Raw genomic sequence first — 114,552 nt, 5'->3', positions numbered from 1 at the left:
TACGGCTGAGAGGGCCTCGGTGCGGGGTGCGGGGCGCGCTGTCCACAGGGAGCCGATGCCGCGTGCCGGATAGGCGAGTTGGGGTGGGTCAGGCAGTGTCGTTCGGGTGCGCAGCCCCGGTCCGGTGAAGGCCGAGGGGATCAGCAGCAGTCCCGTGCCTGCGGTCGTGCGGGTCAGCGGCTGTTTTCGGCGGGCCATCCGCAAGGCGTTGTCGTCCCAGCTCACTGACGTGTGCAGGTCGTTGAGGAGGCAGCCGGCACCGTGCTCGGCGACCATACGAGCCCGGTAGAAGATGTCTGCGTCCAGCACTTCCCGGATCCGTGCCCAATAAGGGGCCAGCGCCAGCTCCCAGTACGTTTCGATTTCTTCTGTGAGGTTGGCCAGGCGGGTCTGCGGGGCGGCATGCAGACTCCGCAGCCGGGGACCCAGGTACCCCTGGTGACGGGCCAGGTGGTCGAGATCCTTGCGTACCCGGTCGGCGGGTGCGGCCCGGATCGCATCCAGCTCTGCCGCCGGGGTGGGTGCCGGTCCGGTGGGGGCCGGGTTGAGGAAGTCGGGGACGTAGCCGGTGGGCGGGATCAGCTCGGAGAGCCAGCCTCGGTCCAGCCCGGCGGCCATCACGCGTGACCGTACCTGGTCGGCCCAGGGCCGGTGGACCGGATGCGCGGCGGCGGACGTCAGCAGCCGGAAGCTGGGCGCAACCTCCCACATCGGTGACACGGCGAACCGCACCTGCGCCAGATCGCTCGCCGAGAACACCAGCTCTGCCAGGACAACCACTCCTCAATGGATTCAGGCATATATGAATCAATGGCGGGCCAGCCTACTGTGCGGAGATCATCCCGCCATGACCTCACAGACGATCACTGCGGCGGCATCGGGCACCTGGAAGCTCGGCGACCTGACGGTCAACCGGATCGGCTTCGGCGCGATGCGCCTGCCGCAGCATGGCGAGGCGTTCGCTGCCGGTGCCGTCCCACGCGACCGCGACCAGGCGATCAGTGTGCTGCGCCGCGCGGTCGAGCTCGGCGTGAACCACATCGACACCGCCGCGTTCTACTTCTCCCCGCTGCGCTCCGCCAACGAGCTGATCAACCAGGCACTCGCCCCCTACCCGGACGACCTCGTCATCACCACCAAGGTCGGACCGGGCCGCGACCCTTCAGGCCAGTGGCTGCCGCACGCCACCCCCGAGCAGCTGCGCGGCCAGGTCGAGGAGAACCTGCGCCAGCTCGGCCGCGACCACCTCGACGTGGTGAACCTGCGCATCGTCGGCACCGACTCGATCGCCGAACGCTTCGGGGCACTCGCCGAACTGCGCGAGGCCGGGCTCATCCGTCACCTGGGCCTGTCCAACGTCCGCCCCCACCACCTCGCCGAGGCCCAGACCATCGCACCGGTGGTCTGCGTCCAGAACATGTACGGCATCGGCGCATCACCCGAGCAGAAGGAGTTCCTGGGCATCTGCGGTGAGCAACGCGTCGCGTTCGTGCCGTTCTACTCGATCGCCGGCACTGGACGCGAAGGGGGCGCGACCACCGACCACAGCCCGGAGGTGCACGCCATCGCCCGCGCCCACGGGGTGAGCACAGCCCAGATCCGGCTCGCGTGGACCCTGCACCAGGGCCCCCACGTCCTGGCCATCCCCGGCACTGGCGACCTCGACCACCTCACCCAGAACGTCGCCGTCGGTTCCCTGCGTCTGTCGGAGGAAGAACTCACGGCCCTGGACCCCCTCCACTGACCAGGCAGTCAGGCGCCGCGCCAGCGATGTGCGTACCCGTCCCTCAGCGGTCCGCCGAGCAGGTCGAGTACCTCCTCGGCCGCCGTCGCCAACGGGGTGGGATCGGCGTGTTCCGCCAGAGCTTGATGGCCGTCCAGCAGAGCCTTTCCCCGTACCGGGTCCGCGCTCAGCACTCTGCGGGGCAACCACTTGCCGATGCCCGTCCAGGCGCCGTGGTACGCAGTGAGCAGGTGCGCCGCCTCGCGCAGGGTGAAGTCGGCGAGGCACAGCTGTTCATACCGGTTGGCCGACGGGGTGTCGACCAGGTCGTCCATGAAGCAGGTCAGGCCGTAGCGGCCTCGTTCCCATTCCGCCGACGTAAGCGGCGGCGGACCGGCCGCGAGCACCGCTCGGGCCTGTGCGCGCGTACGGGAAAGATCGCCGTGCGGGTCCATCAACGGCAGACCCTGGTCATAGATGAACAGGACCGTGCCGCGGCGGCGGGCCCTGTCCCACTCGAAGAATTCCGGTATGTCGACAAGGGTGTTCAGGAACAGCTCTGCCAGGCGACCCTCATGGCGTACGACCTCACGGCGGCTGATGTCCGAGTCCGGCAGGAGGATGGCCACGTCCAAGTCGCTGGACGAAGTAGCGCGACCCTGCGCAGCCGATCCCCCCAGCGTGGCACCCAGGGCATCCGGGAAGCGGGTCGTAACCAAGCGCAGAGCCTGAGCGGCAGCAGTTCCTTGATCGTGCATGGGCGCTCATCGTGCCATCCGCCGCGAACGCACGCCAGGGCCCAGGCGCACGCCTGGCTGCGGTCTGCCCCGGTCGAGCCGCCTGAAGCGGTCGGGCGTCCGCAGCGCGGGACGGTGGTGCTCCACGGCGGCGATCGTCGGCATACTGGCCGCTCTTGATCACCGCTGCACCCGCAGGAGGAAGCATGGCCGCAAGTTTCAGAACCGTCATCGAGGTGGGGGCGGAGCACCTCGAACAGGCCCGGGCCGTCGACCGGTTGTTCCAGGAGGCGATCGCTCCCGCGACCGTCAACTTCGACTTCGCGCACATCCGGGAGGCGGCCGCCGCCGTGCCCGGCAGTGAGATCGTGAAGATGATCCGCGGCTGGGGGCTCCAGGAGAGCGCCCCCGTCATGGTGATGGTGCTGTCGCTGAAGGAGGCGGTACGGCAGGCGCTGCCCGCGGAGTTCGCCGAGGCGGGCTTCTGGGAGACCGTCGAGCAGGAGCTCATCCGCGCCTTCACCGGGCTCGCCGCGCAGGAGGGCGCGCCGGGACTGTCGTACTACGAGGAAGGCGCGGACCGCACCAGTTACTACCGGGACCTTCTCTTCGCCCTGCAGGACGCCGAGACCGGCGAGTACCTGTACACGATCGCGTTCTGCATCGATGTGACCCTCGGCGTGGACAAGGACCGGGCTGGCGCCCTGGAAATCATGGACGTGGTGCCGTTCTCGATCCGGCTCAACGCGATCGTGCTGCGTCAGGGACTGTCGCTCGCGGCTTGACCGCGACGCGTGTCGGCCCGCCGTCCCGGGCCGTTCCGGGCCACTGAGGTGTCTGACCTTGTGCAGCGTGGCGATGGAGCGCAGAGCCTCGACCAAGGACCAGGGAATCGGCCCGTACCCGCCGGGCGTGAAGCTGCGCTGTGGGCCCGCTTAAGAAAGCGTCGATGGACGCGACGCTCCGCGCTGGGCAGATTGGAGCGCGTTCACGGACCGGTACCGCCTTTTCGGTAGCCGATCAGTCCCGTCGCCCCTGCCTGGAGCCGCCCCGATGAAGGCACTTGTCAAGCAGTACGCCGAGCCCGGCCTCTGGCTCATGGACGTGCCGGAGCCCGAGACCGGCCCCTCGGACGTGCTGATCAAGGTGCTGCGTACCGGCATCTGCGGCACCGACCTGCACATCAGATCGTGGGACGGCTGGGCGCAGCAGTCCGTCACCACGCCCCGCGTCCTCGGGCACGAGTTCGTCGGCGAGGTCGCGGCGGTCGGCGCCGACGTCACGGATATCGCGGTCGGCGACGTGGTGAGCGGCGAGGGCCACCTGGTGTGCGGGAAGTGCCGCAACTGCCTTGCCGGGCGCCGCCATCTGTGCCGGAGCACCGTCGGCCTCGGCGTCGGCCGTGACGGCGCGTTCGCGGAGTACGTCGCGCTGCCCGCCTCCAACGTGTGGGTCCACCGCACCAAGGTCGACCTGGACGTCGCCGCGATCTTCGACCCGTTCGGCAACGCCGTGCACACCGCGCTGTCCTTCCCGCTCGTCGGCGAGGACGTACTGATCACCGGAGCGGGCCCCATCGGCATCATGGCCGCGGCCGTCGCCCGGCACGCCGGCGCGCGCAACGTGGTGATCACTGATGTCAGCGAGTCCCGGCTGGCCCTCGCCCGCAAGGCGGGCGCGACCCTCGCGGTGAACGTGGCCGAGACCGACATCGCAGCGGCCCAGCGGCAGCTCGGTCTCAAGGAGGGCTTCGACATCGGCCTGGAGATGTCCGGCCGCCCTGAGGCCATGCGTGACATGGTCGACAACATGACGCACGGCGGCCGTATCGCGATGCTGGGCCTGCCCGCGCAGGAATTCGCCGTCGACTGGTCGAAGATCGTGACCTCGATGATCACGATCAAGGGCATCTACGGCCGTGAGATGTTCGAGACCTGGTACGCGATGACGGTCCTGCTGGAGGGCGGACTCGACCTCAGCCCCGTGATCACCGGCAGCTACGGCTACCAGGACTTCAACGCGGCGTTCGACGAGGCCGCCACCGCCCGCAGCGGCAAGATCATCCTCGATTGGACCGCATAGAGGCCGTCCGGCTCGTCCGGCTCATCCAGCTCGTCCAGCCGGACCAGTCCAGCCCCCGGACCTGCCAGGCCCCAGGACCTGTCTGGCCAGCCCTTAATACCTGTCCAGCCCGGACAACAGCCCTCTCCCGCCACCCCACCTCCGCGCCCCTGCCCAAGGAGAATCCCTCATGTACGCGTCCGTCCGAGACGACCTCCGCGTCACCCTCGACGAGATCCGCGACGCCGGTCTCTACAAGCCCGAGCGGGTCATCGGCACCCCGCAGAGCGCGTCCGTCGCCGTGACGGCCGGCGCCGCGCCCGGTGACGTACTCAACTTCTGCGCCAACAACTACCTCGGCCTCGCCGACCACCCCGACGTCGTCGCCGCGGCCAAGGACGCGCTCGACCGCTGGGGCTACGGCATGGCCTCCGTCCGCTTCATTTGCGGCACGCAGGAGATCCACAAGGAGTTGGAGCAGCGGCTGTCGGTGTTCCTCGGACAGCAGGACACGATCCTCTACTCGTCCTGCTTCGACGCCAACGGCGGAGTCTTCGAGACCCTCCTCGGTCCCGAGGACGCCGTCATCTCCGACGCCCTCAACCACGCCTCGATCATCGACGGCATCCGGCTGTCCAAGGCCCGCCGTCACCGCTATGCCAACCGGGACATGGCCGACCTGGAGAAGCAGCTCCAGGAGACCCAGGAAGCGCGCCGCCGCCTCATCGTCACCGACGGCGTGTTCTCCATGGACGGCTACGTCGCCCCGCTCCGCGAGATCTGCGATCTGGCCGACCGCTACGACGCCATGGTCATGGTCGACGACTCGCACGCTGTCGGCTTCGTCGGCCCCGGCGGACGCGGCACCCCCGAGCTGCACGGAGTGATGGACCGCGTCGACATCATCACCGGCACCCTCGGCAAGGCACTCGGCGGCGCCTCCGGCGGCTATGTCGCCGCCCGCGCCGAGATCGTCGAGCTGCTGCGCCAGCGCTCCCGCCCGTACCTCTTCTCCAACTCCCTCGCCCCGGTGATCGCCGCCGCATCGCTCAAGGTCCTCGACCTGCTGGAGTCGGCCGGTGATCTGCGGGACAAGCTCGCCGCCAACACCAAGCTGTTCCGTACGAAGATGACCGACGCCGGCTTCGAGATCCTGCCCGGCGACCACGCGATCGCACCCGTCATGATCGGAGACGCCGCGGAGGCGGGCCGGATGGCCGAGCTGCTGCTGGAGCGCGGCGTGTACGTCATCGGCTTCTCCTACCCGGTCGTCCCCATGGGCCAGGCACGGATCCGGGTCCAGCTGTCCGCGGCCCACTCCACCGAGGACGTCGAGCGCGCCGTCGCCGCCTTCGTCGACGCACGCCAGGCGTTCAAGCGCTGAGACGACGAGCCGGAGCCGGCTGGCAAGATGGCCGGGTGATCGACCCCCGCCGGCTACGCGTCCTACGGGCCGTGGCGGACCACCGTACGGTGACCGCCGCGGCCTCCGCGCTGTACCTCACCCCGTCCGCCGTCTCCCAGCAGCTCAACGCGCTGGAAAAGGAGACCGGCCACACTTTGCTGATCCGCAGCGGCAAGGGGGTGACCCTGACGGCCGCGGGGGAGATCCTGCTCGTCCACACCCATGCCATGCTCGCCCAACTCGAGCGGGCCGAGGCGGAGCTCGCCGCGTACGCGGGCGGAGCCGCCGGTGAGGTCAGCGTCGCCGCGTTCGCCACCGGCATCGCCGAGGTCGTCGCACCGACCCTGGGACGGCTGTCCGAGACCCATCCGGGCATTCGGGTACGCGTCCGAGACGCCGAAGGCGACGAGAGCCTGCCGCTCGTCCTGGACGGCGAGGCCGACCTCGCGGTCGCCGTCGAGTACCGGGGCGCGCCGGGCGCCGACGACCAGCGGCTGTCCCGGGTGCCGCTGTACGCGGAGCCGTTCGACGCCGTACTGCGCGCCGACCACCCCCTCGCAGGCCGCGAACGGGTCGAACTCGCCTGGCTCGACGACAGTGACTGGATCGGTCCCTATCCGGGCAACCCCTGCCACGACATGGTGCTCCTCGCCTGCGAGCTGGCAGGTTTCCAGCCCCGGCTCGTGCATCTGTCGGACGACTTCCGTGCCGTCGTCGCACTGGCGGGCGCCGGTGCGGGCGTCGCGCTCGTGCCGCGCTCCGCGCTGCGCGGGATGGAGCTGCGGGACACCGTGGTCCGGGCCGTGTCAGGCCCGGCGGCGACCCGTCGCGTCTTCGCCGCGGTGCGCCGCGGCGCGGAGACCCACCCGTTGATCCGGCCGGTACTCGACGCCCTCGCCCACACCGCGGCGGGCCTGTCCACGGACTGACGGCTGGCCGGATGCGGCCCGAGCTCGTGCGGGGCGGGCCACCACCGTCCACTTCCGGCCGGCGGCTGAGGTGCAGGCCCAGAAGGGTATGACCCGCGTCATGCGGCCGGCGGCTGAGGTGCGGGCCCAGAAGGGCATGACCCGCGTCATGCGGTCGGCACCCGTGCATACACCGGCCGTCAGGTCGGCAGGCGCAGTACGGCCACTCCGTTGATCCGGCCTGCGGCGAGGTCGTCCAAGGCTCCGTCCGCGTGGGTGAAGTCGTAAGCGGTACGGGCCACGTGGAGGCGGTGTTCGGCCGCGGCGGCGAGGAACTCCCTGCCGTCTTGGCGGGTGTTGGCCGTGACGGAGCGCACGGTGCGTTCGCGGAAGAGGTGGCGCTGGTAGCGGAGCGGCGGGATGTCGGAGAGGTGGATTCCGGCGATGCTGAGCGTGCCGCCCGCGTCCAGCGCCTCAAGGGCCGTCGGCACCAGGTCGCCCACCGGAGCGAAGAGGATGGCCGCGTCCAGCGGTTCGGGCGGCCCTGCGGCGGCGTCACCGGACGAGGCGGCACCGAGTTCGAGAGCGAGAGCCTGGGCGGCCGGGGAGCGGGTGAGAACGTGGACGCGGGCGCCCAGACCGACGGCGACCTGCAGTGTGAGGTGGGCGGAGGCCCCGAAGCCGTAGATGCCGAGACGGCCGCCATCGGGCACCTCGGCGCGGCGCAGGGCCCGGTAGCCGATGATGCCGGCGCACAGCAGCGGGGCGAGCTCTTCGTCCTCGTACCCGGAGGGCAGTTCGTAGGCGTAGGCCGCGGGAACGGTGGCGTACTCGGCATAACCGCCGTGCGCGTCCCATCCCGTGTAGAGCGATGACGGGCACAGGTTCTCCCGGCCCCGCACGCAGAAGCGGCAGGTCCCGCAGGTCCGGCGCAGCCAGGCGATCCCGACACGCGCCCCGACCACAAGCGCGCTCACCCGCGCGCCGACCGCGACGACGTCACCGACCACCTCGTGGCCCGGCGCCACCCGCTCCCGGTGCGGCGCCAGGTCACCGTCCCGGACATGCAGATCGGTCCGGCACACCCCGCACACCCGCACGCGGACCAGCAGTTCGTCCGCGGCGGGAACGGGGACGGACAACTCGGTGAGGGCAAGATCCCCACGGCCGTCGGTCACCCAGGCCCGCATGGTCCCTGGAACGCTCCCACCCATCGCTGCCACCGCCCACCGTCGTGATGCCATCCATCAGACTCAGCATGCCGCGCCATGTCCAAGGCCCCTGCCAGGCTCGCGCGTGCGCCGGCCCGTCCGAGAGCTCTGGGTGTACGACCAGGGGCGGGCGGTCTCCAGGGCCTTGCCGACGCGGAAGACCGTGGGGTCGTCATAGGGGAGGCCGACGATCTGGAGGCCCGTGGGGATGCCCCAGGCCGACATGCCGGAGGGGACGTTGAGGACGGGGCAGCGGTTGTTGATGTTGAACGGGCTGGTCATGGCGCACCACAGGGTGTCGGCCACCTCCTCGCCGTTCACCACGACCCTGTCCCCGGCGAGTTCGTCCGCGGCGTGCCAGCCGGGGATCGCGGTGGTGGGGCACAGCAGGGCGTCGAAGCCGTCCATGGCGGTGGCGAGCTGGCGTTGCAGCCGGTGCTCGGCACGCAGGGCGTCGAGGTAGCTCACCTGAGTGCGGGAGAACGTCATCAGATCGGCGAAGGCGACCGTGTACGGGGTCAGCAGGTCGCGGTGCTGTTCGGCGGTCTCGACGACGAGGGCGCCGAGGATCGTGGAGAAGTGCCCCGCGAGTGCGGTGAGCAGGTCGTGGTGCGTCCAGGGGAGGGTGATCTCCTCCACGGTCGCGCCCGCGTCGGCGAGGGCCTGCGCGCAGGCGCGGGTGTTGGCCTCGACCTCGGGGTGGACGTCGTACTCGCCGAGACGGACGCACAGGGCGATGCGCATGCCGGTCACGTCGTCGTAGGCGGTCGGCAGGGTCAGTTTGGGGTGGAGGGAGGTGTGGTCGCGGGGGTCGGGGCCCGACAGGACGTTCTGGAAGGCGATCACGTCGTCGACCGTGCGGGCCATCGGGCCGTCGCCTCGGTAGTGGTCGGCCGTGAGTACGCCGAGGCCGGGGTTGCGGCCGTACGGCGCCTTGAAGCCGACCGTGCCGGTGAACGCGGCCGGGATGCGGGTCGAGCCGCCGATGTCCGATGCCGAGGCCAGCAGGGACGTGCCGGCCGCGAGCGAGGCGCCCGAACCGCCGGAGGAGCCGCCCGGAGTGAAGTCGGGGTTCCACGGGTTGCGGGTGACGCCCCACATACGGGAATGCGTGTAGGCGGCGATGGAGAACTCGGGGGTGGCGGTACGGGCGTGGATGACGCCGCCCGCGTCGAGGATGCGGTCGATGACGGGGGCGTTCTCGGTCGCCACCTCGTCCCGGCGGGCGAGGGACCCCTCGGTGAGGGAGCGGCCGAGGATCGCGTGCTTCTCCTTGGCCGCGACCGGGATGCCCTCCAGCGGGCGGGGCTCCAGGCCGTTCCTGCCGAGGTAGCGGTCCTCGGCGTGTCGCGCCTGGTCCAGGGCCGCGTCGAAGAGGCGCTCGGTGAAGGCGTTGACGACCGGTTCGGTCTTCTCGGTGCGCTCGATGACGGCGCGCATCAGCTCGACGGGGGAGAGGTCACGGGCGGCGAAGAGGCGCAGGGCCTCGGTCGCGCTGAGGTAGCCGAGGTGGTTGTCGTCGGCGGTGGTGACGGACACGCGGAGTCCCTTCTGGCGGGGGGCAAAGGGGGGAGACGGCCTCTAGCGCAGCCAGTGAGCAGCGGCGGCGAGGAGCGCCGTGACGCCGACCTCGATGGTCGGGTCGGGCACCGGGGCGTAGCGGGGGGAGTGGTTGGCCGGGATGGTGGCGGGCAGGCCGTTCTCCAGCAGGTCGTCGGGATCGATGTCCTGGAAGAGGGCGGGGTCCGCGCCACCGAAGTGCCACATGACGGAGGGGGCGCCGAGGGCGGTGCCGAAGACGCCGAAGTCCTCGCTGCCGGTGAAGGGCTGGGGCAGGGTCATGACCCGGTCCGCGCCGAGAGCATCGCCGAGGGCCGCGGTGACGACAGCGGTGGTCTCGGCGTCGTTGTTCGTGACGGGGAACGAGGGCAGGCGGGTCATCTCGGGGTCCTTCGGAGCTCCCGACGCGGCGGCCTCCGCCCGGATGATGCGCTCGACCGAGGCCAGGACCCGGTCGCGTACCGCGGGGGTGGTGCTGCGGATGTTGATCAGCATCTCGGCCGTGTCCGGGATGATGTTCTCCTTCGTCCCGCTGTGGATCGAGCCGACCGTCACCACCGCGGTCTGGGTTCCGCCGACCTCGCGGGAGACCACCGTCTGAAGGCGCATGACGATCGCGGCGGCCATCACGACCGGGTCCACGGTCAGTTCGGGGGCGGAGCCGTGTCCGCCGCGGCCGTGGAGCAGGACCCGCAGACCGTCGGAGGCGGACATCAGCGGGCCCGGCCGGGTGGCGATGAAGCCCACCGGGGCCGGCATCACGTGCTGGGCGAGGCAGACGTCGGCGCGGGGGAAGCGGTCCAGGAAGCCGTCCTCGATCATCTTGGGCGCTCCGCCGATCTCCTCGGCGGGCTGGAAGACGGCGACGACGGTGCCGCTCCAGTGCTCGCGGTTCTCGGCGAGCTGGGCGGTGGCGCCGAGCAGACAGGTGACGTGCATGTCGTGGCCGCAGGCGTGCATGACGGGAACCTCGTTGCCGTGTCCGTCCACGGCCCGCACGGTGGAGGCGTACGGCAGACCCGTCTCCTCCCGCACCGGGAGCGCGTCCATGTCGGCGCGGAGCAGCACGACGGGACCCTCGCCGCCCGTGAGGACGCCGACGACCCCCGTACCACCGACGCCTTCGGTCACCTCCCAGCCCTGCTCACGCAGGCGGGCGGCGACGGCACCGGCGGTGCGCACTTCCTGGAAGGACAGTTCGGGGTGGGCGTGCAGGTCCTCGTACAGGTCACGCAGTGCGGGCAGCCGCTCGGCGAGGCCGGTGAGCAGGGGGGTGACGGGGGTGATGGTGGTCATGACAGCTCCGTAGTGGTGGTCGCGGACGGGGGTGATGGTGGTCATGACAGCTCCGTAGTGGTGGTCGCGGGGGTGGGGGACGCTGTGCCGAGGGCGGCACGGAACGCGTCGGTTGTCTGCGGGGTGAGGAGGGCCATCGCCGCGGCGAGTACGGCACCGAGGACGAGGGCGAGGAAGGCGGCCTCGAAGGAGAACGCGTCCGCGATGACGCCCATCACCGGTGGGGCGACCATGCCCGCGACCTGCCCGCCGAAGATGATGACGGCGCTGCCGACGCCGACGTAGGCGGGCGGCAGGGCGCGCAGGGGCACGGCGAAGATCGGCATGTAGGCCAGGGAGGCGCTGAAGACGGCGAGGGTGCCGAAGACCGCGAAGCCGACGAGCGACGAGGAGAAGGCCATCAGGGGCAGCGCGACGGCGGTGACGGTCATGGCGGGTGCGATCACCTTGCGGTGGTTGCCCTCCAGCCGGTCGGCGAGCCGGCCGCCGATGATGGTCGCCGCGGCGGCGGCGAGTGCGGGCAGGGCGAGGAGGGGGCCGGCGGTGGTGAGCGGGAGGCCGCGCTCCTCGCTGAGATAGGAGGGGACCCAGGTGGTGAGACCCCAGATGATGACGTTGTAGCCGAACATGATGAGCGCGAAGCGCCAGAGCACGCCGATGCGCAGCACGTCCCGGACGCGGTAGCGGTCTTCCGGAGCCTCGGGTTCGGTACGGTCCAGCGGCTCGGGAAGCCAGAGCCGTACCGCCACGACGACCAGGACACCGAGCGCGGCCGTCGAGAAGAACGCCGAGCGCCAGCCGAAGACGGCGATGAGCGGGGCGACGAGGAGCGGGGTGAGGACACCGGCGACGGCGTTGGAGCTCATGATCAGGCCGTTGGCGCCCATGCGCTCCTCGGGCACGGTGCGTTCGGTCAGCAGTTTCATCGAGGCCGGAGGGAACACACCCTCCGCCGCGCCGAAGGCGAACCGCATGCCGAGCAGGGCCGCGAAGGACCAGGCGAAGCCGGTCAGGGCGGTGAAAACCGACCACGTCACCAGGGCCCAGAAGGCGACCCGGCGGGCGCCGAAGCGGTCGGCGAGCATTCCGCCGGGGATCTGGCACAGCGCGTAGGAGAGGAAGAACGCGGAGACCACCAAGCCCTGTTGGCCGAGACTCAGCCCGAACTCGTCGCCGAGGGATGGCAGTACGAGGTTGATGACGAGCCGGTCGGCGTAGTCGACGAGCCAGGCGGAGAAGAGCAGGACGATGGTGACGCGGGTCGTGCGGGTCGTACGGCTCGTGCCAGCGGTGCCGGCGGTGGCCGTGTGCGGTGGTGGAGCAGGCATGACACTCCTCTCGCCTGCGGTCGGCAATCGGGTGCCGACCGGGAAGTGCCCCTAAGATCCGGTGTGTGACGAACGAACTCGCGGAATCGCCGGAAAATTGTGTGGAGTCGCCACTGTCACCGGATTCCGACAGCGCCGACCTGTCGGGCGACGGCAGTGAACGGTTCATGGAGCAGGACCTCGCCCTGATCGACGCGCTGCAGTCGGCGCCGCGTGCACCCTGGTCCCGTATCGGGCGAGCCGTCGGCATGGACGCGACCACGGCTGCCCGGCGCTGGGAGCGCCTGCGGGCGGCCGGGTTGGCCTGGGTGACCGCCTACGCATCGGCGAGGACCGCGACCGTGGCGTTCGTCGAGGTGCGGTGCAAGCCGCGCGACCACGCGGCGGTCGGCGCGGCGGTGAGCGCGCTGCCGTGGGTGTTCAGCGTCGATGAGACGGCAGGCGACTACGACCTCCTGCTGTCGGTCGGGGCGGCCGATCTGTCCTCCCTCGGCCGGGCGGTCAACCACCACATCGGCTCCCTGAAGGGCGTGCGGTCCGCACGGATGAGGGTCGGCATCACGCTGTACGGCGAGGGCGGCGACTGGCGCATCCGGGCCATGGAACCGGCCGCGCGTGCCGAGCTGGGCGTATCAGGACCGCCGAACCGGATCTCGTACGGCACCGGCGACAGCGGCCAGGTGTCCGGGGAGAACGAGGCCCTGCTGACGGCGCTCGGCGCCGACGGGCGGCTCGGCTACACCGCGCTCGCGGCGCAGACGGGTCTTGGCGAGCACACGGCGCGCCGTCGGGTGCAGCGGATGTTGCGCGACGGGGACATCACGCTGCGCTGCGACTTCGCGCAGCCACTCGCCGGGCTGCCGACGCTGGTCATCTACCGCATGGCCGTGCCACACGGCCTGCTCGGACCGACGGCGCAGGCGCTGGCCCGGCTGCGGCAGGTCCGCCTGTGCGCCTCGGTCAGCGGCCGGCACAACCTGCTGGTCCAGGTCCTGCTGCACGGTCTGGCGGGCATCGACCCGTTCGAGGCGCAGCTCGCCGACGCGTTCCCGGCCCTGGAGATCAAGGACCGCACTCCTGCCCTGCACACGCTGAAGCGGATGGGCTGGCTCCTTGACGCCCAGGGCCGCACCGTCGGGCGCGTCCCGGTCGAGCCGCCGCGGATCTGACCGGGGGCATCAGGGCGGGGGTTCAGAAACAGGCTCTTACCAGGACGGTCGCCGGTCGCCGTGCCGGGTGGCCTGCTCGAACCTGTGGCCGGCGCGCAGCAGGGACAGCTCGCCGCGGTGGGCGCCCACGAGCTGGACGCCCACCGGGAGCCCCTCCGGGGTGAATCCGGCGGGGACGGCGAGCGAGGGGCAGCCGGTGGCCGAGACGTAGTAGGCGGATCGCATCCAGTCCAGGTAGTCCTCCATGGCCACACCGGCGACCTCGGTCGGGTACTCGATCTCCACGGGGAACGGCGGGAGTTGACTGACAGGCAGCAGGAGGACGTCGTACCGGGTGAAGAACTCCCGCATACGGTGGAAGAGTTCGCCGTGCAGGAGCTCCGCCCGCCCCAGGTCGGCGCCGCTGAGCCGCTGCCCGAACTCGATGTTGGCCAGCAGCGACGGTTTGACCTCGTCGCGGTGGTCGTGGAGGACCGGGCCGAGTACCGTCGCCATCTGCCAGCCCCGCAGGACGCGGAAGACGTCGTCGGCGCCCGTGAAGTCGGGACAGTCGCGCACGACGGTGCAGCCCAGGCCGGTGAAGACCTGCGCCGCCGCCTCGACGACGGTCGCCACCGCCGGTTCGACGGGCGCGGCGCCGCCCAGGTCGGGCGACCAGGCCACGCGCAGCGGCGCCGAAGCGCGGGAGTCGCGGGAGTCGCGGGAGTCGAGGGGTTCGGCGAAGGCGGTCGCGTCCTGGTCGATCGCGATCGGGGACCTGGGATCAGGCCCGGCCATGACGGAGAGCAGCAGCGCCACATCGGCGACCGTACGGGCCATCGGGCCCTGGACGACCTGGGTGGCGTACGGGGTGAAGTCCGGCCACAGCGGCACCCGGCCCGGTGCCGGGCGCAGCCCCACCACGTTGCAGAACGAGGCCGGGTTGCGGATGGAGCCGCCCATGTCGCTGCCGTCGGCGAGCGGGTGAAGCCCGGCCGCGAGGGCAGCGGCCGCGCCGCCGCTGCTGCCACCGGCCGAACGCGTGGTGTCGTACGGGTTGCGCGTGGGACCGAACAGCGGGTTGAAGGTGTGCGAACCGGCCCCGAACTCGGGCACGTTGGTCTTGCCCAAGGTGATGGCGCCGGCCTCCCGCATACGCTCGATGCTGAGGTCCTCGCGCTCGGGGACGTACTCGGCGAAGACCGGGGAGCCGTGGGTGGTGCGGATCCCCGCGGTGTTGTGGGTGTCCTTGTGCGCGACGGGCAGGCCGTGCAGCGGGCCGACCGGTTCGCCGTGCGCGAGCCGCTCGTCGGCGGCGGCCGCCTCCTTGAGCGCCTGGTCGGCGGTGAGGGTGACGATCGCGTTGATCCTCGGATTGAGCTGCTCGACGCGTTCCAGGTGCGCCGTGACGACCTCGCGCGCGGACAGCTCACGGGAACGCAGTCGGCGGGCCAGCTCGGTCGCGGGCGCGTCGCAGATCTCCGGGTGGACGGGGGCGGTCATGCAGGCCTCCAGCGGGTGGCGAACTCGTGGTCAGGCGGCGCGGGTGACGACGTCGTGGACGACAGGTGTCGCCTCGGGGGCGAGACCGAGGACACGGTCGAGATAGGGGTTGGCGAAGAGTCCGGTCGGGTCGAGGGCGTTCCGTAGCGCCACGAAGTCGTCGAAGTGCGGGTAGCGGGGGCGCAGGGCTTCGGCGTCGAGCGTATGCATCTTGCCCCAGTGCGGGCGCCCGCCGTAGGCGCCGAGGATGTCCTCGCACGCCTGGAAGTAACGGCGGTAGGCCATGCGGTGGTACTGGTGGAAGGCGATGTAGCAGGTCTCGCGCCCCTGCGCCGTGGAGAGCCAGATGTCGTCGGCGGCGGTGAACCGGACCTCCAGCGGGAAGGACACCCGCTCGTCGTGGGCGTGGACCCAGCGCTCGACCTCCCTGAGCGCTTCGACCGCGTGCTCGCGGGGGATGGCGAACTCGCCCTCGTGGAAGCGGACTTCGCGAGGTGAGGCGAAGACCCGCGGGGAGAGGTCGGTCCACTCCCGGGTGGACATCGCCCGTGCGGCGAGCCGGGTGATCGGCGGCACCAGCGAGGGGACCTTCGTGCCGAGCCGGCACAGTGCCGCGAAGCCGAGGTTGCTGACGGTCTCGTCGAGGCGGCGGCTCAGCTCGCCGATCGGCTTGAGCGGGGTGTCGCCGGGCAGTCGGCGGAAGCGTCGGGTGAGTGTGGTGGTGCTGTGCGGGAACCAGAAGAACTCGAAGTGGTCGTTGTTCTCGGTGAGTTCGTCGATACGGCCGAGCGTCTCGTCGACCGGCATCGCGGAGTCCCGGGCGTGCAGGGCGAATTCCGGGACGCACTGGAGCGTGACCTCGGTGAGGACTCCGAGCGCGCCGAGCCCGACGCGCGCCGCCCGGAACAGTTCCGGCCGTTCGTCGGCGGAGCAGTCGGCGACCGATCCGTCGGCGAGGACCAGGCGCAGTCCCCGGATCTGGGTGGCCATCCCGCCGAACCGCAGGCCCGAGCCGTGCGTCCCCGTGGAGATCGCCCCTGAGACGGTCTGCCGGTCGATGTCCCCCATGATCTCCATGGCGAGCCCGTGCTCGGCGAGCAGCGGGCCGAGCTTCCACAGCGGCATCCCGGCCTCGACCGTGACCAGGCCGCTCGCCGGGTCGACGGAGCGCAGGCCGTCTAGGCGGTCCAGGCGCAGCTGGACACCGGGAGCGACGGCGGCCGGGCTGAAGGAGTGCCCGGCACCCACCGGCTTGACCCGCTGCCCGTCCCGGACCGCGTCCAGGACGGCGTCGGCCACCTCGGCCGTGCTCCCCGGCCGCCGGACCCGCCCGGGCCGAACCGCCTCGTTCCCTGCCCAGTTGCGCCATATCTCGGTCATTCCAGGACGTCCCTTCGCGTGGATCGCCGGCCCGTCGACGCCCGTGCCCGGCAGGGTGCGCGGGTCCTGGGCACGGTTTCCGGGTCATGGGCATGATTCCCGGCAGAGTGAACTTGGACGCCTGTCCAAGTCAAGAGGTACAACCCCTTGACTTGGACGATTGACCAAGAGAGGTTGGCGCCGCCCGGCCGCCGCGAGAAAGGCCCGTACGCCATGGCAAGTCCGACCCCGACCGACGCCGCCACGCACACCGGGCGCCGCCTCGCTCACACCACGGCACCGGCTTCCTTCGCGGCGCTGCGCGAGGCGACCGCAGGCCTCCAACCGCCCTTCGCGGTTGTCGACCTCGGCGCCCTGCGTGCCAACGCCGAGCAGATGACCCGGCGCTCGGGAGGCAAGCCCATCCGCCTGGCCAGCAAGTCCCTGCGCTGCCGGCCACTGGTCGACGACATCCTCGGCCTGCCCGGCTTCTCCGGGATCCTGGCGTTCACCCTCCCCGAGGCACTCTGGCTCGCCGGACATCACGACGACGTCCTCGTCGGCTACCCGTCCGCGGATCCGGACGCGCTGCGCCGCCTCGCGCACGACGACACCCTCGCGGCACGCGTCACGCTCATGGTGGACTGCGTCGAGCACCTGGACCTGATCGCCTCGGCCGTCGGCCCGGACGGCCCGCCGTTGCGGATCTGCCTCGACCTCGACGCGTCCCTGCGCCTCCTCGGGGGCCGCCTCCACCTGGGGATGCGCCGCTCACCCGTGCATAGTGCCCACCAGGCCCGCGATCTGGCGCGAGCGGTCCTGGCCCGGCCGCGGTTCCGGCTCGTCGGCGTCATGTCGTACGAAGGCCAGATCGCCGGCGTCGGCGACAACCAGCCCGGCCCCGCCCTGGCCCGCTCCGCCGTCCGGCTGATGCAGCGGCTCTCCGCACGCGAACTGCGCGAACGCCGCGCCGCCGCGGTCCGGGCCGTCCGTACGGTGGCGCCCCTGGAGTTCGTCAACGGCGGCGGCACCGGCAGCCTGGAGAGCACCTCCGACGAGCCGGCCGTCACCGAACTCGGCGCCGGATCGGGCCTGTACGCGCCCGGCCTCTTCGACCACTACCGCCGGTTCCGGCCGCTGCCCGCCGCCTACTTCGTGCTGCCCGTCGTCCGCCGTCCCGCCCCCGGTCACGTGACCGTCCTCGGCGGCGGCTGGGTCGCCTCCGGCGCGCCGGGCGCCGACCGACTGCCTACGCCCGTGTGGCCCACCGGGCTGCGGTTCCTGCCCAGTGAGGGCGCCGGTGAGGTGCAGACCCCGCTCACCGGCGAGGCGGCCGACCGGCTGCGCCTGGGCGACCGCGTGTGGTTCCGGCACGCCAAGGCGGGCGAGCTGTGCGAGCGCGTGGACCGGCTGCACCTCGTCGAGGGCGACCGGATCGTCGACGTCGTCCCCACCTACCGGGGCGAGGGCCACGCTTTCCTGTGACCCTCCGGGCACCGGACCGCAGCGGGGTACGGTGCACCTGCCCTGACTTGACCTGCCCGCCCCCGTGACCCGAGGAGTCCACATGGCCCGCCAGTCGGCCGACGAGCGTCGCGACCAGCTGGTCGAGGCCGCCATCCGCGTCATGATCAGTGACGGGGTCGCCAAGGCCACCACCCGCGCCATCGTCGGCGAGGCCGGGCTCCCGCTGGGCGCCTTCCACTACTGCTTCCGCTCCAAGCGGGAACTCCTCCACAGCGTGATCGAACGCATCATGCTCAGGTCCCTCGCCTTCGCCCCGGCCGCCGCACCCGAGGGCGCGGACGCCCGCGACCTCATCCGCTCCACCCTGCACGCGTACTGGGAGGGGATCCGCGCGCGCCCGGCAGAGCACCTGGTCACCTACGAGCTCACCCAGTACGCGATGCGCGAGCCGGGTCTCGCCGACGTGGCCCGCCGCCAGTACCAGCACTACCTCCAGGCCAACATCGACCACCTCACGGCCGTCGCCGACCTGGCGAACATCCGCTGGACGGTGGAGATCCCCGTGCTCGCCCGCGTCGGCCTGAGCTTCCTGGACGGCCTGACCCTGAACTGGCTGATCGACCGCGACGACGCCCAGGCCCTGGCCGCCCTCGATACCTACGCCGACCACCTGATCAGCGTCGCAGCACCCGGCTCGGTGCACGGGGCAGCCCCGGTTCCAGGGCACTGAAACCGTCGTGAATCCGCGCTGAATGCGCCCTGCCGCAATCTCTGCGGCATGACGAACACGACATCGCACTCTCCCGCCATCGCGGCCAAGGGGCTGCGCAAGACCTACGGGGACAAGACGGTCCTCGACGGCATCGACCTGGAGGTTCCCACCGGCACGATCTTCGCGCTGCTCGGGCCGAACGGCGCCGGCAAGACCACCGCCGTCCAGATCCTCTCCACCCTCATCACCGCCGACGCCGGCGATCTGCACGTCGGCGGCCACGACCTGGCCACCGACCCGCAGGCCGTGCGCGCCGCGATCGGCGTCACCGGGCAGTTCTCCGCCGTCGACGGCCTGATCACCGGCGAGGAGAACATGCTCCTCATGGCGGACCTGCACCACCTCTCCCGCAGCGAGGGCCGCCGCAGGGCCGCCGAACTCCTGGAGCGCTTCGGCCTGGTGGAGGCCGCGAAGAAGCCCGCCTCGACCTACTCCGGTGGCATGAAGCGCCGTCTCGACCTCGCCATGACGCTGGTCGGCAACCCGCGGATCATCTTCCTCGACGAGCCGACCACCGGCCTCGACCCGCGCAGCCGCCACAACATGTGGGGGATCATCCGCGAGCTGGTCTCCGGCGGGGTGACCGTCTTCCTCACCACCCAGTACCTGGAGGAGGCCGACGAACTCGCCGACCGCATCGCGGTGCTGAGCGACGGCAGGATCGCCGCAGAGGGAAGCGCCGATGAGCTCAAGCGGCTGATCCCTGGCGGGCACGTGCGGCTGCGGTTCTCCGACCCGGCCGCGTACCAGTCCGCCGCCGTCGCCCTGCGGGAGGTCACCCGCGACGACGAGGCGCTGTCCCTGCAGATCCTCAGCGACGGCAGCCAGCGCGAGCTGCGCGCCATCCTCGACTGGCTGGACTCGGCCGGCATCGAGGCGGACGAGCTGACCGTGCACACCCCCGACCTCGACGACGTGTTCTTCGCCCTGACCGGCGGCACCAACGTCCCCAACCAGCCCAAGGAGACCGTCCGATGAGCGCCCTCTCCCTCGCCGTCCGCGACTCGCACACGATGCTGCGCCGCAACCTGCTGCACGCCCGGCGCTACCCGTCCATGACGCTGAACCTGCTGCTCACTCCGATCATGCTGCTGTTGCTCTTCGTCTACATCTTCGGAGACGTGATGAGCGCGGGCATCGGCGACGGCGGCGCGGACCGCTCCGAGTACATCGCCTACATCGTCCCGGGCATCTTGATGATGACCATCGGCGGCACCGTGATCGGGGCCGCGGTGTCCGTCGCCACCGACATGACCGAGGGAGTCATCGCCCGCTTCCGTACGATGGCGATCCACCGCGGCTCGGTGCTCATCGGGCACGTCGTCGGCAGCGTGCTGCAGTGCATCGCCAGCGTGGTCCTCGTCGGCGCCGTCGCCCTGGCCATCGGCTTCCGGTCCACGGACGCCACGGCCCTGGAGTGGCTGGCGGCCTTCGGTCTGATCGCGCTGTTCGCCCTGGCGTTCACCTGGATCGCGGTCGGGATGGGTATGGCCAGCCCGAACCCCGAGGCGGCCGGCAACAGCGCGCAGCCGCTGATCCTGCTCCCGCTCATCTCGAGCGCTTTCATCCCGGCCGAGACGATGCCGGGCTGGTTCCAGCCGATCGCCGAGTACCAGCCGTTCACGCCGGCCATCGAGACCCTGCGCGGCCTGCTGCTCGGCACCGAGATCGGCAACAACGGGTGGATCGCGATCGTCTGGTGCGTGGGCCTGGCCGCGCTCGGCTACCGCTGGTCGACAGCGGTGTTCAACCGCGACCCGAAGTAACGGCCATGACAGCGCGGGCCGCCTCCCGCAACTCGTCCCGCTCCAGGGCGGCGTACTCCGACACGGCGTCGGCGTACGCCGCCCTGTCGGCGTCCTCGGCCGCCTTCCGGGCGCCGCCCGCCGACATCGTCGGCTGGAAGTCGCGCTGCACCCGCAGCCGTTCGGCCAGCGCGATCATCCGTACGGCGGAGGTGTCCCCGGACGCGAGCCCCGCCATGCCGAGGGCGTGCAGCACCGTCCCGAACACGAGGAGCTCCATCGGCGAGTCGGCCGGACCGGAGAGCCGGGTCCGCAGCGCCTGCCGCAGCCGGTCGACCAGTTCCGAGACCGGTTCGAGACGGCCGGCGTGCGCGTGCGCCGTCACCGCCGCCGACTGGATGTGCAGTGCCGACGGGTCCAGCCAGAGGTCGCCACTGGGCAGCGCGTCGACCTCGAGTACCCGTTTCGCGGCGCCGCGCCACAGGCCGAGCCCGACCTCCGTCAGTCCGCGGGCGAGCGCGATCTCGGCGCGCCCGCCCAGGTCGGGCCGGTAGAAGGAGTCCTGCCGCGGGGTGTTGTCGCTCTCCGCCTGCCGCAGCCAGTACTCGGCCTCGTCGGGTTTGCCGCGCTGCAGGCAGGCGAGGACGAGGCTCGTACGGATGAAGAGGTAGTCGTGCCCGTCGCCGAGCCGCGGCACCACCTTGAGCACCGCCTGGAGGTGCTCGTACGCTTCCTCGCCCTGTTCCGTCCGCAAACACAGCTCGCTCAGCCGGGAATGCCCCATGAGCTGTATGGACGGATTGTTGACCGGAGCCAGCTCGGCGAGTATCCGGCGAGCCGAGGCGAGCGCGCGGTCGATGTCGTGCTCGTACTCCCAGACGTAGGTGGCGATGCTCTCCGCGACGCCGGCGACCAGCGGCTGCTCGCTGTCGCAGAGACCGCGCAGCACGTCGTAGTCGGGAGGCAGCATCTCGGGGACCGCGCTCAGCACGACCGCGATGGCGCGCGGCAGCGTGTCCGGCGGGGCCGCGGGCAGTCGTCGGAGGGTGACGAGCTGGCGTACGGCGCCCGGGCCGTGGCCCATGAACAGGCCCACCGTGCACAACACCGCGGCGGCGCGGGCGACTTCGACGTATTCGGGCTCGGGGTGGTAGTGCGACAGCGGCGGGCCGGTGTCCGCGGCGAGGGCGGTGAGGCGGTGGAAGTTGGAGTCGCTGGACCACAGAGCGGCGAGGACGGCGGTGAGGGCGGCGATCGTGGGGCCGTCCGTACGGGCCAGGGCGTGCCGCAGGGCCAGCACGAGGTTGTCCTGCTCGGCCCTGATCCGCTCCCAGGCGGCCCGCGGCTCCGAGCCGAAGAACCAGTCGTGGTACGCGACGCCGAAGTCCCGTGCCCAGGCGAGGAGCCGGCCGACGGCCTCCTCTTCCTCGCCCGCCTCCGCGCGCCGGGCCGCGCTGAACTCCCGTACGGTCTCCAGCATCCGGAACCGCACGCCGACCGGGGTGTCGGCGACGGTGAGCAGCGACTGATCGGCCAACTGCTCCAAGACGAACAGCGCATCCTCGCCAAGGACCTGCTCCGCTGCCTCGCCGGAGAAGCCGCTGGGGAAGACGGACAGGATGCGCAGCGCCGCCCTGGCGTCCTCCGCGAGCAGGTTCCAGCTCCACTCCACGACCGCGTGCAGCGTACGGTGGCGCTCCGGCACGTCCCGCGCCCCGCCGCGCAGCAGCGCGAACCGGTCGCCGAGGCGGCGGGAGATCTCCGGCACCGACAGCACCCGCACCCGCGCCGCGGCCAACTCCACGGCGAGCGGCAGCCCGTCGAGGTGGCGGCACAGCTCGGCCACCGCGTCCGGCGGCAGCTCCACGCCGGGTCGGGCGGCCCGGGCCCGCTGCGTGAACAGCTCGACCGAGGTGTCGAGTCCGAGCTCCGGCAGCGCGTACACGGCCTCCGATGTGAGGCCGAGGGGGGCCCGGCTGGTGGCGAGCACCGCCAGGTCCTTCGAGGACGAGACCAGGGCTTGTACGAGGTCGGCGGCGCCCCGGATGACCTGCTCGCAGTTGTCGAGGACCAGCAGAGCGGGCGCGGAGCCGAGCACGCCGAGGATGCCGGACACCGGGTCGGCCGGGGTATGGCCGCTCACGGCGCCGGGCCGCCCCTCGCCAGCGCCGAGCGCGGAGGCCACCTGCGCGGCCACGTCCGCGTCCGTGGTGACGCCGGCGAGTGGCACGAAGTACACCACGCGCTGCTCGGCCCGGCGGCTGAGGGCGTGCGCGAGCCGGGTCTTGCCGAGGCCGCCGGGGCCGACGACGGTGACGGCGCGGGAGGCGCGCAGCAGCCGCTCCACCTCCTCGATGTCCTCGTCCCGGCCGAGGAGCGGGTTCGGTTCGTGCGGCACGCCGTGCCTGACCACGGGCGCCTCGCCGCGCAGCAGTTCCTGCTGTACGGCCTTGAGCCCGGCGCCCGGGTCCGTGCCGAGCTCGTCGCGCAGCTCACGGCGGTACGCCTCGTAGCGCATCAGCGCGGCGGACGGGCCCGTGGTCGCGGCCTCGCCGCGCAGCAGCTCGGCGAACACCTCCTCGTCGCGGGGATGCTCCGAGGCGGCCACGGCCAGCGGCCCGGCCGCCTCCGCGTGCCGCCCGAGGCGGGCGAGCGCGAGGGCCTGCGCGCGTACGAGCGTGGCGTGGACGGGGGCGCGCTCTGCGCGCAACGCGGCCACGGGGTCGTCGGCGGCGCCGACCTCGCCAGGGGTGCCCTCCCACAGCGTGAGCCCGGCATCGGCCGCGGCCAGCGATCCCGCGTGGTCCCCGGCCCTGGCCCGGTCCGCGCTCGCGGCGGCGTGCAGCAGCAGGGCGGAGCTGTCGACCTGATCCTCGGCGAGGGCGAGCCGGTATCCGGTCGGGGTGCTGGCCAGGACGTCGGCTCCCAACTGCGCCCGCGCCCTGGACACAAGGACCTGCAGCGCCTTTCCCGGCCGCTCCGGCAACGCGTCCGGTAGCCACAGCCCGTCCACGAGCCGCTCGGTGCTGCAGCCCGTGCGCAGGTCGCCCGCGAGCAGCGCGAGAAGCCCGCGGAGCCGGGGCGCGGTGACCTCCTGTCCGCGATAGGCGACACGCGGAAGCAGGGTCAGGTCGGTAGTCACCCGTGCAGATTAGCCAAGGCGCCGGCCGCCCGAACGCCGAGCCGCGTTCACCGACGAGCGGCCAGCACTGCCGCGAGGCCCTCTTGCAGATCTTTGACGAAATACTCGGGAACCTCCAGCGACGGGAAGTGTCCCCCGTTTTCGGGCGACCTCCATCGGACGATTCGCCGGTACCGCTCCTGTGCCCAGGGGCGCGGACTCTTCTCGATGTCACGGGGATACATCGTGATTGCTGACGGGACGTCGACCCGAAGTTCGGGGTCGAGTGAGTTGTGGCTCTCGTAGTAAATGCGGGCTGCCGATGCGCCGGTCCGCGTCAGCCAATACAGGGTGACGTCGTCAAGAATTCTGTCCAGGGAAATCGTCTCGAACGGGCTGTCTTCGGTGTCCGACCACTCGGCGAACTTGTCGAGGATCCAGGCAAGAAGCCCGACCGGTGAGTCGACGAGCGAGTAGCCGATGGTCTGCGGTCGGGTCGCCTGCTGCTTCGCGTACGCCGCGCGGCGGCGCCAGAAGTCGTGGGTTTCCTCGGTCCACTTGCGCTCGGTCGCCGTCAGCCCGTCCGTTGTCAATCCGGGCGGCGCCTCCGCGAACGTGGTGTGGATGCCGAGAACGTGCGCCGGGAACCTGCCGCCGAGAACCGTGGTGATATTGCCTCCCCAGTCGCCGCCGTGGGCTAGGAACTTGCTGTAGCCGAGCCTTCCCATCAGTTCCACCCATGCGGCCGCGATCTTTTCGGTTCCCCACCCGGTGGTGGCCGGCTTGTCGCTGTAACCAAAACCGGGGAGCGACGGGACCACGACGTGGAACGCCGGCGCGTCCGCATCTTTCGGATCTGCCAGCTCGTCTACTACATCGATGAACTCGGCAATGCTGCCTGGCCAGCCGTGCGTCAAGATCAGAGGAGTGGCATCTGCGCGCGCGGATCGGCGGTGCAGGAAGTGGATTCCCAGACCATCGATGGTCGTGCGGAACTGGCCGATCCGGTTAAGGCGCTCTTCGAACGACCGCCAGTTGTACGCGGTGCGCCAGTAGTTCACGACATCGACGAGGTCGGCGAGCGGAACGCCCTGTTCCCATCGGTGAGGGTCGGGTGCGGCGCGATAGACCGTCTCGGCCTCCGGTAGCCGCGCCGCGGCCAGTCGCGTGCGCAGATCGTCGAGGTCAGCGTCAGTTGCGTGGGCTTCAAATGCTTGTACGTCGCTGGTTGGACGGGGCATGAGACCTCCTGGCCATCGTGAAACCGGCTACGACCTATCGCGAACCGTCTAAGACGGTTCTAGCAGGCCTCCGAGTCACGCTGCAACCGGCTAAGGTGGTTCCATGCATGCTGAGTTCCCTGACTTCCGCCTCGGTAACGTCCTAGCGACCAGCTTCACGGGGACTCTGTCGGAGCGTCATGGCAACGCTGTGGAGCGCATCCCCACGCCGCAACGACTCGTCGACTGGCTGGTCGTGAACGGCCTCGCCGTGGACGCCTGCACCACTGCCCAGCTCGACCTCGCTCGGGAACTGAGGGAGTCGATTCACGCCGCCGCGACAGCGGCCGCGATCCAGGACGCTCTTCCTGCGTCTGCTGTCCAAGTCATCAATGACTGCAGCGCTCAGGGTCGGGCCGCGGCGATCCTGACGCCCGAGGGTAAGCGGCGATGGCGGCTCAGCTCGGCTTCCTGTGTGGAAGACGCACTCGGCGTGATCGCCGCCGACGCGATCAGCGTCATCGCGGGCGAACGAGACGGCAGATTGGCCTTGTGTGCGTCACCGACCTGCCAAGCCGCCTTCTTCGACACCAGCCAAAGTCGCACCCGCAAATGGTGTGACATGAACACGTGCGGAAATCGCCAGAAGAAAGCGCGCTTCCATGCCAACCAGCGCAAAAACCCGAGATCAGCGGAGTGACCGCTCCAGACGACGGCAGCTCCGGCGACGAGCAGACCGGTGTGAGCATCCGCTGCCAGGACACCCCGTCCGTCGGTGTGAAGTTCTGTGATCGGTTCAGCTTCGACGGGGACTCGGTGCACTACGCCGTCGAGGTATGGGCACCAGGGCTGACTGCTCGCGTCGACGAGGTGGTGGCCTGGGTCTGGGACAGCGATCTCGTGTCGTTCCTCGAGGAACTGGCCGCGGACTACCGAGGCTGGGACGGGGAACGGAGCTGGCGGACCAACGACCGGGACCTGGCCGTCTCGGCCGTGTTCCGGTCCGGTGGGCATGTTGGTCTGACCTGGACTCTGCGTCCGTGGCCGAAGGGCTCCGGCGGCTGGAGCGCCTCGGTGACCACGTGGGTGGAGGCCGGGGAGCAGATGTCGACTTTGGCGGCTGACATCCGGCACTTCCTCGCGCTCTCGCAGGGGTGAGCGGCTGGGGCCGCTGACCTCCCCTCGCCCTGGGCGCGCCGGTGGGCCAGTGCGGCGCGCGGGCCAAGGCAGCGCCGCGGACGTCAGATGATGCCGCCGTTGGCGCGGATGACCTGGCCGTTGACCCAGTGGCCGGCCGGGGAGGAGAGGAAGGCGACGACCTCGGCGATGTCGGCGGGGGCGCCGAGCCGTTCCAGCGGGGGCTGGGCGGCCAGGCGGGCCACGGTCTCCTCGTCCTTGCCTTCGAGGAACAGGTCGGTGGCGGTGGGACCGGGGGCGACAGTGTTTACGGTGACGTCCCGGCCGCGCATTTCGCGAGCGAGGATCAGCGTGACCGCCTCCACCGCGCCCTTGCTCGCGCTGTAGGCGCCGTAACCGGGGAAGGCCAGGCCCACCACGGACGTGGAGAACGTGACGATCGCCCCTCCAGGGCGCACCTTCCGGGCGGCCTGCTGGGCGACGACGAAGGTTCCGCGGATGTTGGTGCGGTGCAGCGCGTCCAGCTCGGCCAGGTCCAGGTCGGCGATGGGCGCCAGATGCATGCGGCCGGCGGCGTGGACGACGACGTCGACGCCGCCGTACTCGGACTCGGCGGTGGCGAACAGCTCGGCGACGGCCTGCTCGTCGGCGACGTCGGCCTGCACGGCGACCGCCCGGCCCCCGGTCGCGGTGACGTCCTTGACCGCGGCCTCGGCCAGGTCCCGGTTGCCGGCGTACCCGATCACGACGGCGAACCCGTCGGCCGCCAGCCGGTCCACCGTCTGGCGGCCGATACCGCGGGACGCGCCGGTGACGATCGCGACGCGGGGGTTGTCGGTGGTGTGGTCGGGCGTGGCGTGGCTCTGCTCGGGGTGCGGGAGGGACACGGGGAACTCCTGTGAGGGGTGGGGAACGGGCGTGCCGGGCTCGGTGTCGTCGCCGTGCCCCGCCGTTCCCTCCATGATCGGCCGGTGCTCCGCCGCTAGCCAGGGCTGCGTCCACCCAGGGGTTGGCATCCCCTGGCTCAGCTCGACCGGACGAGTGACCATGGGGAAGTGAACCTTCCCGAACTCGCCGCGTTTCTGAAGTCCCGGCGCGACCGGATCCGGCCGTCCGACGTCGGCCTGCCCACCGGTCCCCGGCGCCGGGTGCCCGGCCTGCGGCGCGAGGAGGTCGCGCAGCTGGCCAGCCTGTCCGCGGACTACTACACCGAGCTGGAACGCGGACGCGGCGCCCAGCCCTCGACCCAGACCCTGGCCGCCCTCGCCCGGGCGCTGCGCCTGCGCGGCGACGAACGCGACCACCTGTTCCACCTCGCCGGCCAGTCCGTCCCCCCGGCGGCGCACGGTCTGACCGCGCACGTCCAGCCGGCCCTGCTCGGCCTGCTGGACCGGCTCACCACCACCCCCGCCCAGGTCATCACCGACCTGCACGAGACCCTCGTCCAGAATGAGCTGGCCGCCGCGCTCGTCGGCCGTCCCCCGACGGTACGCGGCCCGGCGGCGAGCCTCGCCTACCGCTGGTTCACCGACCCCACCGCCCGCGCCCTCTATCCGCCCGAAGACCACCCGCACCACTCCCGGGTCTTCGTCGCCGACCTCCACGCGGTCGCCGCCCGGCACGGCCGCGACAGCGAGGTAGCCCGGATGGTGACCGCGCTACGGCGGCGCAGCCAAGAGTTCGCCACCCTGTGGGACACCCGCGACGTCGCCCTGCGCCGGACCGACCACAAACGCATCGTCCACCCCGCGCTGGGCGTCATCGAGCTGGACTGCCACAGCCTGTTCAGCGAGGACGGACACCAGCGCTTGCTGTGGTTCACGGCCGCGCCCGGCACCGAGGGCGCCGCCCAGTTGGAACTGCTGTCCGTCATCGGCACCGAGAACATGGCAACCAGCGAGAACGACACCCTGAACACCGACTGAAGGGAACGCGTGGGTCCCTCAGTCGTCCCTGCCCGTCAGTGGGAAGTGGCACGCGACCCGATGCCCCGGCCGCAGTTCCACCGGCGCTGGTGTCTCCTGCGCGCACAGCTCGTCCGCGATGGGGCAACGGGTACGGAACCGGCAGCCGCTGGGCGGGGTGAGGGGAGAGGGCAGGTCGCCGGTGAGTAGACCGGCGTCGTCCTTCGCGGCGCGCTCGCCGGGGACGGAGGCCAGCAGGGCTCGTGTGTAGGGGTGGGCCGGTCGCTCGTAGAGCTCGTCGACCGGAGCGTCCTCGCACAGGACTCCCAGGTACATCACCGCCACCCGGTCCGCGAGCTGGCGGACCACGGCCAGGTCGTGCGAGATGAACACCATGGCGAGGCCCTGCTGTTCGCGGATGTCCATCAGCAGGTTGATCACTTGGGCCTGGATGGACACGTCGAGTGCGGAGACCACTTCGTCGCACAGCAGCAGATCGGGTACGCGGGCCAGGGCGCGGGCGATGCTGACGCGCTGGCACTGCCCGCCGGACAGTTCGTGCGGGCGGCGGTCGAGCTGGGTCGGGTGCAGACCGACGAGGTCCGCGAGTTCGGCCACACGGGCGGCGGTCGCCGTGGAGTCGTCGTGTCCGGCCAGGCGCAGTGGGGTCGCGATGATGTCGCGGATGCGGCGGCGAGGGTTGAGGGAGGCGATGGGGTCCTGGAAGACCATGCCGACGCGTTGCCGGTAGGGACGCAGGGCGCGTCCGCGGAGCGCGGCCACGTTCTGCCCGTCGAAGGTGAGCTCACCGCTGATGCCGGGTTCGAGGCGGGCGATCGCCCGGGCGACGGTGGACTTGCCGCATCCGGACTCGCCGACGAGGCCGACCGTCTGCCCGGCCCGTACGGTCAAATCGATCCCGGCGACGGCTTCGAAGGACCGTCTGCCAGTGCGGTAGCGCACCCGCAGATCACGGACCCGCAGCAGGGGCGCTCCGGAATCGGCCTCCACCAGGGGCGGTTGGGCCGTGGCGGTTGGCGTACCGATGGGAACAGGGGCGTTCATGCCGGGCTCCCTTCCTGTGTCACGGTCGGATCCTGGGGATCGGGCACCGGCCCGGCGGCCGAGGGCACCGGCTCGACGGCTGAGGGCACCGGCCCGGCGCCTGAGGCCACCGGCTCGGCGGCCGAGTGCACCGGATACCAGCACGCGGCCGCCTGCGGACTGCCGCTCTCCACCGCGGTGAGCGACGGGCGTTCGGTGTGGCAGTGCTCCCGCACCCCGGGGCAGCGCGCCGCGAAGGCGCATGCATCGGGCGTACGGGTCAGGTCCGGCGGCTGACCGGTGATCGCGGCGAGTCGGCCACCACGGACACCGTGCAGGGTGGGTGCGGCGTCCAGCAGAGCCCGGGTGTACGGCATCCGGGGCGTAGCCAGGACGGTGCCGGTCGGCCCGCGCTCCGCCTGGCGTCCGGCGTACATCACCAGCACGTCGTCGGAGTGGTCCGCCACGACGCCGAGGTCATGGCTGATCAGGATCAGCCCCAGTCCGCGCTCGGCACGGAGTTGGTCGAGCAGGCCGAGTATCTGCGCCTGCACGGTGACGTCCAGGGCGGTGGTCGGCTCGTCCGCGACGATCAGCTCGGGGTCGCAGGACAGGGCCAGGGCGATCATCACGCGCTGCCGCATGCCGCCGGACATCTGCACCGGGTACTGGTCGGCGCGGCGCACGGGGTCCGGGATGCCCACGGCGTCGAGGAGTTCGACCGCCCGGGTCCTGGCGGCTGTGCGGCGCAACCCCAAGTGGCGCCTGAGCGGCAGCGCGAGTTGCCGCCATACCGGGAGTACGGGATTCAACGCGGTCATCGGGTCCTGGAAGACCAAGCCGATACGCCGGCCGCGCAGCCCGCGCAGACCCTTCTCGTCGAGGGCGGTCAGGTCGGTGCCCGCGAAGAACGCCTCGCCGGTGCGCCGGGCGACGGCGGCCTGCGGCAACAGCCCGAGCAGGCTGCGGAACAGCACGCTCTTACCGGAACCGGACTCGCCCACCACCGCGAGTGTCCGGCCGCGGGCCAGGGTCAGGCTCACGCCGTCGACCGCGCGCACGATCCCACGGGGCGCGTGGAGATGGACGGAGTAATCACTGATGGACAGCAGCGGGCCGTCGCCGGAACGGGTGCCGGTGACACCGGGACGGGCACTGGAGGTGCTGCGGGCGTTCGGGGTGCTCGCCGTGTTCATAGCATCGCTCCGCGGATGTCGAGCAGGGATGACAGCCGGTCGCCGATCACGTTGGCGCAGAGCACGACGAGTACGAGCACCAGCGTCGGGGTGAGGCTGACCATGGGGTGGTCGGCCAGGACCTGGCGCCCCTCGGAGATCATTCCGCCCCAGGTCGGGGACGGCGGCGGCACGCTCACCCCGAGGAAGCCGAGCGCCCCTTCGACCATGACCCCGATGCCGAACATGGTGACCGCGTAGGTGACGACGATCGCGGTGACGTTCGGCAGGATCTCCCGCGCCATCAGCTTCGGGGTGGACATGCCCATGGCCCGGCAGGCGAGGACGAACTCCCGTTGCGACAGGCTCATGACGGGGGCCCGTACGACGCGGACGAACCCCGGCACGAAGAGCAGGCCGATCACGAGCGTCACCGACAGCGTCGACGGGCCTACGGCGCCGATCACGGCCAGCGCGAGAACCAGCGCGGGGAACGCGAGCAGCACGTCGGTGGCCCGCATCACCACGGCCTGGGTCCACCCCCTGCCGAGCCCGGCGATCATACCGAGCAGGGTGCCGACGGCGGCCCCGACCGCGGTGGCGCCCACCGCGACGACGAGGCTGACCCGGGCGCCGTACACGGTGCGCGCGAGCACATCGCGGCCCAGGGCGTCGGTGCCGAGCCAGTGGCCGGAGCTGAATCCTGCGGCCAGCGCGTCCGTGTCCACCCGTTCCGGGTCCTGCAGCGGCAGGAGCGGCGCGGTGAGCGCGGCCACCGCGAGCAGCGTGAGGAAGGCGATCGCACACCACGTCCCGGCGCCCGTACCGCGACGCCGTCGGGCCGGTGGCGGCAGGCCCCCGCGGTCCGCTCCTCGGGCACCGGCCGGTTCCGCCGACGGCGCGGTTGCGGTTGCGGTGGCGGCGGCGGGATCGTCAACGGGCATGGCGGATCCTTGGGTCGAGTACGCCGTAGAGGAGGTCCACGGCGAGATTCACGAGCACGTACAGGGCGGCGATCAGCAGCACCACGCCCTGGAGTACCGCGAAGTCCTTGGTCTGCACGGCGGACAGGGCGTACGTGCCAAGACCGGGGATGGCGAAGAGCTGCTCGACGATGACGGCGCCGCCGACCAGGAAGCCGAAGTTCAGGCCCACCAGGGTCACCAGCGGAAGCAGCGACGGACGCAGGGTGTGCCGCGTCAGGATCTCGCGCGGGCACAGCCCTTGGGCCCGCGCGGCGAGCACGTAATCCTGCTGCAGGGTTTCCAGCACCCCCGAGCGCAGCACGCGGTAGTAGACCGCCGCGAGACTCAACGCCAGGGTCACCGCGGGCAGTACGAGGCTGCGCACGGTCTGGGCCGGATCGTCGTGCGGCGGGGTGTAGCCGGTGGCCGGGAACCATCCGAGCTGCACGGCGAAGAGGTAGATGAGGACGATGGCCAGGGCGAACTGCGGGGTCGCCAGCAGCACGGACGACACTGCGTTGGTAGCCCGGTCGGGGGTCCTGCCGCGCCGGTAGGCGGCCCAGACCGCCGCGGGGACGGCGATCACCAGCGCCAGGACCTCGGCGAAGACCACCAGCAGCAGGGACGGCTGCAGCCGGTCGGCGAGCGCGTCGGTGACGCTCTGGCCGGTGGTCGCCGAGGTGCCGAAGTCCCCGTGCAGCACACCGGTGAACCACGTCCAGAACTGCTCGACCACCGGCCGGTCGGCGCCGGTCCGCCGATGGAACTCGGCGATCTGCTCGGCGGTCGCGCTCTGGCCGAGTACCGCGGTGGCCAGATCGCCGGGCAGCAGCCTGCCTATCGCGAACGTGGCCACCGCGACGGCGAGCAGGACGACCACCGCCTGCCCGAGCCTCGCGGCGAGGAAGGACAGGCTCACTTGGTGATCCAGGCGTCGCCGACCACGAACGTGTCGGGGCCGTAGGCGTCGGCGGGCGGCAGATGCACCTTGGCGGACGCGGCGAACATGCCCATCTTGCGGACCACCGGGATGCTGGGCAGGTCCGCCGAGACGTTGGTCATGATCTGACGGGCCAGCAGCAACGCGGCCGCGTCCTCGGAGGCCGCGCCCAGGCGGACGAACAGTTCGTCGTTCTCCTTGCTCGCGTAGCCGCCGAGATTGCGGCTGCCGCCGCTGGTGAACGCCACCTCCATCGCGTCGACCGTGGTGGCCGCGATGAACGCGGGGGAGTAGCTCACGTCGTACTTGCGCTGGAGCACGTCCTGCATGATGCCGACCGCGGTGTTGGTCTTGATGGTGGCCTCGACGCCGACGGCCTTCCACTGCTGTTGGATCAGCTGGGTCGCGGCCATGTAGTTGCCGCCCGCGAGGGTGTTCAGCTCAAGGCGCACCGGTTTGCCGTACGCGGCGAGGAGTTGTCTCGCCTTGGCCGGGTCGTGGTCGGGGACGGCGATGCCCTTCTGCTCCGGATTGTTGTCCAGCAGGAAGGAGAGGCTGGGCTTGGTGTTGCCGCCGTAGGCGGCCTTGTTGACCGCCTCACGGTCGATGGCCATGCTCAGCGCCTTGCGGACCCGGACGTCGTCCAGGCCAGGACGCTTCATGTTGAGGATGATGCCTTCGGGGCCGAGCCCCTCGTTGAGCTGGACGCGCAGCCCCGCGTCCGTGGCCTGCTTCGCCTGGTTCGGGGCGGCGGCGACCATCATGTCGATGGTGCCGGACCGCACCGACTGCACGGCGGTCTGCGAGTCGAGCATGACCTTGAGGACGACCTTGTCCGGGTAGGTCTTGTCGGCGCGCCACGAGGTGTCGTCGCGTACGAGGGTGACGTGGTCGCCGGGGACGATCTCGGTGGCCTTGAAGCCGCCCGTACCCACCGGCTTCTTGCCGAACCCGGCCCCGGCGGCCTTCTTGGCGGTGGGGGAGGGGATGAGACCCGGGATACCGGTGAGCGCCACCTCGGGGAACTTCGCCCACGGGGCGGTCAGGGTGAACACCACCGTGTTCTCGTCCGGCGCGGCGACGCGCTTGACGTTGGTGACGAGTCGCGGCGGGCAGCCCAGGCAGTTCCGCTTGTCCTTGATCTCCTGGTAGTGGGTCACCACGGCGTCGGCGTCGAAGTCGGTTCCGTCGGAGAACTTCACTCCTTTGCGGAGTTTGACCGTGAAGGTCTTGTTCTTGTTGGACGGCGTTGCCGACAGCGCCAGTTCAGGCACCAGACGGCCCTTCCGATCGATGCCGAAGAGCGGGTCCATCACCGCGCGGGCCGCGGTGTAGTCCATGGCGCTGGCGAAGTTGGGCGCGGTCGGGTCCAGGGTCTGGACGTCGAAGGACATGCCGACCCGGAGGGTGCCGCCGCGCTGCGGGGTGCCCGAGGGGCCGTCGGCGCCCCCGCTGCCGCCACCGGAGCCACCGCAGGCGGCCAGCAGCAGAGCGACGGAGCCCGTGGCGGCCGCGTACCGCAGGGCACGTCGGGGCCGGGGGAAGGTGGGACGGTGCATCAGGGCCTCACAGGTGTACTCAAGGGGCTTGGGCTTGGGCAGGGGCTCGGCGCGTGGCCAGGTCAGCGCCCCGACGCCGCCTGCCAGATACGGCGCGAGGCGGCCAACGGGTCCTGGACGACGGTCGGTTCGATATTCCAGAGGCGGGTGAGCGCCTCGTCCGCGGTGAACTGCGGCCAGCCTGGGTCCCCGGTGGCGGCGAAGGACACCCAGGCGGACCGCAGTTGCCTGGACAGCCGCGCGAAGTCCTCGCCGGGCGGCTTCCCGCCGAGCATGAAGTCCGCGATGGGACCGTCCGTGTTGCCGAAGGTCACCGGGACATCCACCAGGTGGCTGGCGCCCAGCACGCCGCCCAGCGCCGGGCTCGGCCAGGTGAAGTCGTACAGGTAGCCGCGCCCGCCCGCTGCCGTGTGCGCCTCGACGAGCCAGGTCGACGGCATCCGGAACAGCGCGTCCGAGAACATCTCGGTATACAGCCGGGCTTCGCTCATCCCTGGACGGGCCGCGCGGTACTGATCCGGTGCGGTGTCGTCCAGGCCCAGACTTTCGGCGACGTCCCGCAGGTTTACCTCACGCATTCGCCCGGGAGGTCGGGAGGCTGACGTCGACCTCCCTTGGCGGAGACGGCCGAGTGCCACACCGGCCAGCATCGGCAGGGCTCTGACCATCGCCGACAGGCTCGGTCTGACCAGCCCTCGCTGCATCGCGAACATGGTGAACTCGTCACGGGTGTATCCGGCGATCAGATCCACCTCACGTGCGGCACCCGACCGCAGGGCCAGCCAGGGCTTGTCCACCACCGTCACACCGTCGATGACGGGGGAGTACGCGGTGATCGCCTCGGGCGTGGACCAGGAGCCGGGATGCGCCTCCATCGCCGCAAGCGGCGCGTCCTGTACGGCGAGCAGCGCCTCGGGAGCCAGGGTGGCGAGCGCCTCGGGCTTGACGCCGAGGGCGGCGGCGAGCAGGTCGGCGATCCGTCGCGCCTCCTCCTGAGGCAGGTAGCGTCCGGCCATGCTCTGCGCGATGGCCCGGTGGAAGAGCCCCTGGGCGGCGGGCGCGGTCAGCAGCGACGCGACCGACGCACCCCCGCCCGACTCGCCGAAGACGGTGACGTTGTCCGGGTCCCCGCCAAAGCGGGCGATGTTCTCGCGTACCCACGTGAGTGCGGCGATCTGGTCCAGGAACCCACGGTTGGCGGGGGCGTCCGGCACGTACCCGAAGCCCTCGAAACCCACCCGGTAGTTGAACGTCACTAGCACGACGCCATCCCGTGCCAGCGTCGCGCCGTCATAGGCCGGGTCGCCGGACCAGCCCGACTTCCAGCCGCCGCCGTAGATCCACACCATGACCGGCAGCCGGTCGCCCTGCCCGCCCGGCGTCCACACATTGACGCTCAGACAGTCCAGGCCGTCCTCGGGCCGCCATGGCGAGGGCGTCCCGGGCGTCAGCGGAAGCTGCGGCGGCGCGACACCGAACGCGTGCGCGGGCCGTATGCCGTCCCAGGGCAGCGGCGGTGCCGGGGCCTGGAAGCGCAACGGGCCCTCAGGCGAGGCGGCGTAGGGGATGCCCTTGAAGGCGACGAGGCCGCTGTGGGCAACGCCCGCTACCGTCCCGCCGGTTGTCCTGACGACAACGCCCATGGTCTTGCTCCCTGCTCAGTGGCTGTCGCGGCAGCCGCAACGGATTCGGATTTCGGATGTCCGGTTTCGGGTGTCTAACCACTGGGCCTCGGACCTCGGACCTCGGGCATCCAAGGCGCCTCAGGGGCGCAGGCCGACCAGGAGCGCCGCGGTCCTGGCGAAGTCGGCGGGCCCGGTGTTCCAGTTGGGAGCGATCGGGGCGATGGACACCTTGTCGGCGATCAGCGCTTCCAGGTCGCCGCCCTTCTTGGCGGGCCGGATGGCCGCGTCGACGGTGACCTTCCAGGTGTCGCCGCCGGTGTGGGTGTACTGGGACCGGATGATCGGCTGGGGGTCCTGGGTGGTGAGGGAGGTGCCGCGGGCGGTGCCGGTGCCGTCGGCGCCGACCACGGGGTGGTTGACGTTCAGGCCCGTGCCGGCGGGCAGCAGGGGCCGTCCGGCCTTCGCCCGGGACCGCAGCCGGTCGATGAGCTTGACCGTGTAGTCGCTGGTCGGCCTCATCGCGGCCAGCGTGGGGCCGGGTTCCGGGGCGGCGAGTGGACCAGTGCTCACGGCGAGCGCGGGCACGCCGTGCTCCAGGGCGGAGACGGCGCCGCCGACCGTCCCGGAGTGGGTGGCCACACCCGCGACGTTGAGTCCGAAGTTGGGGCCGGAGATCACCAGGTCGGGTGCCCGCTCGGCGAAGACCACGGAGAGGCCGAAGCTCACCGCGTCGCCGGGAGTGCCGTCCACGGCCCAGACGTGCGGCTCGGGGTGCTTCGCCGTCAGCGTGGGAGCGTTGGTCACCTTTGTTCCGCTGCCGCTCTGTTGCGTCAGCGGGGCGACGACGGTGACGTCGTGTCCGGCTGCGGTGAGCCGGCGGAACATGGTCTGGATACCGGGTGCGTCGTATCCGTCGTCATTGGTGAGCAGGATGCGCAACGGACCGGTCTGGGCGGCCTGCGCGGAGGCGGCCGCGGGGGCCGTCCCGGCGAGGGCGGGGGTACACAGCAGCAGAGCGGCCAGCGGCAGCGCGCGGGTACGTCTCATCGTGGGCTCCTTGAGGACAGCGGGAGAGAGAGGGAGGAAACGGCGGGCGCACGACCCTCGGCATGCGCCCGCCGGGACGCGGACGTACGGGTCAGCGCACGCCGCGGATCGGGAGGATCGCGAGCGCGCCGATCAGCGAGAGCGCGCCGCCGACCAGGAACAGCGGGGTGTATCCGCCCAGGGCGGTGACGACCGCGGAGGCGACGAACGGGGCGACGATCTGCGGGCCCGCGTTGGCGATGTTGAGTACGCCCATGTCACGGGCGGCGTCCTCCGCACTGGGAAGTACGAGGGTGACCACGGCCGTGTCCACCGCCATGAAGCAGCCGAAGGCCAGGCCGTTGAGCGCGCTGAAGACGAGCATCCCGGTCCAGGTGGGGCTGATGACCGGCACGGCCATGACCAGACCGGCGAGCGCGGCCGAGACGCCGACGAACACCTTGCGCCGGTTCCACCGGTCGGACAGCACTCCGCCCACCACGGTCGAGACGGCCATCGCGAGCATCGACACCGGGGTGAGGATCGCCATCGCCGTGGCCGGCCGCATGCCGTCGGGCAGCGCGATGTGGTCGTCCAGGATGTACAGCTGGTAGCCGATGACGGAGAAGTAGCCGAGCACCATCAGCGCCCGGCCGATGAACGCCCACCGGAAGTCCCGGTGCGACAGCGCCGACAGGAACGCCGCGACCTGCACACCGCGGGGCGCGGCCGGTGCGGGCGCGCGCCGGGGAAGGTCGCGGCAGAAGACGGTCATCAGCAGGGCCGCGCCGGCGACGATCGCGCCGAACAGCAGGTAGCCCGTACGCAGGTCTCGCTCCATCTGGGACCCGAGCAGGACGCCGAGGCTGCCGCCGATCGGCAGCCCGAGCCCCACGAGAGCGGAGGCGGTACCGCGGCGGGCCCGTGGTATCCGGTCGGGCACCACGGCGGTCACCGCGGCCTGGTAGACGTTCATGGTCGCCTGCACCAGACACCAGCCGATACCGACGAGCAGCGCGGTGTGCACGTTGCCCAGGAAGGCGAGCCCCGCCAGCGAGGCGAGCGCACCGCCCAGAATCCAGGGGTTGCGTCGGCCGGTACGGTCCGACAGGGCACCGGCGATCGGGTTGAACGCGGTCGCGAAGACCGAGCTGACGCCGCCCACCACGCCCAGGATGACGACCTTGTTGGCGGGATCGATCGACGCGATGTGGGTGGGCAGCAGGACGGCACCGACCCCCATGTAGACGGCCAGCATGGAGGAGTTGGCCACCAGGAGCAGCAGCATGAGTCCGCGCTGCGTGGGTTCTGTCGCCGTGGTGTGCGGGCGGTTCGGCTGGGCGAGCTCATGGGTGGTCATGACGACCGCCGTGTCTGGGCGTGCGTGGCACGCCCTGTTGGCTGAGGACGGACATGGCGACTCCTCGGGGAGGGAGCGGAGAGGGAGAGGGAGCGGGNGCCGGGGAAGGCGGGGCACGCGGGAGTGGACCGGCCGTGGCTGTTCGGATTCATCGGTCTCCGTAAGGGATCGGCGGGCAACGCTGGTGCGGGGTGCGGGGTGCGGGGTGCGGGGTGCGGGGTGCGGGGTGCTGGGCGCTGGGCGCGAGCCGCAGCCCGGAGATGCCCTCACCTGCGATGTCTGATCAACGCGTGTAACCTAGAGAGGGAGAAAACGGTCGTCGGACCGGCGGAATCGATCAAGGACGTCATGGCCAAAGACCCGACCACTCCGGCGCCGATCACCAGTGCGGACGTGGCCCGCCTGGCGGGGGTGTCCCGCGCCACGGTGTCCTTCGTGCTCAACGGCACCCAGACACACCGGGTCAGCGACACCACCCGTGCCCGTGTGCTGGACGCGGCCCGACAGTTGGGATACGTCCCCCACGCCGCCGCCCGCTCCCTGCGCGCGGGCCGCAGCAACCTGGTGCTGATGCCCACCTCGGTCTCCGCGGTCGGCCGACTGGTCAGCACCTGGGTGGACGACCTGCACAGCGAACTGGAACGGCACGGCTATATCGCGGTGCTGCACGGCGGACGCTTCCCCGACGCGGTGACCGCGGCCCGGGCCTGGGCCGAGCTGCGGCCCGCCGCGGTGCTGGCCATGGACGGCGACCGGTTCACCCCGCAGGCGGCGGACCTGCTGCGCCGCGCCGGCGTGCGCGCGCTCCTCGCCTTCGCCGCCGAGCCTGTTGAGGGCGCCTACACGGTGATCGTCGACCACAGCCGCATCGGCGTCGCGGCCGCCGAGCACCTCATCGCCCGAGGGCGCCGCAGGATCGGAGTGGTCATGCCGCAGGAGCGCGGGCTCGACGCCTTCGCGCAGCCACGCCTGGCCGGGGTCGAGACGGTCGTCGCGCGCCACATGGCCACCGTGACCCCGGTGGACCTCGCGTACACCCGGCAGTCCGTCACCGACCTGGCCCGGCGCTGGCCGAGCCTCGGTCTTGACGCCGTCTTCGCCTACAACGACGAGTACGCCGCCCTGCTGATGCGCGCGCTCCAGGACGAAGGCATCGCCGTACCGGACGACGTGGCCGTGGTCGGTGCGGACGACCTCGTGCCGTCCGCGCTGCTGAATCCTCCGCTCACCACCGTTCGGCTGGACCTGCCGTCGGCCGCGGAGGTCGCCGACACTCTGCACCAGCTGATCGAACACGGATCGGCGCCCGCGCTCCACGGCATGTCGCCGGTCCTCGTCCACCGCGGTTCCTCCTGAGAGCCTGTCTTTGAACCCCCGTCGGGGCGCAGGCGGGGGTTCAAAGACAGGCTCTGAGCCGTTCTCAGCCCCGGCTGAGCGGTCTCAGGTCCGGGTCGCGGCCCGGGTGTCGGTTCCGGCCGGGTGGTTGGTACGGCCCGCGGACCGCCCACGCACACCGGTGCCAGGCTCTGACTCGCGGGCGAGCAAGGGGGCGAACGCCCACCACAGCAGCAGGGCGGCACCGGCCCCGGCCAGCGCGCCGGCCGCGGTGTCGACGAGCCAGTGGGCATGCAGCCACGTGCGGCTCCACATCATGGCGACGGTGAACACCACACCGCCCAGCCACCACATCCGGCGCCGGACCACCGGCACGAAGAGCACGCCGACGATCACCACCAGAAGCGCCGCCCCGGCCGCGTGCCCGGAGGGGAACGAACCGTGGTCCACCCGGACCAGGGGATTCTCGGGCCGGGGCCGGTCCACCCAGTGCTTGAGGACCTGGACGACGGCGACGCCGCCCACCCCGTAGGCGGTGAGCAGGTACAGCAGGGACCACCAGCGCTTCCGGGCGATCAGAACGATCAACAGGGCGACGGGGACGACGACGCCCGGCGGCCCTCCGAACCAGTTGAGGACCTCGGCCGCGACGGCGTAGAGGCCGTCGTGCGGGCCGCCCATCCAGCCGAGCCATCGCTCGTCGAGGCTCTGGAAGGCGGGCCGGTCGGGGTCGGCGCGGACGACGACACCCACGGCGACGGCGGTCAGGGTGAGGAGCAGCCCCAGCACGGCCGTTCTGGCCGATGGGGAAGCCGCTGGGAGAGTCGACGGGGGCGCCGCTGGGGGAGTCGACGAGGAAGTCGCTGGGGAAGCGGCCGAGGTCTGGCTGGAGTCGGCGGCGGTCGAGGTGTCCTCGGCAGGGACTGGCGTACTGGGCATGATGGGCCTCTCGCGGCCGCGGCGCGTCGCCGGGCCGATGCGTGAGCGGGGGAGACGTACGTGCTGGCAGGGGGCCATAGGGCCAGGGCCACAGGGCCAGGGCCACAGGGCCACAGGGCCGCAGGGAGTGACGCGGGGCGGGCGGGGCACCGTACGGCAGCGCCCCGCCCAGTGGGCGGCTTCGACCGGGTGCTCGGTCAGTCCGCCAGGTGGTGGGCCAGGAAGGCCACGGCCTCGGTGACAATCGGTGTGATGTCCGGGGCGCCGAGGAAGATGTGGTCGGCGCCGTCGACCGGCCGGAGCGTGACCTCGCCACCGGCGCCCTTCAGCGCGGCGGCGAGTACCTCGCTCTGGCTGTAGGGGACCAGGCCGTCCCCCGTCCCGTGTGTCAGGAGGAACGGCGGGGGAGTCGCCCCGTCCTTCGCGTACGTGACGGGGCTGGCGGCCCGCGCGAGCGTCGGCCACTGGTCGGCGGAGCCGCCGAGTAGCGCGGTGAACGGGTTGGGGTACTCCGTACCGGGCGGGGCCGGCGGCATCGGGTGGGAGAGCAGCGACTCCACGTCGGACACCCCGTACCAGTCGACGACGACCCGCACGCCGCTGGGCTCGTCGCCCACCCCCGTCGTGCCCTCCAGCGCCTCGCCGTCCGGACTGTCGGGCCCGACCAGCCCCGCGAGCGCGGCCAGATGCCCGCCCGCGGACTCGCCCCACACGCCGATCCGGTCCGGGGCGATGCCGAAACTGTCGGCGAACCGCCGGACGTAGCGGATCGCGGCCTTCACATCGTGCAGTTGGGCCGGGAAGGGCGCCTCCAGGCTGTGCCGGTAGTCGATGCAGACGAGGGCGAGTCCGGCCCCCAGCACCGCACCGTGCAGCAGCTCGACGGGAACGGTCGGCGGCGGGTAGCGGCGGTCGCCCTCCAGCCAGCCTCCGCCGTGGATCCAGACGACGGCGGGCACCGGACCCGTGCCCACGGGCACATGAGCGTCGAGCAGGCGGGGCCGGTACCCCGGCGTGGTCGCGTAGGTGACCCCCGCGAAGTGCCGTACGCCGTCGTCGCCCACGACGGGGGTCACGGGGGCCAGATAGGGAGGCGGCGGCCATCCCAGGTTGAGTTCGGCTGGAGGAGATTGCGTCATGTCCGCCCCTTTTTCCATGTTTTCCATCTGAGTTGATCGCGAGTCGATCGAGTGAGGGCGCTGCTCGGCGCCGCGGACGGGCGACGGGGCGAAGAGAGCCGCACGGTCGCCGTGGCCTCCCGAAAGCCCAAGGAATCGCGATGTTTGTCCGAAATGCCTTGTGCTGCCGCGGAGAGGTGCCTAGGATGTTACACGTGTAACACCTTCTCTCGCGACCCTTGAGTGCGCCGAATGTGGGTGCCCCCGCCGGTCCGCCTTCGCGGCCGGCCCGTGAGCCCCTCGGCGCCGTCGCCTTCCTGCCGGGAGCCCGTCATGCTCACCGCCGTTCGAGCCGTCCCCGTACCCGCCGCCCCGTCCTGCGGGTCCTGTGCCCCATCGGCCGTCGGCGCCGGTTGGCACTCCGCCCGCTGGGCGCCGAGGCCCACCCTGGCCGCTGTTCCGTGCGTGAGGGCGCGGGTGCGCAGGGTTCTCGACCGCTGGCGGATTCCCGCCGCCGTCACCGACGCCCTGCTGGTGGCCGCCAGCGAGTTGGTCTCCAACGCCGTGTGTCATGCCGGAAGCGTGACCGAGCGGCTGAGCGTCACCGTGGTGCGCGGCCGCGGGTGGGTGCGCATCGAAGTCGCCGACGGCGATCCGGAACTGCCGGGTGTCGGGCTCGAGGTCGCCGCGGATGCCGAGGGCGGCCGCGGGCTGATGATCGTTCATCTGCTGGCCGCTGAGCTCCAGGGTGCGGTGACCGCGTTTCCGCAGGGCCACGGCAAGGCCGTCCGTGTGTGCGTCCCGCTGCCCTGCGACCAGCCCGATATCGCGAACTATTGACGAACGTCATTTTATCGAGATACTTGCTCCACTCTCCCCGCTGCCCCGAGATTGAGGTGCCGCCCCATGGAGCTGTCCCCTTCCGCGTACGCCGATTCCTTCTGCCGTGATCGGCTCCCGCCCTTCCCCCTCTGGCCCGAACTGCACTTCGACCTCCCGGAGTTGCGCTATCCGGACCGCCTCAACTGCGCCCAGCGACTGCTCGACGACGCCGTCACACGCTGGGGAGCGGACCGGCCCTGCCTGCTGACCCCCACCGAGCGCTGGACGTACGGCGAACTCCTGCGCCGCGCCAACCAGGTCGCCCGGGTACTCACCGAGGACTTCGGCCTGCGCCCCGGAAACCGCGTACTGCTGCGCGGACCGAACAACCCGTGGCTCGTCGCCACCTGGTTCGGTGTGCTGAAGGCCGGCGGAGTCGCCGTCACCACCATGCCGCTGCTGCGTGCCGCCGAGATCGCGGACCTGTACGACATCAGCCGACCCGCGGTCGCGGTCTGCGACCACCGCTACCTCGACGAACTCACCGCCGCCGACACCCCCGGCCTCGCGGTACTCGCCTACGGAGGTCCCGGCGAGCTGGATCTGACGCGCCGCAGTGCCGCCAAGGCGGCGGACTTCACCTCCGTCGACACCGCGGCCGACGACGTCGCCCTGATCGCCTTCACCTCCGGTACGACGGGGCGACCCAAGGCGACCCTGCACTTCCACCGGGATGTGCTGGCCAACGCCGACACGTTCTCCCGGCATGTCCTCAAGCCCCGCCAGGACGACGTGTTCACCGGCACGCCACCGCTGGCCTTCACCTTCGGGCTCGGCGGACTGGTCGTCTTCCCGCTGCATGTCGGCGCGGCGACCCTGCTGGTCGAACAGGCCGCCCCGCGCCAACTCGCCGACCTGGTGGCCGAACACGGGGTCACTGTGCTCTTCACCGCCCCCACCGCCTACCGGGCGATCATGTCCGCCGGAGTGGTGGACCGGCTGGCCGGTCTGCGCCGGTGCGTGTCCGCGGGGGAGGCGCTTCCGGCGGCCGTGTGGGAGGAGTTCCACGCCGCGACCGGACTGCGCATCATCGACGGCATCGGCGCCACCGAGATGCTCCATGTGTTCATCTCCGCGGCCGACGACGACATCCGCCCGGGCTCCACGGGCAAGCCGGTCCCCGGATACCGGGCCGCGGTCGTCGACGAGGAGGGCCGCCCCGTCCCCGACGGGCAGCCGGGCCTGCTCGCCGTCACCGGACCCACCGGCTGCCGCTATCTCTCCGACCCCCGCCAGACGGCCTACGTCAAGGACGGCTGGAACCTCACCGGCGACACTTATGTACGCGACCAGGACGGCTACTTCTGGTACGTCGCCCGCAGCGACGACATGATCGTGTCCTCCGGCTACAACATCGCCGGACCCGAGGTCGAAAAGGCGCTCGCGGCCCATCCCTACGTCGAGGAGTGCGCCGTCGTCGGCGCGCCCGACGACCAGCGCGGAACGATCGTCAAGGCGTACGTCGTCCTGTGCGCCGACGCCGCGGCCGACGACACGACGGTCAAGGCGCTGCAGCACCACGTCAAGCAGACCATCGCGCCGTACAAGTACCCGCGCGCCATCGAGTTCGTCGGCGCGCTGCCACGTACCAGCACCGGAAAGATCCAGCGCGGCGAACTGCGCAAACAGGCTCGGGCGGCCGCCAGTTAGCCCGTGCCCTGGCCGATGCCCGCGCGCGTCTGGGCGCGGCCCGGCACCCCGTCGCCTGCCAGGCGTTCCCCCGTCTCCGGTCAGACCGTTCCCCCGTCTCCGGCCGGGCGGTCCCCTCGTCTCCGGTCAGACGGTTCCCCCGTCTCCGGCCTGAAGGAAGGCAACCACCATGGACACTTCCCATCCGCAGCAGCCCGACGCCCTGGCGGTCGGTCACGCCACTGGCACACCGGGGCTCGCCCAGCAGTTGCCCAGTATCGTCATCGAGCGCCGGGTCGAGTGGCCCGACACCGATGCGGCCGGGCACTACCACCACTCCACCGTGGTGCGTTGGGCCGAGGCGGCCGAGGCCGCCCTGCTGCGGCGCCTGGGGCTGGCCCACCTCTTCGGCAGCACTCCTCGGGTCCGCTTCGAGGCCGACTACCGCGCTCGGCTGTGGTTCGGCGAACGCGTCCGTACCGAGCTCCGGGTCACCAGGGTCGGCACGAGTTCCCTCCACTACGCCTTCACCGTGCACGGCGAAGGCGAGGCGGCCGCTGCCGTCGGGCGCATGGTCGTCGTCCACTCGGCCGCCCGCGCGACCGGGTCAACGCCCTGGCCCGACGGCGTCCGAGACGTCCTCACCCAAGCGGGCCCGCAACCGCCCGAGTTGCTCGCCTGAGCCCTCGCCGCAGCGGCGACCGCTGCCGCCCCTCACCTACATGTAACGCTTTCTTGACGGTCGACGAAAAGTCGGCATATCTTGTTTCGTGGAACCACTAGGAGGACGCCGTGCGTATAGCAGTCATCGGAGGAGGGCCCGGCGGGCTGTACTTCGCAGCTCTGGTCAAGCAGCTCTCCCCGCGATGGGACGTCACCGTCTGGGAACGCAACGCGGCCGACGACACGTTCGGCTTCGGAGTCGTCTTCTCCGACGAGACGCTCGACGGCATCGCGCAGGCCGACCCGGAGGTCTTCGACGCGATGTCAGCGGACTTCGCTCGCTGGAGCGACATCGACGTCCGCTACCAGGGGCAGGTCCTCACTTCGGGCGGCCACGGCTTCGCGGCGCTCGGGCGCAAGCGGCTGCTGCAGATCCTGCAGCAGCGGTGCGCCGCGCTGGACGTGGATGTCCGCTACCGCACCCAAGCCCCACCGGTCGACGAACTCACCGCCGCCTACGACCTGGTGGTGGCCTGCGACGGGGTACGGTCGGCGACCCGTGCCACCTACGCCGACACCTTCGGCCCTGACCTCGACGAGCGGCACTGCCGCTATATGTGGCTCGGTACGGACAAGGTCTTCGAAGCCTTCACCTTCATCGTCGCCGAGCACGACTTCGGCACCCTGCAGGTCCACGCCTACCCGTACGACAGCACCCGTAGCACCTTCATCGTCGAGATCGACGAGGACGCCTGGCGGCGCGCGGGATTCGACGAGCACGCCGCACGCGACCACCCGGCCGGAACCAGCGACGAGGCCAGCATCCGACGGTGCGAGGAGCTGCTGGCCCCGCACCTCGACGGGCACCGGCTGATCCCCAACAACTCCAAGTGGATCCGCTTCACCACCGTACGCAACCGCACCTGGCGGCACGGGAACGTGGTGCTGCTCGGGGACGCCGCACACACCGCCCACTTCTCCATCGGGTCCGGCACCAAGCTCGCCATGGAGGACGCGCTCGCCCTGGCGGCCTGCCTCCACGAACACCCCGACGTGCCCAGAGCGCTCGCCGCGTACGAGACCGAGCGCAGGCCGGTCGTCGAATCCACCCAGCGGGCCGCGCAGGCCAGCCTGGAGTGGTTCGAGAACATCCACCGCTACACGCGCCAGGAGCCCCACCAGTTCGCCTTCAACCTGCTCACCCGCAGCCGCCGCGTCACCTACGACAACCTGCGGGTACGGGACGCGGAGTTCACCACCGCCGTCGACTCCTCGCACGCGGCGGCGCACCTCCAGACCGCACCGCCCGCCCCCGCCGTCCCTCCGATGTTCCGCCCCTTCCAACTCGGCGGACTGCGGCTGCGCAACCGCGTCGTCGTACCTCCAACCGCGCTGTACGCCGCGCACGACGGGGTCCCCGGAGACTTCGAACTCGTCCATCTGAGCACCCAGTCCATCGGTGGCTCAGCGCTGGTCATCGCCGGAATGACGGCGGTCAGTCCCGACGGGCGCGCCACCCCCGGATGTCCCGGCCTGTACACCGACGAACAGGAGACCGCCTGGCGGCGGATCACCGACTTCGTCCACCGCCACGCCCGCTCCTGCCTGGGCCTCCAGCTCACGCACGCCGGACGCCGTGCGGCGACCACCGTGCCAGGCCCGGACGGCGGCCACCGCCCCCTCGCGGGCAGCGACGGAGCCTGGCCGCTCGTCGCCTGCTCGGCCATCGCCTGGGACCCGGCCAGCACGGTCCCGCGCGAGGCCACCCGCCACGACATGGACCGCATCACCCAGGACTTCGCCACCGCCGCCGAGCGGGCCCACCGTGCCGGCTTCGACGCCATCGAACTCCAGTACGGGCATGGTCACCTGATCTCCGGCTTCCTCTCGCCGCTCACCAACCAGCGCACCGACTCCTACGGCGGAACCCTCGCGGGCCGACTGCGCTTCCCGTTGGAGGTCCTACGGGCGGTCCGCGCCGTATGGCCCACGGACAAGGCGCTGATCGTCCGCATCTCCGCCACCGACTGGGCCGAAGGCGGCACCAGCGAAGCGGACACGGTCGCCGTCAGCCGCGCCCTGGCCGACGCCGGAGCCGACGCGGTGGACGTCTCCACCGGAGAGGTCGTCGCCCACGAGCAGCCCCGGTACGGGCGCAGCTACCAGACGCCGTACGCCGACCTGATCCGCAACGCGACCGGCATCCCCACCATCGCCGTCGGCGCGATCTCCTCCTACGACGACGTCAACTCGATCATCCTGGCCGGCCGGGCGGACCTGTGCGCCGTCGGCCGCGCCCAGCTCCACGACCCGCTGTGGACGCTCCACGCCGCGGCGGCCCAGAACTACACCGGGCCCGGAGCACCCTGGCCCCCGGCNGAGCCGCGCCGCCGCGCCGGAACCTCCGGCCCTGACACCGGTATCGGTGCGGCGGCGCACCCTTCCACCCGCTCCCTCCCCCTTCACCTGTTCCTTCCCCCTTCACCTGTTCCTTCCCCCTTCGCCCCACGCCCCGCCAAGGAGTACTCATGCGTCTGCTGACGTACACCCGCAACGACGCGCCCATCCGCCTCGGCGCGCAGGTCGACGACTGCGTGATCGACCTCGCCGCGCTGGCAGCGCACACCGGCGTCGAACTGCCCGGCGACCTCCTGTCCTTCATCCAGGCCGACGCCCCTGCCCGCGAAGCCGCACGACGCCTGCTGCTCAGCGACCCCGCGACCTGGCCGGACGAGGCTGTCCACCAGCTCGACGAGGTGTCGCTCCGCGCCCCGCTGCGCCCCGGCAAAATCATCGGTGTCGGCCTCAACTACGTCGAGCACGTGGAGGAGTCCAGCCGCAGCCTGGACACGGACAAGGAACTGCCCCCGCGCCCGGTCCTGTTCAGCAAGCCCGCCACGGCCGTCACAGGACCCGGCCAGCCGATCCTGCACAACGGCGATCTGACGGCCCAGCTGGACTGGGAATGCGAACTCGCCGTCGTCATCGGACGCACCGCCCGCCGCGTGAGCGAGGAGGACGCCTACGCGTACGTCTTCGGCTACAGCATCGTCAACGACATCAGCGCCCGCGACCAGCGCCGCTCCGGCCAGTGGTTCTTCTCCAAAGGCCAGGACTCGTACGCCCCCTTCGGCCCGGCCGTCGTCACCGCGGACGAGGTGCCCGACCCCATGTCCCTGGACCTCTCGCTGCGCGTCAACGGCGTCACCAAGCAGAAGTCGAACACCCGCCACATGCTCTTCCCCATCGCGCGCCTGATCGCCGACATCAGCTCGGGCGTCACGCTCGAACCGGGCGACGTGATCGCCACCGGCTCACCCTCGGGCGTCGGAGCGGGCATGGTCCCGCCGGAGTTCCTCACCCCCGGCGACACCGTCGAGGCCACGGTGGAAGGCATCGGCACGCTCACCAACCCGGTCACCGACGCGCGCTGAACTGCTGCGCCCCGCCGCCCGAGCCGTATCCCGTCGCCAGACCCCACCACCAGGAGTGCCCGTGTCGCACCGCACCCATCGCCCCCAGAGGACGACCTACCGCATCGGCCAGATCGTGCCCAGCTCCAACGTCACCATGGAGACGGAAGTACCGGCCATCCTGCGCGCCAGGCACACGATCGCGCCTGAACGCTTCACCTTCCACTCCAGCCGCATGCGCATGACCCACGTCACCCCCGAACAACTGCAGTCGATGGACGCCGACTCCGACCGGTGCGCCGTGGAACTCTCCGACGCCCACGTCGACGTACTCGGCTACGCCTGCCTGGTCGCCATCATGAGCATGGGCCTGGGCTACCACCGCACGTCCGAAGAACGCCTGCACACCCGAACCGTCGAGAACGGGGCGCCCGCCCCCGTCGTCACCAGTGCCGGTGCCCTGGTCCACGGACTGCACACCCTCGGAGCCAAGAAGATCGCCCTGATCGCCCCGTACATGCGCCCTCTCACCAAGACCGTCGTCGACTATCTCACCCACGAAGGCATCGAAGTCCTGGACTACCAGGCACTGGAGATCCCCAACAACCTGGACGTCGCCGCCCACGACCCGGCAACCCTGCCCGGCCTGGCCCGCGCCCTGGACCACACTGACGCCGACGCCGTGGTGCTCTCCGCCTGTGTGCAGATGCCGTCCCTGGGCGCGATCGAGGAGGCCGAACAACTGCTGGGCAAACCCGTGGTGTCCGCGGCGGTCTGCACCGCCCATCAGATGCTGCGGGCACTCGACCTCCCGGCCGTGGCCCCCGGAGCGGGCCACCTCCTGTCCGGCCACTACGCCGATACGCCCGTGCCCGGTCAGGCGCACGTGCCCGGCTGACCGGCTGACCGCCCCGTGCCCGGCCGTCCCGGCGGGCCGCTCGGTAAGATCGCCACCGCACACGACGGAAGGCGATCATGTCGGACAGCCCCACCCGGCCCAGCTCGTTGATCAACACGGTCTACGGAGCGTTCCTGCGCCGCCTCGGCGGATGGATCTCCATCGCCGACCTGATCACCCTGATGTCCGAACTGGACGTGGACAGCCAGGCGGTGCGCTCGGCCATCTCCCGGCTGAAGAAGAAGGGCGTCCTGGAGCCCGAACGGCAGTCGGCCACCGGCTACCGGCTGAGCCCGGCCGTCCACCCCGTGTTCGACGAGGGCGACCGCCGCATCTTCGGCAGCCTGGAACCCGCGGACCTGGCCGACGGCTGGGCGATGGCCGTCTTCTCGGTGCCCGAGACCGAGCGCTCCTACCGCTACCAACTGCGCACCCGGCTGACCTGGCTGGGTTTCGGGAACATGGCCCCGGGCGTCTGGCTGGCGCCCGGCCGGCTGCTCGACGACGCCCGCGACATGCTCCAACGCCTCGGCCTCAGCGACTACGTCCACCTCTTCGCGGCCGACTACGCCGCGTTCAGCGACCTGCGCGCGACCGTCGGCACCTGGTGGGACTTCCCAGCCCTGGAGGCGCAGTACGCCGCGTTCACCGACGCCTACGCCCCGGTCGCCGAACACCTGTCGCGCCAGGACGCCCTCGACCCCGCCGAGGCGTTCGGCCACTACGTACCGATGCTCACCCGGTGGCGCCGCCTCCCGTACCTCGACCCCGGCCTGCCCGCCGAACTGCTACCAGCGGACTGGAACGCCGTCGCCGCACGCCAGGTGTTCCAGGACCTGCACCACATCCTCGCCGAACCAAGCCTGCGCCACGTACAAGACGTCACAGGCCTGGCACCACAGGCGTCGTAGAACCCGCAACACACTCCTGCGAGCGCTACGCCCGCGACCACCACCTGCGCGATTGGCCGCGGCGCAGGCAGATCTTGCCCCGCTTCGCCCGCCGACCTCGGAAGAAGGCCTGAGTGACCCCGTCCGAACGCACCGTGGAGCGCGATGGCGTCCGGCTGTCCTGCCGCGACTGGGGCGGCTCGGGGCCGCCCGTCATCCTCCTGCACGGTCTTGCCGGACATGCAGGCGAATGGGACGCCCTCGCCCGGGACTTGAGCCCGGACTACCGGGTCGTCGCCGTCGACCAGCGCGGCCACGGCGCCAGCGAGCGCCTCCCGCGCGAGGTGAGCCGTGCCGCGTACGTCGCCGACGTCGTCGCCGTACTCGAACAGCTCGACCTGCACCGGCCCGTCCTGGCGGGGCAGTCCCTGGGCGGCCACACCGCCATGCTCACCGCTGCCGCACACCCCCACCTCGTGCGCGCGCTCGTCCTGGTCGAAGCCAGCCCCGGCGGGCCGAACCCGAACGTGCAGGCCGAGATCGGCGGATGGCTCGACGCGTGGCCGACACCATTCCCGTCACGGGAGGCCGCCGTCGAGTTCCTCGGCGGCGGTCTGGTCGGCGAGGGATGGGCCGCCGGGCTGGAGGAGCGCGGCGGCTGGTGGCCCCGCTTTGACCGGGACATCATGGTCGCCTCGCTGGCCGAGAATGCCCAACGCTCCTTCTGGGACGAGTGGGCGAGGATCACGTGCCCGGTCCTGGCCGTACTGGGCCAGTCCGGCATCGTCTCTCCAGAGGAATCCGAGACCATGCTCCGACGGCACCCGGGGACAACGGCCGCGAGCATCCCCGGAACAGGCCACGACGTGCACCTGGAGCGCCCCGACGTCCTGCGGCATCTGCTCCAGGAGTTCCTCGACGAGGTCGCCGCGCATTCCGCCCACGGGCGGCCCTGACCACCGAACCACCCGGCCCCGCCGACTCGCGCACATCCGCCGGGCGTAACGCCCGACCACAGCCCCGACGACCGTGGCACGTTCCCAGGAGCCCGGTACCTCCGGCCGCCTCCACCAGCTCCAGCGCCCGAAGTTCGACGAACTGCTGGCGTACGCGCGGCCGGGCGACACCGTGCACATCTCCGAGATGTTCCGCCTCGTACGCGGCACCGGGCGAATCCGCCCGCCCCCTTCCGCGCACCGGCGAGCTGCTGTCCACCGTGACGTTCATGGACGCTCTCCGACGTGCGCGCCGCGCTCGGCCACGGCGTGACGGTACGGCGCGGCCAGGGCTACACGCTGAGCGTCACTCCGTACTGCAACTACTCACACCCGGGATCAGGCCGGTGGGGTTGTGGGTGGGGCGCGCATGGGCAGGCTTCGTTGATCGTTATCCGTCGCGGAGTGAAGCGCTGCTGGCCCTGTCCGAGCACGCCCGGTACTACGCCGCCGCCACCGGTGTCTCGGTGCGGGTGGTCGGGTTCGACAGCGGCATGGGCATGCCCGCCGCCAAGGACTCCCGAGATGTGCCCTACCTGTTCGGCCCCGGCTTCTACACCATGGACGAGGCCCGGCTGCGCACCCGACTGGGCTCAGTGGAGTTGGTGCTCGGCGATCTCGGCGAGACGCTGCCCGACTACCTTTCCTCCCGCGCGGAGCTGCTGCGTGAGCACCCGGTCGGCTTCGTCAGTCTCGACCTGGACTACTACTCCTCCACGACGACTGCCCTGGGGCTCTTCCGGGGCCAGGGGCCCGGGGGGCACGATCACCTGCTCCCGCGAGTCACCTGCTACCTCGACGACCTGCCGGGCACCGTCGAACAGATCGGTGAGGCAGCCGCGGTCGCCGACTTCAACACCGACCACGCTGAGCGTGTGATCGGCCGGGTCCTGGGCCTGCGCGCGTTCACGCCTTTCGATCCGCCGTGGGCCGACCAGATCTACGTCCACCACCGCTTGGACCACCCTGACTACGCCCGCCTGGAAATCGGCGCCACCAGCGAACAACTCCCCCTGCGTCCCTGAGAAGACACCTCACGATGCCAACGGGGGGCGAGTTCGGCGAGTACGGCGGGTGCCAGATCCGGTCACCACCGGGCCGGTCCCTTCGGGGAACCGACGGCAGTTGAATACGAGAGCCACGAGTAACCAAACCAGTAACTACGGCACTGGCGACGTGCGGTGCAATGCGTACTGGTTGAGTGAATCCGGGTCGCCGATCCAGTAGTAGAGGGTGGGCTGTTCCTCGGTGCCGCCGAAGTGCCAGCCCCTGCCCTCCATGCAGCCGCTGACACTGAGATCGAGCTGCGGGGTTCCGGACAGCGATGCACCCCGCGCCCACGAGCCGGAGCCACCGCACTCCTCGGGTGCGTCCTCGTCGTACGCGGCCCCCGCGGTATGGACGTCCAGACCGTTGGCCACCGCGGTGCCATCAGCCCGGAGGGTGAGGGTGCCGCCCTGGTCGTCGGTCCAGGTGCCGACGAGCTGCGCGTCGGTGAGCCGTGGCGGCTCGTATATCTGGATCAGTCCAGTCCCGTAGGCCGCCAGGCCACCGACGAAAACCACCACCGACAGCGTCAGCCCGCAGACGAACACCACCGCGGCCAGCCCGAACCGGGCGCCGGTGCCGCGCAGGACGGTCACGGCCCGAGTGCACAGGACGGCGGGAACCAAGCCGAGGAAAGCCACGAGAAGAACCAGCGGGAGCACAGTCCAACTGCCGCCGCGAAGCGCCGTCGGCATCCCGGTGCACACGGCGGCCGCAGTGGCGAACGCCCCGCAAACAGCCAGGCACCAGCGCATCGTCTCCGTCCGTCCAGTCCTGCGGGCCGACCAGCGCGACAGCTGCACGACAGGCAGGACGGCCGCCGCCGAACCGATCAACCCCGCCAGGCCGAGCAGGACCACGGTGACCACGGCCACGAGGAGATACCCGACGTAGGCCGGGATACCGGCGGCGAAATAGTGCTCGTCCCGCAAGCCCGCCAGGAAGTAGACGACCAGCGCGAGCGCGCCCTCCGCCGACAGCGTCACGGCCCCTGTCAGCCACGCGGCCGTCCAGCCTGCGCCGCCGACACGCTCCGGCCCTGCTGGAGTTGCTACGGGCCTCTCCACCGTCCACTGCGCCATCCCCGCCCCTTCCCTCACATGTCTGCCTCATCATGCACCTGACCTGCAGGGCCGCCGCAGCGGGGGTGCCACGCTTGAGGTCCGCGAGCGCCACGCAAGCCGGGCAGCGGTCGACCACGGCGTGACGGTACGTCGAGGCCAGGGCCGGCGGTCTGTGGCGCTACCTCAACGCTTGACACATCCAGAGACCCCTCTAAATTTAGATTGCTCTCTAAAAATCAACGAAGGGGTGTACGCGCATGCGGCTGGTCGAAGGAGGCCTACGTGAGCAGCACAAAGCCCAGCGACGGATCCGCATCCTTGAGGCGACGCGCGAACTCCTGCGGGACAGCCCGGAATCGGCGATCAGTACCGAGCGGATCGCCGAGCGAGCGCAGGTCGCCCCGGCCACCGTGTACAACCTGATCGGACCGCGCGACAAGATCTGGGAGGCACTCGCCGACGGGTTCATGGACGAACTCGAGCGCCGCCTGGCCGAGTTGGGAGCAGTCGCCCCGCGCGAGGTCGTCAGCTCGACCGTCCAACTGTTCGTGGACGACCCGGTCGTGTCGCGGCGTATGGTGCGTGAGTGGGAGCAAAGCGGCCTCGTACTCGACCGCAGTCCGCTGACCCAGCTTCGCCAGGCGATGGCGGACGCACGGACACAGGGCCTCCTGCGCGCCGATATCGACACGGACGCGTTGGCCTCCGTTGTCGGCACCTCGTGCGTGGGTGCGCTGCATCAGTGGGTCGCCGCCCTGATCGATGACGAACGGTTCCTCGCGCGTGCTCTGCTCGCGCTGGACGTCGCGCTCGCCGCGGCGGCTGCGGATCCCTACCGCGACCAACTGCTGGCACCGCTGCGAACCCGGGACACGGTATGACGGCCGGAGCCGGAGCCGGAGCCGGAGCCGGAGCCGGAGCCGGAGCCGGAGCCGGAGCCGGAGCACGGCCACGGCCCTGGAGCTTCGTGGGCCGCGGCGGAATCCTCCTCACGGCGGATGTGTGGGGCGAGGCGTCCTCGCCACCCCTTGTCCTGCTGCACGGCGGCGGCCAGACGCGGCACGCCTGGGGGCGGACCGGCCCTCGACTCGCCACGCTGGGATGGCGAGTCATCGCCCCGGACCTGCGCGGACATGGCACCAGCGCATGGTCGACCGATGGCGACTACGACCTCGACCTGTTCGCCGGGGACGTCCGGGCCCTCGTCGCTCAAATCGGCGACCGGCCGGTGCTCGTTGGTGCCTCGCTCGGTGGTCTGAGTTCGCTGCTCGCAGCCGGAGAGGCGCCCAGTGCGGCGATTCGCGCACTAGTACTTGTTGACGTCGCCCATCGACCAGATCCCCGCGGGGCGCGCCGGATCGTCGAGTTCATGCGCCGTCGGCCGGACGGATTCGCCAGCGTGGGGGAAGCAGCCGCGGCGGTGTCCGCCCACCTGCCGCATCGCCCACGTCCGCGCGCCCCCGAGGGGATACGGAACAACCTGCGACGCCACGGCGACCGCTGGGTCTGGCACTGGGACCCACGACTGCTGGACAGCTTCGAGGGCCGGATGGATCCGCCCGGCATGGCGGAGCGCCTCCTCGACGCCGCGCGCCATGCCGACGTGCCGATCCTGCTCGTCCGCGGCGGGATCAGCGACGTGGTGCGCGAAGACATCGCCGAACAGTTCTGCGACGCGGTTCCCCAGGCGCGGCGGGTCGATGTGGCCGACGCGGGGCACATGGTGGCCGGCGATCGGAACGAGCACTTCATCGATGCGATCGTCCCGTTCCTGGACGGGATCGGGCGAGCGTGACACTCAGCTCGGACGAGATCCTCAGCGTCTTCACGTCTCAACCGATCTGGTCGCCCCAGGTCACAGGTCTTGGCTGGGGCCAGATCGTTTGAAGCGGGACAAGAGCCCAGCTCACACCGTTCTGGCGGGGGTGCTTCAGCGCGTCCGACGTGCACGGCGGGACAGGATCCGCTGCCGCTGAAGGGTAGTTCGGGTTTGGGACTGGTAGGCGCGCATGTTGCGGTGTCGCCTATTCATCCGCGGGGTTTGCCTTGCCATCACGATGAGTGACGGTTGCCGACCCCGCTGGGGCAGGCGTTCGCCGAGTACGGGCGCATCGCCAAGTCCCTGCACCTGCTCCAGGTCGTCGACCCGGTCGATGACACCTACCGGTGCCAGATGGGCAAGCAGCTGTCCGTCCAGGAGTCCCGCCACACCCTCGCCCGGGACATCTGCCATGGCAAGCGGCGCACCATCCACCAGGCATACCGGGACGGAATGGACGACCAACTAGGGTCGCCGGGACTGGTGTTGAACGCCGTGGTGCTCTGGACCCACGAAGTACATCGACGCCGCGGTGGCCCAGCTGCGCGCCGCGCCAGGGCCTGCGTCCGCTGCGTGACCCGGATGTCCCCGAGTTGGCAGAGGACGAGGAGATGGCGCAGCGGACGGCGGCGATCGCGGGCGCAGGGGCGTTACCAGCTCTGTCCCTCCGGCAGGTCACCCAGGCCGGGGGCGGACAGGTGCAGCACCTCGTAGCGCTCGGTCGCCTCCTCGTCCGGCGCGGAGGAGTCCGCCCACACCACGAACCGCAGCAGCTGCCAATGGTGGGGGTCGACGGCCAGTGCAGCGGTGTGTACGCCGTCATGGCGGGAGAGCCGTCGAAGTTGTTCGGCCTCCCGTTCGATCAGCGCGGACAGGCCCAGTCCGGTGCCATCCAAGTCCGCGTCGGAAGGTATCGGGATGAGGCGGCGCGAGGCCGCCTTGGGAGGTGTTGTGCGGGCGGGGCCGGCATGGCAGGCAATACCGGCCCAATGCCGGGCGACGGGGCGGCCGAAGTCCCGAACGATATTCTGGAATCCTCCGCCACCGACGAGGAAGTGGGCCATCGCGCCGGTGTCGTTCCACAGATAGAAGGGGGCGTACTGGTTGACCGGCGAGCCGTCGATGCCGCGTTCGCGGATGACATACGCCTTCAGCCCCAGTCCGGCCCGGTCATCGAGGACGTGGCCGCCCTCGGCGACCCGCTTGCGGATGATCTTCATGTCGTAGTCGGCGGGCAGGGTGATCTCGTACTGCTTTGCGTACACGGACGATGCTGCCTTTTTTCGTGGGTAATCAGTGGGCAAGCAGGCCGGTGAGGTATTCGGCCTCGGTGACATGAGGGCCGCGTTCGGCTTCGGTGCCGTCCTCGGCGACTTCCTGGATGGCCAGATGCGTCATGAAAGTGCTGGGAGAGGCGCCGTGCCAATGCCATTCGCCCGGCGCGACGCGCACACTGCCTCCGGCGCGAAGTGAACGCTGTCGACCCGGAAGCGCGAGGATTCCTCGGGTGCGGCGAGCTCGTCGACCCATGCCGCGCCGAAAACCCGTTCGGGTGGTGCGACGACGGTGGGCTGCGGCGTACGGGAAACACGCATGAAAGGCAGGACCTCTACTCGTGGGTGGTGGAGATATGTGCGCCTAGGAGGCCCAGCACTCCAGTGATCGCCTGGTCGAATGGCTGCACCGAGTCGGCAGCGCGAGCCAGGACGTAGCCGCCCTGCAGAGTCGCGACGACAGTCGCTGCGGTCGCCTGCGGGTCCAGCGCGGCACCCAGTTCGCCGCGCTCGCGCCCCTCGGCCAGCAAGTCGGCAAGGCGTTCCCGCAGCCAGGCGAGGGTTTCGTCGACGGGGGCTCGCAGCGCAGGGTCGGCCATGACATCCGGGTCCTGGGTGAGGCGCCCTATCGGGCAGCCCTTGAGGACGTCCCGCTCCCGGCGCAGGTAGGCGGTGATGCGATCTACCGCGGTCCCCGGTGTGGAGAACTGCTCCTCGGCCCTGGCGCGCATCTCCTCGGCGGTGCGCCGGATCGCGGCGAGCGCCAAGTCCGGTTTTCCAGTGAAGTGGTGGTACATGCTTCCTTGCCCGGCGCCGGCCCGCTGCTGGATCGCCTTCGGGCTGGTGCCGGTGTAACCGCGTTCCCACAGCAGCTCGCGAGTGCTCTCGATCAGGCGTTCCGCAGTGCTCATGCAAGCAGCGTACATACTAGTAGGTACAGAAGTCCCGAATGCTTGGCGGCGCAGCCGCGCCTTCTCATAAACGATCGATTGCAAGGGGTCGGTGCAGACAAGCCGTCACGCCCGTCAACAGTCGAAGACCGACCAGCAGATGTCGTTGCGCAACCGCTGATCGTCTAGGACGAGTTCGCGAATCGCATCCGGGAGCTGTTCGCGCTGCCAACGGCACTCGAGCCTGCCGGCGCTCTCGCTCTCCCGCCCGGAGGCCGCCGCACGCACGGCCTTGATCGCGTAGGCCGCGGCGCCAAGCTCGTGCGCGGCGACGTGCGCCACCACTGCCGCCTGGCCCGCAGCAAATGCGGCGTGCCGAGCAGCTCCGCTCAACGGTCTTGCCGCAGCCATGGCATGGCCACCCGCCGCTCGGGACTGAGACATCCTGATCTCGCCGCACGCCCATGTCCGAATCTGCTCGATCGCCTCGCGGGGCCGCGGGTCCGAGGGCTGCACCGACTCGAAGAGGTGCAGAACGTTCTCCGCGCACGCGGCAGCCCACAAAGTCAGGAGCCGATGGTCGGAGTCCGTAAGCGTCCCCCCACGGCGGATGGTGACGAAGCGGGGGTCGCGATCTTTGGGGAGGATCATGGTGTTCCAAGGGATCGGCTGCACGCATAGGGCGAGGGCGTCCAACGGCACTGTGTGAAAATGGAGTTGGACGCCCTCGCGATCGCACTCTATGTGAAGACCGACGACCTGCTGAAGGCGTCTCCGCATCTCGTGCCATGGCGGCCGGCCGTGGGGATCGCCCCGTAGCTCACCTACGCCGAGGTGGTCACGCTGGCGCGATGCTGCAGGCCATGCTCGGCTTCACCTCCGAGGCCAGGTGGCTCCGCCACGCCCGTTCCTACCTGCGGCATCTCTTCCCGTACCTGCCGCAGCAGCCCGGCTACAACAAGCGGCTGCGCCAGGCCGCCGAACCACTGCGGCGGGCGCTCCCGCGAGACTGTGAAACGATCCGACCTGGCCGGATGGGCCGAGTACGGGTCACAACCTTGCTTGAACGGGATAGCTCCCGCCGCGTACGAGACCAGCGAGGTCCAACGGAGGCGGCTCCCCACCTCGCCGACTCAAAGGATCCTCAGTCGAGACAGAACTCGTTGCCCTCAATGTCCTGCATCACAATGCAGGACTCGTTCTCGCCGTCGGCGCGCATCGTTCGCACATGTACCGCGCCAAGCGCGACGAGCCGTGCGCATTCGGCTTCAAGCGTGGCCAGGCGCTCCTCACCCACGAGCCCGATACCGGCCCGCACGTCAAGGTGCAGCCGGTTCTTAACGACCTTCCCTTCGGGAACGCGCTGAAAGAGCAGGCGCGGGCCCACACCTGAGGGATCACTACACGCGAAGTAGATCACCTGATCCTCAGGCGGCAGTGAGCGATGGTAGTCCTCCCAAGTGGCGAACCCCGCCGGGATCGGAGGGACGACGTACCCCAGCACCTCGCACCAGAAGCCGGCGAGACGCGCAGGTTCCGCGCAGTCGAAGGTCACTTGGAACTGCTTGATCGTTGACATCGGCGCACGGTAACAGGGGCCCTTGCTCATCTCCCCAGGTGGGTGGGTCCGCACGTTGTCGGGAGAATGGCCCCTTCCATTCGCTGCTGTGTCGTGCGGTCGCAGGGCTGAACCGAGGTCGGTGCCTCCCAAAGGGCGGGACCCAGAATCCGATCCCGGCCAACCACTGGCGTGCCAAAGATCAGTTACGGGACAACCCTTTAGGGCCCCCAGTTCCTGGTGTTCTTGCGCAGTCCACAAGCACGGCAACGGGGCTACTGGGCCCCGCTCAGTGGCACGATCTGCACTGGTGGACCGCCGCGGTCACGGGCGGAGAGCTCACCCTCGATCCCGGAGAGGTCAGCGAGGCTCGATGGGTCACCGTCGAGGAGTTCGGACAATTGCAGCCGACGTTCGCCGGGGGGATCGCTCCTTCTTCACCGAGGTTCTCCCTACGCTGTGACGGTGGTGTGGCACTCGGTGCTGCGGCGATAGCAGATCGAGGCACTGGCGATGCCGACGAAGGCGGGGAAGCGCTTGGCCTTGCGCTCGTGGCGGCGGTGCAGCCGCCGACAGCCGTTCGACCAGGACATGGTCTGCTCGATCCCCCAGCGATGCCGGCCCAGACGCCCGGTCGGCTCGATGCCACGGCGGGCGATGCGCGGCGCGATCTGCCGACGGCGCAGCCAGCTGCGCCGGTGATCCCAACTTGCCGCGGTCGGTCGTATTCGGTCCTGTCATGGGCCCCCTTGGACCGCCCTCACGTTGACCGGAGCGATTGCGCACCGCGACCAGTCCAGCTCACCGTTCGCGCCGAGTCGGTCCAGCACCACCCGGTGCAGTTTGGGCCACACCCGCGCCCTGGACCAGTCCGTGAATCGTCGATGCACGGTCTGCCAGGAGGCGCCGAAGACTGGCGGTACTTGCCGCCAGGTGCAGCAGAGGGGAGACCCTCACTCGCGACGACCGCTATCGGGCGTCGTGGGCTGACTGGCTCGTTGTTCCTCGGCACACCCTGTCGGCGCTCGTCGGCGCCGCCGTCGTACAGGGCCGCGCGAGCTCGGCATCCGCGTGATCGTCGCCGGGAACCAGGCAGCCAGGGCAGGCGAGTTGCTCCGAGGCTTGAACCTCCCCGCCGACCATCCGGCCAACGACGTGTTTTCCGCCAAGGACGCCGGACCGCGTACGGCACACATCCGTCGTAGCCCGTGGGGGCCCTTGTGGGCCGACGACCGGGCCGTCGTCGCGGCGGCGGACAGGCGCATCGACCCCCTCGCCCAGCTCACGTCGATCATCGCCGACTGTCGATCATCCAATGCCGCGAAGTTAGGGCCCCGATGGCGGTGTCAAGGGTTCGGCGAGCGGGATCTTGTAGGTGCACGGGGAAGTGCGGATGAGTCGGTCGTTGCGGGTCCAGTAGCAGAGTTGTGCGGTGAGGCTCTTGATGGACTGCGTGGTGGTGAGGCCGAGGCGGCGTGCGATGTCTCGAGTGTGCATGGCCTGATTCGCGTTCGCCGCCAGAATTCGGCAGACCTGGTCCCAACGCCTGGAAGACGTCTGCCTCGGAGCCTGTGTGCCGGGAAGGGCCGGCGGGTGGACGGTGATCTCGATGGCACTGATCGGCGTGCTGTCCCGGGGGCGTCCGTCGCGGTTCCAGGTGTGGGAGCGGGAGATTCCGCTTTTGACGATGCGGGTGGAAAGTCGCATCCGGCGTTGGGGAAGGAGCGTGCGCAGGATGCGGGTGCCGATGTGTCCGACCAGGTCGTAGTAGTTATTCGGTCCGGTTGTTGGGAGTGTTCCGGTGAGGATGACTGTGTCGCGGGCTGCCTCCAGGGCGGCGGTGAAGCCGGCCCGGTCGGGGTCGCAGCCGGGTTCGGTCTCCACTACGGTCACCATGATCGAGCGTAACGCCTGGTAGAGGGTGAGCAGTCCCCACATTTCCTGGGTGAGACCCACCGGGTCCTTCGAACGCAGCACCCGACCTTGGAGGAGGGTGTGGCGCAGTGCCAGGTAGGCGGTCTCGATCTCCCAGCGTTCGTGATAGAGACGCATCAAGTGGGCGGCGGGATCGGTGCGATGATCGGTGAGTGTGGTCAGCAGGCGGTAGGTGCCGCCGAAGGCTTGGCCGTCGATGGTGCGGGCCTGGACCTCAGCCTCGATCACTCGCAGCGAAAGGCTGCCGATGCGGGTGAGGTAGGAACCGTCAGGCAGGAGGGCCAGCACCGGTGGGCGCCGTGCACTGGTGCAACGCACCAGGAACTGCGCGCCCTGTCGTGTGATGGCGGCCAGTAGTTCGTTGCCGTCGAACGCGCGGTCGGCCAGAAGCAGCATGTCCGGGGTGAGGCTGTCGGTCAGTTCCCGGGCGTAGTCGCTCTCGCCTTTGGCAGAGGGGCCGAAGGCTGCTGCGATCAAACCGCGGGTGCCTGTCTCGCACAGCGTCATCAGCATCAGCCGGGGGTATCCCGCCGGGCCGTGGCGTCGTACCGTCCGGCCGAGCCAGGACCTGTTGCGCTCGTGATCGGGGACCGAGAGGCTTCCGCATCCGTCGAATGCGACCGTGCGCCAACGGCGATAGCGCACTCCGGATGTGGAGGGCTGGGCCAGCGGGCCTGACAGTACGTCGAAGAGCCGCTGCAGCGGGGCCACGCCCACCCGCCGGCGCAGATCGCGGAGTGCCTTCTCGGAAGGTCGTGGCACATTGGTGCCCAGCCCGGCTACGAGTTTGTCCCAGACCAGTTGGGCGCCCAGGTGCTCGAACAACCCGAGAGCCAGGACGAAGTAGACCCCGACTCGGGAAGGCAGACTCCGCAGTCGTTTCTCACGGGCTCCGGTCTCCTCCACAACCGCATCCACCAGCTCCGGTGGGATGACCTGCGTTAACTCACCGATGTGACCGGGCGCGAACACGTCACTGGTTCCGCCCGTGACAAACTGGGCCACAGGGCCTCTGCTCTCTCAGGAAGATCTTGGTCGATCCCCTGGATAGCAGAGGCCCTGCCACATCTCACGACCCCCTTGACACCGCCATCGGGGCCCTAACTTCGCGGCATTGGTCGATCATCACCGACTGAGTGGCCGGGGCATCTGTCCACCTCGGAGTCGTAGGCGTTGGCGAGCGTATGTCGGCGGTGGCGGCAGGCTGCGCGGGTACGGTTCCCGGTGAAGCCCGAACGGAGCCCTGTGCCCGTCACCCACGACACCGAGGCCCGAGGTGGGCAAGCGGATCGCCTGCAACCGCGACGGAGTGTGACTGCCTCGCGCACGAGTCTCGCGCACGTACGGTGACGCGGCTGACCGGCCCGGTCCGGGAGCGCCACCATGACACTGGCATGGCGGCGGGCGCGGAGTGGGCGGTTGTGCGGCCGCTGCTGCCGGTGCCGGTGCCGGTGCCAGCCTGGCGGGGGCCAGCGGCGGGCAGCCGCACCACACCACATCACCCGCGCCCCGAGGAGCCAAGATGACCGACCCCACCGAACCGGGAGACTTCACCGAACCCGGCGACCCCACCAACCCCGCCGACCTCGTCATCACCGGCTGCACCGCCCTGGTGCACGACCCCCACGGCGACATCGGCTTCCTCGACAACGCCACCCTCGTCATCCGCGACGGCGCGATCGTCACCGTCACCCAAGGCAACGCGGCAACACCCCCGCCCCCCACCACCGAACTCATCCACGCCGACGGCCAACTCGCTCTGCCCGGCCTCATCAACTGCCACACCCACGCCCCCATGGTCGCCCTCCGCGGCCTCGCCGAAGACCTCCCCATCGAGCAGTGGTTCAACGCCCGCATCTGGCCCGTCGAGAGCAACCTCACCGACCGCGACATCGAACTGGGCGCCCTCCTCGCCTGCGCCGAGATGATCAGCGCCGGTGTCACCGCGTTCGCCGACACCTACTTCGCCATGGACCAGGTCGCCGCCGCCGTACGGCACAGCGGCCTGCGCGCCAACCTCGGCCAGGCCTACTTCTCTTCCCAGGGCCCCGAAGGCCGAGAGCGCTCACTGGACTTCGCCCTGCGCCAGCGCGGCGCCGCGAACGGCCGGATCACCACATCCCTCGCCCCCCACGCCCCGTACACCGTCGACGACGCCGACCTCACGGCGACCGCGGACCTCGCGCGCGAGCACGGACTGCCCGTCCACATCCACGCCGCCGAGAACAAGGACCAGACGGCGTCCAGCGTGGCCCGGCACGGAGTCACCCCCATCGAGATCCTGCACCGCACCGGCCTGCTCGACGTCGACGTTCTCATCGCGCACGGCACCGGCATCACCGACCAGGACCTGGCCGTCCTGCGCCAGGGCTCCGGCCGGATCGGCGTGGCCACCGCGCCCAAGGGCTATCTGAAGTTCGCCTGGGACACCACCCCAGTACGGGCCCTGAGCGCGATCGGCATCCCCGTCGGCCTCGCCACGGACGGAGCCGCCTCGAACAACACCCTCGACGTCTGGGAGAGCATGACGCTCACCGCCCTGACCCAGAAGGCCGCCGAGCACGACCCGACCTGGATGACCGCCCGCCAGGCCCTACGCCACGCCACCACCGAAAGCGCCCGCGCCATCGGCCTGAGCGAGGCGATCGGCGCCCTGGCGCCGGGCCGCCGCGCCGACCTGATCCTTGTCGACCTGACAGGACCGCACACCCAGCCGATCCACGACCTCGCCGCGACGCTGGTCCTCAGCGCCCGTTCCGCCGACGTCCGTACCACCATCGTCGACGGCAAGGTCCTGATGCGGGACCGCAGGCTGCACACCCTCGACGTACCGGAGATCGCCGCCGAACTGACCGCACGGCTCCCCGCCCTGACCGACCGCTCCCATGGCCGCCGCGTCCAGCACTACGACACCTGAGACACGGGCGGTACGTGCCTGCGCATACCCTGGGCCGATGCAGGACGAGTACCGCACCGTAGCCCGTGAGGGCGTGCACGAGACCGAGGTCAGCCGCTCACGCTTCCTGTGCGCGCTCGCACCCGCGGCCACCGAGCAGGAGGCGCAGGAATTCCTCGCGCGCATCCGCAAGGAGCACCCGACCGCCACCCACAACTGCTGGGCGTACGTCATCGGCGCCGACGCCTCCGTACAGAAGGCAAGCGACGACGGCGAACCGGGCGGCACCGCGGGGGTCCCGATGCTGCAGATGCTGCTGCGCCGCGACATGCGGTACGTCGTCGCCGTCGTCACTCGCTACTTCGGCGGCGTGAAACTGGGCGCGGGCGGCCTCATCAGGGCGTACGGGGGCGCGGTCGGCGAAGCCCTGGACACCCTCGGCACGATCACCCGGCGCCGTTTCCGGCTGGCCACCGTCACCGTCGACCACCAACGCGCGGGCAAGCTGCAGAACGATCTGCGCACGGCCGGACGCGAGGTACGTGAGGTGCGCTACGGCGAGGCGGTGACCATCGAGATCGGCCTGCCGGACGCGGACGTCGACACCTTCCGCGCCTGGCTCGCCGACGCGACCGCGGGCACGGCGGCGCTGGAGCTCGGCGCGGAGGCGTACGGCGACGCCTAGCGGAAGTGACGCCTAGCGGAACCGGCACCCAGCGGAACCGGCACCCAGCGGAACCGGCGCCCAGCGGAACCGGCGCCCAGCGGAAGCGACGCCCAGCGGAAGCGACGTCCAGACGTCTAGCCGAAGCGGCGCCTAGCGCGAGGAGCGCCTCTCGGCAGCGGCAGCCCTGTGCAGCCATGCGTTGGCCGCACCGGTGTTCTGCTGGGTGACCCAGGTGTCGAAGTCCTCCACCAGATACGCGGGGTCGACCGGCTTGAGGCGAATCTGCGGGCGCTCGTCCAGCCACCACCAGATCTCGAAGTCGGTCACGGTCCCTTCGGTCGGCCACCGGGCAAGGTCGAGTCGCGGCATGAGGATGACGTCGACGAAGCCGCCTACAGACAGCCCCAGGTCAACGAAGACGCCGATGGCGCCGGGGCGGGGAACACGCACGATGGTCCCGGTCAGACGGTCGCCGAGCCGCAGCCGGGACCGCAGCTGCTCCCATGGTTCATCGGCAGGCATCCGGCCATTCTGCCCGGTTGGCGCGGCCACGCCAGTGTTCAGGTCGCCGGTGACAAACCGAGGTCCGTGAGGGACCAGGTGCTCACAGGCGCTAGCGTGGTGGGTGCTGACGGTGCGGCCCGGGGTGGGTCGGTGCCGGTTCCGGGGGCGTAGGAGGGGAAAACATGCAGGTCGGAGTGGCGCCTTGAGGATTCTGCACACCTCCGACTGGCATCTGGGCCGGTCCCTGCACCGGGTGAACCTGCTCGACGCGCAGGCCGCCTTCATCGACCACCTCGTGGTGACCGCGCGCGAGGAACGGGTCGACGCGGTGGTCGTCGCGGGGGATGTGTACGACCGGGCCGTGCCCCCGCTGGCCGCCGTGGAACTCTTCGACCAGGCGCTGCACCGGCTCGCCGACCTCGGCGTACCCACCGTGATGATCTCCGGGAACCATGATTCGGCGCGCCGCCTCGGGGTCGGCGCCGGGCTGATCGACAAGGCGGGCATCCACCTGCGCACCGAGCCCGCCCGCTGCGCGGAGCCCGTACTGCTCGCGGACGAGCACGGCGACGTGGCCTTCTACGGGCTGCCGTATCTGGAGCCCACCCTGGTCAAGGACACCTTCCAGCTGGACAAGGGCGGGCACGAGGCGGTCATCGGCGCCGCGATGGACCGGGTGCGCGCCGACCTCGCCGGGCGGCCGCGGGGCACCAGGTCGGTGGTGCTCGCGCACGCCTTCGTGACCGGGGGAGAGCCGAGCGACAGCGAGCGGGACATCACCGTCGGCGGGGTCGACTCCGTACCCGCCGCGGTCTTCGACGGCGTCGACTACGCGGCGCTCGGACATCTGCACGGCAGCCAGATCGTCTCCGAACGGGTCCGCTACTCCGGGTCCCCGCTCGCGTACTCCTTCTCCGAGGCGCAGCACCGCAAGAGCATGTGGCTGATCGACCTCGGCCCTGGCGGCGAGGTGCGCGCCGAGCGCGTCGACTGCCCGGTGCCGCGGCCGCTGGCCCGGATCTCCGGCACCCTGGACGCCCTGCTCACCGACCCGAAGTGGGACAGCGCCATCGACGCCTGGGTGGAGGCGACCCTCACCGACGCGGTGCGCCCGGCCGAGCCCATGGCCCGCCTCACCGAGCGCTTCGCGCACGTACTGAGCCTCGTCTTCGCACCCGAGAAGACGGCCGACGACCCGGCCGTGTCGTACGCCCAGCGCCTCAAGGGACGCTCCGAGCAGCAGATCGCCGAGGACTTCGTGGCCCATGTACGCGGCGGCAGCGGACCCGACGTGCACGAACGCACCGTACTGCGGGACGCGTTCGACGCCACCCACGCCCTCGACACGCAGCGCGAGGTCGCCCGATGAGGCTGCACCGGATGAGCATCACCGCCTTCGGCCCCTTCGGCGGCCAGCAGCAGGTCGACTTCGACTCCCTGTCCCAGGCCGGGATCTTCCTGCTGCACGGGCCCACCGGCGCGGGCAAGACCTCCGTCCTGGACGCCGTCTGCTACGCCCTGTACGGCTCGGTGCCCGGCGCCCGGCAGAACCAGGCCCTCACCCTGCGCAGCGACCACGCGGCGCCTGCCACCCGCACCGAAGTCTGCCTCGAACTCACCGTGGCCGGGCGGCGGTTGGAGATCACCCGGCAGCCGCCGTGGGAGCGCCCCAAGAAGCGCGGCACCGGCACCACCACCGACAAGGCCCAGTCCTGGCTGCGCGAGTACGACGCCGAGAGCGCCACCTGGAAGGCCCTCAGCCGCTCCCACCAGGAGATCGGCGAGGAGATCGGCCAGCTGCTCGGTATGAGCAAGGACCAGTTCTGCCAGGTCGTACTGCTCCCGCAAGGCGACTTCGCACGCTTTCTGCGCGCCGACGCGGAAGCCCGCGGCAAGCTGCTCGGCAAGCTCTTCGACACCCGCAGGTTCGCCGCCGTCGAGGACCGCCTCGCCGAACGCCGACGCGGTACGGAGGCCGAGGTACGGGCCGGTGACGACCGGCTGCTGGCCACCGCGCACCGGATGCAGCAGGCCGCGGGCGACGCTGCCGAGCTGCCACTGCCCGACCTGTCGCCCGGCGAGCCGGGACTCGCGGACGCCGTCCTCACCTGGGCCGCGGTGGCCAGGACCGGCGCCCGCGAGCGGCTGGACGTCGCCCGCGCGGCGGTCGCGGCCGCGGATTCCGCCCACGCGGCGGCGCAGCGCGCACTCGACGACGTACGCGAGACCCACCGGCTGCAGCGCCGCTTCGCCGAGGCCCGTCAGGGCGCGGACCGCCTCGCCGAGCGCGCCGACGAACGCCAGTGGCAGCTGCGCCTGGACCGCGGACGCAAGGCCGAGGCCGTCACCCCCACACTCGCCCTGCGTACCGCCACCGAGACCGAACACCGCCGCGCCGCCGCCGACGAGGCCCGCGCCCGCGCCGCCCTGCCCGAGTCCTTCGCCGACGCCGGTGCGGCGGGCCTCACCGCGGCCGCCCGCCGAGCGCTTGAGGAACTCGGCGGCCTGGACTCCGCCCGCCGCGCCGAGCACCGCCTCGGCGAACTCACCGCGGAACGTACGGACATCGAACGCCAGCAGCGCGCCGACGACGAGGCACTCCAGGAGGCTGCGGCCTGGCTCGACGACTGGGACACCACCCGCCGCACCCTGCAGGAACGCGTCGAGCACGCGCAGGACGCCGCGACCCGCGCCGAACACCTCGCGGGCCAACTCGAGCCCGCCCAGGCCCGCTGGGAGGCCGCCCGCCGCCGCGACAGCCTGACCGAGAAGGCCGTCGGCGCCCAGGAACAGGCCCTGGCCGCCCGGGAACACGCCGCCACCGCACACGAGCACTGGCTCACCCTCAAGGAGCAGCGGCTGCGCGGGATCGCCGCCGAACTCGCCGAAGGCCTCACCGACGGCGCGCCCTGCGCGGTGTGCGGCGCCACCGAACACCCCGCCCCCGCCCGCAAGGTCGCGGGCCACATCGACCGCCCGGCCGAGGAGGCCGCACTCGCCGTCTACCGCCGCGCCGACGAACAGCGCACCGACGCCGAGCGCGCACTCGGCGACGTACGCGAATCCCTGGCCGCGGCGAAGGCGGCAGCAGGCGACACACCAACACCAGAACTCGCCGCATCCGTACAGGAGTTGCGGCGCGAGCACGCCGAAGCGCGCGACAGCGCGGCCGGGCTGCACGCCGCCCGCGAGGCGCTCGCCCGCGCCGAAGCCGAACACGACCGCCGCCGCACCGCCCAACAGCAGGCCGCGACCCGTACCGCGTCACGCGCCGCCCTACGCGACGCACTCGACAAGGAACAGACCACGCTGGAAACGGAGTTGCGGCAGGCGCGCGGCTCCGCGGACACCGTCGCCGCCCGCGCCGCCCAACTCGAACGGCACGCCGCCCAACTCACCGAGGCCGCCGACGCCGTACGCACCGCCCAGGACACCGCCGGGCGCCTCAAGGACGCCGACGCCCGGCTCGCCGACGCCGCCTTCCGCGCCGGGTTCAGCACCCCCGAGGACGCGGCCGCCGCCGCACTCGACGACGCACAGCACCGCGAACTGCAACACCGGCTCGACGCACGGCAGCAGGAGCAGGCCGCCGTACACGCCGTACTCGCCGAGCCGGACACGGCCGCCGCCGCCCAACTCCCGTCGGCCGACCCCGAGACGGCCCGGCACACCGCCGACGCCGCCGAGCGCCGCCTGCGCGACGCCGACCTGGCCCGTGACGCGGCCGCCACCCGCTGCGCCGAACTCGACCGTCTGTCCGCACGCGCCACGGCCGACGCCCGCGGACTCGCCCCGCTGCGCACCGAGTACGACCGGGTCGCCCGCCTCGCCGCGCTCACCGCGGGCACCTCCGCGGACAACGAACGCAAGATGCGCCTGGAGTCCTACGTACTCGCCGCCCGCCTGGAACAAGTCGCAGCGGCGGCCACCGTACGCCTGGCCCGCATGTCGTCCGGCCGCTACACACTGGTGCACTCCGACGACCGCTCAGGCCGCGGCCGCTCCGGCCTCGGCCTGCACGTGGTCGACGCCTGGACCGGCCGCGAACGCGACACCGCCACCCTGTCCGGCGGCGAGACCTTCTTCGCCTCACTCGCACTCGCCCTGGGCCTCGCCGACGTCGTCACCGACGAGGCGGGCGGGGTGCGCCTGGACACCCTTTTCATCGACGAGGGCTTCGGCAGCCTCGACGACCAGACCCTGGACGAGGTCCTCGACGTCCTGGACACCCTCCGCGAACGCGACCGCAGCGTCGGCATCGTCAGCCATGTCGCGGACCTGCGCCGCCGCATCCACGCCCAACTGGAAGTGGCCAAGGGGCGGGCGGGGTCGGTCGTACGGCAGCGGGGCGCGGACTTGTAGCGGACTGTCAGGACGGGTTCCGTCCCTGACTTACCGTTCCTTTCCTTGATCGTCTTGGACGAAATACGGGCAGGTCAGCGACGAACGCGTCAACCATCGCACCGGCTACCGCCCGCGCGAGTGGGACACCCGCGCCGGCACCGTCGAACTGGCCGTCCCCAAGCTGCGCCAGGGCAGTTACTTCCCGCACTGGTTCCTCGAACGACGCCGCCGGGGCCGGCGTCGGCTGGCTCGCCTTCCTGCGCTCGCTGATCGCCCGCGGCTTGTCCGGCGTCCAACTGGTCATCTCCGACGCCCATGCCGGTCTGGTGGATGCGATCGGCGCGATGCTTCCGGAGCCTCCTGGCAGCTCTGTGATGACCACCGCAAGAATCCACCCCCGAGCGGAGATGAGCGCCCAATAGGCAGCGACAGAGGCAATCGGTGGAACAACGAACAGCAGTAGATCAGCAGCGAGTTGGAAGCGCTGGTGGGACATCCGTCGCTGGTCGTAGCGATGCACCAGTTCCCATCCTAATATCGGCACTTGACGGCCGATCTGTTCCGTGCGGCCATTTGCCGCGAGGGAGGCGTATACCAGATGATCTCGGAACCCGATTCTGGTGCGCTGCTCATGCTTGATGCTCTCGTACTCCAGCAGACTGGCCACCGTGGCCTCTTCTTCCCCTGCCATAACTCCTCCCTCCGGCGCCCCATCTCGTTGCCGGGGCAGTGCAGTGTGCGTGCACTCTCCCGTTGAACTTGACTGAGGCTGACCGGAGTGACCTCGGGGCAATCGCGTCAAATACGCACCGTGCAGGGGACGTTGCCCCCAATTCCAGCTAGAGTTTCCCCCTTGCCCCACTAGGGGCAACGTAAGTCGACGTCGCCCTTTCGGGAGGCCGTATGCGGACGCGCGGCTCACCATCAGTGGACTCGATGCCGAGTCTGCGCGTCGAAGGTCGGGTGTCGACGGCCCAGGTGGACAAGGCGCTGGTGGACGCTTCGGCCCATCTTCTGTCCCCCGGCACGGTTCTCATCGATCTCGCCGCGTCGACAGCGTTCGACGTGGTGGCGTTGCAGCAACTGCTGTCGGCGATCGCAGCCCGCAGGAGCCAGGGCGTCGAGACCATGATCCGGCTGCCGGTGGACGCCGCCGCCCGGCATGTCCTGCGTCTGTGGCGGTTCCCGCACGCTGTCGGCTCGGTCGCGCGGGTCCCGTTCAGGGTCCTGGTCGCGCCAGAGGATCATGAGTTTTTCGGTGAGGAGACGCCGACCACTCCGCTCGTCCGCGACACCGCGAGCCCCCGCTCCTCGGCTCTCGCCTACCTCACGGCCCAGCAGCGCTTCGGCCTGCGCCCCTACCGGCTCGACGGCGAGCTGGCCCGTCTCCAGATGCTCGAGGGCGAGACGTCCTGCTGGGGCGGCTTCGCCCTGACACGGCTGCTTCAGAGCACGCTCATGGGGCCCGCGTCCGAGGTGATCCGCGTTCTGGTCCAGGAGCTCTTGAGCGGCCCCCTGCAACGCCGAAGTGGGAAGGTCGCCATCACCGGTGCCCAGCTAGAGCTCCCCGCCGGGGGATCCCAGACGGGCACACTCACACTCGCCGTCTGGGACGACAGCGAATCGCTGATCACCGACCTGAGTAAACGTGAACGGACCGCCGGGGGCGTGCGGGCGGACGAGTTCGCCCTGCATGCCGATGGCTGGTCCCCCGGCCAGAGACTGGACCTCGCCGACTGGCAGCCCTGGCTCGATTCCGGGGATCCCGAGGTTCTCCTGGCCGGATTGATCAGCAGCACACCGCGCGACCGGTGCGCGAAGGGCTATGCGGAAGGCAGTCACGGTATGTACGCCCTCTACAACTGCGCGGTCGATGTGTTCGGCGGGAGTCTGCGCATTGAGTCGAGGCAGACCCGGCTCGAGATATCTGCCGCTCCGGATTCGGACACGGCCCGGTACCGCGTTGATGTGACCACCGGACCCCAACTCCCTCACCAGCGCGGCAATCTGCTCGCCGTGCGGTTGCCGGTGTGTGATGACTAGGCCTTTGGTCACGGCCCGGCAGGTCACAGTGGGCCGTAACGCCCCCGAACCGGTCTCACCGGAGCGCAACGGTTTCTACCGGTGGCTGGGCGAGACTCTGGTGGCCCCCGGCGTTTCGACCGGGCCCACCGGAGACACGGTCTACATCACCTCCGATGAACTCAACGACGTGTCCTTCAAGATCGAGGAATACTTGGGAAGGACGCTCCCGAAGGGCCGCGCGCCCCAGTTCCTCATCATCGATCTGGCGGCGAACCCCTGGACTCAGCTCTGCGAGGCGTTGCTCATAGGCGTGGCCAGCACCGTTCAGAAGTGGGTTGCGCAAGTCGCCAACCGGTCGCTCGTGATGCTCCTGCCGGAGATGCCCCACGAGAGGTCCGAGTACTGGCGGACCCTGCGTTCACTGGCGGGTGGTCAAGAGACTGCGGCCAAGCTGGTGGTCATCTCCAATGACGGGACGACCGAGTGGCTGCACGGCGACAGCAGATCCCCGCGACGGGATTTCGCCTCGGTCTACGCGCTGAAGCAGGATCCGTCCCGAAGGGACCCCGGGGAGCTGCTGTCGCGCCAGATCGTCCGCAAGCTCGGCCACTATGCCTCCCGCGAACGCACCGCCCCGCACTGCAACCGCTACTTCTTCGACGCCGAGCATGCCGCGCCGGAAATCGGCGAGCTCGCCGAACGCTGGCTGCGCGGAACGGTTCTGGTCGATCCCGGCGTATCGAGCGACCTCATGCTGGTGAGCAAGGACCGTCAGTCAGGTCTTGGTGAGGCCATCACCGGCGTCGCCACCGCATTGGGTCTGGACTTCGGGACGTTCGACGCCGAGGGCAGAATCTTCGACGCGAACAAGAAGCTTTTGAACGGCGCGGACATCCACAGCACTGTCGTGCTCTTCTTCGCTGTGGTCAGCAAGCGGGAGAAGTACGAGAAGATCATTAAGGCCATGCGCCGGGACCGGATCCAGTTGGCCCAGCGAGCCTGGACCGTCCTGGCCACGGATGTGGACGTGAAGTTCGTGGAGACGGCGCTTCCGCTCGATGCCGAACAGACGCTCAGCCGCAAGGCATTGCGGCAACAGGACTGTGAACAGTGCGACATCGGCCTGGCCCACACCGATCCGCTGCGAGAACACCACACATTCCGTACCTTCGACGCCTGGGACATCCTTCTCACATCGAAGTGGGGGGAGGAAAAGGTCGCTCCGGCAGCGGAGAGGCAATTCTTCCCCTTCGTCCCCGACATGGGGGACGTATTCGACAAGTACGGGGACTGCATTGCGTCCAAGGTGATCACTCTCCTGCGGACGCTGGGGCCGGCACCTTCCAGCGTCGTCCTCGTCTGCCCCGATGAGGAACACATCAACAAGCTCGTCGTCAGGATCAGCACCCTCATGAAGGTCCGCCCGGTGACGATAGCGATACCGGGCGAGATTCTGGACCACAACACGTCCTCCGGTGGCACAGATGCCCGTGCCCGCCGGCGCCGGACGCCGGGCAGTGACATCTGGCGGCGCCAGCTCCGTCATCTGCAGGGGGGCAGAAGCAAAGTGGTGATTCTCGATGAGTTCAGGGCGACCGGCCGCACAGCCCGCGCGATCCGTTCGCTTCTGCTGAGCGGGGGAATCCGTCCGGTGGCCTACATACCCATCCTCGACTTCTCCGACGAGACGGATCTCGACGCGCTGCCCGTCCACTCCCTGTACCGCATACGAGCCACCAGGGGCGGGGCATGACGGCCGGGGACGGCGTATGGGAGCAATCGGCGGAAGAGGCCTGCCGGACGCTGGTGTACCTGCTGCACAACCGAAGGCATGAATGGGCGTCGGGCGGCCGCAATCCGGATGAACTCGGCTACATCAAACGAAACATGCTGATCGCCGACTATGCGCGTAAATCCCTGGACCTCCGCCCGGAGGTGCGGGAGGAGCTCGACCGCATGGTCGTCGATTCCTTCCTCCCACCCAACCCGGCAGCCACCAGGAGGAGATTCGACATGTCACCCAAGGCAGCCGAAACCGTCGACATCGCCGTGGTGGTCGTCATCCTTGAGGAGCTCACTGCGGCACTCGGCGCCTTCGGTATGACCCAGAACGACTTCAACAAGAGTCATGTCGTGGGTGATCAGCGCTTCTACCGGACCACTGTGCCGAACGGATACCGCCCACTGAAGCCGCTCTCGGTCGTCATCACCACGGCGGGCAAGGCCGGCAACGTACAGATGGTGAAGTCCGTCGGCGCTCTTCTCAAGCGCTACGAGCCGGAGTTGATCTGCCTGCTGGGCACCGCCGGAGGTCTCGAGGACGAGGTGCAGACCGGAGACGTGGTGGCCTGCGATCGCGTGTACTACTACCCGCCCGGCCGCCTTACCGAGGGACAGATCCTCCAACCACGGCCCAAGCACGGGCAGGGGCGCAGCGACTACGGGCACGGGCTCTACTACTACGCCCCCGGAGAGACCGGCTTCCAGGAAAAAGTCAAGGAGTTCATCCGCGGTCTGCTCCCCGACGAAGTACCCGAGACCTTCTCAGCCGATCGCATTCCCGAGGTGCACACCACCAACGTCACCATCGCCTCGGGCGAAGTGGTCCTCAGGGACGGGGAGTTCCTGCCCGGTCTGCACCAGGTCGACAACACCATCCGCGCCGCCGACATGGAGTCGTACGGATTTTCCCAGGCCGTGGAAGGCCTCTCCTGGCTGATCTTCCGTGGCATCAGCGACTACGGCCCGGACCGCGAGGACCGCTGGAAGTACGTCTCGACGTCGTTCGCCGCCATCTGCCTCGAGGACTTCCTCAGCACGCAGTATCTCCCGCCGGACACCGACGACCTCTGACATCGCGCCGGCGCGGCGCGAACACGGAGGAAGCCCAGCACACCGGACTCACCCCCCCCGACGAGCTGCCGAGACCGACCCGCAGTCCTGCACTGATGCCTGCATCTGCCTCATCATCAGCCGATCCGGCTGAGGGGTTCTCGCCGGGGCCGCTCGTGACCTGCGGGTCTGTACGGTCAACGGCCCTGTCTCTCTTTCGGGATGCTGTTGGTGATCTCTAGACGCTCGAGTCTCGGCAGAGTTGCCGGAATCTGCTGACTGGCCTGGCTCGGGTCGGCGCTTCGCTGCCGGGCGAGCCGCATCGGCTGAGCCTGATGATGTTGGCTCCGGCAGCGGTGAGGGCATGCTGGACGTGAGTCTGTGCGGTCCCGCGGTAGCGGCAGTGGCGCAGCCCGTGCGCGTGGCGAGCACGGCCGTCGGTATTTCCGGTGCAGGCGAGCCGGTCTTCGCAGGCCCGGCAGGCGGGTTGGGGAAACAGCACGGCAGCCGCTCATGTTGGTCGCCGAGGGTGAGCTTCCACGGGTGGCTGGTGGTTCCGCGGGGACAGGTCAGGGTGCGGGCTTGCCAGTCGGGGATGAAGTCGGCCTTCGTGAAGCCGGGATGGTCCTGGGCCCACGGGCCGGCGCGGACCGGCCCACTCTCGGTGCAGATCTCGCTCTGATGATCGCGATAGCCGAACCAGTTCTTCGTCCCGGGTGCGGCGAGTTTCCGGCTGTATCGGCTTCCGGGTGGTGAGGGGTGGCGATCTCGACGCTGGCCCATGGGACACAGGTCGTGGCAGGATCTGGCCGCCTGTCCGTTGGCGGCGGCAGGTCCGCGCGGCGGGGCATGTTCCGTCGGCTCAGCCGGTCTTTGGTGGACTTCGGGCTGCGACTCCCGTTTCCACGCCCAACTGGAAGTGGCTAAGGGGCGAGCCGGGTCGGTCGTACGTCAGAGGGCCGACGACGGCTCGTGATCCTTGCCCCCGGAGCTGGAGCCGGAGCCTGCGGGGCGCCATGCAGCGTGGTCTCGCGTGGTCAGACCTCCGTCGAGTTCTTCACGTACGGCGACTCGGCCGCGGGTCCCGGCACAGCCTCGGGCTCGGGGCTGCCCTCGCTGAGGCCGTACCGCCCGTGGAGCTTTCGCAGGAAGCCGGGCGCGTACCAGGCCGAGCGGCCGAGCAGGCGCATCGCGGCGGGGACCAGGACGCCACGTACGGCGACGGCGTCGATGAGGATCGCCAGTCCGCTGCCCAGGCCGAACATCTGCATGAAGCTGAGCTCGGCCGTCCCGAACGCGAAGAAGCTCACCGCGAGCAGGAGGGCCGCCGCGCTGACGATGCGTCCCGTGTGCCCAAGGCCGTTGGCCACGGCGGATTCGTTGTCCTCGCCCGCCTCGTGGAGTTCCTTGATGCGGCTGGTGACGAACACTTCGTAGTCCATCGAGAGACCGAAGGCGATGCAGAACATCAGCACGGTCATCGAGACCTCCATCGGCTGCGCTGTGAAGCCGAGCAGGGAGGAGAGGTTGCCGTCCTGGAAGATCCACGTCATGACGCCGAGGGTCGCTCCCAGGCTGACCATGTTGAGCACCAGCGCACGCAGCGGCTGCACGACGCTTCCGGTGAACAGGAAGAGCAGGACGAAGGTAGTGAGCGCGACCAGGGCCACCGCGAGCGGGAGCCGGCTGCCGATGGAGTCCTTGGAGTCGACGAGTACGGCGTCGGTTCCGCCCACCAGAGGGTGTGACCCGGTGGGTGGGGTGACCGTCCTCACCTGTTCGACCAGGCTGTGCGCCTCGTCCGATTTCGGTGACAGAGTGCTCACCACGTTGATCTGCTGTGCGTCAGGGCGGCCGAGGGCAGCGTTGCCGGGGCCGGTCGCCGTGGACCGTCCGTCGGCGTAGGTGCCCGTGCTGGCCTCGACGCGGACGACGCCCTTGAGCCCGGACAGCGCGACCGCGTACGACCGCAAGGGGGCCTCGCTCACGGGCTCGTCGATGACGACGTGGAGGGCCGTGTCGTCGTTGCCCGGGAAGTTCTCCCGCAGCGCCGAGGCGACCTGGCGGCTCTCGGCGTCCTCGGGCAGCACGCGTTCGTCCGGCGTGCCGAAAGTGATGCCAAGGAGCGGGCTCGCCGCCAGCAGCAGTACCGCGAGTACGGGCAGCGCGGTGAGCGCGGGCCGCCGCATGACGGTGCGGGCCAGCCGTCCCCACAGGGGCGCCCGGGTGTCGGAGCGCCCGGGATTCGCCCACGGCAGCCGCCCGCTGTTGACCCGGGGCCCCAGGACGACGAACAGGGCCGGCATGACGAACAGGGTGCTGACGGCCGCGATGGCCACGACACCGACCCCGGCATAGCCGAACGAGCGGAGGAAGTACTGCGGGAACACCAGGAGTGCCCCGAGCGCGGCTGCCACCGTCGCGGCGGAGAACGCGATCGTACGGCCCGCGGTGCTCACCGTCCGCCGGACGGCGTCGTCCACGGCCGCCCCTGCCGCGAGCTGCTCGCGGAACCGGCTGACCATCAGCAGTGCGTAGTCGATGCCGAGACCGAGACCGAGCGCCGTGGTCAGGTTGATCGCGAAGACGGAGACATCGGTGACACTGCCGAGGATGAAGAGTTCCGCGAACGTGCCCGTGATGGCGATGAGTCCGATCACCAGGGGCAGCAGGGCCGCGACCGCGCTGCCGAAGACGACCAGCAGCAGGACGAGGGTGAGCGGTACGGCGATGGCCTCGGCCAGGACGAGATCCTTGCCGGACTGCGTCCCCATCTCGCTGGTCACGGCGGCACCGCCGCCGGCCTGGACCGTGAGTTCGCCCTCATACGGTCCGGCGTACGCGTCGATGACGCTCTTGGCGTTCTCGTTCCGCTCGGTGTCGTCACCCTTCACATGGGCGAGCACCATGGCTTCGCGGCCGTCGTCGGAGCGGAGGTCGGGGCTGTCCGTGTCCCAGTACGAGATCACGTTCTCAAGGTTCCGCTCGCCCTTGAGGTCGGCCACCAAGGCCCGGCCGCTCTGCTGGGCGGCCGGGGCGTCGATGCGGCCTTCGGTGGCACGGACCAGCAGGACCAGGTTCGTCTCCCCGCCGAACTTCTCGTCGATGACCTCGCTGGCCCGGGTGGACTGAGAGGCCGGGTCGTCGTAGCCGCCTCCGAGCAACTTGCCGAACGCGCCGGCGCCCATGACACCCATGAGGGCCACAGCCACGACGGCGACGACGAGTACCCGCCGGGGCCAGCGAATCGCCAGTTCGGCTATGCGTTCAAACACGCCCGTTCTCCTTTACGTCATTGAGGTCTCGCGGACTTGCGGACTTCCGGACTTGCGGTGAAAACGACGTCAAGCAGCCGAGGTTGGGAGGGGAAACCAACGCGGTGCTGCTCACGTGCGCACACGTCGTCGCCGCGATGACGTTAGTGAGGTGGAAGAAGATTTGGCAGTGTTAGATTTTCCTCACAGTCCACAACTTCTTGATAACCCGTGGGAGTTACCGTCGTACGGTCGGTGCATGCCCGCAGACGAACACGTAGCTGCCCTGCCCTCCCTGCGCCAACGGCGTCGGGCAGCCGCCACCCAGGAGATCCTGGATGCCGCCGAGCGCCACATCAGCGAACACGGCCCCGGGGCCCTGTCCCTGCGCGCGGTCGCCCGGAGCCTCGGAATGACCGTGCAGGCGCTCTACCACTACTTTCCGAGCCGGGACGACCTCGTCACGGCGCTCATCGCCAAGGCGTACGACGAGTTGGCCGATGCTGTGCAGGCCGCCGTCGACGCCGCGGCGGACGACTCGGACCTGCCGCGCCTGGTGGTCGCGGCCGAGGGGTACCGCCGATGGGCCATCGCGCACCCCGAGCGATTCCAGCTCCTCTACGGAACACCGCTGCGGTACTACGCGGCACCCGCCGAGGGCCCAACCACCCAGGCGATGCGCCGGATGAGCACACTCTTCGAGCGCGAGATGCTCGACGGGTTCACCGCGGCGCAACTCGCCGCGGCCGACACCCCCGCGCTCTCGCCTTCGCTCGCGGCGCATCTGGAACAGCTGCCACCTGACGGACTGGGAGACCTACCGCCGCCCGCGACCGCGCTCCTCCTGAGCGCGTGGGGGCACATGCACGGCCTCGTCGTCCTGGAGGTCTTCGGGCACACCTCCTTCCTCGGCGACCACCAGGCCGAGATCTTCCGCATGGCGATGCGGAACATGCTCAAGGACGTCCACAGCCGGATTCCTGTCGCCGGACCAGGTATGGCGGCGACGGAGCCAGCAGAACCAACGGAGCCAACGCAGCCCCATACGCGTGAGCAAGCCCCTTCGGCTGGTCAGTGACCAGGATGACGGCGGGCTCTGGACGCTCAGGGGCGTCGCCGCGATCCCCCTGCGGTTACGATCACGAGCCGTCGGGCAGGCCCCGGACCGTTCGCCAGCGCGGGGCCTGGTCGTCGGGGGAGTCCGGAGAGGCGAAGTGAAACGGCACCCGGAGGGAGTCGGCCAGGGCCCGGCCCGCTGCTGCGGCAGCGGTGCCCGGTGGGGGCTCGCCAGGGCGGTGGTGGACAGTCGCCAGGTGGCCTTCCCCGGCCGGGTCGTCCAGGACCGCGACGAGCTCCACGAACCAGTCATGGACGGTGTCGCCGTCCCACAGAGCCTCGATCGCGGCCACCTGGCCGGGGAGGGCCGCGGCGCGAGCCGCGAGTGAGGGGACGTCGAGCGGATCGGGCGGCCTGTACTGCACGCGGTCGCCGAGGGCCTCGTAGCGCGTGTGGACCACCTGCTCCGCCTCGCTCAGGCCCAATCCCAGTGGGCGGAGGGTTTCCCACACGGCCTTGACCGCCATCATCCGGCGATCGCGCAGCACGTTCGCGTCGACCTCCTGGCGGGTCTGATCCTCCAGGTAGGCCCACCAGCCGCTCATGGGGCCTCCAGGCGGGATTCCGTGGCATGTGTCATGGCCCGAACGTACGGCAATGCGCCGCGAACGAGGCCGCGGGGCCGCCGTGTGGTCCGGCTACGCCGAAGACGTCGCGGAACGGGCCCTGTCCCAGTCGTCGCCGTCGTAGTCCGCGGTGCTGGAGGTCACATGGCCGGCGAGGCCGATGAGCAGGAAGAGTACGACTAGGACCTTGGCCCCGGTGCCGAGCAGCAGCGGCCGGGTGGCGGAGTGGACCGCGTCAGTGGGGGCGGGCTCGTCGCCGAAGAGCCGCTTGGGGTAGGCGGGCGTGAGCAGCGTGGCGTACGCGGCGAAGCGCAGGCGGAAGCGGGCGACGGCGGCGGTGGCGGCGAACACCGGCTCGGGCAGCCGGCCCAGGATGATGCCGATGAGCCAGAAGATCCAGCTGAGTGTGAACCAGCCGGCCTGGAGGAGATTGGCGACGATCGCCGCCGGGATCATCAGGATGAGGCGGAACAGTACCGCGAGGCGGTTGAGCGGGGTGGCACGCAGTTCGATCTGCACCGGGTGGCCGGGGGCCGAGAACGCGAACGGCGGGTACCGGTCGACGAGGAGCGCGGCGCTTGCGCTGACCCGGGTCTGGTAGACGAGGACCGAGGCCAGGAAGGAGAAGATCGAGTCTGGCAGCCGGCCCAGGAACAGGGCGGCGAACCAGCCGACGATGGTGACGAAGAACGCCGCGATGGAGAGCAGGGAGACCACCACGAACTGGGGGAGCAGCAGCAGCCAGCGCAACAGCACGGTCCAGCGGCGCTGCGGCGCGGGAGCGGGGATGTCGAGGACGGGCAGCCACTCGCCGCCCGCGGAGTCGGTGGTGGGGCGGGGGCCCCAGTCCGTGGCCATGACGTGCTCCTGGTGATCCCGGTTCCGGCGGAATATCACCATGCTGTGGCAGAGCGGCGGCGCACGCGCGTCTGATACACCCGAATAGTGTGTCCTGGTTCTGGTCAGCGGGGCTTGCGCTTCAACTCCTGCGGGAGTCTGGCTAGGGCCTCGTCACTGGCCCACCCTGCCGTCGACGCACTCGCGCAACAGGTCAGCGTGCCCGCAGTGCCGGGCGTACTCCTCGATCCTGTGCACCATCAGCTCCCGAACGGCGAAGCCGTCCTTCCCCAGACGCTCGCTCAGATCCGGGTGCTCGGCCAGCGCGGCGTCGGTCGCGGCCTGCTCGCGCTCCAGAGCGGAGTACGCGGCGTCGACCTCGGCCTGCTCGGCGACAGCTCCGTCGAAGTCCGCGTTGTCCTCGCCGTACACCTTCGGGAGTGGGTCAGCTTCTCTGATCCAGTTGTGCCAGTCCCGTTCCACCTCGGCGAGGTGCCGAAGCAGGCCGAGCAGCGACATCGTCGACGGCGGAACCGACCGACGGGCCAGTTGCTCCGCATCGAGGCCCTCGCACTTCATCCGCAGCGTCGTGCGGTAGCCCGTCAGGAAGTCCTGCAGCGTCGCAAGCTCGCCGTCCGGACTGACACCCTCGCTGTTACGGGGGTCGTCGTCCGGGTCAGCCCACATGTCGGGGTAGGTGGTCGCCTGGGTCCATCGTGCGGGTTGATCACTCATGCGCGCCATGTTCGTCCGCGACGGCCCACGCTCGCCACTGATTTCTACGAGGCGGTGGGGCGAAGCGGGCGGTGGGGCCAACCGGGCCGTGGGGCGAAGCGGGCCGTGGGACGGGCGCGCCCCGTTGTCAGTGCCGTCCGTCATGATCGGACGCATGAACGAGATCGACACGGCCGCACCCCGAACCCCCCGTACGTGGAGCGGATTCGCCACATCCGCCGCCCTGCAGGGTCTCGTCGGTGCCTCGGGCTGCTGGAACGAGGACTCCTTCGCCGACATCCGCCGCATCGGCCGCTATATCGAAGGCAGTTGGGTGCCGGAGCCGGGCGAACGGGAGGTCCGGCCGCCCGCGGCGGGCAGCTGGACGGAACTCATAGGGCGCACGGGAGCACTCGCGCTGCGCGCGGCCGCGCCAGCGACCAGGCCGGAGCGCCGCGAGGTGCTGCTCGACTTCCTGGAGATGTGGGCGCGGACGCCGTTCGCCGACCCGGCCTATCGGTTCCGCCTGGGGCGGCTCGCCGGTACGACCTCGTTCACCGTCCGCGACGACCAGGGCGCCTCCTTCGGTCTGCACCTGCCGGCCGCGCGCTGGACTCGCTACTTCGAGGCCGTACTCCCCGGCGGTGAGGCCGCCCCGCGCCCCGAGGAACCGCTCTACGTCGTGGACTGCCACCGCGGTTGGGGCACCCCGGAGCAACTGCTGCGCCTGGTGGAGCTCGTGCGGGAGCGCGGCCCGGTCGCCTGGGACGCGGACGCGGCCATCGCCCTGAGCGAGGCGACCGGTCTGAGCCGCCCCGCCGCGGCCCTCGTGCTGGCCGGAAACCCCGGTGCGGGCGGCTACTACAAGCCCTTACTCGACGAGCACGAGCGCGCCTTGTTCGGTTTCAAGGCGGGAGAACTCGCATCGGCGCGCGCTGAGTTGTCGATGCTGCGCGACGACGAGCGGCTCGCCCTGCTTGCCGACGTGCTGCCCGCGGACCCCGTGGACCTGTGGGCGCCCGGCGGCCTCGCCCGCGTCGCGGAGCGCACCGCCGCGGCCTGGGCGGAGCAGCACGGCGCCCGTCCGCACGCGCCGTGGCGCACCTGGCAGGCCGCGGTCGCCCTGGAGACCCGGATGCCGGCGACCCACCTGTGCCACCTGTTCCTCGACCCGGCGAACGCCGCTCTGCCGCCGGGCTTCTACCTGCGGGCCTGGCCCTGCCCGTCCGAGCACCGCCACCTGCGCACCGCGTGGGACGTCATGGGCGACTACGACGCCACCACCGTCGCGGACGCCGTCTTCGCCGGCCTGCCGTGGGCGTACGCGGACCTCCCTGCCGGTGACCCCGTACGCGCCGGGGCGCCGGAGGTCGTCCACCACCTGCGTAAGGTGCTGGCCGGACGCGACTCACCGGCCCGGGTCCTCTACTCGGGCGTGATCCGCGGCAACCGGGGGAGTGGACGCTGGGACTGGCTGGCGGACGGCACCTGCGATCGCGTCATAGCCCGCATCACCGCCGACGACCTGCCCGCGGGCCGCTACGAGTCCGACCCGCGCGCCTGCGCCCCCGACGTGGTCGCCGACGTCGCCGCCACCCTCGACCTGGTAGAGGACGCCGCCGCCCTCTACCTCCAGCTCCTGCTGCTCCCCGTGCCGTCGGACCGCAACGTGCGACGCTGGAACGCCTGGACACCGGCCCGCCACAAGGCGGCCGCGGCGGAGTTGGTGACCCGCGGCCTGGCGGTGGAGGACCGCCGGGCCCGCGCGGGACGCACGCTCTTCCTGCCCGGTCCGTGGGCGCAGGCCAAGAAGCCGCTGCCGTCGATGGAGTCCTGGAAAGCGCCCGTGATCGGTGCGCGACTGAGCACCGACGGAAGCGAAGTGAGGGCCTTCGAGCTGCTGCCGGGCACGCTCCCCGAGCTGTTCACCGAAGCCTGGCGGCTGGTCTGCGGAGGGGAAGGGCCGACGGCCTGACCGGCCGCACGAGGAGCAGGTCAACAGCTGAAGGCGCGCCGAGGCAGCGGCGACGAGTAGACCACACTCGTCGTGACCGAGCCCAAGGTGCCGATCTTCCCGGAGACCTCCTCCAGGTGCCCCATCGAGCGCACCGCGACCTTGATGACAAAGCAGTCGTCGCCGGTCACATGGTGCGCCTCCAGGACCTCCGGTGTCGCGTCCACCAGGTCGTGGAAGGGCTTGTAGTTTCCGTTCGGGTAGCGCAGCCGGACGAAGGCCAGGATCGGCAGTCCGAGCCGCTCCGGGGCGACCACCGCGGCGTATCCCTGGATGACGCCCGCGTCCTCCAGGCGGCGCACCCGTTCGGTCACGGCGCTCGGCGACATCGAGACGGCGCGGGCGAGCTCCGCGAAGCTGGCCCGGCCGTCGCGCTGGAGGACTTCAAGGATGCGCCAGTCGGTGGCGTCCGGGGAATACTCGGTCATGCCCGAGAGATAACAGGGCTTTCCCCGGTGAATCAAGAGCAAGGCCGGTGATCGTCCCTTCGCTGAACCGATCATTGGCCGTAGATTCTTGGCCATGGACACACAGCTCACGACCTCGCAGAACCCCGTACTCCGCGTCCCCCCGGCCTCACCCGCCGCGGCCGTCGCCCACTTCAGCGCCTCCCTCGCCTTCCACGCCGACGTCTCCGACGTCGCCTCGGCACTCGCGGCCGGCGGCGCCCCCGGCTTCGTCGTCGTGGACTCACGCTCCACCGCGTCCTGGGACCAGGGCCATGTCCCCGGCGCCGTCCATCTGCCCACGGCCCTGATCCCGGCACAGGCCGGGGAGTTGCTCGACACGTCCGTACCGATCGTCACCTACTGCTGGGGTCCCGGCTGCAACGGAGCGACCCGCGCGGCGCTGTCCCTCGCCCAACTCGGCTATCAGGTAAAGGAGATGCTCGGCGGCTTCGAGTACTGGATACGGGAGGGTTTCGCGTACGAGACCTGGGAGGGTGCCGCCCAGCGCGCCGCCGACCCGCTGACCGCGCCGGTCGCCGGCGACGACTGCGGCTGCTGAGCCGATCTAGTGTGTGACCTGCGGCAGTTCGCGCAGGAACGGGACGTCCGTGTGGCCGAAGGAGTCCACCGGCCGTGCCGCCCGTTCCACCACCCGCAGTACGGCGTCCGCGTCACTGGCGTAATGCCCGCTTCCCCACGCCGCGTTGGCCTCCACCACCGCCCACGCGCCGTCCACCAGACCGATGTCCACGACCACGGCGCTCGGCAGTCCACAGCCACGCAGCCGCGCGGCGAACTCCAGGACCTCCGCCCGGCGCCGGTCGCCGTCCAGCGGCGCGACATCCAGCTCGCCGCGCGTCATGTACCTGCTCCCGGTCGCCACCTCCCCATCGAGGAGGAACAACCGGTACTCCACCGCGAACGCCACGATGTCGCTCACCAGCACCGGAACGTCGTCGTCCACGGCATCGGATCCGGGCAGCCCGCTGCCGTCCGGGTACACCCGAGCCGGAAAGCTCTTGTCGTTGGGCGGCTTGACGAACGCGGGCCTACGCAGCTGCCGCGCGGCGGCGACGGTGCTGAACTCGATGTCCCTGCGGGTGAGTTCATAGGGCAGCCGGGCCAGCCAGTCCCGCGGCGCCTCCAGCAGCCCGAGCCCCAACTCCCCGCCTACCGCTGAGGCGAAGCGTGGCCCCGCGTACAGCGTGGCACCGGGTGCGTTCCGGTGTTCCTCGGGAACCCGCCAGTCGTGCAGGGTCTCGACGTGCGTCCCACAGCGGCGCGCGGCGGATGCCAGTGCCCGCCCCGTGGCGGTGAGACGCGGCGAGAGGAAGAGCGTACGGGCGATCATGGCCGAAAGCATGACGTACGGGAAACGGCCACGGTACTCGTTTTCCCGGCGTCACCGTGATGCGGCGGTCCGGCAGAGCGGACTTGCCGGATCAGCAAGAGAAGTGGCAGGTCTGGCGGACGCGGCGCACGGTGTTCGCATGACTGAAGTGAAGGTTACTGACGAACTGGACGTCCTGGTGGTGGGAGGGGGCGTCGCCGGGCTGTCGGCGGCGCTGACGCTGGCACGCGCCCGCCGCTCCGTACTGGTCATCGACTCCGGCGAACCGCGCAACGCGCCCGCCGCGGCGGCGCACGGTCTGCTGTCCCGCGATGGCCTTCCTCCGCTTGAACTGTTGCGCGCCGGCCGGGAGGAGGTCGTCGGATACGGCGGGCAGATCGTGGCCGACCGGGCGGTGTCCGCCCGGCGCGTGACGGGCGGCTTCGCCGTCGAGACCGAGCGCGGTCGCAGCTTCCGGGCGAGGCGTCTGCTGGTGACGACAGGCCTGGTTGATGAGCTGGCTCCGGTGCCGGGGCTGCGCGAGCGGTGGGGACGCGATGTGCTGCACTGCCCGTACTGCCACGGCTGGGAGGTGCGCGACAGGCCGATCGGTGTACTCGGTGGCAGTCCGGCCTCGGTGCATCAGGCGCTGCTGTTTCGTCAGTGGTCGCCGGAGGTGACGTTGTTCCTGCACACCGGCGAGGACTTGGCCGAGGAGCAGTGGGAGCGTCTGGCGGCGCGCGGGATCACGGTGGTCGACGGCGAGGTGACCGGTCTGGTCGTGGTGGGGGACCGGCTGACCGGGGTCCGGCTGGCCTCGGGCCGGAAGGTGGCGGTGGAGGCTCTGGCGGTCGCGCCGAGGTTCGTGGCGCGTGGGGAACTGCTGTCCGACCTCGGGTTGGCCACGGTGGAGCATCCCCTGGGGGTGGGGGAGTACGTGGCGTCGGACGCGAGCGGGCTGACCGACGTGCCCGGGGTGTGGGTGGCGGGCAACGTCACGGATGTGATGGGCGGCCTCGCTGCCGCGCAGGCAGCCGGGACGCAGTCCGCGGCGGCGATCAACGCGGACCTGGTCAACGCGGATGCCGATGCCGCGGTGGCCCGCCGCAGAGCGGCCGCCACCGGGGGCGTGTTCAGCGCGGCAAATGAGGCCGCGGTCTGCGCGCGGGTCCTGGGCGAGCGCCGTCATGGTCTCGACTCGCCGCCGCGCTCTGAGGGCCCCGCGCGGGCGTAGCGGCGGGCTCTCAGTCGGGGCGGGCTCTCGTCGACGGCAGACTCTCAGCGGGGGCGGGCGCGCAAGTGGGCGCGCTCGCCCTGCTGTCCGAAGATGATGAGGAGTTCCACCGGTTGGTCGTCGTCGGGCCCGAGCCAGTGCGGGACGTGGGTGTCGAACTCCGCCACCTCGCCGGGCGCCAGAGTGAGGGCGCGGTCGCCGAGGAGGAGGCGCAGGCGGCCGTTGAGGACGTAGACCCACTCGTAGCCCTCATGGGTCTGCGGTGTGGGCTCGCCCGCGCTGGGATTGATGACGAGCTTGTGCGCGTGCAGGCCTCCGGCGCGGCGGGTGAGTGGCACGTACGTCATGCCGCCGCGGGTGACGGGACGCAGGTGCACGCGGGGATCGCCGGTTTGTGGGGCGCCGACGAGTTCGTCCAGGGGGACGCCGTAGGCGCGGGCGAGCGGGAGCAACAGCTCCAGGTTGGGTTTGCGTCCGCCGCTCTCCAGCCGGGAGAGCGTGCTCTCCGAGATGCCGGTGGTCTCGGCCAAGGCGGCCAGGGTGATGCCGCGTTCGTGGCGTAGGTCGCGCAGTCGGGGGCCGACGGCGGCCAGCACGTCGGTGAGTTCGTCCATATGCCCCATCTTGCTGATTCAGCATGAAGACTTGCAAGCGGAGTGGGTGCGGTCGCACTCTCCTGGCGTCCTCGGCCTCCTGGCGCCCTCGGCGCCGCACGCGACCGGGGCGCCAGCACACCCGACGACCTGAACGGAGCCCCACCCCATGAGCGACCACACCAGTGATCACCACACCAGTGATCACAGCGCCAGTGATCACAGCGCCAGTGATCACCACACCAGTGATCACAGCACTCGTGATCACCACACCCTCGGCGACGCCGCACGGTTCTGGGAGGGCCACTACAGCGGCCGCGACAGGTGGTGGAAGGGCACCCCCAACCCGCTGCTCGCCGCCACCGCCAGCCAACTGACGCCCGGCAGGGCGCTGGACCTCGGCTGCGGCGAGGGAGGCGACACCGTCTGGCTGGCCAGCCAGGGCTGGCAGGTCACCGCCGTCGACATCGCACCCACCGCCCTGGCGCGCACCGCACGCCACGCCGCCGAAGCCGGGGTCGGCGAACGCATCGTCACCGAGCGGCACGACCTCGCCACCAGCTTCCCCGCCGGGACCTTCCACCTCGTCTCCGCCCAGTACCTGCACACCCCCTTCGACCTGCCCCGCGCCGACGTCCTGCGCCAGGCCGCCCACGCCCTCACCCCGGGCGGGCTCCTGCTCATCGTCGACCACGGCTCGGTACGCCCCTGGGCCTGGAACCCCGACCCCGACACCCGTTTCCCCAGCCCCGAGGAGATCTACGACGGCCTCGGCCTCGACCCCGCCCGCTGGACGCCCGAACGCCTCGACCGACCCCAGCGCGAAGCCACCGGACCGGGCGGGCAGACCGCCGTCGTCACCGACACGGTCCTCGCCATCCGTCGCGCCACCTGACCTCGCGCCCTGTGCCGGTCACGCGAGACCGCCCCCGCCCCGCAGGTACGCTCCCGCGCGTGCCGCGGCGGCGGCGGCCTCGGCGGCCCGGTCCGCGGCGGCCTCGTCGAGGCGCTCGCCGCTGGTCAGCAGGCGGTAGTAGAGGGGGGCGGAGACCGCACGGATCACCTCGTGGGCATCCGTGCCCGCGGGCACCTCGCCCCGGTCGATGGCCTGCTGGACGCAGGGTGCCCACTCCTTGACGCGGATGTCGTAGAAGCGGTGCAGTGCATCGGCCGTCTTCGCCTCGCAGGTGGCGGCCGCGATCACTGCCTTGAACAACGCTCCCTGCCGCGGGTCGGCCAAGGTGCGCTGCACGAGCCGGGCGTTGGCCCGGAGGTCGCCGAGCAGCGAGCCGGTGTCGGTACGGGGCAGTGACTGCTCGGCCATGTCCAGCAGCAAGTCGGCGACCAGGCTGGTCACCGTTCCCCAGCGGCGGTAGACGGTGGTCTTGCCCACCTCGGCACGGCTCGCGATGGCGGCCAGGTCCAGGTGGGCGAAGCCCTGCTCGGCCAAGGCGTCCCCGGCCGCCCGCAGCACCGCCGCCCGCACCCGCGCCGTGCGCCCTCCCGGACGGACGGTCCCCGGACCCGCACTCTCAGACTCCATAACGGGACTCCTGTTCCATTAATCGCTTGCACTTGCTACATTAAGGCACGCACACTAACGGAACTACAGAACCATTAGTCAGCTTCAGGTGACGAGAGGAACAGTCATGGAATACCGGCGGCTGGGCGTATCCGGCCTCAAGGTCCCCGCACTGAGCTTTGGCGCCGGCACCTTCGGCGGCCAAGGCCCGCTGTTCGGCGCGTGGGGCAACACCGATGCCCAGGAAGCGCGCCGCCTCGTGGACATCTGCCTCGATGCAGGGATCACGATGTTCGACACCGCCGACGTCTACTCCGGCGGCGCCTCCGAGGAGGTGCTCGGGGAAGCGATCAAAGGCCGCAGGGACCAGGTGATCGTGTCCACCAAGACCAGCCTGCCCATGGGCGACGGCCCAGGCGATGCGGGCTCCTCCCGCTCGCGCCTGATCACCGCATGCGAGGACGCCCTGCGCAGGCTCGGCACCGACTACGTCGACCTGTTCCAGCTGCACGCCTTTGACGCAGGCACACCGATCGAGGAAGTCCTGTCCACGCTCGACGATCTCGTACGGGCGGGAAAGGTCCGCTACGTCGGCATCTCCAACTTCTCCGGATGGCAGGCGATGAAGTCCCTCGCGATCGCGGAGCGGTACGGCCACCCGCGCTATGTCGCCCACCAGGTCTACTACTCCCTCATCGGCCGCGACTACGAATGGGAACTGATGCCCCTCGGACTCGATCAGGGCCTCGGGGCCCTCGTCTGGAGCCCCCTCGGCTGGGGACGGCTCACCGGCAAAATCCGCCGCGGTCAGCCACTACCGGCCAACAGCCGACTGCACGACACCGCGGACTACGGCCCGCCGGTCGAGGATGAACACCTCTACCGCGTAGTCGACGCCCTCGACGAGATCGCGCAAGAGACCGGCAAGGGAATTCCGCAGATCGCCATCAACTGGCTGCTGCAGCGGCCGACCGTGTCATCGGTCATCATCGGCGCCCGCAACGAGAAGCAGCTCCGTCAGAACCTCGGTGCCATCGGCTGGGCTCTCACACCCGAACAGCTCGCGAAACTCGATGCGGCGAGCGCCAAGACCGCGCCGTACCCCTACTTCCCCTACCAGCGCCAGGAAGGATTCGCTCGCCTCAACCCACCCGTGGCCGACGTCGCGCCCGCGCCTGCCACAGGGCACCATGCCTTCGTGTGACCGGACTTCAGACACCCTCAGCAGACCAACTCCGCCGCGACCCGCTGCCCCTGCGCGACCGAACCGCGCTCGTCACCGGCGCCAGCCGTCGCGCCGGCATCGGCTACGCCGTGGCCCGCAGACTCGCGGCGTACGGTGCCAGCGTCTACCTCCACCACCATGTTCCGCACGACGCGGGCCAGTTGTGGGGCGCCGACAGCCCCGACGAGGTCGCTGCCGCCGTCCGTGAAACGCTCGCCGACCCCAAGGCCCGGGTCCTGCACGGGCCCGGCGACCTCTCCGACCCCGCGGCACCCGCCCAGCTCGTCGATACGGCAGCCGACGCCCTCGGCGGCCGTATCGACATCCTCATCGCCAACCACGCGCTCAGCGGGGACGACGGCCCTCTCGACACCATCGACGCGGCCATGCTGGACAAGCACTGGGCAGTCGACACCCGCTCCGTGATCCTGCTCGTCCAGGCCTACGCGCGGCTACGGGGCACACTGTCACCCCGTACCCCCGGAGGCCGGGTGGTGATGATGACCTCGGGACAGGACATCGGCGGCGGCATGCCCGCCGAACTCGCCTATGGCTTACAGAAGGGCGCCCTCGCCTCGGCGACCCGCACCCTCGCCACCGCACTCGCCGACCTCGCGGTGACCGTGAACACCGTCAACCCGGGCCCGGTGGACACCGGCTACCTCGATGGCGAGGCCCACGCGCGGATCGCCGCCATGTTCCCGGCCGGACGGTGGGGCATGCCCGACGACCCGGCGCGGTTGATCGCCTGGCTGGCGACCGACGAGGCCGAGTGGGTCACCGGAAATGTCATCGACTCGGAGGGCGGCTTCCGGCGTTGAGAGCCTGTCCTTGAACCCCGGCCGGGCGCGGTTCAAGGACAGGCGCTGACCAGCGCGTCGAACAGATCGGCGGTGGCCGGGCTGTCCCGCGGCAGACCACTGACCTGTCCGTCACCGACCTCGACCACCCGCCAGACGCCGTCCTCGCGCAGAGCCAGATCGGTGGTCACCCAGCGGCAGCCGAGCGCGGCCACCGCATCGCGCACCGCGCCCAGTTCGGGCCGCGGGCTGCTCCCAGGTGTGTCGGGGTGGGCCGTGACCAGCACCGGCTCACCGTCCACCCACCACGCTCTGGCCTCACCTTCGGGCACGAACGGTTCGTACGCGCGCACCACCACGCCTCCGGCGAGGCTGTCGTCCTGCAGCGCGAACATCCGGCGCACCACAGCCGACAGACCTGCTCCGTCGGTCAGTTCGGGGACGTAGCACGCCTCGTCCCACTCGTGCTTGCGGGACTTGACGTAGTCCTTGACCACGGCGGGCCCGGGCCCCAGGGGCGCCGCCAGCACGGCCAGTGCGTCGTCGGACGGCGGTGCGCCGGGCGGCGCACCGAGCCAGACGCTGCGCGGGGTCAGCTGCTGGAACGTGCCGTACCAGCCGGGTAGTTCGTGCGCGCGGCGGTACTGCCCGGGGCTGGTGAGCAGGGTGCCGCCGCGCTCGCCGATGGCCCGCGCCAGATCGTCGTAGCGCTCCGGCGGGATCATCCAACCCCGGTACCAGTACGGCCCTCCGTCGCGCGGCACTCGCCGGATGGCACCGTCGGTGTCCCCGGCGAGCAGCGCGTCATGATCGAGCAGTGCCACGGCGGCACCCGTCGCGCGGGCGGCCGCCACCTCCCCGGCGAAGGCGGGATCCGGGCGGCTGGCCCGGAGCGGGTCGGCGCAGAAGAGGAAAGCGGCGCTCACGCACGTACTCCCGTCAGAGCTTGAACAGTTCGTCCACCGTCAGAGCTTGGACAGTTCGTCGACCAGGTCGTCCAGGCCGAGCGACCCCTGCGACAGGGCGGCCATGTGCCACGCCTTGGGGTCGAAGGCCTCGCCATGCGCCCGGCGCGCGTTCTCGCGGCCAAGCAGCCACGCCCGTTCGCCCAACTTGTAGCCGATGGCCTGGCCCGGCACCGACAGGTAGCGGGTCAGCTCGCTCTCGACGAAGTCGGCGGGCCGCCCGCTGTGCATCCCGAAGAACTCCTGGGCCAGGTCGGGAGTCCAGCGCTCGCCCGGATGGAAGGGCGAGTCGGCCGGGATTTCCAGCTCCAGGTGCATGCCGATGTCCACGATCACCCGCGTCGCGCGCATCATCTGCGCGTCCAGATAGCCGAGCCTGCGCTCCGCGTCGGTGAGGAAGCCCAGCTCGTCCATCAGCCGCTCCGCGTACAGCGCCCAGCCCTCGGCGTTGGCGCTGACCATGCCGACCGAGGCCTGGTAGCGGGACAGGTTGTCGGCGACGTGCGCCCACTGCGCCAGCTGCAGATGGTGGCCGGGCACGCCCTCGTGGTACCAGGTGGAGACCAGGTCGTACACCGGGAAGCGCGTCTCACCCATCGTCGGCAGCCAAGTGCGGCCCGGACGCGAGAAGTCCTCCGACGGCGCGGTGTAGTACGGGGCCGCCGCGCCGCCCGGCGGAGCGATATGGGACTCCACCTTCCGTACCCGCTCGGCGAGTTCGAAGTGGGTGCCGTCCAGGGCCTCGATCGCCTCGTCCATCAGGCCCTGGAGCCAGTCGCGCACCTCGTCGACGCCCTCGATGTGGGTGCCGTGTGTGTCGAGGTGCGCCAGGGCCTCCCAGGGGGTGTTCGCGCCGGGCAGTACCTGCTCGGCCTCGGTCCGCATCTCGCCGAGGATGCGGTGGTACTCGGACCAGCCGTACGCGTAGGCCTCGTCCAGGTCCAGGTCGGTGCCGTTGAAGTACCGCGACCAGACGCGATAGCGGTCCCGGCCCACCGTGTCGGGCGAGTCCGCGACGGCGGGCGCGTACACGTCGCGCATCCAGTCGCGCAGCGCCACCACGGCACGGGTGGCGCCGGCGGCCGCGGCGGAGAGCTCCGTGCGCAGCGCGTCGGGACCCTCCGCGGCGAACTCGTCGAACCAGCCGTGGTCCGCGCCGTCGCCGCCCGCCCACTCGGTGAGCTGATCGACGAACGTGGCCGTCGCCCGCGGGCCGCCGTGCCGCTTGCGCTCCAGGCCGAGCTCGAGTGACTGGCGGTGCCCCTCAAACGCGGCCGGCACCGCACGCAGCCGCTCGGCGACGGCCGCCCAGTCCTCGTCGGTCTGGGTCGGCGTCAGGGTGAACACCTCCCGCACCTCGTGTACGGGGGACATGATGTTGCTGACGACGCTGAGGTGTTCCTCCGCCTCGTACAGCGCCAGCCCCGCGGTCAGCCGTTCACGCAGCAGCCGGGCGCACCGCCGCTCGTGGTCGCTGTCCCCGCCGGGCGCGCGTTCGGCGGCGGCCAGCCGGTCCAGTGTCGTACGGGCCAGATCCGCGAGGGCCTGGTAGCCGGCGGGGGAGAGGTCACGCAGGCGGGACGAACTCTCCGGCACACCGAGATAGGTGCCGGTGATCGGGTCGAGGGCGATCAGGTCGTCAACATAGGCGTCGGCGACCTGGCGGGGCAGCGGACTCAGCGTCGTGTCAGGCATGCGGACATCCTCGTACGCCGACACCCGTCCCGTCACACGTTTTGCTCGGCGCGCTGGACATCTTGGCTGGTGGCGGCCCCCGGCGTGGACGCCGGGGGCCGGATGCTGGGGGCTGGGACCGCAGGCCGCCTGAGGGGAGCGCTCGCTCAGCGGCGCTCGCTCGGCCCGATCTGCTGAGTCTGCGCGTACGGAGGCGGTGCGTGCGCGGCGGTCTGCTCCCCATACGCCGATCCCGAGCCGACCCGCTCGGCGTCGTGACGCCCGCTGTCGTGACGCCCGGTGTCGCGACGCCCGCTGTCGGTTCCGGCGCCGTCCAGCCGCGCCGTGATGACCAGGGTGCCTTCCTCGATCTGGTAGTCGAGAGGAAGCCCGAGTCCACGCATCGCGGCGACCATCCCGGTGTTGGACGCCTTGGTGACCGCGTACACGCTGTCGCAGCCCGCCTCGACGCCGAGCGCCACCAGGCGGCCGAGCAGTTCGGCGCCGATCCCGCGGCGCTGCCAGTCGTCCTCGACGAGCAGCGCGACCTCGGTCTCGTCGCCGTCCCACAGCAGATGGCCCAGCGCGACCAGCCGACCGGACGCGGTCTGCACGGCGAGGGTGCGCCCGAAGCGCGGGCTGAGCAGGTGGTTGAGATAGCGGTCGGCGTCCCCCGCCGGGCCGTGGTACCGCATGCTCAGCGTGGACTTGGAGCACCGCTCGTGCATCGCCTTGGCGGCCTCGAGGTCCGTGGTGTCGGCGCGGCGTACGGTGATGGCGTTGCCCGCCGGCAGGGTCAGTACGTCCTGGCTGCGCGGAATACGCGGACCGAGCCGGGCGTCCAGCTCGACCAGTGCGCGGGCCCGGGCGAACTCGGTGGGCGTGAAGGGAAGATACGGCCGCTCCACGGTGATCGCCCCGCCCGCGGGGTCGCGCAGCCGCATCAGCGTCCCTTCGAGCGCCCCCTCCACGGGAGCCCGCTCAGCCGCGGCGCGCGGCCCGGTCGGGGGACTGGCAGGCAGCGACCTGATGGTGCAGCGGCCGAGCAACTGGCGTAGGGCCAGCGGGAGTTCGGCTGCGTCCAGGGCCGTACGGGTGGCGAGGTCGAGCACCCGCGTGGGCGCGTCGACCAGGTCGTGCGCGTCCGCCCGCTCGATCCAGGTGCCGGTGCCGCCCGCGCCGGCCACCGCCCGGGCCAGCTCGGCGGCGGAGCGCTCGTCGGGGGCGCGCAGCAGGAACTCGTCGACCGTCCCCTGGGCCAGCGGATGGGTCTGCAGGCTCAGGATGTCGACGTCGATGCGGGCCAGCACGGTGCACAGCGCGGCCAGCGAGCCGGGCTGGTCGCGCACCGTGGTGCGCATCCGCCACAGCGTGGTGGCGGTGGCGCCGGTGATCGGGGTGGGTGATTCGCCGTCCTGGTCGCTCGGGTCGGTCCCCGCGGCGGGCGGGGTGCCGGTATCCGCCGTCGGCGGGGCGTGGCCGTGGCGCCGTGCCCACCAGGTGTGGAACGCGGCCGTGGCGACCAGTGCCACGGCCGACACCACCAGCAGCACCGGTCCGTCGGGCCCGCTGACGACGGTCTTGGCGATGGTGTCCGCGACCACGACGGCGGTGAACAGGGCGGCCAGTTCGATGGTGTCCCGGCGCCAGTGGTGCTGCTGGCGCCGGACCCGCTTCGCTGTTGTCACATCAGTCATACCGTGCACCCTGCCGGACCGGTGTTGCGTGATCACGAACGCTTTGTGACTGCACGGTTAAGTCGGCTTCTGCCCTTTTTGCCGCTTTGTTTATTCCTCTACGACGCGACGGACCACGCCCACGGTGTGGTGCACTGACCGGCCTACTGGCCTTCCGGCCTTCCGGCCTTCCGGTGCCTACTGGCCGACCCGGCCCGGCTGGAGCACCTTGGTGAACAGCACCGCGTCCCCCTCCTCGCGCAGCCGCACCGTCAACTCCCCACTGCCCCCGTCGATCTCGACCTCGCCGAAGAGCTGTGGCGCCTCGGCGGGCGAGACGTTGGCCCGCGTCGGAGCCTTCAGGAAGGGCCGCTCGGGGCCGAAGGTGCCGTCGAGCCGCACCGCGGGGAAGCCACCCGCGGCCAGCGGCCCGGTCACGAACTCCCAGAACGGCGCGAAGTCCGTGAACGCCGCCCGCGACGGGTCGTAGTGCTGTGCCGATGTGTGGTGCACATCGGCGGTCAGCCACACGGTGCCGGTGATCCGCCGGTGCTTGATGTGCCGTAGTACGTCGGCGATCTGCAGCTCACGGCCGAGCGGGCGGCCCGGGTCGCCCTGCGCGACCGCCTCGATGTTCTCCCGGCCGTCGGTGACGACCAGGCCGACCGGCATGTCGGAGGCGATCACCTTCCACACGGCGCGCGAGCGCGACAACTCCCGCTTCAGCCAGGCCGTCTGCTCTGCACCGAGGATGCCGACCGGGTCATCGGTCTGCAGACCGGGCGAGTTGGCGTTGCGATACGTCCGCATGTCGAGGACGAACACATCGAGCAGCGGCCCGTGCCGCAGCACCCGGTACACCCGCCCGTCGTTCCTGCGGCGGGGCCCGAGCGTGGAGATCGGGAAGTACTCGGAGAACGCCCGCCGCGACCGCGCCGCGAGCACATCCACGTTCTTCACCGTGTACCGGGCGTCGTCCAGGATCTCCCCGGGATACCAGTTGTTGAGCACCTCGTGGTCGTCCCACTGGACGATGCTCGGCACTTGCGCGTTGAACTCCCGCAGGTTGCTGTCGAGCAGGTTGTAGCGGAAGGCACCGCGGAACTCCGCGAGGGACTCGGCGACCTTCGACTTCTCCTCGGTGGTGATGTTCCGCCACACCCGCCCGTCCGGGAGGGTCACGCTGGACGGGATCGGCCCGTCCGCGTAGACCGTGTCACCGCTGCACAGGAAGAAGTCCGGGTCCAGGCGGCGCATTTCGTCGAAGACCCGAAATCCCCCCAGGTCGGGGTTGATGCCCCAGCCCTGCCCCGCGATGTCACCCGACCACACGAACCGCACGCCGCCGCCGCGCCTGACCGGAGCCGTACGGAAGGTGCCCGGCACCGGCTCGCCGGTGCGCCGCGGGTCGTCGGGGTCGGCGAGCAGCACCCGGTAGTGGATCTGCTCGCCCGGCGGCAGCCCGCGCAGCCGGGTCGTCCCGGTGAAGTCCGTGCCGGGGCCGAGCAGCGGCCCGTGCCATCTGGTGGGGTTCCTGAACGACTCGGTGGCCGAGGTCTCCACGACCATCCGGGCCGGCCGGTCGGAGCGCACCCACACCAGGCCCGAGTGCGCCGTCACATCACCGGCCTGCACTCCCCACGCGGCCCTCGGCCGTCCGGAGCGGGCGAACGCGGGAGCCGCGGCGCCGAGCGCCGGCAGGGCCAGCGCGGCGGACGCGGCGGCGAGCGAGCCGCGCAGGACGGAGCGGCGGGCGGGGGCCGGGATCGGGTGACCTGATGACATCGATGCGCCTCCAGTGACGGGTCCGACGGACGCGAAGGGTGTGCGGTGCCACATCTAGCGGGACGCCGCGGCCCTCGCGCGAACCCCAAGTGAACAACTGTCCATGGAGGTAGGGAACCAGGCGCGCGGCACTGTTCACCAGCTCCTCGGGTACGGCTGACTCCGGCGCCCGGCGCCCGGCGCCCGGTCCAGCGGCGTACGCCATGAGACCGAGGCGTCCGGGTCGCGGGACCGATACCGAAAGATCGCCCAGTACTTACTGTGGAACACGCCCACCTGTACGCAGCACCTCACGCAAGGGATCCCTATGCCCGCCAACGGTCAGAGCCACATCCGTATCGCCCGCCCGTCCCGCGACCTCGCCGCGGCCGAGCGCTTCTTCGGGCAGGGGCTCGGACTGGACGTCCTCTACCGTGCCGAGGGCGGCGGCGCGCCCGGCGAGCACGATCTGCTGATGCTGGGCTGGCCGGACGCCTCCTGGCACCTCGAACTCGTCCACGAACCCGGCGCGCCCGTCGAGCCGCGCCCTACCGACGAAGACCTCCTGGTCATCTACCTCGACGAGCGGGTCCCCGAGGAGCTGGTGGCCCGCCTGGAGGAGCACGGCGGTAAGCGGGTTGTCTCGCCCAACCCGTACTGGAACGAGTGGGGCGTCACCGTCGAGGACCCGGACGGCTATCGGCTGGTGCTCTGCACGCGCGCGTGGTCCAACTCCTGAGCCGTTTGCTCCAGCTCCTCAGCGGCCGCGCCCTCGCCTACGTGGCTCGCGCCAGCAGCCGCAACCCGTCGGCGATCCGCGCCGGGGCCAGTTGCGCGTACCCGATGACGAGCCGTACCGCCCCGTCGTCGGGCACCGTCGAGGTGTAGTCGCTCAGCGGGCGCACCGCGACCCCCGCCGCGGCCGCCCGCTCCAGGAAGGCGTCCTGGGGTCCGTACGACTCGGGGACGCGGGCGATGACGTGCAGCCCGGCGGCGATGCCGGTCACCTCCGTACCCGGGAAGTGCTCCTCAAGGGCGGATACGAGGGCGTCCCTGCGCTCCCGGTACGCGCGCTGGCAGCGGCGCAACTGGCGGTCGTAGCCGCCGCGTTCGACGAAGTGCGCCAGAAGCGCCTGGTCGAGCACCGGGTTGCCGAGGTCCATCATGCGCTTGCGCGCGACGACGTCGTCGGTCAGCGAGTCGGGGACGAGCAGCCAGCCGAGCCGCAGCCCGGGGGCGAGGGACTTGCTGACCGAGCCCGTGTACGCGACGCGCTCCGGGTCGAGTCCCTGAAGGGCTCCCACGGGGGCACGGTCGTAGCGGAAGTCCCCGTCGTAGTCGTCCTCCACGACCAGACCGTCCACCGACCGTGCCCAGTCCAGCAGTTCGGTGCGGCGCCGCGGCGCGTACGAGAGGCCGGACGGGAACTGGTGGGACGGCGTGGTCACCACCGTACGCAGCTCACGGCGCGCGCGTAGCGGAGCCAGGGCGAGTCCCTCGTCGTCCAACGGCAGGCGCACCGTGGCGATTCCGGCCGTGGCGAGCTGCTGCGCGTGCTCGGGGCTGCCCGGGTCCTCGGCGCCCAGCGTGCGCTCCCCGCGCGCGTGCAGCACCTGGCCGACCAGGCTCATCGCCTGGGCGACGCCCGAGCAGACGATGACCCGCTCCGGGTCCGCGACCACCCCGCGGCGGCGGGTGAGCAGCTCGGCCAGGGCGGTACGCAGCCGGGGCAGCCCGCGTGGATCGGGGTAGCCGAGCCCGTGGTGCGGCAGTTCGGCGAGGACCGCGCGCTGGGCCGCCGCCCACGCGGAGCGCGGGAACAACGACAGATCGGGACTCCCGGGAAGGAAGTTCACCCGCGCGTCGCCGGGGCGGGGCGCCAGATCGCGGGCCCTGGGCGCGGCGGCCCGCGCGGCGCCGCCCACCCAGGTGCCCGAGCCACGGTCCGCGCGCAGGTAGCCCTCGGCGGTCAGCTGCTCGTACGCCTCGGTGACCAGGCCACGGGACACGCCCAGGTCCGCGGCCAGTTCGCGGCTGGACGGCAGCCGGGTCCCCGGCGCGAGCCGCGCCGATCTGACCGCTTCCCGCAGCGCCGACTGGAGCGTGCGGCCACGCGCGCGTGGCGGGGCGGCCGCGGCGGGCAGCAGCAACTCCCAGGCGGCGGCCCAGGTCTGACCGCCGCTCTCCGGTGCGGACAGCGGAAATCCCCCACTTCCTTGGTGAGCCGGGCTGTTTGTGAAGTGGTCCCTGAAGGAGCCACCGGAGTGGACCTTAAACGGTGCCACAGCGCTGCCTAGCGTCGGGCGCATGACCTCGAACTCCACGCGAGGAGCCCTCCTCGCCGCGCTGGCCTGCTGCCTGGTCGGCGGCTCCTTCACCGCCAACAGCCTGCTGGGCGACTACCCGTACGCGGGCGGCCAGTTCCTGCGCTACGGCCTCGCCTGCCTGCTGCTTCTGCCCCTGCTCGGCCGGGGCGGCACGGCCCCGTCGCGCCGTCTCACCCGGCCCCAGTGGGGCCGCCTCGCGCTGCTGGCGGCCGTCGGCATGGTCGGGTTCAACCTGGCGATCCTGGCCGCCGAGCGGACCGCGGAACCCGCCGTACCCGGCGTCTTCGTCGGCTGCGCCCCGGTCGTGGTGGCCGTGCTGGTCCCCGCGCTGTCGGGCCGCAGACCCACCCGGCCGGTGCTGTACGGCGCGCTGCTCGTCGCCGCCGGCGCCATGACCGTGCAGGGGTGGGGCCGCACCGACACCGTGGGCATCGTCTTCTCGGTGCTGGCGCTCGTCGGCGAGGTCGGCTTCGCGGTGCTCGCCGTGCCGGTTCTGCGGCCGCTGGGCCCGAAGCTGCTCTCCGCCGTGGTCTGCGGCGTCGCCGCGTTGGAGTCCGCCCTGATCGGCATGGTGATGGACGGCTCGCACTGGCTGCGGATGCCCTCCGGTCATGAGGCGGCGGCCCTGTTCTGGCAGGCGGTGGTCGTCACCGTCGTCGGCTTCGTCTGCTGGTACGCCGCCATCCAGCGGATCGGCGCCGAACGCGCCACGCTCTTCTCCGGCCTGATCCCGGTCGCCGCCGCCTGCACGGCCCAGCTGGTCGGTACGGGGACCTACGGGGCGGCCCAGGCCGCGGGCAGCGCCCTGGTCGGGATCGGCGTCGCCCTGGGCTCCGGGGTGTTCACCAGCGGGACCCGGCACGGCGGGCAGACCGAAGCGGCCGGGTCCGGCCACGAAGCGACCGGGTCCGCCCACGCAGCGGCCGGGTCCGGCCAGGGGCGCAGCGGCAGGCTCTCAGCGGCTGGTGTCGAGGATGACGCGGGCCACCCGCGCGGGGTCGTCGTTCATCGGCACATGGCCGCACCCCGGCAGCCGCACCAGCCGCGCACCGGGGATCGTGTGCTTGGCCCGGATGCCCTGGCGGCGCGGGAGCAGCATGTCGCGGGTGCCCCAGGCGACGGTCACCGGGACGCCGGAGATCTGGCAGACATCGTCGAGGTAGAACACGTCCCGTCCGGCGGCGAGCGTCTCGTGGAAACCGGTGGCCTGGCGCAGGGCCAGGGTCTCCGCGACGACGGCCTCGGGTGAACGCCGCCCCGGCCGGGCGTAGATGGTGCTGGTGAGCGCTGCCCGTCCGGCCGCCGAGTGGGACAGCCGCTCGATCATGGGCAGCGGCAGCGCCGCCGCCCCCTGCCGCATCGCCCGGAGTATCGTTACCGCGTACCGCTGCTCGCCCTTCGACCAGAAGCCGGCCGGGGAGAGCGCGGTGACCGAGCGTACGAGCTTCTCGCGGCCCAACTCCAGGGCCAGCAACCCGCCCAGGGAGTTCCCGGCGACATGCGGACGGTCGATGCCGAGCTCCGCGCACAGGGCCCCCAGCGTGGGCACCACCGACGCCAGGTCGTACGGGACCCCGTCGGGCAGCGCGGGGGACGCGCCGAAGCCGGGCAGGTCCACGGCGATCACGTCGCGCTCGGTGGCCAGAATCCCCAACACCGGTTCCCAGGCCTGCCAGTGGTGGCCGATCCCGTGCAGCAGGAGCAGCGGCTCGCCCGAGCCCGCGCGGTGGTAGGCCACGGAGACGCTCTGCGGGCCGTTCGGGGTGTCGATGCTGAAGGAGGCGGTGGCGGACATGCTGCTCCTCGTCGTGGGCAACGCTCGGTCGGACAGCTCTTGTAGACACCTTGTCAGCAACGATTACCGTTCGGTAGCCCCTGGTTCAATGGTGGCGTGGCAACCAATACCGCGACAGACGTTTTCGAAGAGCACCGCCCCGTCCTGACCGGCGTCGCCTACCGCATGCTCGGCCGTGTCAGCGACGCAGAGGACGTGGTGCAGGAGGCCTGGCTGCGCTGGTCGGCCGCCGACCGCGAGAAGGTCCGGGAGGAGCGCGCGTACCTGGTACGGATCACCACCCGGCTGGCGATAGACCGGCTCCGCCAGCTGGGCTCCAGGCGTGAGGCCTACGTGGGGCCCTGGCTGCCCGAGCCGCTGGTCACCGACTTCGGGGCCACCGTGCCCGACACCGCGGAGCGAGCCGTGCTGGCCGACTCCGTCTCGCTCGCCGTCCTGGTCGTCCTGGAGTCGCTGTCGCCGCTGGAACGCGCGGTGTTCGTGCTCCGTGAGGCCTTCGGCTTCCCCTTCTCCGAGATCGCCGCGACCCTGGAGCGCAGCGAGTCGGCCGTCCGGCAGCTCGCCGGGCGGGCCCGCAGGCACGTCGAGGAGCGCAAACCGCGCTACGACGTGGACCCGGCCGAGTGCCGCGACCTGACCGAACGGTTCCTCGCCGCGGCCGCCGGGGGAGACCTCGGCGGGTTGATGTCGCTTCTTGCGCCGGACGTACGACTCGTCGGGGACAGCGGCGGCAAGGCCAAGGCGCCACTGCGCGTCATCGAGACGGCCGACAAGGTGGGCCGCTTCCTGTACGGGGTCGCGCGCCAGCCGGTCGCCGACATGGAATTCCGCTTCGTCGAGGTGAACGGCCGCCCCACCCTGCTCGCGCTCTCGGCGGGCAAGCCTGACGCGGTGTTCCAGGTGGAGGTCGCCGACGGTCTCATCCAGTGCGTCTACATCATCCGCAACCCCGACAAGCTCTCCTCGCTCGCCGCCCTCTGAGACTCCGGTACGAAGGGCCCCTGTCCAGGCGGACGGGGGCCTTCCGCATGCCTGCGTACGGGACCGGCAGCGCTCCGTAACCGGCGGCTGATTGGTCTTGACCAAGGGTGGGGGTGGCCCTATCGTCGCTGAGATAGTGAGGAACCTTTAATAAACAAGGGCATGTAAAGCGCCCGGGGTTTCTGGGGATGGCGGAGGAACAGGGTGGGGACCACACAGCTCGAAACGGTGCCGGAGCCGAAGTACCGGCACCTCAAGACCGTGATCAGCGAGGCGCTCGACTCCGAGTTCGCCGTGGGCGAGATCCTGCCCAACGAACGTGACCTCGCGGCCCGCTTCGGCGTGGCCCGGGCCACCCTCCGCCAGGCCCTGGAGCAGCTGGAGCTCGAAGGGCGGCTGCAGCGCCGCCGCGGCGTCGGCACCACCGTCGCCCCGCCCCGGATGGGCGTGTCCGTGGGCTCCACCGCGCACAACTGGCCGGGCGTGTCCGACACCGCCTGGGAACTCGCCGACGGCACGCGGGAGGTCCCGCCCGCGTCCGTGGTCCGGCACCTGGGCACCGGGCAGGACGAGCCAGTGCATGTGGTGCGCCGGCTGCGGGTGAGCGGGGGACAGCCCGTCGCCGCCGAGCTGCTGTACGTTCCGGCCGCATCGGTACCGGGCCTGGCCGCCGCCGACGCGCCCACCGGCACCGCACGCGGGGCCGCCGTGCTGCGCGAACTGGAGAGTCTGGGCCTTGAGGGCGAGGACCGCGCCGTGGAGCTGGGCTCGGCCCGCTCCGACGACGCCAAGCAGCTCGACCGGCTGCCCGGTGCCCCCGTACTGGTCGTCACCACTCGGTTCTTCGCCGGGGGCGGCACCGCAGCGGTCTCCGTCGCCACCTACCGCGCCGACACCTGCCGCCTCACCTTCGGCGACACCGGCGACGTCGAAGTCCACTCCTGACCCAGCGCCCCTGACCGTCCCATCCGGTCACGGGCATCACCGCCCGGTCACGGGGCACCACCCACCCGGTCACGGGCCAACGGCCCGCCGCACCGCTCAGCGGCGGGCCGTCACCGTACTCTCCACCGCGAACAGCTCTTCCTCGACATGGTCCAACGCGAGCCGCAGCGCCCCCGTCGCCACCGCCGCCTCGCCGAGCACGGACAGCGCGACCCGTGGCGGGCGCAGGCAGTAGCGCGCCAACTCGCGGCGCAGCGGGTCCAGTACGCCGTCCAGGCCCGCCGCCCAGCCGCCGACCACCACCAGCTCCGGGTCCAGGGCCAGCACCAGGGCCGCCACATCGTGCACCAGCCGCTGGATAAACCGCTCGACGGCCGCCGCGGCCCGTGCGTCACCCTGGCGGGCGAGCGCGAAGACCTCGGTCACCGCCTGCTCGTCCAGCGGATGTAGTGGCTCGTCCGTGGTGGACAGCAGCGATTCGGGGGTGACCTCACGGCCCAGCAGATGCAGCGCGCCGATCTCGCCCGCGGCGCCGCCGTACCCGCGGTGCAGCCGCCCGCCGATCAGTGCCCCGGCCCCGGGACTGAGCCCGGCCAGGACGAACACCACGTCGTCGGAGTCGGTCGCCGCGCCCTTCCAGTGTTCCGCGACCGCGGCGGCGTTGGCGTCGTTCTCCACCAGCACCGGGCACCTGAAGGACCGCCGCAGCCGTTCCCCGAGCGCGAGGCCGGTCCAGCCGGGCAGCGCCGTGCTCAGGCGCACCGTGCCGTCGGTCTCCACGATCCCCGGGGTGCCCACACCGACGGCCCGCAGTGAGCCGCGGGCGATCCCCGCCCGCCGCAGCAGCTCCGCGACGGCCGTACGCAACCGGTCCAGCCGTTCATCGGCGGGCGCCGCCTCGTCCACGTCCTTCTGGCCGGTGCCGATCACCCGGCCGTCCAGGTCGGACAGGACCGCGGCGACCCGGTGCGGCCCGACCTCGAGGCCCAGCAGATGCCCGGCCTCGGCCCGGAAACGGAACCTGCGCGCCGGCCGCCCCTGGCGCCGGGCCGCGCCCTCGTCGGCCGGGGCCTCCACCACGAGCCCGGCCCCGATCAGCCCCTCGACGACGCCCTCGACCGTGGGCCGGGAGAGCCCCGTGACGCGGGTGACCTCGGTGAGGGTCGCCGAATCCGTGCCGCGTAGCGCGTGCAGCACCACCGCCGAGTTGATCCGCCGCAACAGCGAGGGGTCCCCGCCGGTCAGCCGCCCCACCGTCCGTCCTCCCAGCTCGCCCGCTTGATGGGCGGATCGTACTCGCCGCGACGAACACCCGGCGACCGCGGGGGTACCCGGGGTGTGGGCGGGGGCCGAACGGACCCGCGCCCAGGCCGCGCGGCCCCTGGCCGCCCCCGCGCCAGGGAGAGACGCTGGCCACGATGGGTAAGCCCGCACGGGGACAAGCCCTCTGCGGTCACGAGTGGAGGAGGCGCACATCATGATGCGACCGGTCGCCGTCGGAGTGGACGGCTCCGCCGAGAGCCTGGCAGGCGTCGCATGGGCGGCGCGGGAAGCGCTCCGGCGCGATCTGCCGCTGCGTCTGGTGCACGCCTGGGACTGGAACCCGCGGCCCACGTCCCCCATGCCGGCCAGCCCCGCCCAGCGCGGCCTGGCCCAGCGCATTCTGCACGATGCCGGGGACAGTGTCCGGCGGGCGCACCCCGAGCTGCGGGTCACCGAGGACCAGATCGAGGCCCCGGCCGCCACCGCCCTGTTGGAGACCGCCGAACGGTCCGAACTCCTGGTGCTCGGCTCGCGCGGGCTCAGCGGCCTCACCGGATTCCTGGTCGGCTCGGTGGCACTCGGCGTCGTGGCGAAGGCGGTACGGCCCGTCGTCCTCGTACGGGCGGGGGAGCAGCCATCCGACGAGCACCTCCCGGCGGACGACGGCAGCCCGTCGCTGGGCACCGGCTACCGCGACGTGGTGCTGGGCCTGGATGTGGGCGACCCGTGCGACGAGGTCATCGAGTTCGCCTTCGAAGCGGCCCGGCTGCGCGGCGCGCGGCTGCGGGTCGTCCACGCCTGGCACGCCCGCTCGCCGCTGAAGGCCGGTCCTGGCGAGGTCGGTCTGGTGGACGACCCCCGTCAGCGCGAGGAGTGGCGCGGGTTCGTGAACGCGGTCCTGCACCTGTGGCGCGGCAAGTACGCCGAGGTCGAAGTCGCCGAGACCATCGTGCGGGGCAGGGCCACCACCGCGCTGCTGCGCGCGGCCAGCGGGGCGAGCCTGCTTGTCGTCGGCAGGCGCATGGCCGAGCGGCCCGTGGGTCCACACACGGGTCCGGTCACGCACGCGGTGATCCACCACGTCGACTGCCCCGTCGCCGTAGTACCGCACAGCTAAGGCGCACCCACAGCTAAGGCGCACCCGCAGCCAGGGCGCACCGCGCAGCTGAGCGGCACCGAAGAGCCACCCGGGCGCAGGCCCGGGTGGCTCAGCGGCTCAGCGGCTCAGAGGATCGCGCCGGGCGTGTACCCCGCGGCCTCCGGGCGCTGCTTCACGATCTCCTCGATACGGGACACCACGGCCGCGACCTGGTCGCCCGCCGCGCCCGTGAAGGACAGCTTGTCGGCCATCAGCGCGTCCAGCCCGGCCCGGTCCAGCGGAATCCGCTCGTCCGCGGCGAGCTTGTCGAGCAGCTCGTTGCGCTCGGCGCCCTGCTCGCGCATCGCCAGGGCGGATGCCACCGCGTTCTCCTTGATGGCCTCGTGCGCCAGCTCACGGCCCACACCGCCACGCACCGCGCCCATCAGGACCTTGGTGGTGGCCAGGAACGGCAGATAGCGGTCCAGCTCGCGGGCGACGACGGCGGGGAACGCGCCGAACTCGTCCAGCACGGTCAGGAAGGTCTCAAGGAGCCCGTCGAGCGCGAAGAACGCGTCGGGCAGGGCCACCCGACGCACCACCGAGCAGGAGACATCGCCTTCGTTCCACTGGTCGCCCGCCAGCTCGCCGGTCATCGACGCGTACCCGCGCAGGATGACCATGAGGCCGTTGACGCGCTCGCAGGAGCGGGTGTTCATCTTGTGCGGCATGGCGGACGAGCCGACCTGGCCCGGCTTGAAGCCCTCGGTCACCAGCTCGTGCCCGGCCATCAGCCGAATCGTCTTCGCGGTCGACGACGGCGCCGCGGCCAGCTGCACCAGCGCGGTGACGACCTCGTAGTCCAGCGAGCGCGGGTAGACCTGGCCGACCGAGGTGAACGCCTGCGAGAAACCGAGGTGCCCGGCGATCCGCTGCTCAAGCTCGGCCAGCTTCGCGGCGTCCCCGCCCAGCAGGTCCAGCATGTCCTGCGCGGTGCCGACCGGGCCCTTGATGCCCCGCAGCGGATACCGCTCCAGCAGCTCCTCCAGCCGCCCGTACGCCACCAGCAGCTCGTCCGCCGCGGTCGCGAAGCGCTTGCCGAGCGTGGTGGCCTGCGCCGCCACGTTGTGCGAGCGGCCCGCCATCACCAGCTCGCCGTACTCGCCCGCCAGCTTCCCGAGCCGGGCCAGCACCGCCACCGTACGGTCGCGCATCAGCTCCAGCGAGCGGCGGACCTGCAGCTGCTCGACGTTCTCGGTGAGGTCGCGGGACGTCATGCCCTTGTGCACGTGCTCGTGCCCGGCGAGGGCGTTGAACTCCTCGATGCGGGCCTTCACATCGTGCCGGGTCACCTTCTCGCGCTCGGCGATCGAGGCCAGGTCGACGGTGTCGAGCACGCGCGCGTAGTCATCGAGCGCGGCGTCCGGCACCTCGATCCCGAGGTCCTTCTGCGCGCGCAGCACGGCAAGCCAGAGCTGGCGCTCCAACTTCACCTTCTGCTCGGGGGACCAGAGGGCGGCGAGCTCCACCGAGGCGTAGCGGCCGGCAAGAACATTGGGGATGCGAGGCTTCGCAGACACAGCAGTCACAGTCGGCCATTCTACTGGCGGTTTGTGCAGGCCAGCGCCCCGGCCTGGTTCGTACGTTGCTACGACTTGATCGGGTCGAACGGCAGCAGCTCGGGGCGCTTGGGCGGGAGCCCGTCGCCGGATGAGCGGCCCGTGAGGCGGCGGCCGATCCACGGCCCCAAGTGCTCCCGGGCGAACCGTGCGTCGGCCTTGCGCCGGGTCAGCCAGCCCGGCAGCACCGGGGGCGGCAGCGGCGCCTGCCAGTCGTCCTCGGGCTCGTAGCCGAGGGTCTGCCAGACGGCCTCGGCGACCCTGCGGTGTCCATCGCCGGTCAGGTGCAGCCGGTCCACGTCCCACATCCGCCGATCGCCGAGCACATCGGCGCCGTACAGGTCGACCACCAGCGCACCGTGCCGGGCGGCGAGCGTGTCGATGTGCGCGAACAGCTCCTCCATCCGGGGCCGGAAGCGCTCCAGGACCGGCCCCTGCCGCCCCGGGCTGCGCATCAGCACCAGCTGCTCGCACGCCGGTGCCAGCCGCAGGACCGCCTCTTCGAGGAGGTCCTTCACCCGTACCATGTCGCACTTGGGGCGCAGTGTGTCGTTCAGACCGCCTACCAGGGTGACGACATCGGGCCGCATGGCCGCGGTGGCGTCGACCTGCTCGTCGACGATCTGCGCGATGAGCTTGCCGCGTACGGCGAGGTTCGCGTACCGGAACCCGGGCTCGCGTGCCGCCATCCGGCCCGCCAGGACATCGGCCCAGCCGCGGTAGGAGCCGTCGGGCAGGCGGTCGGACATGCCCTCGGTGAACGAGTCGCCGACCGCGACAAGACTGGTGTAGGTGGCATTCATCTGCATGGCGGGAGCGATGCTATCCCGCGGCGGGGTCGGCGGCACGGCGCGGGCCGACCCATGGGGGATCTGCCGGGCACGGCTCGGAGCCGCGGCCGATCATGGAGTGACGTACCGTGTGCGCATGTCCGTCGTCGCCATGATCGCCGTTCTCGCGCTCGGCCTGCTGCATGTCTACATCCTGGTCCTGGAGATGTTCCTGTGGACCAGCCCCCGGGCGCGGGCCGCCTTCGGCACGACGGAGGAGTTCGCCGCCTCGACCAAGGCGCTCGCCGGCAACCAGGGCCTCTACAACGGCTTCCTGGCCGCCGGGCTGCTGTGGGGCGCCTTCGCCTCCGACCCGGTCGGCTTCCAGGTGCGGATCTTCTTCCTGATCTGCGTGGCCGTCGCCGGGCTGTACGGCGCCGCGACGGCGTCTCGCAAGATCCTCTTCGTACAGACCGTCCCGGCCCTGATCGCGCTGGCGCTGGTCCTGCTGGCCCACTGAGGCCGACCGGACGCGCCGACCGACCCGGACGCGCCGACCGACCCGGACGCGCCGACCGACCCGGACGCGCCGCGGTGCCCGCCGCTAGGGGGCGTCTCCCCGATCTTCGCGGGCCCGCGACGCCTGGCACGCGCCCCCAAGCTCTCGACTGCTTCCCCAAGCTCTCGGCTGCGCTCGAGCAGGGGAGACCCCATTGAGCAGGGAGGGACCCCCTTCGACGCACGGCCGAATCACCCAAGTACGTCCAGTACGAGGGCGATCCGGCCGTACGCCGATGCACCGCACCGCGAGACATCAGCTGCTTCGCAGCGGGCGCAGGCTGATCCGCGAAGATCGGAGAGACGCCCCCTAGGCGGACTGGCCGAACAGCTCCCGCAGGACGTCCTCCATGGTGACCATGCCGGAGAGACGGCCGTCCTCGCCGAGCACCGCCGCCACATGGGTGCGGCTGCGCCGCATGGCGGTCAGCACGTCGTCCAGCGGCGTGGCCTCCCGGACCCGGGCGATCTGCCGCATCTCCCGTACCTGGAACGGCAGATCCCGCGGCATGGCGTCCAGCGCGTCCTTGACGTGCAGATAGCCGACGATCCGCAGGCCCGAGTCGACGACCGGGAACCGGGAGAACCCGGACTCGGCCGAGAGCTGCTCCAACTGCTCCGGGGTCACCCCGACCCGCGCGTACACGACCCGCTCCAGTGGCAGCACCACGTCGGCCACCGGGCGGCGGCCCAGCTCCAGCGCGTCGTGCAGCCGCTCGCGGGCGCGCGCGTCGATCAGCCCCGCCTCGCCGGAGTCCTTGACCAGCCGGGCGAGTTCGTCGTCCGAGAAGGTCGCGGTCACCTCGGTCTTGGGCTCGACGCGCAGCAGCTTCAGCAGCCCGTTGGCGAAGGCGTTGATGGTGAAGATCACCGGGCGCAGCGCCCGGGTCACCGCCACCAGCGGCGGGCCGAGCAGCAGCGCGCTGCGCACCGGCTCCGCGAGCGCGATGTTCTTCGGGATCATCTCGCCCAACAGCATGTGCAGATACGTCGCCAGGGCCAGCGCGATCACGAACGAGATCGGGTGGACCAGGCCGTGCGGCACACCGACCGCGTCGAACACCGGCTCCAGCAGATGCGCGATCGCGGGCTCCGCGACCACACCCAGGACCAGCGTGCACAGTGTGATGCCCAGCTGGGCCGCGGCCAGGACGTGCGACACGTGCTGCAGGCCCCACATCACACTGCGGGCCCGCCGGTCGCCCTGTTCGGCGCGCGGCTCGATCTGGCTGCGGCGCACCGAGATCAGCGCGAACTCGGCGCCGACGAAGAAGGCGTTGGCGACCAGGGTCGCGAAGCCGATCAGCAACTGGACGACGATCATCGCGTTCCCTCCGTGGTCTCCTGGGTGGCGTCGGCGGCCGGCGCGTGCAGCAGCAGCCGGGCCGCGCGGTGCCCGGTCGCGTCCACCACGTCCAGCTGCCAGCCGGTGACCTCGATCGTGTCGCCGACGGCCGGGATACGGCCGAGCTCGGTGGCGACCAGGCCCGCGAGGGTCTCGTACGGGCCGTCCGGCGCACGCAGCCCGATCTTCGCCAGCTGGTCCATGCGTGCGGCACCGTCGGCCGAGTACACCTTGCGGCCCTCGGCGTCGTCACCGGCCGGGGCCAGGTCGGGCGTCTCGTGCGGGTCGTGCTCGTCCCGCACCTCGCCGACGACCTCCTCGACGATGTCCTCCAGCGTGGCGACCCCCGCCGTACCGCCGTACTCGTCGATCACGACGGCCATCGTGCGCTTGCTCGACAGCCGGTCGAGCAGCCGGTCGACGGTGAGTGACTCCGGCACCAGCAGAGGTTCGCGCAGCAGCTCGGAGACGGGGAAGCGCGCCCTGCGCTCGGCGGGCACCGCCAGGACGTCCTTGATGTGCGCCACGCCGACGACCGAGTCGAGGCTGTGGCGGTAGACGGGGAAGCGGGACAGCCCGGTCGCCCGGGTCGCGGAGGCCACATCCTCCGCCGTCGCCTGTACGTCCAGGGCCATCACCTGCACGCGCGGGGTCATCACGTTCTCCGCGGTCAGGTCGGCGAGGTTCAGGGTGCGGACGAACAGTTCGGCGGTGTCCGCCTCCAGCGCGCCGGCCTTCGCCGAGTGGCGGGCCAGGGCCACCAGTTCCTGGGGCCCGCGGGCGGACGCGAGCTCTTCCGTGGGCTCCATGCCGAAGCGGCGCACCGTGCGGTTCGCGGTGTTGTTGAGATGGGTGATCAGCGGGCGGAAGGCGGCGCTGAACCAGCGCTGTGGGGTCGCCACCCGCTTGGCGACGGCCAGCGGCGTGGAGATCGCCCAGTTCTTCGGCACCAGCTCGCCGACGACCATCAGGAAGACCGTCGACAGGGCCGTACCGATGACCAGGGCGATGGAGTGCGACGCCGAGTCCGGGACACCGACGCTCTCCAGCGGCCCCGCGATCAGCTTGGCGATCGAGGGCTCGGCGAGCATGCCGACGATCAGGTTGGTGACCGTGATGCCGAGCTGGGCGCCGGAGAGCTGGAAGGTGAGGCCGCGCACGGCCTTCAGCGCACTGGCGGCGCCGCGCTCCCCGCGCTCGACGGCACCTTCGAGTTCACTGCGCTCCACGGTGGTCAGCGAGAACTCCGCCGCCACGAAGGCGCCGCAGGCGAGGCTGAGCAGTACGGCCAGAGCGAGGAGGAGTACTTCCGTCATCGGGTCACCTCCGTCCCATGATCGGACAGAGCGGTGGTGACGGCGCGATATCGGGTACTAGGAGGCTCGCCCATGGGCGGACGCTCACACCTTTCAAGAGAGGGCAGACGTTTCACCCATGGTAAACGAGCGGCAAAGCGCGGTGGTGGGCGCGGGCGCCGTGCTCAGTCGGTGAGCGGTTTGACCCAGCGCCGCCACTGGTTCTCGGGTTGGTACCCGGCCGCCCGCCACGCGTGGTGGGCCAGCTCGTTGCGCTCCAGCACCATCGCGTCCCCGCGGCGCCCTCCGAGGCGTACGAAACGCTCCTCCGCGGCGGCGAGCAGCGCGGCTCCGATGCCTTGCCGCCGGTGCTCCGGATGCACCGCGAGCCGGTACAGATGGCAGCGCCAGCCGTCGAAGCCGGCGATCACCGTCCCGGCCAGCTCGCCCGCGCGCTCGGCGAGGATCAGCGCCTCGGGGTCCCGGGCGAGCAGTCGCTCCACACCGTCGCGGTCGTCGCTGATGCTGTTGCCCTCGGCGGCGCTCTTCCAGAAGGCGAGCACCGCGTCGAGGTCCTGGGGCGCGGCGGCCCGTATCCGAAGATCGTTCATGAGCCCTATCCCATCACCGGGCGGGCCGTTGCGCCGTGGATTTCGGTATGTGGGCAGGGCAGTTCGCCGATCACCGGCTGAGGACGTCCAGGTCGGCCGACGGGGGCCGACCTGGACGTCACGATCAGGCGAGGTCGAACCGGTCCAGCTCCATCACCTTGTTCCACGCCGCGACGAAGTCGTTCACGAACTTCTCCTTCGCGTCATCGCTCGCGTAGACCTCCGCGAGCGCGCGCAGTTCGGAGTTCGAGCCGAAGACGAGGTCGGCACGGCTGCCGGTCCACCTGACCTTGCCCGTGGCGGCGTCGCGGCCCTCGAACGTGCTCGCGTCCTCGGACGTCGCCTTCCACGTCGTGCCCAGGTCGAGCAGGTTGACGAAGAAGTCGTTGGTCAGCGCCCCGGGGGTGGCGGTGAAGACGCCGACCGGTGACTCCTGGTGGTTCGCGCCCAGGACGCGGAGGCCACCGACGAGGACCGTCATCTCGGGGGCGCTCAGGGTCAGCAGGTTCGCCCGGTCGAGCAGCAGGTACTCGGCCGGCAGCCGGTTGCCCTTACCGAGGTAGTTGCGGAACCCGTCGGCGGCCGGCTCGAGCGCGGCGAACGACTCCACGTCGGTCTGCTCCTGCGACGCGTCCGCACGACCCGGCGTGAAGGGGACCTGGATGTCGAATCCGGCGTCCAGGGCGGCCCTCTCGACCCCCGCACCGCCGGCGAGCACGATCAGGTCGGCGAGCGAGACCCGCTTGCCGCCACTCTGGGCGGCGTTGAAGGTCGCCTGGATGCCCTCCAGGGTGCGCAGCACCGTCTTCAGATGGTCGTGGTTGTTGACCTCCCACCCGATCTGCGGCTGGAGGCGGATGCGCGCACCGTTGGCGCCGCCGCGCTTGTCGCTGCCACGGAAGGACGAGGCCGACGCCCACGCGGTGGACACGAGCTGCGAGACCGACAGGCCCGAGGTGAGGATCTGGCTCTTGAGGGCAGCGATGTCCCCGGCGTCGACGAGCTCGTGCGTCACCGCGGGCAGCGGGTCCTGCCACAGCAGCGTCTCGCTCGGCACCTCCGGGCCGAGGTAGCGCACGATCGGGCCCATGTCGCGGTGGGTCAGCTTGAACCACGCCCGGGCGAAGGCGTCCGCGAACTCGGCGGGGTTCTCGTGGAAGCGGCGGGAGATCTGCTCGTACGCCGGGTCGATTCGGAGCGAGAGGTCGGTCGTCAGCATCGTCGGGGCGTGGCTCTTCGACGGGTCGTGGGCGTCGGGTACCGTGCCCGCTCCGGCGCCGTCCTTGGGCCGCCACTGGTTCGCGCCGGCGGGGCTCTGGAACAGTTCCCACTCGTAGCCGAACAGGATGTCGAAGAAGCTGTTGTCCCAGGTCACCGGGGTGTTCGTCCACGTACCTTCGAGGCCGCTGGTGATCGCGTCGCCACCCTTGCCGGTCCCGAAGGAGTTCCGCCAGCCGAGGCCCAGTTCCTCCATCGGGGCGGCCTCGGGGTCGGGGCCGACGCTCTCCGACGGGCCCGCGCCGTGGGTCTTGCCGAAGGTGTGGCCGCCCGCGATCAGGGCGACGGTCTCCTCGTCGTTCATCGCCATCCGGCGGAACGTCTCGCGGATGTCGCGGGCCGCGGCGATCGGGTCCGGGTTGCCGTTCGGGCCCTCGGGGTTGACGTAGATGAGGCCCATCTGGACCGCGCCGAGTGGGTCCTCCAGCTCTCGGTCGCCGGTGTAGCGCTCGTCGTCGAGCCAGGTGGTCTCGGGACCCCAGTAGACGTCCTCGTCGGGCTCCCAGACGTCCGCACGACCGCCGGCGAAGCCGAAGGTCTCGAAGCCCATCTGCTCCAGGGCGACGTTGCCGGTGAGGATCATCAGGTCGGCCCACGAGAGGTTCTTGCCGTACTTCTTCTTGACCGGCCACAGCAGGCGGCGGGCCTTGTCGAGGTTCCCGTTGTCCGGCCAGCTGTTGAGGGGCGCGAAGCGCTGCTGCCCGGCGCCCGCACCGCCGCGGCCGTCGCTGATCCGGTACGTGCCCGCGCTGTGCCACGCCATCCGGATCATGAACGGGCCGTAGTGGCCGAAGTCGGCCGGCCACCAGTCCTGCGAGGTCGTCAGTACCTCCGCGATGTCCCGCTTCACTGCCGGGAGGTCGAGGGTCTTGAACGCCTCGGCGTAGTCGAACTCCTCGCCGAGGGGGTTGGCCACGGCGGGGTTCTTGGCAAGGATCTTCAGGTTGAGCCGGTCCGGCCACCACTGGCGGTTTCCGCCGCCCTGGGTCGGGTGCGGAGCGCGCCCGTGCGCGACCGGGCAGCCACCTGTGCCCTCCGCTGGTGTGTCAGTGACGATTGCCTCGTGGTTCTCGGACATGGGAATCCTTCCGGATTTGGCGTATCACGGCGCACAGAACTGCGGGCGGTGGAACAGTCGGGGCACAAGCTTCCATTGCTGACCTCGGCCTCGCCGACCGGTTCGCCTCGACACCGAGGTGCTGGACTCTTCTTGTCCCTTGGCTATCGCCAGAACCGATCCTACGATGGAGCAAATCCAAGTCAAGAAGGTTGCCAAACCCGTATCCCATCGGACCCCGCACGCTCACGGGTAAAGTCCGCGCGTCCCACCGAACCTGAAGAGGTGAAGCGATATGAGTGACCTGCTGCGGCGACTGCGAGGGCGTGGCTGGCGGATGACCTCCCAGCGGCGTGTCGTTGCGGAGGTCCTCGACGGCGACCACGTGCACCTCACGGCCGACGAGGTGCACGCACGCGCGGCCGATCGGCTGCCCGAGATCTCCCGGGCGACCGTCTACAACACCCTGGGCGAGCTGGTCTCCCTCGGTGAGGTCATAGAGGTCTCCACCGCGGGCCGCGCCAAGCGCTACGACCCCAACGCACACCATCCGCACCACCACCTGGTGTGCTCGACCTGCGGCACCATCCGCGACGTGCACCCCACCGGCGATCCGCTGGGCGAGCTTCCGACGGCCGAACGCTTCGGCTTCACGGTCTCCGAGGCCGAGATCACCTACCGCGGACTGTGCCCGTCCTGCGCCTGAGGGGCGTACCGCCTGTGCCTGAGGGGCGTACCACCTGCGCCTGAGGGGCGTCCCGCCGCTCAGTCGCCGTCGACGAGCTTGATGCCGGCGGCCACCGGCAAGTGATCGCTGCCGGTGGCGGGCAGAGTCCAGACGTCGGTAACCGTCGCCGAGCGGGCCATGATGTGGTCGATCCGGGACAGCGGGAACGCCGCCGGCCAGCTGAAGGCGAAGCCCCCTCCCGCCGAGCGCACCTGCGAGGTGACCGGGGCCAGCCCGCGGTCGTCCACCGTGCTGTTGAGGTCTCCCAGCAGGATCACCTGGTCCAGCTTCTCGGCGGCGATGGCCGCGCCGAGGAGCTCAGCGCTGTCGTCCCGCCAACCGGAACGGAAACCGTTCCATCGCACGCGGACCGAGGGCAGGTGGGCGACGTACACCGCGATCTCGCCCCATGGCGTACGGACGCTGGACCGCAGCCCACGGCTCCAGCCCTCCCCGATCCCCTCCGGCTTGATGTCCATCGCCCGGGCGTCGGCCAGCGGATATCTCGACCAGAGCCCGACGCTGCCCTCGACCGCGTGGTAGGGGTACTCCGCGGCCAGGGTTTTCTCGTAGACCGGCAGGGCGGAGGGCGTCAGCTCCTCCAGAGCGATGAGATCCGGTGCGGCCGTGATCAGGGCACGCGCGGTGCCCGCGGGGTCGGTGTTCTCGTCACTGACGTTGTGCTGGAGCGCGGTGATGTCGTGTGCGCCGGTGTCCGCGGGGAGCAGCAGCCCTCCGAAGTGGTGCGCCCAGATGGCCGCGGGCAGGACCAGGGCCACCAGCGCGGTGACCGAGCGGCGCAGCAGCGCCAGACCGAGCAGGACCACCACGGCCAGGCCGAGCCAGGGCAGGAATGCCTCCAGCAGGCTGCCGAGGCGGGCTACGGTGTTGGGCACGGCGGCGTGGAAGGCCAGCAGACCGGCGGTCAGCACGGCAAGCGCCGCGAGAACACGACCACGCGCCCAGGGCGACCGGCCTCTCGCGTCCGTGCCCCAACGCCACCGGTCGCCGGGCCGCAGCCGCCGCCCGAGCGCCGCGGCCTTCGACCTCGGCGCCACCCAGCTGTTCGCCCGCCCCACCAAGTCCCACCCCTCTGCCTCGGACACATCCGCGTCCTGCGGCCACGAGCAGCACGACGTGCCCGCTACGACGCATAGTCCGCTGACCAGGTTCCAGACCGCAAACGCGGAATTCCACGGGTGGGCCGCAGCAAGCGACTGCTGCTGGAGCGGGCCCGGTCGCAGACCCCGGCGGAGGCCGAGGACAACGACGAGGCGGTGACCACGACTGGACTGGCTCACCGAATTCGCGGACCGACTGGCGGAGTTGCTCACGGAGCACGCCCAAGAACGCCCTGGCAGATCAGGGTAAGGAGCGGTATGATCACCGCGATGATGACTCATTCTGCTCACAGATTGGGGGTCCCATCCGCGCAAGGTGAGTGCTGATGCTCACTCAGACCGCGAACAGGGATTCCCGACTTTCCTCCTGGCGCCTTACTTCCTGGCACCTTTCCTTCTGGCTGCGCGTACGTGAGTTCGCCGTGCCGCCGTCCATGATCGAGACTGCGACCGCCCGCCGCTGTACCGGGGACTGGGCGGGGGCGTGTGCCGCCGCAGGCATCGATGTCGATCTCAACCTTCGTTCCGTGGCGCGTATCCGTGGCCAGGAACTAGCAGCTCAAGTCCGGGCCGATCTCCGTCATTTGGCGCCTGACCTGTTGCGTTGGCACATGCCGAGGATCGCTCCCAACGGGCTGCTGCGCCCAGGTCTGACCCTCTCGCTGGCTCGGTACGACGCCACGGGGCGTGACGGTGCGAGCCCGGTGCACCTCGTGGCCCGGACTCCGCCTGCCTGGGCGGACGCCGGGCAGCGGATCAGCCTCGCGCTGTGGGACGGGGCCGACTTCGAGGTCGGCGCCTCCTGCCATCCGCACCCTCGTCCTCACCAGCGGTTCCGCCTCGACCTGCATCGCCATCTGTGGGACGCGCGCAGGACCGATGAGCTGCGGATCCGGTCCGGGGCCGATCGGCCACCCGCCGACGACGGCCCTGAGCCGGACCCGGAGTTGCCCGGGTCGGTGCCGCAGGGGCGTCGCTGCGCCGTTGACCGGTGGGCGGCCGAAGCGGGGATTCTCCTTCACGACGAAGGGCGGTCCACCGGCACCGTCATCGTGCGCCTGGGGGCCCGGCGTCGGCTGGCCGTGGACCTGGTCGCGGACGCGGACGAGGGCGAGGGCGGGGACGGGGGCGGA

At 70.9% G+C, this 114,552-nt stretch carries 98 protein-coding genes and 8 pseudogenes (1 of these 106 running past the window's edge); 53 read left to right on the top strand and 53 right to left on the bottom strand.

Annotated elements, in window-relative coordinates:
• A protein-coding gene (locus tag U9R90_RS02110) for a winged helix-turn-helix domain-containing protein (protein ID WP_411054629.1) crosses the window boundary here: on the bottom strand, nt 1-780 show its 5' portion. The gene continues 216 nt to the left of window position 1, outside the view; only the first 780 of its 996 coding nucleotides appear in the window; it begins with the start codon at nt 778-780; its stop codon lies beyond the left edge, outside the window.
• Nucleotides 781-847: 67 nt separating this feature from the next.
• Here U9R90_RS02110 and U9R90_RS02105 point away from each other — a divergent pair, with 67 nt between their 5' ends.
• Nucleotides 848-1,744, top strand: a complete 897-nt coding sequence (locus U9R90_RS02105; RefSeq protein WP_411054628.1) for an aldo/keto reductase — start codon at nt 848-850, stop codon at nt 1,742-1,744.
• 8 nt (nt 1,745-1,752) lie between these two features.
• Here the strand turns inward: U9R90_RS02105 and U9R90_RS02100 are convergent, their stop codons facing one another.
• On the bottom strand, nt 1,753-2,481 hold the full coding sequence (locus U9R90_RS02100; protein WP_411054627.1) for a nucleotidyltransferase domain-containing protein: 729 nt from the start codon (nt 2,479-2,481) through the stop codon (nt 1,753-1,755).
• A 185-nt stretch (nt 2,482-2,666) separates the two neighbouring features.
• Between U9R90_RS02100 and U9R90_RS02095 the strand changes: the two genes are divergently transcribed.
• The 4 genes from U9R90_RS02095 to U9R90_RS02080 all read left to right on the top strand — a co-directional run bounded on the left by U9R90_RS02095 (nt 2,667) and on the right by U9R90_RS02080 (nt 6,855).
• On the top strand, nt 2,667-3,245 hold the full coding sequence (locus tag U9R90_RS02095) for a Type-2Aa cytolytic delta-endotoxin (RefSeq protein WP_411054626.1): 579 nt from the start codon (nt 2,667-2,669) through the stop codon (nt 3,243-3,245).
• A 268-nt stretch (nt 3,246-3,513) separates the two neighbouring features.
• Nucleotides 3,514-4,542, top strand: coding sequence for an L-threonine 3-dehydrogenase (tdh, locus tag U9R90_RS02090; RefSeq protein WP_411054625.1), 1,029 nt, complete (start codon nt 3,514-3,516; stop codon nt 4,540-4,542).
• A gap of 169 nt (nt 4,543-4,711) precedes the next feature.
• Complete coding sequence (locus tag U9R90_RS02085; RefSeq protein ID WP_411054624.1) at nt 4,712-5,905, top strand: glycine C-acetyltransferase; 1,194 nt, start codon at nt 4,712-4,714, stop codon at nt 5,903-5,905.
• Nucleotides 5,906-5,940: 35 nt separating this feature from the next.
• A complete protein-coding gene (locus U9R90_RS02080; RefSeq protein WP_411054623.1) occupies nt 5,941-6,855 on the top strand; it encodes a LysR family transcriptional regulator in 915 nt (304 codons plus the stop codon).
• 179 nt (nt 6,856-7,034) lie between these two features.
• Here U9R90_RS02080 and U9R90_RS02075 read toward each other — a convergent pair whose 3' ends face one another.
• The 4 genes from U9R90_RS02075 to U9R90_RS02060 form a co-directional block, all read right to left on the bottom strand.
• Nucleotides 7,035-8,024 carry a zinc-binding alcohol dehydrogenase family protein gene (locus tag U9R90_RS02075; protein WP_411054622.1) on the bottom strand — a complete coding sequence of 330 codons (990 nt, stop codon included), beginning with the start codon at nt 8,022-8,024 and terminating at the stop codon, nt 7,035-7,037.
• A gap of 63 nt (nt 8,025-8,087) precedes the next feature.
• Nucleotides 8,088-9,584, bottom strand: a complete 1,497-nt coding sequence (locus U9R90_RS02070) for an amidase (protein ID WP_411054621.1) — start codon at nt 9,582-9,584, stop codon at nt 8,088-8,090.
• Between the two features lie 42 nt (nt 9,585-9,626).
• Nucleotides 9,627-10,901 carry an amidohydrolase gene (locus U9R90_RS02065; protein ID WP_411057608.1) on the bottom strand — a complete coding sequence of 425 codons (1,275 nt, stop codon included), beginning with the start codon at nt 10,899-10,901 and terminating at the stop codon, nt 9,627-9,629.
• A gap of 41 nt (nt 10,902-10,942) precedes the next feature.
• A complete protein-coding gene (locus U9R90_RS02060; protein ID WP_411054620.1) occupies nt 10,943-12,229 on the bottom strand; it encodes an MFS transporter in 1,287 nt (428 codons plus the stop codon).
• Nucleotides 12,230-12,330: 101 nt separating this feature from the next.
• On the opposite strand from U9R90_RS02060, the gene U9R90_RS02055 reads away from it, so the two are divergent.
• Nucleotides 12,331-13,398 carry an Lrp/AsnC family transcriptional regulator gene (locus U9R90_RS02055; RefSeq protein WP_411054619.1) on the top strand — a complete coding sequence of 356 codons (1,068 nt, stop codon included), beginning with the start codon at nt 12,331-12,333 and terminating at the stop codon, nt 13,396-13,398.
• A gap of 36 nt (nt 13,399-13,434) precedes the next feature.
• Here the strand turns inward: U9R90_RS02055 and U9R90_RS02050 are convergent, their stop codons facing one another.
• Entirely contained in the window at nt 13,435-14,880 is a 1,446-nt protein-coding gene (locus U9R90_RS02050) for an amidase (protein WP_411054618.1), read from the bottom strand.
• Nucleotides 14,881-14,910: 30 nt separating this feature from the next.
• Complete coding sequence (locus tag U9R90_RS02045) at nt 14,911-16,260, bottom strand: D-arabinono-1,4-lactone oxidase (RefSeq protein WP_411054617.1); 1,350 nt, start codon at nt 16,258-16,260, stop codon at nt 14,911-14,913.
• Nucleotides 16,261-16,473: 213 nt separating this feature from the next.
• On the opposite strand from U9R90_RS02045, the gene U9R90_RS02040 reads away from it, so the two are divergent.
• From U9R90_RS02040 to U9R90_RS02025, 4 genes are all read left to right on the top strand, one after another.
• Nucleotides 16,474-17,724, top strand: a complete 1,251-nt coding sequence (locus U9R90_RS02040) for an amino acid deaminase/aldolase (RefSeq protein ID WP_411054616.1) — start codon at nt 16,474-16,476, stop codon at nt 17,722-17,724.
• A gap of 82 nt (nt 17,725-17,806) precedes the next feature.
• On the top strand, nt 17,807-18,436 hold the full coding sequence (locus U9R90_RS02035) for a TetR/AcrR family transcriptional regulator (protein WP_411054615.1): 630 nt from the start codon (nt 17,807-17,809) through the stop codon (nt 18,434-18,436).
• A gap of 48 nt (nt 18,437-18,484) precedes the next feature.
• Entirely contained in the window at nt 18,485-19,456 is a 972-nt protein-coding gene (locus U9R90_RS02030) for an ATP-binding cassette domain-containing protein (RefSeq protein ID WP_411054614.1), read from the top strand.
• Nucleotides 19,453-20,244 carry an ABC transporter permease gene (locus tag U9R90_RS02025; RefSeq protein ID WP_411054613.1) on the top strand — a complete coding sequence of 264 codons (792 nt, stop codon included), beginning with the start codon at nt 19,453-19,455 and terminating at the stop codon, nt 20,242-20,244. Before U9R90_RS02030 ends, U9R90_RS02025 begins: the two co-directional genes overlap by 4 nt.
• Here U9R90_RS02025 and U9R90_RS02020 read toward each other — a convergent pair.
• Nucleotides 20,225-23,365 carry an ATP-binding protein gene (locus U9R90_RS02020; RefSeq protein WP_411054612.1) on the bottom strand — a complete coding sequence of 1,047 codons (3,141 nt, stop codon included), beginning with the start codon at nt 23,363-23,365 and terminating at the stop codon, nt 20,225-20,227. The genes U9R90_RS02025 and U9R90_RS02020 overlap by 20 nt on opposite strands.
• A 47-nt stretch (nt 23,366-23,412) precedes the next feature.
• Nucleotides 23,413-24,585, bottom strand: a complete 1,173-nt coding sequence (locus U9R90_RS02015) for an epoxide hydrolase family protein (RefSeq protein ID WP_411054611.1) — start codon at nt 24,583-24,585, stop codon at nt 23,413-23,415.
• 103 nt (nt 24,586-24,688) lie between these two features.
• On the opposite strand from U9R90_RS02015, the gene U9R90_RS02010 reads away from it, so the two are divergent.
• On the top strand, nt 24,689-25,264 hold the full coding sequence (locus U9R90_RS02010; protein WP_411054610.1) for a CGNR zinc finger domain-containing protein: 576 nt from the start codon (nt 24,689-24,691) through the stop codon (nt 25,262-25,264).
• A complete protein-coding gene (locus U9R90_RS02005) occupies nt 25,261-25,722 on the top strand; it encodes a DUF6228 family protein (protein WP_411054609.1) in 462 nt (153 codons plus the stop codon). The genes U9R90_RS02010 and U9R90_RS02005 overlap by 4 nt, the downstream gene beginning before the upstream one ends.
• Before the next feature lie 83 nt (nt 25,723-25,805).
• Here the strand turns inward: U9R90_RS02005 and U9R90_RS02000 are convergent, their stop codons facing one another.
• The gene (locus tag U9R90_RS02000) at nt 25,806-26,663 is read right to left on the bottom strand and encodes an SDR family oxidoreductase (protein ID WP_411054608.1); all 858 of its coding nucleotides are present in this window, start codon (nt 26,661-26,663) and stop codon (nt 25,806-25,808) included.
• Nucleotides 26,664-26,756: 93 nt separating this feature from the next.
• Between U9R90_RS02000 and U9R90_RS01995 the strand changes: the two genes are divergently transcribed.
• Nucleotides 26,757-27,626, top strand: a complete 870-nt coding sequence (locus U9R90_RS01995; RefSeq protein WP_411054607.1) for a helix-turn-helix transcriptional regulator — start codon at nt 26,757-26,759, stop codon at nt 27,624-27,626.
• A gap of 18 nt (nt 27,627-27,644) precedes the next feature.
• On the opposite strand, the gene U9R90_RS01990 is transcribed toward U9R90_RS01995, so the two are convergent.
• The 8 genes from U9R90_RS01990 to U9R90_RS01955 all read right to left on the bottom strand — a co-directional run bounded on the left by U9R90_RS01990 (nt 27,645) and on the right by U9R90_RS01955 (nt 37,299).
• Complete coding sequence (locus U9R90_RS01990; RefSeq protein ID WP_411054606.1) at nt 27,645-28,670, bottom strand: ABC transporter ATP-binding protein; 1,026 nt, start codon at nt 28,668-28,670, stop codon at nt 27,645-27,647.
• Nucleotides 28,667-29,845, bottom strand: coding sequence for an ABC transporter ATP-binding protein (locus tag U9R90_RS01985; protein ID WP_411054605.1), 1,179 nt, complete (start codon nt 29,843-29,845; stop codon nt 28,667-28,669). Before U9R90_RS01985 ends, U9R90_RS01990 begins: the two co-directional genes overlap by 4 nt.
• The gene (locus U9R90_RS01980; protein WP_411054604.1) at nt 29,842-30,768 is read right to left on the bottom strand and encodes an ABC transporter permease; all 927 of its coding nucleotides are present in this window, start codon (nt 30,766-30,768) and stop codon (nt 29,842-29,844) included. Before U9R90_RS01980 ends, U9R90_RS01985 begins: the two co-directional genes overlap by 4 nt.
• The gene (locus tag U9R90_RS01975; RefSeq protein ID WP_411054603.1) at nt 30,758-31,708 is read right to left on the bottom strand and encodes an ABC transporter permease; all 951 of its coding nucleotides are present in this window, start codon (nt 31,706-31,708) and stop codon (nt 30,758-30,760) included. Before U9R90_RS01975 ends, U9R90_RS01980 begins: the two co-directional genes overlap by 11 nt.
• A complete protein-coding gene (locus U9R90_RS01970) occupies nt 31,705-33,288 on the bottom strand; it encodes an ABC transporter substrate-binding protein (RefSeq protein WP_411054602.1) in 1,584 nt (527 codons plus the stop codon). Before U9R90_RS01970 ends, U9R90_RS01975 begins: the two co-directional genes overlap by 4 nt.
• 62 nt (nt 33,289-33,350) lie before the next feature.
• Nucleotides 33,351-34,931 carry a carboxylesterase/lipase family protein gene (locus U9R90_RS01965; RefSeq protein ID WP_411054601.1) on the bottom strand — a complete coding sequence of 527 codons (1,581 nt, stop codon included), beginning with the start codon at nt 34,929-34,931 and terminating at the stop codon, nt 33,351-33,353.
• A gap of 120 nt (nt 34,932-35,051) precedes the next feature.
• Complete coding sequence (gene surE, locus U9R90_RS01960; RefSeq protein ID WP_411054600.1) at nt 35,052-35,960, bottom strand: 5'/3'-nucleotidase SurE; 909 nt, start codon at nt 35,958-35,960, stop codon at nt 35,052-35,054.
• Between the two features lie 91 nt (nt 35,961-36,051).
• Nucleotides 36,052-37,299, bottom strand: coding sequence for an MFS transporter (locus tag U9R90_RS01955; RefSeq protein ID WP_411054599.1), 1,248 nt, complete (start codon nt 37,297-37,299; stop codon nt 36,052-36,054).
• A 348-nt stretch (nt 37,300-37,647) separates the two neighbouring features.
• Here U9R90_RS01955 and U9R90_RS01950 point away from each other — a divergent pair, with 348 nt between their 5' ends.
• Nucleotides 37,648-38,655, top strand: a complete 1,008-nt coding sequence (locus U9R90_RS01950; RefSeq protein WP_411054598.1) for a LacI family DNA-binding transcriptional regulator — start codon at nt 37,648-37,650, stop codon at nt 38,653-38,655.
• Nucleotides 38,656-38,739: 84 nt separating this feature from the next.
• On the opposite strand, the gene U9R90_RS01945 is transcribed toward U9R90_RS01950, so the two are convergent.
• Both U9R90_RS01945 and U9R90_RS01940 read right to left on the bottom strand, forming a co-directional pair.
• Nucleotides 38,740-39,423, bottom strand: a complete 684-nt coding sequence (locus U9R90_RS01945; protein ID WP_411054597.1) for a phosphatase PAP2 family protein — start codon at nt 39,421-39,423, stop codon at nt 38,740-38,742.
• Nucleotides 39,424-39,770: 347 nt separating this feature from the next.
• Nucleotides 39,771-40,712: an alpha/beta hydrolase fold domain-containing protein gene (locus U9R90_RS01940; RefSeq protein WP_411054596.1), complete on the bottom strand. Its 942-nt coding sequence runs from the start codon at nt 40,710-40,712 to the stop codon at nt 39,771-39,773.
• 231 nt (nt 40,713-40,943) lie between these two features.
• On the opposite strand from U9R90_RS01940, the gene U9R90_RS01935 reads away from it, so the two are divergent.
• From U9R90_RS01935 to U9R90_RS01890, 10 genes are all read left to right on the top strand, one after another.
• Nucleotides 40,944-41,531, top strand: a complete 588-nt coding sequence (locus tag U9R90_RS01935; RefSeq protein ID WP_411054595.1) for an ATP-binding protein — start codon at nt 40,944-40,946, stop codon at nt 41,529-41,531.
• Between the two features lie 66 nt (nt 41,532-41,597).
• Entirely contained in the window at nt 41,598-43,223 is a 1,626-nt protein-coding gene (locus U9R90_RS01930; protein WP_411054594.1) for an AMP-binding protein, read from the top strand.
• 169 nt (nt 43,224-43,392) lie between these two features.
• Complete coding sequence (locus tag U9R90_RS01925) at nt 43,393-43,884, top strand: acyl-CoA thioesterase (protein ID WP_411054593.1); 492 nt, start codon at nt 43,393-43,395, stop codon at nt 43,882-43,884.
• 110 nt (nt 43,885-43,994) lie between these two features.
• Nucleotides 43,995-46,406, top strand: a complete 2,412-nt coding sequence (locus tag U9R90_RS01920; RefSeq protein ID WP_411054592.1) for a bifunctional salicylyl-CoA 5-hydroxylase/oxidoreductase — start codon at nt 43,995-43,997, stop codon at nt 46,404-46,406.
• The gene (locus tag U9R90_RS01915) at nt 46,394-47,299 is read left to right on the top strand and encodes a fumarylacetoacetate hydrolase family protein (protein WP_411054591.1); all 906 of its coding nucleotides are present in this window, start codon (nt 46,394-46,396) and stop codon (nt 47,297-47,299) included. The genes U9R90_RS01920 and U9R90_RS01915 overlap by 13 nt, the downstream gene beginning before the upstream one ends.
• Nucleotides 47,300-47,435: 136 nt before the next feature.
• A complete protein-coding gene (locus tag U9R90_RS01910; protein WP_411057607.1) occupies nt 47,436-48,176 on the top strand; it encodes an Asp/Glu racemase in 741 nt (246 codons plus the stop codon).
• A 77-nt stretch (nt 48,177-48,253) separates the two neighbouring features.
• On the top strand, nt 48,254-49,087 hold the full coding sequence (locus U9R90_RS01905; RefSeq protein ID WP_411054590.1) for a PaaX family transcriptional regulator C-terminal domain-containing protein: 834 nt from the start codon (nt 48,254-48,256) through the stop codon (nt 49,085-49,087).
• Between the two features lie 113 nt (nt 49,088-49,200).
• On the top strand, nt 49,201-50,022 hold the full coding sequence (locus U9R90_RS01900; protein WP_411054589.1) for an alpha/beta fold hydrolase: 822 nt from the start codon (nt 49,201-49,203) through the stop codon (nt 50,020-50,022).
• Nucleotides 50,023-50,095: 73 nt separating this feature from the next.
• Nucleotides 50,096-50,335 carry a recombinase family protein gene (locus tag U9R90_RS01895; protein ID WP_411054588.1) on the top strand — a complete coding sequence of 80 codons (240 nt, stop codon included), beginning with the start codon at nt 50,096-50,098 and terminating at the stop codon, nt 50,333-50,335.
• Nucleotides 50,336-50,420: 85 nt separating this feature from the next.
• A complete protein-coding gene (locus U9R90_RS01890; RefSeq protein WP_411054587.1) occupies nt 50,421-51,086 on the top strand; it encodes a hypothetical protein in 666 nt (221 codons plus the stop codon).
• Nucleotides 51,087-51,221: 135 nt separating this feature from the next.
• Here the strand turns inward: U9R90_RS01890 and U9R90_RS01885 are convergent, their stop codons facing one another.
• Entirely contained in the window at nt 51,222-52,094 is an 873-nt protein-coding gene (locus U9R90_RS01885; protein WP_411054586.1) for a hypothetical protein, read from the bottom strand.
• Between the two features lie 335 nt (nt 52,095-52,429).
• On the opposite strand from U9R90_RS01885, the gene U9R90_RS01880 reads away from it, so the two are divergent.
• The 3 genes and pseudogenes from U9R90_RS01880 to U9R90_RS01870 all read left to right on the top strand — a co-directional run.
• Nucleotides 52,430-53,053, top strand: a complete 624-nt coding sequence (locus U9R90_RS01880; RefSeq protein ID WP_411054585.1) for a TetR/AcrR family transcriptional regulator — start codon at nt 52,430-52,432, stop codon at nt 53,051-53,053.
• A gap of 86 nt (nt 53,054-53,139) precedes the next feature.
• Nucleotides 53,140-53,967: an alpha/beta fold hydrolase gene (locus U9R90_RS01875; protein ID WP_411054584.1), complete on the top strand. Its 828-nt coding sequence runs from the start codon at nt 53,140-53,142 to the stop codon at nt 53,965-53,967.
• Nucleotides 53,968-54,243: 276 nt separating this feature from the next.
• Nucleotides 54,244-54,544, top strand: a pseudogene (locus U9R90_RS01870) (Tn3 family transposase); the annotation flags it as partial.
• 97 nt (nt 54,545-54,641) lie between these two features.
• Here U9R90_RS01870 and U9R90_RS01865 read toward each other — a convergent pair.
• The 4 genes from U9R90_RS01865 to U9R90_RS01850 form a co-directional block, all read right to left on the bottom strand.
• Nucleotides 54,642-55,256: a DUF4865 family protein gene (locus U9R90_RS01865; protein ID WP_411054583.1), complete on the bottom strand. Its 615-nt coding sequence runs from the start codon at nt 55,254-55,256 to the stop codon at nt 54,642-54,644.
• Between the two features lie 28 nt (nt 55,257-55,284).
• Nucleotides 55,285-55,443 carry a hypothetical protein gene (locus U9R90_RS01860; RefSeq protein WP_411054582.1) on the bottom strand — a complete coding sequence of 53 codons (159 nt, stop codon included), beginning with the start codon at nt 55,441-55,443 and terminating at the stop codon, nt 55,285-55,287.
• Nucleotides 55,444-55,600: 157 nt separating this feature from the next.
• A complete protein-coding gene (locus U9R90_RS01855) occupies nt 55,601-56,176 on the bottom strand; it encodes a TetR/AcrR family transcriptional regulator (RefSeq protein ID WP_411054581.1) in 576 nt (191 codons plus the stop codon).
• Nucleotides 56,177-56,290: 114 nt separating this feature from the next.
• Nucleotides 56,291-56,806, bottom strand: a complete 516-nt coding sequence (locus tag U9R90_RS01850; protein ID WP_411057605.1) for a putative immunity protein — start codon at nt 56,804-56,806, stop codon at nt 56,291-56,293.
• Between the two features lie 54 nt (nt 56,807-56,860).
• Here U9R90_RS01850 and U9R90_RS01845 point away from each other — a divergent pair.
• A pseudogene (locus tag U9R90_RS01845) lies at nt 56,861-57,205 on the top strand (IS982 family transposase); the annotation flags it as partial.
• Between the two features lie 94 nt (nt 57,206-57,299).
• On the opposite strand, the gene U9R90_RS01840 reads toward U9R90_RS01845, so the two are convergent.
• Both U9R90_RS01840 and U9R90_RS01835 read right to left on the bottom strand, forming a co-directional pair.
• Nucleotides 57,300-57,734: a VOC family protein gene (locus U9R90_RS01840; protein ID WP_411054580.1), complete on the bottom strand. Its 435-nt coding sequence runs from the start codon at nt 57,732-57,734 to the stop codon at nt 57,300-57,302.
• Nucleotides 57,735-58,165: 431 nt separating this feature from the next.
• Nucleotides 58,166-58,651 (bottom strand): annotated as a pseudogene (locus U9R90_RS01835) (IS5/IS1182 family transposase); the annotation flags it as partial.
• On the opposite strand from U9R90_RS01835, the pseudogene U9R90_RS01830 reads away from it, so the two are divergent.
• Nucleotides 58,627-59,015, top strand: a pseudogene (locus U9R90_RS01830) (HAD family hydrolase); the annotation flags it as partial. The pseudogenes U9R90_RS01835 and U9R90_RS01830 overlap by 25 nt on opposite strands.
• Nucleotides 59,016-59,039: 24 nt before the next feature.
• On the opposite strand, the gene U9R90_RS01825 reads toward U9R90_RS01830, so the two are convergent.
• Complete coding sequence (locus U9R90_RS01825; RefSeq protein ID WP_411054579.1) at nt 59,040-60,653, bottom strand: IS4 family transposase; 1,614 nt, start codon at nt 60,651-60,653, stop codon at nt 59,040-59,042.
• Between the two features lie 517 nt (nt 60,654-61,170).
• On the opposite strand from U9R90_RS01825, the gene U9R90_RS01820 reads away from it, so the two are divergent.
• Complete coding sequence (locus U9R90_RS01820; RefSeq protein ID WP_411054578.1) at nt 61,171-62,565, top strand: amidohydrolase; 1,395 nt, start codon at nt 61,171-61,173, stop codon at nt 62,563-62,565.
• A gap of 37 nt (nt 62,566-62,602) precedes the next feature.
• On the top strand, nt 62,603-63,229 hold the full coding sequence (locus U9R90_RS01815; RefSeq protein WP_411054577.1) for a YigZ family protein: 627 nt from the start codon (nt 62,603-62,605) through the stop codon (nt 63,227-63,229).
• Nucleotides 63,230-63,361: 132 nt separating this feature from the next.
• Here U9R90_RS01815 and U9R90_RS01810 read toward each other — a convergent pair whose 3' ends face one another.
• Nucleotides 63,362-63,733, bottom strand: a complete 372-nt coding sequence (locus U9R90_RS01810; RefSeq protein ID WP_411054576.1) for a hypothetical protein — start codon at nt 63,731-63,733, stop codon at nt 63,362-63,364.
• A 184-nt stretch (nt 63,734-63,917) separates the two neighbouring features.
• On the opposite strand from U9R90_RS01810, the gene U9R90_RS01805 reads away from it, so the two are divergent.
• The 7 genes and pseudogenes from U9R90_RS01805 to U9R90_RS01775 all read left to right on the top strand — a co-directional run bounded on the left by U9R90_RS01805 (nt 63,918) and on the right by U9R90_RS01775 (nt 72,937).
• Nucleotides 63,918-65,084: an exonuclease SbcCD subunit D gene (locus tag U9R90_RS01805; protein WP_411054575.1), complete on the top strand. Its 1,167-nt coding sequence runs from the start codon at nt 63,918-63,920 to the stop codon at nt 65,082-65,084.
• The gene (locus tag U9R90_RS01800) at nt 65,081-68,077 is read left to right on the top strand and encodes an AAA family ATPase (protein ID WP_411054574.1); all 2,997 of its coding nucleotides are present in this window, start codon (nt 65,081-65,083) and stop codon (nt 68,075-68,077) included. The genes U9R90_RS01805 and U9R90_RS01800 overlap by 4 nt, the downstream gene beginning before the upstream one ends.
• 94 nt (nt 68,078-68,171) lie before the next feature.
• Nucleotides 68,172-68,289, top strand: a pseudogene (locus tag U9R90_RS01795) (transposase); the annotation flags it as partial.
• Between the two features lie 12 nt (nt 68,290-68,301).
• Nucleotides 68,302-68,441: pseudogene (locus U9R90_RS01790) on the top strand (transposase); the annotation flags it as partial.
• 596 nt (nt 68,442-69,037) lie between these two features.
• Entirely contained in the window at nt 69,038-70,102 is a 1,065-nt protein-coding gene (locus U9R90_RS01785) for a hypothetical protein (protein ID WP_411054573.1), read from the top strand.
• A gap of 28 nt (nt 70,103-70,130) precedes the next feature.
• Entirely contained in the window at nt 70,131-71,837 is a 1,707-nt protein-coding gene (locus U9R90_RS01780; RefSeq protein WP_411054572.1) for a hypothetical protein, read from the top strand.
• Complete coding sequence (locus U9R90_RS01775) at nt 71,834-72,937, top strand: hypothetical protein (protein WP_411054571.1); 1,104 nt, start codon at nt 71,834-71,836, stop codon at nt 72,935-72,937. The genes U9R90_RS01780 and U9R90_RS01775 overlap by 4 nt, the downstream gene beginning before the upstream one ends.
• A gap of 217 nt (nt 72,938-73,154) precedes the next feature.
• Here U9R90_RS01775 and U9R90_RS01770 read toward each other — a convergent pair whose 3' ends face one another.
• Together U9R90_RS01770 and U9R90_RS01765 are read right to left on the bottom strand one after the other, a co-directional pair.
• Complete coding sequence (locus U9R90_RS01770) at nt 73,155-73,418, bottom strand: transposase (protein ID WP_411054570.1); 264 nt, start codon at nt 73,416-73,418, stop codon at nt 73,155-73,157.
• Between the two features lie 535 nt (nt 73,419-73,953).
• Nucleotides 73,954-76,191 (bottom strand): MMPL family transporter, encoded by a 2,238-nt coding sequence (locus U9R90_RS01765; protein WP_411054569.1) that lies wholly within the window; start codon nt 76,189-76,191, stop codon nt 73,954-73,956.
• Nucleotides 76,192-76,429: 238 nt separating this feature from the next.
• Between U9R90_RS01765 and U9R90_RS01760 the strand changes: the two genes are divergently transcribed.
• A complete protein-coding gene (locus U9R90_RS01760; protein WP_411054568.1) occupies nt 76,430-77,248 on the top strand; it encodes a TetR/AcrR family transcriptional regulator in 819 nt (272 codons plus the stop codon).
• Nucleotides 77,249-77,309: 61 nt separating this feature from the next.
• Here the strand turns inward: U9R90_RS01760 and U9R90_RS01755 are convergent, their stop codons facing one another.
• The 3 genes from U9R90_RS01755 to U9R90_RS01745 all read right to left on the bottom strand — a co-directional run bounded on the left by U9R90_RS01755 (nt 77,310) and on the right by U9R90_RS01745 (nt 79,424).
• The gene (locus U9R90_RS01755) at nt 77,310-77,831 is read right to left on the bottom strand and encodes a hypothetical protein (RefSeq protein WP_411054567.1); all 522 of its coding nucleotides are present in this window, start codon (nt 77,829-77,831) and stop codon (nt 77,310-77,312) included.
• A gap of 93 nt (nt 77,832-77,924) precedes the next feature.
• Complete coding sequence (locus U9R90_RS01750; protein ID WP_411054566.1) at nt 77,925-78,710, bottom strand: DUF4389 domain-containing protein; 786 nt, start codon at nt 78,708-78,710, stop codon at nt 77,925-77,927.
• Nucleotides 78,711-78,863: 153 nt separating this feature from the next.
• A complete protein-coding gene (locus U9R90_RS01745; protein WP_411054565.1) occupies nt 78,864-79,424 on the bottom strand; it encodes a DinB family protein in 561 nt (186 codons plus the stop codon).
• 154 nt (nt 79,425-79,578) lie between these two features.
• Between U9R90_RS01745 and U9R90_RS01740 the strand changes: the two genes are divergently transcribed.
• Nucleotides 79,579-81,378, top strand: a complete 1,800-nt coding sequence (locus U9R90_RS01740; protein ID WP_411054564.1) for a hypothetical protein — start codon at nt 79,579-79,581, stop codon at nt 81,376-81,378.
• Nucleotides 81,379-81,398: 20 nt separating this feature from the next.
• On the opposite strand, the gene U9R90_RS01735 is transcribed toward U9R90_RS01740, so the two are convergent.
• On the bottom strand, nt 81,399-81,845 hold the full coding sequence (locus tag U9R90_RS01735) for an Lrp/AsnC family transcriptional regulator (protein WP_411054563.1): 447 nt from the start codon (nt 81,843-81,845) through the stop codon (nt 81,399-81,401).
• A 94-nt stretch (nt 81,846-81,939) separates the two neighbouring features.
• On the opposite strand from U9R90_RS01735, the gene U9R90_RS01730 reads away from it, so the two are divergent.
• Nucleotides 81,940-82,425, top strand: coding sequence for a rhodanese-like domain-containing protein (locus tag U9R90_RS01730; protein WP_411054562.1), 486 nt, complete (start codon nt 81,940-81,942; stop codon nt 82,423-82,425).
• A gap of 6 nt (nt 82,426-82,431) precedes the next feature.
• Here U9R90_RS01730 and U9R90_RS01725 read toward each other — a convergent pair whose 3' ends face one another.
• Nucleotides 82,432-83,217: an ATP-grasp domain-containing protein gene (locus U9R90_RS01725; protein ID WP_411054561.1), complete on the bottom strand. Its 786-nt coding sequence runs from the start codon at nt 83,215-83,217 to the stop codon at nt 82,432-82,434.
• 139 nt (nt 83,218-83,356) lie between these two features.
• On the opposite strand from U9R90_RS01725, the gene U9R90_RS01720 reads away from it, so the two are divergent.
• Nucleotides 83,357-84,430, top strand: coding sequence for an NAD(P)/FAD-dependent oxidoreductase (locus U9R90_RS01720; RefSeq protein WP_411054560.1), 1,074 nt, complete (start codon nt 83,357-83,359; stop codon nt 84,428-84,430).
• 44 nt (nt 84,431-84,474) lie between these two features.
• Here U9R90_RS01720 and U9R90_RS01715 read toward each other — a convergent pair whose 3' ends face one another.
• Nucleotides 84,475-85,053, bottom strand: coding sequence for a helix-turn-helix domain-containing protein (locus tag U9R90_RS01715; RefSeq protein WP_411054559.1), 579 nt, complete (start codon nt 85,051-85,053; stop codon nt 84,475-84,477).
• A gap of 139 nt (nt 85,054-85,192) precedes the next feature.
• On the opposite strand from U9R90_RS01715, the gene U9R90_RS01710 reads away from it, so the two are divergent.
• Nucleotides 85,193-85,918 (top strand): class I SAM-dependent methyltransferase, encoded by a 726-nt coding sequence (locus U9R90_RS01710; protein ID WP_411054558.1) that lies wholly within the window; start codon nt 85,193-85,195, stop codon nt 85,916-85,918.
• Nucleotides 85,919-85,936: 18 nt separating this feature from the next.
• Here U9R90_RS01710 and U9R90_RS01705 read toward each other — a convergent pair whose 3' ends face one another.
• A complete protein-coding gene (locus U9R90_RS01705; protein WP_411054557.1) occupies nt 85,937-86,566 on the bottom strand; it encodes a TetR/AcrR family transcriptional regulator C-terminal ligand-binding domain-containing protein in 630 nt (209 codons plus the stop codon).
• A 106-nt stretch (nt 86,567-86,672) separates the two neighbouring features.
• Between U9R90_RS01705 and U9R90_RS01700 the strand changes: the two genes are divergently transcribed.
• Entirely contained in the window at nt 86,673-87,749 is a 1,077-nt protein-coding gene (locus U9R90_RS01700) for an aldo/keto reductase (protein WP_411054556.1), read from the top strand.
• Nucleotides 87,746-88,591, top strand: a complete 846-nt coding sequence (locus tag U9R90_RS01695; protein WP_411054555.1) for an SDR family oxidoreductase — start codon at nt 87,746-87,748, stop codon at nt 88,589-88,591. Before U9R90_RS01700 ends, U9R90_RS01695 begins: the two co-directional genes overlap by 4 nt.
• 32 nt (nt 88,592-88,623) lie before the next feature.
• Here U9R90_RS01695 and U9R90_RS01690 read toward each other — a convergent pair whose 3' ends face one another.
• The 4 genes from U9R90_RS01690 to U9R90_RS01675 all read right to left on the bottom strand — a co-directional run bounded on the left by U9R90_RS01690 (nt 88,624) and on the right by U9R90_RS01675 (nt 94,670).
• Nucleotides 88,624-89,496 carry an ATP-grasp domain-containing protein gene (locus U9R90_RS01690; RefSeq protein ID WP_411054554.1) on the bottom strand — a complete coding sequence of 291 codons (873 nt, stop codon included), beginning with the start codon at nt 89,494-89,496 and terminating at the stop codon, nt 88,624-88,626.
• Nucleotides 89,497-89,535: 39 nt separating this feature from the next.
• Nucleotides 89,536-91,230 carry a DUF885 domain-containing protein gene (locus U9R90_RS01685; RefSeq protein WP_411054553.1) on the bottom strand — a complete coding sequence of 565 codons (1,695 nt, stop codon included), beginning with the start codon at nt 91,228-91,230 and terminating at the stop codon, nt 89,536-89,538.
• A gap of 146 nt (nt 91,231-91,376) precedes the next feature.
• Nucleotides 91,377-92,906, bottom strand: coding sequence for a GNAT family N-acetyltransferase (locus U9R90_RS01680; protein ID WP_411054552.1), 1,530 nt, complete (start codon nt 92,904-92,906; stop codon nt 91,377-91,379).
• A 177-nt stretch (nt 92,907-93,083) separates the two neighbouring features.
• Entirely contained in the window at nt 93,084-94,670 is a 1,587-nt protein-coding gene (locus U9R90_RS01675; protein WP_411054551.1) for an alkaline phosphatase D family protein, read from the bottom strand.
• A gap of 307 nt (nt 94,671-94,977) precedes the next feature.
• Here U9R90_RS01675 and U9R90_RS01670 point away from each other — a divergent pair, with 307 nt between their 5' ends.
• Nucleotides 94,978-95,388, top strand: a complete 411-nt coding sequence (locus tag U9R90_RS01670; RefSeq protein ID WP_411054550.1) for a VOC family protein — start codon at nt 94,978-94,980, stop codon at nt 95,386-95,388.
• Nucleotides 95,389-95,425: 37 nt separating this feature from the next.
• Here U9R90_RS01670 and U9R90_RS01665 read toward each other — a convergent pair whose 3' ends face one another.
• Nucleotides 95,426-96,847: a PLP-dependent aminotransferase family protein gene (locus tag U9R90_RS01665; protein ID WP_411057603.1), complete on the bottom strand. Its 1,422-nt coding sequence runs from the start codon at nt 96,845-96,847 to the stop codon at nt 95,426-95,428.
• 109 nt (nt 96,848-96,956) lie between these two features.
• Here U9R90_RS01665 and U9R90_RS01660 point away from each other — a divergent pair.
• A pseudogene (locus tag U9R90_RS01660) lies at nt 96,957-97,745 on the top strand (EamA family transporter); the annotation flags it as partial.
• Between the two features lie 186 nt (nt 97,746-97,931).
• Here the strand turns inward: U9R90_RS01660 and U9R90_RS01655 are convergent.
• Nucleotides 97,932-98,771 carry an alpha/beta fold hydrolase gene (locus U9R90_RS01655; protein ID WP_411054549.1) on the bottom strand — a complete coding sequence of 280 codons (840 nt, stop codon included), beginning with the start codon at nt 98,769-98,771 and terminating at the stop codon, nt 97,932-97,934.
• A 96-nt stretch (nt 98,772-98,867) separates the two neighbouring features.
• Here U9R90_RS01655 and U9R90_RS01650 point away from each other — a divergent pair, with 96 nt between their 5' ends.
• Complete coding sequence (locus U9R90_RS01650) at nt 98,868-99,752, top strand: RNA polymerase sigma-70 factor (RefSeq protein ID WP_411054548.1); 885 nt, start codon at nt 98,868-98,870, stop codon at nt 99,750-99,752.
• A gap of 204 nt (nt 99,753-99,956) precedes the next feature.
• The gene (locus U9R90_RS01645; protein ID WP_411054547.1) at nt 99,957-100,697 is read left to right on the top strand and encodes a GntR family transcriptional regulator; all 741 of its coding nucleotides are present in this window, start codon (nt 99,957-99,959) and stop codon (nt 100,695-100,697) included.
• Nucleotides 100,698-100,793: 96 nt separating this feature from the next.
• Here U9R90_RS01645 and U9R90_RS01640 read toward each other — a convergent pair whose 3' ends face one another.
• Nucleotides 100,794-101,951, bottom strand: coding sequence for an ROK family transcriptional regulator (locus U9R90_RS01640; protein WP_411054546.1), 1,158 nt, complete (start codon nt 101,949-101,951; stop codon nt 100,794-100,796).
• A gap of 223 nt (nt 101,952-102,174) precedes the next feature.
• Between U9R90_RS01640 and U9R90_RS01635 the strand changes: the two genes are divergently transcribed.
• Nucleotides 102,175-103,077, top strand: a complete 903-nt coding sequence (locus U9R90_RS01635) for a universal stress protein (protein WP_411054545.1) — start codon at nt 102,175-102,177, stop codon at nt 103,075-103,077.
• Nucleotides 103,078-103,184: 107 nt separating this feature from the next.
• Here the strand turns inward: U9R90_RS01635 and purB are convergent, their stop codons facing one another.
• Both purB and U9R90_RS01625 read right to left on the bottom strand, forming a co-directional pair.
• Nucleotides 103,185-104,627, bottom strand: a complete 1,443-nt coding sequence (gene purB / locus U9R90_RS01630; RefSeq protein WP_411054544.1) for an adenylosuccinate lyase — start codon at nt 104,625-104,627, stop codon at nt 103,185-103,187.
• A 59-nt stretch (nt 104,628-104,686) separates the two neighbouring features.
• On the bottom strand, nt 104,687-105,466 hold the full coding sequence (locus U9R90_RS01625) for an SGNH/GDSL hydrolase family protein (RefSeq protein ID WP_411054543.1): 780 nt from the start codon (nt 105,464-105,466) through the stop codon (nt 104,687-104,689).
• A gap of 118 nt (nt 105,467-105,584) precedes the next feature.
• Here U9R90_RS01625 and U9R90_RS01620 point away from each other — a divergent pair, with 118 nt between their 5' ends.
• The gene (locus tag U9R90_RS01620) at nt 105,585-105,947 is read left to right on the top strand and encodes a DUF1304 domain-containing protein (protein ID WP_411054542.1); all 363 of its coding nucleotides are present in this window, start codon (nt 105,585-105,587) and stop codon (nt 105,945-105,947) included.
• A 348-nt stretch (nt 105,948-106,295) separates the two neighbouring features.
• Here the strand turns inward: U9R90_RS01620 and U9R90_RS01615 are convergent, their stop codons facing one another.
• The 4 genes from U9R90_RS01615 to katG form a co-directional block, all read right to left on the bottom strand.
• Nucleotides 106,296-107,309, bottom strand: coding sequence for a hemolysin family protein (locus U9R90_RS01615; RefSeq protein WP_411054541.1), 1,014 nt, complete (start codon nt 107,307-107,309; stop codon nt 106,296-106,298).
• Nucleotides 107,306-108,646 carry a hemolysin family protein gene (locus U9R90_RS01610; protein ID WP_411054540.1) on the bottom strand — a complete coding sequence of 447 codons (1,341 nt, stop codon included), beginning with the start codon at nt 108,644-108,646 and terminating at the stop codon, nt 107,306-107,308. The genes U9R90_RS01615 and U9R90_RS01610 overlap by 4 nt, the downstream gene beginning before the upstream one ends.
• A gap of 164 nt (nt 108,647-108,810) precedes the next feature.
• Nucleotides 108,811-109,236 carry a GNAT family N-acetyltransferase gene (locus U9R90_RS01605; protein ID WP_411054539.1) on the bottom strand — a complete coding sequence of 142 codons (426 nt, stop codon included), beginning with the start codon at nt 109,234-109,236 and terminating at the stop codon, nt 108,811-108,813.
• A gap of 124 nt (nt 109,237-109,360) precedes the next feature.
• Nucleotides 109,361-111,592 (bottom strand): catalase/peroxidase HPI, encoded by a 2,232-nt coding sequence (katG, locus tag U9R90_RS01600; RefSeq protein ID WP_411054538.1) that lies wholly within the window; start codon nt 111,590-111,592, stop codon nt 109,361-109,363.
• Nucleotides 111,593-111,866: 274 nt separating this feature from the next.
• On the opposite strand from katG, the gene U9R90_RS01595 reads away from it, so the two are divergent.
• Nucleotides 111,867-112,277 (top strand): Fur family transcriptional regulator, encoded by a 411-nt coding sequence (locus U9R90_RS01595; RefSeq protein ID WP_411054537.1) that lies wholly within the window; start codon nt 111,867-111,869, stop codon nt 112,275-112,277.
• Nucleotides 112,278-112,336: 59 nt separating this feature from the next.
• Here U9R90_RS01595 and U9R90_RS01590 read toward each other — a convergent pair whose 3' ends face one another.
• A complete protein-coding gene (locus U9R90_RS01590; RefSeq protein WP_411057602.1) occupies nt 112,337-113,317 on the bottom strand; it encodes an endonuclease/exonuclease/phosphatase family protein in 981 nt (326 codons plus the stop codon).
• A 428-nt stretch (nt 113,318-113,745) separates the two neighbouring features.
• Between U9R90_RS01590 and U9R90_RS01585 the strand changes: the two are divergent.
• A pseudogene (locus tag U9R90_RS01585) lies at nt 113,746-114,552 on the top strand (hypothetical protein); the annotation flags it as partial.

Source organism: Streptomyces sp. E11-3, assembly GCF_046540415.1.
GTDB lineage: Bacteria > Actinomycetota > Actinomycetes > Streptomycetales > Streptomycetaceae > Streptomyces.
The sequence above is the reverse complement of the archived record's forward strand: the minus strand, read 5'-3'. Positions and strand labels throughout refer to the sequence as shown.

Excerpts from the sequence above, each read along its gene's own strand:
- U9R90_RS02105 (WP_411054628.1), top strand. The coding sequence starts at position 848 with ATGACCTCACAGACGATCACTGCGGCGGCATCGGGCACCTGGAAGCTC.
- U9R90_RS02100 (WP_411054627.1), bottom strand. The coding sequence starts at position 2,481 with ATGCACGATCAAGGAACTGCTGCCGCTCAGGCTCTGCGCTTGGTTACG.
- U9R90_RS02095 (WP_411054626.1), top strand. The coding sequence starts at position 2,667 with ATGGCCGCAAGTTTCAGAACCGTCATCGAGGTGGGGGCGGAGCACCTC.
- tdh (WP_411054625.1), top strand. The coding sequence starts at position 3,514 with ATGAAGGCACTTGTCAAGCAGTACGCCGAGCCCGGCCTCTGGCTCATG.
- U9R90_RS02085 (WP_411054624.1), top strand. The coding sequence starts at position 4,712 with ATGTACGCGTCCGTCCGAGACGACCTCCGCGTCACCCTCGACGAGATC.
- U9R90_RS02075 (WP_411054622.1), bottom strand. The coding sequence starts at position 8,024 with ATGCGGGCCTGGGTGACCGACGGCCGTGGGGATCTTGCCCTCACCGAG.
- U9R90_RS02065 (WP_411057608.1), bottom strand. The coding sequence starts at position 10,901 with ATGACCACCATCACCCCCGTCACCCCCCTGCTCACCGGCCTCGCCGAG.
- U9R90_RS02060 (WP_411054620.1), bottom strand. The coding sequence starts at position 12,229 with ATGCCTGCTCCACCACCGCACACGGCCACCGCCGGCACCGCTGGCACG.
- U9R90_RS02050 (WP_411054618.1), bottom strand. The coding sequence starts at position 14,880 with ATGACCGCCCCCGTCCACCCGGAGATCTGCGACGCGCCCGCGACCGAG.
- U9R90_RS02045 (WP_411054617.1), bottom strand. The coding sequence starts at position 16,260 with ATGACCGAGATATGGCGCAACTGGGCAGGGAACGAGGCGGTTCGGCCC.
- U9R90_RS02040 (WP_411054616.1), top strand. The coding sequence starts at position 16,474 with ATGGCAAGTCCGACCCCGACCGACGCCGCCACGCACACCGGGCGCCGC.
- U9R90_RS02035 (WP_411054615.1), top strand. The coding sequence starts at position 17,807 with ATGGCCCGCCAGTCGGCCGACGAGCGTCGCGACCAGCTGGTCGAGGCC.
- U9R90_RS02030 (WP_411054614.1), top strand. The coding sequence starts at position 18,485 with ATGACGAACACGACATCGCACTCTCCCGCCATCGCGGCCAAGGGGCTG.
- U9R90_RS02025 (WP_411054613.1), top strand. The coding sequence starts at position 19,453 with ATGAGCGCCCTCTCCCTCGCCGTCCGCGACTCGCACACGATGCTGCGC.
- U9R90_RS02015 (WP_411054611.1), bottom strand. The coding sequence starts at position 24,585 with ATGCCCCGTCCAACCAGCGACGTACAAGCATTTGAAGCCCACGCAACT.
- U9R90_RS02010 (WP_411054610.1), top strand. The coding sequence starts at position 24,689 with ATGCATGCTGAGTTCCCTGACTTCCGCCTCGGTAACGTCCTAGCGACC.
- U9R90_RS02000 (WP_411054608.1), bottom strand. The coding sequence starts at position 26,663 with ATGGAGGGAACGGCGGGGCACGGCGACGACACCGAGCCCGGCACGCCC.
- U9R90_RS01990 (WP_411054606.1), bottom strand. The coding sequence starts at position 28,670 with ATGAACGCCCCTGTTCCCATCGGTACGCCAACCGCCACGGCCCAACCG.
- U9R90_RS01985 (WP_411054605.1), bottom strand. The coding sequence starts at position 29,845 with ATGAACACGGCGAGCACCCCGAACGCCCGCAGCACCTCCAGTGCCCGT.
- U9R90_RS01980 (WP_411054604.1), bottom strand. The coding sequence starts at position 30,768 with ATGCCCGTTGACGATCCCGCCGCCGCCACCGCAACCGCAACCGCGCCG.
- U9R90_RS01970 (WP_411054602.1), bottom strand. The coding sequence starts at position 33,288 with ATGCACCGTCCCACCTTCCCCCGGCCCCGACGTGCCCTGCGGTACGCG.
- U9R90_RS01965 (WP_411054601.1), bottom strand. The coding sequence starts at position 34,931 with ATGGGCGTTGTCGTCAGGACAACCGGCGGGACGGTAGCGGGCGTTGCC.
- surE (WP_411054600.1), bottom strand. The coding sequence starts at position 35,960 with ATGAGACGTACCCGCGCGCTGCCGCTGGCCGCTCTGCTGCTGTGTACC.
- U9R90_RS01955 (WP_411054599.1), bottom strand. The coding sequence starts at position 37,299 with ATGACCACCCATGAGCTCGCCCAGCCGAACCGCCCGCACACCACGGCG.
- U9R90_RS01950 (WP_411054598.1), top strand. The coding sequence starts at position 37,648 with ATGGCCAAAGACCCGACCACTCCGGCGCCGATCACCAGTGCGGACGTG.
- U9R90_RS01940 (WP_411054596.1), bottom strand. The coding sequence starts at position 40,712 with ATGACGCAATCTCCTCCAGCCGAACTCAACCTGGGATGGCCGCCGCCT.
- U9R90_RS01935 (WP_411054595.1), top strand. The coding sequence starts at position 40,944 with ATGTGGGTGCCCCCGCCGGTCCGCCTTCGCGGCCGGCCCGTGAGCCCC.
- U9R90_RS01930 (WP_411054594.1), top strand. The coding sequence starts at position 41,598 with ATGGAGCTGTCCCCTTCCGCGTACGCCGATTCCTTCTGCCGTGATCGG.
- U9R90_RS01925 (WP_411054593.1), top strand. The coding sequence starts at position 43,393 with ATGGACACTTCCCATCCGCAGCAGCCCGACGCCCTGGCGGTCGGTCAC.
- U9R90_RS01915 (WP_411054591.1), top strand. The coding sequence starts at position 46,394 with ATGCGTCTGCTGACGTACACCCGCAACGACGCGCCCATCCGCCTCGGC.
- U9R90_RS01910 (WP_411057607.1), top strand. The coding sequence starts at position 47,436 with ATGGAGACGGAAGTACCGGCCATCCTGCGCGCCAGGCACACGATCGCG.
- U9R90_RS01905 (WP_411054590.1), top strand. The coding sequence starts at position 48,254 with ATGTCGGACAGCCCCACCCGGCCCAGCTCGTTGATCAACACGGTCTAC.
- U9R90_RS01880 (WP_411054585.1), top strand. The coding sequence starts at position 52,430 with ATGCGGCTGGTCGAAGGAGGCCTACGTGAGCAGCACAAAGCCCAGCGA.
- U9R90_RS01855 (WP_411054581.1), bottom strand. The coding sequence starts at position 56,176 with ATGAGCACTGCGGAACGCCTGATCGAGAGCACTCGCGAGCTGCTGTGG.
- U9R90_RS01850 (WP_411057605.1), bottom strand. The coding sequence starts at position 56,806 with ATGATCCTCCCCAAAGATCGCGACCCCCGCTTCGTCACCATCCGCCGT.
- U9R90_RS01840 (WP_411054580.1), bottom strand. The coding sequence starts at position 57,734 with ATGTCAACGATCAAGCAGTTCCAAGTGACCTTCGACTGCGCGGAACCT.
- U9R90_RS01820 (WP_411054578.1), top strand. The coding sequence starts at position 61,171 with ATGACCGACCCCACCGAACCGGGAGACTTCACCGAACCCGGCGACCCC.
- U9R90_RS01815 (WP_411054577.1), top strand. The coding sequence starts at position 62,603 with ATGCAGGACGAGTACCGCACCGTAGCCCGTGAGGGCGTGCACGAGACC.
- U9R90_RS01810 (WP_411054576.1), bottom strand. The coding sequence starts at position 63,733 with ATGCCTGCCGATGAACCATGGGAGCAGCTGCGGTCCCGGCTGCGGCTC.
- U9R90_RS01800 (WP_411054574.1), top strand. The coding sequence starts at position 65,081 with ATGAGGCTGCACCGGATGAGCATCACCGCCTTCGGCCCCTTCGGCGGC.
- U9R90_RS01775 (WP_411054571.1), top strand. The coding sequence starts at position 71,834 with ATGACGGCCGGGGACGGCGTATGGGAGCAATCGGCGGAAGAGGCCTGC.
- U9R90_RS01760 (WP_411054568.1), top strand. The coding sequence starts at position 76,430 with ATGCCCGCAGACGAACACGTAGCTGCCCTGCCCTCCCTGCGCCAACGG.
- U9R90_RS01755 (WP_411054567.1), bottom strand. The coding sequence starts at position 77,831 with ATGAGCGGCTGGTGGGCCTACCTGGAGGATCAGACCCGCCAGGAGGTC.
- U9R90_RS01750 (WP_411054566.1), bottom strand. The coding sequence starts at position 78,710 with ATGGCCACGGACTGGGGCCCCCGCCCCACCACCGACTCCGCGGGCGGC.
- U9R90_RS01745 (WP_411054565.1), bottom strand. The coding sequence starts at position 79,424 with ATGAGTGATCAACCCGCACGATGGACCCAGGCGACCACCTACCCCGAC.
- U9R90_RS01740 (WP_411054564.1), top strand. The coding sequence starts at position 79,579 with ATGAACGAGATCGACACGGCCGCACCCCGAACCCCCCGTACGTGGAGC.
- U9R90_RS01735 (WP_411054563.1), bottom strand. The coding sequence starts at position 81,845 with ATGACCGAGTATTCCCCGGACGCCACCGACTGGCGCATCCTTGAAGTC.
- U9R90_RS01730 (WP_411054562.1), top strand. The coding sequence starts at position 81,940 with ATGGACACACAGCTCACGACCTCGCAGAACCCCGTACTCCGCGTCCCC.
- U9R90_RS01725 (WP_411054561.1), bottom strand. The coding sequence starts at position 83,217 with ATGATCGCCCGTACGCTCTTCCTCTCGCCGCGTCTCACCGCCACGGGG.
- U9R90_RS01720 (WP_411054560.1), top strand. The coding sequence starts at position 83,357 with ATGACTGAAGTGAAGGTTACTGACGAACTGGACGTCCTGGTGGTGGGA.
- U9R90_RS01715 (WP_411054559.1), bottom strand. The coding sequence starts at position 85,053 with ATGGGGCATATGGACGAACTCACCGACGTGCTGGCCGCCGTCGGCCCC.
- U9R90_RS01710 (WP_411054558.1), top strand. The coding sequence starts at position 85,193 with ATGAGCGACCACACCAGTGATCACCACACCAGTGATCACAGCGCCAGT.
- U9R90_RS01705 (WP_411054557.1), bottom strand. The coding sequence starts at position 86,566 with ATGGAGTCTGAGAGTGCGGGTCCGGGGACCGTCCGTCCGGGAGGGCGC.
- U9R90_RS01700 (WP_411054556.1), top strand. The coding sequence starts at position 86,673 with ATGGAATACCGGCGGCTGGGCGTATCCGGCCTCAAGGTCCCCGCACTG.
- U9R90_RS01685 (WP_411054553.1), bottom strand. The coding sequence starts at position 91,230 with ATGCCTGACACGACGCTGAGTCCGCTGCCCCGCCAGGTCGCCGACGCC.
- U9R90_RS01680 (WP_411054552.1), bottom strand. The coding sequence starts at position 92,906 with ATGACTGATGTGACAACAGCGAAGCGGGTCCGGCGCCAGCAGCACCAC.
- U9R90_RS01675 (WP_411054551.1), bottom strand. The coding sequence starts at position 94,670 with ATGTCATCAGGTCACCCGATCCCGGCCCCCGCCCGCCGCTCCGTCCTG.
- U9R90_RS01670 (WP_411054550.1), top strand. The coding sequence starts at position 94,978 with ATGCCCGCCAACGGTCAGAGCCACATCCGTATCGCCCGCCCGTCCCGC.
- U9R90_RS01655 (WP_411054549.1), bottom strand. The coding sequence starts at position 98,771 with ATGTCCGCCACCGCCTCCTTCAGCATCGACACCCCGAACGGCCCGCAG.
- U9R90_RS01635 (WP_411054545.1), top strand. The coding sequence starts at position 102,175 with ATGATGCGACCGGTCGCCGTCGGAGTGGACGGCTCCGCCGAGAGCCTG.
- U9R90_RS01625 (WP_411054543.1), bottom strand. The coding sequence starts at position 105,466 with ATGCAGATGAATGCCACCTACACCAGTCTTGTCGCGGTCGGCGACTCG.
- U9R90_RS01620 (WP_411054542.1), top strand. The coding sequence starts at position 105,585 with ATGTCCGTCGTCGCCATGATCGCCGTTCTCGCGCTCGGCCTGCTGCAT.
- U9R90_RS01615 (WP_411054541.1), bottom strand. The coding sequence starts at position 107,309 with ATGATCGTCGTCCAGTTGCTGATCGGCTTCGCGACCCTGGTCGCCAAC.
- U9R90_RS01610 (WP_411054540.1), bottom strand. The coding sequence starts at position 108,646 with ATGACGGAAGTACTCCTCCTCGCTCTGGCCGTACTGCTCAGCCTCGCC.
- U9R90_RS01605 (WP_411054539.1), bottom strand. The coding sequence starts at position 109,236 with ATGAACGATCTTCGGATACGGGCCGCCGCGCCCCAGGACCTCGACGCG.
- katG (WP_411054538.1), bottom strand. The coding sequence starts at position 111,592 with ATGTCCGAGAACCACGAGGCAATCGTCACTGACACACCAGCGGAGGGC.
- U9R90_RS01595 (WP_411054537.1), top strand. The coding sequence starts at position 111,867 with ATGAGTGACCTGCTGCGGCGACTGCGAGGGCGTGGCTGGCGGATGACC.